This window comes from Leucobacter luti, from assembly GCF_050310065.1.
GTDB lineage: Bacteria > Actinomycetota > Actinomycetes > Actinomycetales > Microbacteriaceae > Leucobacter > Leucobacter luti_B.
The window spans coordinates 285,933-397,043 of record NZ_CP190007.1 but is presented as its reverse complement, the minus strand read 5'-3'; the positions used below and the strand labels follow the sequence as shown (position 1 = coordinate 397,043).

Here is a 111,111-nt window from a genome sequence, read left to right as displayed (position 1 = left end):
CGGGACGTGCCCTCGAGCGTGAACTCGGAGTCCTCGTTGTGCAGCCCCATGACGCTGCGCGAAAACACGGACTTGCCCGATCCGGACTCGCCGACGAGTCCCAGCGCCTCGCCCGGCTGCAGGCGCAGCTGAACATCGTCGACGACGCGCATCGGGCCGCGATCCGTGTCGATGGTCACGCGCAGATCGACCACATCGAGCGCTGCTTCGGCCGGTGCCGTCATCGGCTTCCTCCCTTGCGGTCGAGACGATCTCCGAGCACATTGAGCGACATCACGGTCAGGATGAGCGCGCACGAGGGGATCAGCACGGCGTAGGGGGCCTGCTGCATCACCTTGCGCCCGGAGGCAATCATGCTGCCCCAGCTCGCCGAGGGCGGGGGCACGCCGTAGCCGAGGAAGCTCAGCGCGCCCTCCGCCATCATCACCACGGCCGCGATGATGAACGCGTACACGAGCAGCGGCGGGATCACCATCGGCAGCACGGAACCGAAGATGAGCCTCGGATGCCTGGCCCCGAGCCCGGCCGACGCCGTCACGAACTCCCGCCGCGCCCAGGTCATGGTGTGCGCACGCGCCATGCGGGCGAAGCCCGGCGCGGTGCCGACGGCCAGGCCAATGATGAGTCCCTCGAAGGAGGGCCCCCGGATCGCGACGACGACCATGATAAGAATGAGCACGGGAAACGCGAGCACGATGTCGGAGATCAGCGCGATCACCCGGTCGACCCAGCCGCGGAAGTACCCCGCGAGCAGGCCAAGCACAAGGCCGAAGAGCAGTCCGCCCGCCACCGCGGCTGCCGCGAGCGCGAGCGACACACGCGCGCCGTGCAGGAGGCGGGAGAGGATATCCCGGCCGAGGTCATCGGTGCCGAGGAGGTGCAGCGAGCTGGGCGGTTGGAGATAGGCGGCGTAGTCGGGCTCGTCGGGATCGGGCAGCGGAAGAACGTCCACGAGCACCGCGCCGAGCACGATCGCCACGAGCCAGACAATCGCAAGGATCTCGGCGGGGGACATGCGCCGGCCGAACGTCAGTGGCCGGATCCCGGCGCCTCCCCGTGCGCCGCGGCCACGGGAGGGCCCGTTTGCGACGGGGGAAGCGGGGCTGGAGACTTCGAAGCTATCGGCCATGGCGCACCCTCGGGTCGATCACGGCGTAGGCGAGGTCGGTGAGCACGTTCACCAGCACGTACGCAACGGCGATCACGCAGACCACCCCCTGCACCGTGATGATGTCGGCGTTGTTGATGGACTCGACGAGCAGCCGCCCGATGCCCGGGATCCCGAACAGCGTCTCGATCACGACGACGCTGCCCAGCAGGCGCGCGGTGTTCAGGCCGGCAAGGGTGGCGAGGGACAGCGAGGAGGGGCGGAGGGCCTGCTTGAACAGCAGGTTCGGCACGCTCATGCCCTTTGCCTTCGCCGCGAGAATGAAGTCTTGATCGAGGGTGCGCGAGAGGTCCGAGCGCAGGAGCCGCGTGTACGCCCCCATCGGCTCGAGCGCGATCGCGAGCGAGGGGAGTGCGAGCGTGACGAGGTTCGCTCCCAGGCCTGCGGAGATCGGTTCGAAGCCCTGGGTGGGGAACCACCCGAGCATCATCGCTCCGACAAGTATGAGGAGCAGAGCGACCACGAACTCGGGAACGGAGATCGCAAGGGTCGACACCGGCGTGGTCACTCGCCCGATAAACGACTTGGGACGCCAGGCGGCGAGCACTGCGAGCGGCACTGAGACGGCGATCGCGATGACCTGCGCGAGCAGCATGAGTTCGAGGGAGACCGGCAGGCGCTGCATGATGGCCTCGCCGACGGGCTGCGAGGTGCGATAGGAGACCCCGAGGTCCCCGCGCACGGCATCACCGAGCCAGAGCGCGTAACGAACCGGAACCGGCTTGTCGAGATTCAGCTCCTGCCGCACCGCCTCCACCTGATCCGGGGTCGCCTGCTCCCCCGCGATCGATGCCGCCGGGTCGCCCGGAAGGAGGTCCAGCATGAACGAGAGCAGGAAGGTCACGCCGATGAGCACGATCAGCAGGTGCACGGTGCGCTGCAGGAACGGCCGCGCGGCCGCCGGCGCGAACAGGCGCCGGCGGGATCTGGGCGGTGCGACGGTCAGCAGAACCTCTGTCGTTGTCCTCGATGACATCGAAACCTCTCTGGATGGGACGGGGAGGTGCGCGGGGCCACGCTGGTGGCCCCGCCACGCGGCTAGCTGACGGTGATATCCGCCGGATAGAAGGCGAAGCCACCGAGGTAGTCATCGCCCATATCGACGTTCTTCTGCGAGACGAGCACCTGGGGGATCGGGCTGAGCCAGGTCACGAGGGCCTTGTCGTTCCACTCCTGCTGCATCGCCCGCATCCCGGCATCGCGCCCCTCCTGGGTGTCGGAGTTCACGCCGGCCTCGATTGCCGCCTGGAACTCGGCGTCCTGCTGCTGGATGACGTTGCGCGCGGTGCTGCTGAAAATCGTGTAGCCCAGGGGGTAGAACGAGTCGGAGGGCACCATCTGCCACATGCCGAGCACGTACTTGCCGCCGTAGAGCGTCGGAATGTAGTCGGCGGGGCTCTCCGAGTTGATCGTGGACTCGAGGCCGATCGACTTCAGCACCTGGTCGACGTACTCGCCGTACGAGCCCAGGTAGGCCGTGGTCAGGATCTCGATCGCGGGGCTGTTGCCGTCTGCCACGTACTCGGCAACGAGCTTCTTCGCCTTCTCCAGATCGTGCTTCACGGTGCTGGGCTCGCACTGCGCCTGTTCGGCGCCGAAGGGCAGGCAGTTGTCGGATGCGCCGTCCCAGATGTCCGAGCTGCCGAAGAACACCTGCTTGGAGTTCGCGGGATCGAACGCGAGCTGCACCGCCGTGCGCACGCGCTGGTCGTTGAGCGGCGCCACCGAGGTGTTCGGCAGCAGCGCCATTCCGCCGCGCGCACCCTGGGTGTGCGCGACGAGCTTGTCGTTGCTCGTGACGGTCTCTAAGTTGCCCGCGATGGTCGCGATGTCGACCTCGCCGGCCACGAGTGCGTTCTCACGAGACTGCGGATCCGGGAGCACTCGGTAGGTCAGCGTCTTGACCGCGGGCTCACCCGCCCAGTAGTCGGGGTTCGCGGTCATCGTCACGTGGTCATCGGGCACCCACTCCTCGACGATGTACGGCCCGGCGCCGATCGGCGCGCGGTTGAAGCCTTCCGCATCAGCCTCGAGCGCGGTCGGCGAACCGATCAGCCCGAGCGCGCCGGACGCGGTGAAGAGGTACGGGAAGGAGAAGTTGGGCTTGCCGAGCATGAACACGACCGTGCGATCGTCCGAGGCGGTGAGGGAGACGAGGTCGGCGAGGAGCAGCTTGCTCGACGAGGGCGAGTCCGGGGCGCGGTGGCGCTCGATGTTGTAGATCACCGCGTCTGCGTCGAGGGGCGTGTCGTCGGTGAACGTGACGCCCTCCCGCAGCTTGAGCGTCCACGTGAGCCCGTCCTTGCTCTCCATCGACTCCGCGAGCTGGCCGACGGTGCTGCCATCGGGGGCGACGCGCAGCAGGGTGTCGAGCACCGAAACGAGGCGCTCACCGTTGGCCGAGGCCGAGACGGGGTTCATCGGGTCGAATCCCTCGTGCTCGTAGCTCGATCCGATGACCAGCTCGTCTGCGGCTGACGGCGACGCTCCTCCTTCCGAGGCGGCCGTGCTCGTGGAACACGCGCTCAGCATGAGCGCCGCTGGCAGCGCGAGCGCCGCGGCGAGGGAGGCGAGGCGTCTGGCACGCCTCGCACGGTTCATCTTCGAAATCATCTTGCTCCTTGTGAATGTGGTGGTGCGCAACACTGCGCGTGATCGACTAGCGGGTAAAGAACTCGGTGACGAGGCGCTCGAACTCCTGCTTGCGCTCGATCTGGGCCCAGTGGCCGCAGCGGGCGAAGGTGTGCAGTTCCACGTCAGGCATCTGGCGAACGGCGAAATGCGCCTGCTCGTAGGGGAGCATGCGATCCTCCCTGCCCCAGATCAGTAGCGTCGGGGTGTGGATGCGCGCCGCGCGCGCCCAGAGCGGGGTGTGGTCGGTCATGAATCGCGGATCGCGGAACGTGGCAAAGATCGCGGAGCTCCGCTCGATCGCACCGGGCGCCAGGGCATTCGCCATGCGCTCGTCGATCAACCGCTCGGTGATGATCGCCGGATCCGCGACCATGGTCTCGACCCAGGCGAGCATGCCCGCGCGAGAGGGCTCGTTCAGGAACTCGAAGAGCCGCTTCGCACCCTCACTGGGGTCGCTCCCGAACAGGTTCACGGCGAGCCCACCCGGCCCCATCAGCGCCATCTTGCGCACCCGCTCGGGGCTGCGATCCGCGAGTTCGGCCGCGACGTTGCCGCCCATCGAGTTGCCGATCACGTAGGCGCTCTCCACGCCCAGGGCGTCGAGCAGACCCTCCACCCAACGCGAGGCAAACACCGAGTAGAGCGCGTCGATCTCGGGGAGCGCGGTGCGCCCGAAGCCCGGCATGTCGGGCATGATGACGCGGAAGCGCTCGGCCAGCACCGGCAGGTTCGCGCCGAAGTTGGACCACGCGCTTACTCCCGGCCCCGAGCCGTGCAGGAGCAGCAGCGGCTCGCCCGTTCCTGCCTCGTGATAGGAGATCTCCAGCTCGCCGACATGAGCTGTCCGGCGTGTGCTGTCAAAGTCGAGTGCGGTCGTCATTCGAACCTCTCTGTTCGGGGTGTGCCCCAGTATGTGATCGCGGAATCGGCAACCGATAGTCGACATCTCACTGATCGGAACGAGGCGAGGAACGAGGATCCGGGCGTCACCGATTCGTTATTTTGCGGGCTTCCCGAGCTTATTGATCAGGCCTAAGATGAGCAAACAAGCGCTCGCTTGATAACTTTGGGAGCACCATGCTTGAGTCGTCACAGTCCATGGTGGATCGCGTCGTCGCGATCCTCGGCAGCTTCTCCCGTGCGCGCTCGCAACTGGGCCTCGCCGAGATCGCGCGGCTCACCGATCTTCCCAAGTCGAGCACCCACCGCATCCTGCAGCAGCTCGTCACGGCGCGCTGGGTCGAGCGCGTCGACGGCGACTACCGGCTCGGCCTCGGCATCTTCGAGATCGGCTCCCTGGTCGCACACCACAACCGCCTCGTGGATCTCGCGCGACCGCTCATGCGCGAGCTCAGTTCGCACCGCCTCACCACGCACCTCGCCGTGCTCGACGGCACCGATGTCGTCTACCTCGAGAAGGTCGACGGCAGCCTCGCCGGCCCCCTCCCCTCGCGAGTCGGCGGCCGTCTGCCCGCGCACTGCACCGGCGTCGGCAAGACCCTTCTCGCGCACCTCCCCGAGGCCGAACTCGAGAACTACCTCGCGCACCGACTCGAGCAGCGCACCCCCTCGACCATCGCCTCGCCCGACGGGCTGCGCCGAGAACTCGCGCAGATTCGCTCGGCCGGGTTCGGCATGGACCACGGCGAGGCCGTCTCGGGCTTCGTGTGCGTCGCTGCCCCCGTCTTCGACCGCAGCGGTGCCCGCGCGGCAATATCCGTCGGCGCGCCGGGATCCCGAGTCGATCCGCAGCAGCTCACCGGCCCGATCCGCCACGCGGCCACCGCGCTCTCACGGCGGCTCTCGGCGGCCTGATTCACTGCGTCTCTCGGCCGCCTAAGCTCACACGACCCGCAGCGAGACGGTGCCGAAGCCCTCGGAGACCACCTGATACCTGCTGCCCGCCCGCATCGGCTGCATGCGGTGCACCGATCCCGCGAGCACCACGTCGCCCTCGCTGAGCGCGATGCCCTGCTCCGCCAGGGTCCCAGCGAGCCACAGCAGCGCCTCGAGCGGGTCGCCCAGCACGGCGGCCCCCGGCCCCTCGCCGATGACCGCGTCGTCTTCGAGCAGGCGGATCACCCGTGCCGGAAGCGCGTCGAGCAGGGCGTCGCTCGCGGGAAGCCAGTCACCGGTGACGATGCGCGCCGAAGAGGCGTTGTCAGCGACCGTGTCGATCAGGCCGATCTTCCAGTCGCGAATGCGACTGTCGATGATCTCTGCGGCGAGCGCGACGTGCGAGATGGCCGCGCGCAGCGCCTTGGCATCGAGCTCGCCGCTTCTGAGCGGCGCTCCGATGCGGAAGGCGAACTCTGCTTCGATGTGCCCGGCGATGAGCTCGTCCAGCGCGAACTCCCCGCCGTTCTCGACCACCATTCGATCGGTGATCGAGCCGACATCGGGCGTGCTCACGCCGAGCATCCGTTGCATCGCCTCGGAGGTCAGCCCGATCTTGTGCCCGACGATCCGCTCCCCCGAGGCGATCCTCAGGTCTCGATTGATCCTCTGCACCGCATAGGCGTCGGCGAGTTCGAACTCTGGAAACCGGTCGGAGATCGGGGGAATTGCGCGGCGGAGGCCTTCGGCCTCGCGCAGCTCGGTCGCCGCCGCGGTCAGTGCGTCAGGTGAAGCGCCCATGGTGTGCCGTTACCTCTCAGCGAGCCGCGTCACGCGCGGCGAGCAGGTCGAGCGCAACATCGGTGATCATGTCCTCCTGGCCGCCGATGAGCCCTCTCTCGCCGACCTTCAGCAGGATCTCCCGCGCGTCGAGGCCGTATACCTCGGCGGCGGTCTCGGCGTGCCGCAGGAACGAGGAGTAGACGCCAGCGTACCCGAGCGTCAGGGTCTCTCGATCGACCTGCACGGGGCGATCCCACAGCGGCCGCACGAGGTCGTCGGCGGCGTCCTGCAGCGCGAAGACATCGGCCCGCATCGGCCATCCCTCGAGCTCGGCCACAGCGACGAACGCCTCGATCGGGCAGTTCCCCGCGCCCGCACCGTGCCCGGCGAGCGACGCATCCACGCGGTAGGCGCCCTCCTCGATCGCCGCGATACTGTTGGCCACCGCCAGCGAGAGGTTCTGGTGAGCGTGGATCCCGATCTGCGTCGATTCGTCGAGCACGTCGCGGTAGGCCCGGACGCGGTCGCGCACCCCGTTGGTCGTCAGGCGTCCCCCCGAGTCGGTGATGTAGACGCACTGCGCGCCGTAGCTCTCCATAAGCTTAGCTTGTTCGGCCAGCGGCCCCGGCTCGTTGAGGTGGCTCATCATGAGAAACCCTGCGACATCGAAGCCGAGCTCGCGGGCGAACTCCATGTGCTGCCTCGCAACATCGGCTTCCGTGCAGTGCGTGGCCACGCGGACGGAGCGCACGCCGAGATCGTAGGCGCGCCGGAGATCGTCGACCGTTCCGATCCCGGGCAGCATGAGCGTGGTCAGCACGGCGTTCTCGACCACCTCGGCGGCGGCCTCGATCCACTCCCAGTCCGTGTGCGAGCCGGGCCCGTAGGTCAGCGAGCCCCCCTGCAGGCCATCGCCGTGGCTGACTTCGATCGCGTGCACCCCGGCCTGATCGAGCGCGCGCACAATGTCCCGCATGCGCTCGAGCGGCATCTGGTGACGAATGGCGTGCATGCCATCACGGAGCGTCACGTCCTGGACATAGATCTCTGTGCTCATCGGGCGGCCTCCTGGGGGATCGGGCGCGCAGCTCGGTGCCGCACGAGATGCTCGGCAGTGCGCAGGGCGGCACTGGTCATGATGTCGAGATTGCCGGCGTACGCCGGGAGATAGTGCGCCGCGCCCTCGACCTCGAGAAACACCTGCACGCGGGTGTAGCCCGCGGCACGCAGCGGCTCCGGCACCAGGATGTCAACTGACGCACCCTCGTCCACGAACTGCACCTCCTGCTTGAGGCGGTATCCGGGCACGTACTCGGCCACGGCCGCGACGCGCGCTCGCACGCTCTCCACGACGGCCGCGCGGCCCGCGGCGTCGAGCCGTTCGGTGATGACCTGCACCGTGTCGCGCATGATCATCGGCGGATCCGCGGGGTTGAGCACGATGATCGCCTTGCCGCGCGCCGCACCGCCGACCGTTTCGATCGCACGCGCGGTCGTCTCGGTGAACTCGTCGATGTTGGCCCGCGTGCCGGGGCCAGCCGACCTCGACGAGACCGACGCGACGATCTCTGCGTACAGCACGGGGGTGACCGCGCCGACGGCGGCCACGATCGGGATCGTCGCCTGGCCCCCGCAGGTGACCATGTTCACGTTCTCCGCCGCGAGGTTCGCGTCGAGATTCACCGAGGGAACCACGAACGGGCCGAGCGCGGCAGGGGTGAGGTCGACGAGCAGCTTGCCGAAGGGGGCAATCGCCGCCGCGTTGGCCCGGTGCGCCCCGGCACTCGTGGCGTCAAACACGACCTCGATCTCATCGAAGCCGGGAAGCCCGATCAGCCCCTCGACGCCCTCGGCCGTCGTCGGCACGCCGACTCGGGCCGCACGAGCCAGGCCGTCTGATTCGGGATCGATGCCGACCATCGCCCCCATCTCGAGATCATCGCTGATGCGCATGACCTTGAACATGAGGTCGGTGCCAATATTGCCTGATCCGATGATGGCGACTTTCGTACCCATGCCTACCTTTTCTGCGTGTGCGGCAACTCTTGCCGGCTGCCCGCCGAGGGGGCGCTTATTCGAAGCTAGGAGCCCGTCCGAGGGGCGCAAAGAGCGTGTCCCAGTGAGTAGAACACCCCCGCGCGCCCGCGCTCACGACAGGAAATCGGCCACCGCTCGATTGAACTCGTCTGCGCGCTCCAACTCGGCCCAGTGCCCGCACTGGTTGAAGATCAGGGCGCGTGAGTTCGGGATCATCGCGAGAAGCCTGAGCGACGCTTCGACCGGAACGACCTGATCATCGCGCCCATGGATGAGGAGCGTCTCGTGCTCGATCGCCGAGACCCGTGCCGCGGTCCATTCGGGCGCCTCGCGCGGAGCATTCGCCCGGGCCACGAACGCGTCCAGGTGCTCCTCGTGCCGCATCGCGGCGGCAAAGCGCTCGGCGATCAGCTCATCGTCCATGAAGCGATCCCCGAAGCTCATCACCTGCACCAGGCGGCGGTACACCTCCGGGGTGCGTTCGACATACCCGCGATACACCTCCTGCAAGCCGAGCGTGAACCCGGCGGGGCTGAAGAGGTGCGGCATGGTCAGGTCGGCAGTTCCCATCGTCACGATGCGGTGCACACGCTCGGGGTGCACCATCGCGAACTCGATGGCGTTGATGCCCCCGAGCGAGTTGCCGATGAGGGAGACCTTCTCGATGCCGAGGGCGTCGAGAAACTCCTCGATCGCCCGCAGATGCCCGCCGGCCGCCGCTTCGAGCGGATCCGACTCTCCCCATCCGGGCTGGTCGAGCATGAGCACCCGGTGCGTGCGAGCGAGCGGGGTGATGTTCAGATGAAAATTGCTCCAGGCGGTCGCCCCGGGGCCGCTCCCGTGCAGAAACAGCACAGCCTCACCCTCGCCGGCCTCGTGGAAGTGCAGCTTCCAGCCGGGCGTGCGGATCGTCCGCGACGTCTCCTCGGAGCTCAGCAACTCGGTGTCCGGGGTCGGTGTACGCATCTCGATGGTCCCTTCGGTAGTGTGCGTCGACCGTACGACCGGGACGCGCAAGACTCCTACCGAGGATCCCGACCACCGGAACGGGGGCGGCTCAAGAAGGCCACTGCCCGGTTCATAGCTGCCAGCGTGACTAGGGTGAACGGCGAGACATGCTGCCTGAAAATGCTACGTCGGCGCGTTCGCAGAGCCGTCGATACGCTCGCGCCATGTAGACGGCGTAGCAGAGGGTCGCGACCGCACCACCGATGCCCGCGACAGCACAGACCACGAGCCATGACACCCGTGGGTCAAGAGCGATCATCCCAGCGACAATCGCCCCGATCATCGCGACTGGGCCGAGCAGGTAGTCGATCTTTCGGCCGAGAATGCGGGCCATCGGCACGAAGTGCGCGCCGATGACGAACACCATCAACGGCAGAGCCCACCGACCCTGCCCGAACATGAGTAGCACCGCCGAGCCGAGCATCCAGATCGGATGCGTAACGCTATTGAGCAGCCCCATCGCCTTACCCAGCCGCTCGTCTTCGGCCGTCGGGTTGTTCGGGAAGGATGAGGCGTGGCGAATCTGCGCGACTCCGCGCAGCAGGAAGACCACCGCCACAACCAGCACGAGCGCGAACGCCACGGCTCCGGCGTAGCCCCAAGCGAACGGCCACCACGCCGAATAGAACACGGCGTAGACGCCCATCATCACCGGAAAGAACGCGATACCTTGCGCCGCAGAACCGAACCACTCAGGAGCTTGCTGGGTGCCGGCCCGCGCAAGTGATGCCATACGTCCATTGTCCCCGGCCGCGCCTCCGGAGCACCGCCAGAATGGGCGACTCACGGGTGCCTCGCAAGTACCTGGCGCTTCTATACGAGAAGACGCCCTGCCCAAAAGGAAAACTCCTGGGTCAGGGGCCACTCTATTTCGTGGGGTATCTCACGAAATCCCACAGCCCTTGTTTCGTCAGGGATCTCGGAGAACTCTAAGTACAGGATCACAGGTTAAGCGGTACAAAATCACACGACTGAAGCGCTCCCTGATCACCCGAACCCGACCAGTGCGGTCCGGCATGTCGCCGGCCCGCTCGGTGTCGGTGTCGAAGCGCTCCGCACCTGGTGCCGACCGGCTCAGCTCGATGCCGGAGCGAAGCCCGGCGTCACGACCGACGTTGCTGAGGAGAGTCGGTGCCTACGTTGCGAGAACGCGCAACTGCGGGAAGCGAACGAGGTGTTGAAGTCCGCGTCGATTTTTTTCGCGAAGGAACCCGACCATCCGCGAACGAAATGATCACGTTCATCGACGGGCATCGTGATCGTTTCGGGGTCGAGTTCATCTGCCGTGTCCTAGGCGCGGCGGTTCGGGAGTTTCTCACCTCGCGCCGCTATCGGGCGGCGAAAACCAGGCCGGCTTCGGTCAGGCAGTTGCGCGACGAGTTGCTGGTGCCTGAGATCCAGCGTTTGCACGCTGAGAACTCTGGCGTGAACGGGGTGCGGAGATGCACGCCCTGCTGCAGCGAGAGATATGGGAGATCAGCCGGGATTAGACCGTTCAACACGCGTCCAAGCCCCCGCCGTGACATCTGCGCCCACGACGCATGCTGCACAGGGAGGGTGCCGAGAATGTTGCCGCAGGATCGTTCGACGGCCTCCCCGTGAGCGGCGGCGCGGGCGGCGTCGAGGTCGTCGAACACGCTGTCCTGGCACGATGTGCTGTTCGCCCAGCGTGACACCCCCGGCGCATGATGCGCACGTCTGCTTGTTGTGTCGTGAGGGACGCGGGGAGCGATGGCATCAGCGGATCAGCGAGGTCCGCCGGCGGCCACGCGGCGGGCGAGGTAGTCCTCGTAGCTCCCTCCGATGCCCGGAGTCACCCAGGGTCCGATCTCCACCCGTGAGCGCTCCAAGATGACCGGGGTCCAGGTGACACGGACGTCGGCGCACGCCCGGTTGGCGGTGACCAGCGCCGTGACGGCGTCTGCAGGCTGGGCCACGATCAAGGTCGCCCCGAGGGCGAACACCCGGTGCACGGCCTCGTGCAGCGGACCGGAGACGACCTCCGGGGCACCGTGGAACATCCACCGCCGCTCCGGCACAAGACGGACCGGCCGTGCCTTCACGGCAGCGATGTCCGGCGTGCTCGGCGAGGTCCCGGCGGCGGGCCCGACCCGGCTTTGCTGGATGCGCCTCGATCAGGCGCTCCACGCGAACGCGGTGGTCGTGTGACCGTGGTTGTGCGAGTTCGGTGCGAGGATCGCGTCGTCTGCGACCTGGGCGGCGATCTCAGTGATCTGGATCTGCATTGTCTTCACCTCCTTTCCGCATCGGCGTCGGCCGTGTCCTCGGGCGAGGACGCGGCCTCCTCGCTGACGATCCGCCGGTACTCCGGTGAGGTGGTCAGCAGGGCTTCGTGCGCGCCGTCCGCGACGATCCGGCCGCCGTCGATGAGGACGACGCGGTCGGCGGCGCGGATCGTGGAGACCCGGTGCGCGACGACGACAGTCGTGCGTCCGCGCCGGGTCGCACGCAGTGACGCATTGAGCTCGGACTCGGCCAGGGCGTCGAGATGCGCCACCGGCTCGTCCAGGACGAGCACAGCCGGATCCAGCAACAGGGCGCGAGCGAGAGCGAGACGCTGCAGCTGACCGCCGGAGAGGGTACCTCCGCCCTCACCCAGGGAGGCGTCGAGACCGCCGTCCAGGATTTCGACGAGATCGCCCAGGGCCGCCTCCTCCAGCGCGCGCAGCAGATCCTCGTCGCTCGCGTCGGGCCGGGCGAGCAGCAGGTTCTCCCGGAGGCTGGCGCGCATCGCGGAGGATGTCTGCGGAACGAGCACGACGCGATCGCGCACGCGGTCGGCGGCGACCGTGCGCAGGTCACGGCCACCGATGCGCACGATGCCGGAGCTCGGATCGGCGAACCGCACGAGGAGGTGTACGAGCGTGGTCTTCCCGACGCCGCTCGCACCGACGAGAGCGATCATCTGACCGTGCGGAATACGCAGGTCGAGGCCGTGCAGCACATCGCGGCCGGGGTACCCGGCGCGCACGCCCACCAGCTCGATCTCACCGTTGCCGGAGAACGCCTCGGCGCTCGCCTCGTCGTCGCGGACCGGCGAGGGAGCGCGGCTGACGTCGTCCACGCGACGGGCAGCGGCGCCCATCTCGCCCAGTCGCTGCCACATCGCGTAGACCCCGCTGACCGGAGCGAACGCGTGGAACACCAGGACGACGGCGACCGGCACGACGACCGGGTCGATGGCGCCCTCCCGCGCTGCACCGCCGAGCAGGGCGAGCAGCGCGAGGTTCACCGCCGCCATGACGCAATCCGCGAGCGCCGATTCCGCCCCGGAGCGCATGTTGAACGCGAGCCGGGCGTTCTGCACTGCCCTGGTGCGCTCGACGATCAGACGGGTGCGGCGCTCGGTCGCACCGAGCGTGAGGGAGTCGCGGAGTCCCTGGGCGCCTTCGAGCGTGTCGGCCTTGAGGTCGGACAGGGCCGATCTGACCCGCTCCCCCTGCCGGGCCTGAACCGGCCCGAGGAACCACAGCGGAACGAGCACGACGAGGAGTCCGAGCGTGGGGATCAGCCCGATCGGACCCACGAGAGCGGTGCTCGCAGAGACGACGATCGACGGGCTGATGAGCGCCGCGATCGACGCTCCGGCCGTGTGGGCGTAAAACCACTCGAGCTGCTCGACATCGTGGATCGCAGCTCCCGCGACCTCGCCCGTCCGACGGCCGGCGAGCCCCTGCGGAGCGATGCGTCCGATCGCGGCGTGCATCGCCAGGCGCATGGTCGAGAGCACGCGATAGGCCAGCACATGCGACCACCACGACTCGAGCCCGGTGAGCACACCGAGCATTGCGACCGAGATCGCGAGCAACGCGATCCACAGCGCCACGCCTTCGAGGTGCTCCGCGGCGATGCGGGCCATCGTCCACGCCGAGAGGGCGGAGACCGCGGCGCCGCACAGCTGCATTCCGACGATCAGCGCGACCGAGGCGAGGAAGAGCCCCCGGTGCGCTGACAGCACATGGCGCAGGCGCAGAATGTCGGAGACCAGGGCTCGTGACGACTTCGCAGACGCGCTCATGCGATCCCCCTCGCGGCCTGGGCCCGCTCCTGACTGGCCACCATCGACGCGTACCGTCCGCCAGCGGCGAGAAGGCTCTCGTGGTCGCCGGTCTCGACGATGCGTCCGCGGTCGACGACCACGATCGTCGGCACGTTCCGCACCGCGGCCAGCCGGTGGGCGACGATGATGCGCGTCTGCTGTGGTCGCGCATCGACGAGCGCGTCCAGGAGCACCCGCTCCCCGTTGATGTCGAGCGCCGAGGTCGTCTCGTCGAGAACGAGCACCGGGGTCCGGCGTAGGAGCTGCCGCGCGATGGCGACGCGCTGCCGCTGGCCGCCCGACAGCAGGGAGCCGCGTTCGCCGATCGAGCGATCGAGCGCGGCCGCCGGATCGCCGTCGCCGAGCTGGTCGAGCCCCGTGACGGCGACGGCCTCGCCGAGCTCGGCCTCGGTCGCATCGGGTGCGCCGTCGAGGAGGTTCGACCGGAGCGTGCCGTGGAAGAGCACCGGCGACTGCGGGACGAGGCCCACGGCCGCGACGCAGTCGGCCTGGCTGAGCTCCGTCGTGGCGAGACCTGCGATCCGCACCGCACCGGCATCCGGGAGGGCGAACCTGGCCAGGAGCGCCGCGATCGTGGACTTGCCGGACCCGCTCGGTCCGACCACGGCCACGGTGGCCCCAGCGGGAACGTGCAGGGTCACGCCGTCGAGGGCGGGCGACGCGGCGCCCGGGTACTGGTAGTACACGTCCTCGAGGTCGACGGAGATGCCCGCGCGCCCCGGTGGGATCGTGGCTCTGCTCCCGTCGCCGGGCTCGAGGATGACGGGCGCCGCGAGCGCATCGAGCACCTGCTGGCCGGCGAAGACCCCGAGGTAGCCGGCGTGCCAGAACCCGGAGAGCTCGCGGAACGGCCGGAACAGCTCGAAGGTCAGCAGGCTGATGAGGAAGATCTCCGTCGGCTCGAGATCCCCGGCGAGGATACGGGTCAGGCTCACGACCACGGCGACGAGCGGGCCGAGCACGAGCGCGAAGGCCGAGATCCCGGACTCGATGAGTGAGACCCGCAGCTGGGTCATGGTCCGCGTGAGCAGCTCGCTGGACGCCTCGGCGAGTGCCGCCTGGCGGCGCTCGACGGCGCCGAGGGCCTTGAGCGTCGTCATCGCGCCGAGCGAGTCGACGAACTCGGCGTGCAGACCGGAGTACGCCTCCCAGTGCGAGGATCCCCGCTCGGCGAGGATCCTGTCCCACGCTCGCGGCAGCAGCGGGACGAGGACGGCGCACGTCCCGACGGCCGCGGCGACCACCGGGTCCACGACGGCGAGGATCGCGACCACGACAACGGTGTTCACTGCGACGATTCCGACCTGTGGCACATACCGGCTGTAGTAGGGGTCGAGGTTCTCGACCCCGTCCACGAGGAGCGACTGGACGTGACCGCTGCGCTCCCGGGTGAGCGGCACGGGGCCGCGCGCTGCGAGGCGGTCCAGCACGCGCCGGCGGAGGTCGGTCTTGATCCTCGTCATCGCGTGCACCGACAACCGTTCGCGCAGGATCGCGAAGACCGGGCGCAGCACCAGGAGAATCAGGAGCACCAGGAGCCAGGTGCCGATCGGGCCGACGGGATCGGCGAACAGCTCGACGAAGATGCGCGAGGTCGCAAAGGCCTGGCCGAGCAGCAGCAGGGAACTGAGGAGGCCGAGCAGAGACGGTGCCACGAGCACCCCGCGCAGGGGGCCGAGCATCCGCAGGAGACGCAGATGGATGGAGCCCGGCTTCATCCGGTAGCCGTCCGAGGGTGAGCTAGCGCGTACATGGTTCTCGACGTTAGATGAAACTGATTTTCATTGTCAACAAGGAGTGAGTGCCGCGCGGATACCGAGCAACGAGCGACGGCATTTCGCACGACACGATGGCATACTGATACGGTAATGATATTCATTCTCATCTAGATTGGATGGTGGCGTGTGTACGTGATGGCCGCGATGCCCGTCCTGGAGGAATCCCGCCTGGCTGGCGACGGCACGCACCGCAAACGGCCGCAAAGCGACCTCTCCTCCCGTGCCTGGACACTCCGAGAGTCCGGCCAGTGACCGTCGTCGGCGCGGCGGACGAACGTGCCGCCGCAGTCCTCCCTGGCGCCCGCGCGCACCGCCGCGGGCTCCTGTGGGTCGGGCTCCTCGCCGTCGGGACGGTCGCGTCGATCGTCGTCTCGGTCGGCCTCGGCTCCGCATCGATCAGCCCGGACACCACGGTGCGGGTGATCTGGCACCACCTCACCGGACTCGGGGCGGTGACCTGGACCACATCCGAGGACAACATCGTCTGGCTGCTCCGGCTCCCCCGCGTGCTGCTGGGCGTCCTGGTCGGCGCGACGCTCTCGGTCGCGGGCGTCGCAATCCAGGCGCTCGTGCGCAACATCCTCGCCGACCCCTATCTGCTGGGCATCTCCTCTGGCGCCAGCACGGGGGCGGCGGCAAGCATACTGTTCGGCTTCGGTTCCGGGCTCGGTGTCGCCGCCCTCACCGGCAGCGCCTTCCTCGGCGCCCTCGGGGCGATCATCCTCGTGTTCGCGATGGCGCGGGTCGGCGGCCGGATGATCTCCGCCCGCCTCGTGTTCGCCGGCATCGCGGTCGGTTTCGCGCTGACTGCGGCGACGAACTTCATGGTGTTCGTCTCCGACTCGCAGAACGGCGCCCGCGCCGTGCTGTTCTGGATGCTCGGCTCGCTTGGCCAGGCGCAGTGGTCATCGCTTCCCGTCCTCGCCGCGATCACCGTGCCCGTGACCGTGATCCTCACGGCCTGGTCCCGGCGCCTCGACGCGATCAGCATCGGCGACGACACCGCCCGCGTCCTCGGCACCGACCCGACCCGGTTCCGCGCCATCGCCGTGCTCGTCACCGCCCTTGCCGTCGCCGCCGCGGTCGCGGTCTCCGGGATGATCGGCTTCGTCGGCTTGGTCATCCCTCACCTGGTCCGCCACCTCGTGGGCGCACGGCACGTCGCGGTCATCCCCTGTTCGGCGCTGCTGGGCGCCCTGCTGATCGTGTGGGCTGACGTGCTCGCCCGAGCCGCCTTCGCCCCACGCGAGCTGCCCCTGGGCATCCTCACCGCCCTGATCGGCACCCCGCTGCTGATCATGCTCGTACGCCGCATGATGGCGCGCTGATCTTCCCAGACACGCCCCTCAGATCCACCCGAACAGAGAAGGAGAACCACACGACATGAACCGCACCCGCCCCGCCACCGCCCTCGCGGCACTGGCCTCCCTCGCCCTGCTCGCTGGCTGCACCGGCAGCCCCGATCCGGGCGCTGAGCAGCAGAGTTCCACAGGCGACTCCGCCTACCCGGTCACGATCGACAACTGCGGCGAGGAGGTCACGCTCGACGCCGCACCGAGCTCGGTGTTCACCGTCGGGACGACCGCGCTGTGGAACCTCCACGCCGCGGGCGCGGGCGACCGTGTGATCGCGCGGTCCGGCGAGTTCGGCGCCGACCTGAACAACGACGAGCTCACCGAGTTCTACGCCGACCTTCCGATCATCGATCCTTCCGACCCCACGACGGAGGCGATCGTGGCCACCGGCACCGATTTCGTCGTGGGCTACGGACTGTTCAACTCCAGCCGAGAGGCACTCGCGGATGCGGGGATCGGTTCGATCGAAAACTCCGACGAATGCGCTGGCGGTCACTCTGGGGGCGGCGGCGAAGGCGCGTCTGTCGACGCGATCCTCGCCGACATCGAACGCTTCGGCACGGTCTTCGACACCCGTGCGCAGGCCGACGCCACCGTCGCGGAGTTGCGGTCCCAGCTCGACAAGCTCGCTACCCAGCGTCCCGAGAAGGAGGCGACCGCGCTGATCGCCTACTACTTCCTCGGGTCCTTTGGCAGCCATGGCGGCACGAACGTCTCCACCGACATCCTGGATCGCGCTGGTCTCGTCAACGTGTTCGCGGACGAGCCGGGGCTGTTCATCGACCCCAGCCTGGAGTCCGTGATCGACAGCGACCCCGACTACATCATCGTGCACTACGGTGTCGAGGGCGAGAGCTTCGAACAGGCCCGCGACGCGTTCCTCGCCGAGCCGGGCGTCTCCGACATGCGCGCCGTTCAGAAAGGCAACATCATCGGCGTCCCCTATGAGGGCCTGATGTTCACCGCCGGCGCCATCGACGGCATCCGCGCCCTCATCGATGCGCGCACCGAAGGAGGCTCCCGCTGATCACCGTCGAGGGACTCACCGTCCGCTTCGGGAAGAAGGAGGTGCTCTCGGGGGTCGACTTCACCGTCACCCCCGGGAGCACCCACGGCCTCATCGGGCCCAACGGCAGTGGCAAGACCACCACCCTGCGCGCGATCCTCGCCGCCCAGCCCGCATCCGCAGGCCTGATCACCGTGGATGGCATACCCACCAGTAGCCTGTCGGTGCGCGATCTTGCTCTGAGCGTCGCCGCCGTGCTCCAGGACGAGGCGTCCGTGCTCCCCCTGAGCGTCTGGGACACTGTTCTGCTCGGACGCAGCGTCCACCGCACCAGCTTCCAGCGGTACCGCGCCGAGGACACCAGAATCGCTCTGGCGGCATTGGAGCGCACCGGCGTCACCGCCCTGGTGGAACGCAGCGTCCTGGAACTCTCCGGCGGCGAACGGCAACGCGTGCTCATCGCCCGTGCCCTCGCACAGCAAGCCCCTTATCTCCTGCTGGACGAACCCACCAACCATCTCGACGTGCGCTTCCAGCATGAGGTCCTCTCCCTGGTCGCCAGCCTCGACACCACAACGGTCGTGGTCCTCCACGACCTCAACCTCGCCGCCCGCTACTGCGACCAGCTTGTGCTCCTCGACCACGGCACCGTCATCGCAGACGGCACCCCCGACCAGGTGCTCAGCCCGGACACCCTCGAGGCCGTCTACCGCATCCGCGCACGCCGCATCGACGACGAGGGGGTCCCTCAGCTGAGCTTCGCAGCTCTGGGCTGAGCGGCGGACACGCGCGCCTGCTCACCACAGAGTCGAGTTCCCGCGAACGAGCCCTCCTCTCTGCCGGACAGGCAGCGTTCTCGTCATCGCGCTGACCCCACCAGACTGGATCAGCTCACCCAATTCCTCACCTGGCGTATCGGGAAACAGTCGCAGACCGAACTCGGCCCGGTCACAACCACCCATCACGGCATCCTCGTCGACGGCGCCTGGAGCGGCTCCTGGTGCTTACTGATCGCGGTCACCCCAAGGTTGCAGGTGTGAGCATGGCAATGGTTCGCACGCGAACCAACCGCAGCCTGGAACCCCCGACCCTCCCGGATGCTGTCACAGGTACACGCCGTCGAAGCCGCGATCGGATGGCACACACATCTCGATCGATGGTGGCGCGCCCACGGACACCTCACCGAGGAACGCATCCGAAAACCACGCCAGCGGAGAACGAGACCGTCACGGCGATCGAGACTGACGGGCGCTGGCTCAGAACAGGCTGGGCCGGCCGAGGGCAAACACACCCCACCCCATCCACCATTTCTGTCCCATAAGCCGTCTTATAAGCCCTGAAACGCAAAATGCCCCGGCCCAAAAACCGGAGCATTCCACTACATCTCGTGCGCGAGGGGGGACTTGAACCCCCACGCCCTTGCGGGCACTGGCACCTGAAGCCAGCGCGTCTGCCAATTCCGCCACTCGCGCGAGTCGCCGCCTGGGCGATTCCACCCAAACAACTCCCCTAGCCTAGCAGCACAGAGAGCCTCTCACCAAAGCGGGATACACTGAAGCAAAGTGTGGCCGCACACACAGCAGCGGCATACGCCAAAATTGCTGAAAACACCCAGATTCAGGAAGGACGGACGGCGCATGGGCATTCTTGACAGCGTGGAGCGCGGGCTTGAGCGCGCCGTCAACGGGGCGTTCGCCCGCACCTTCCGCTCGGGTGTGCAGCCCGTCGAGATCGCGTCGGCGCTGAAGCGCAAGCTCGATATCGGCTCCGTGGTCGTGGATCGCGACCGTGTGCTCGTGCCCAACCGCTTCCTCGTGCGCGTGTCGCCGAAGGATGCCGAGCGGCTGCGGGCCATGGGCGACACGCTCGAGCGCGAGCTGCGCGGGATCGTGCTGAAGCACGCGAAGCGCCAGGGGTATCAGCTGCTCGGTGAGCCCGACGTCGAGGTGCGGGCCGACGAGTCGCTCACGACCGGCGTGCTCGAGATCGACGCCTCGCAGGTCGAGGGCGCCGTCGACTGGGTCGCGGCGATCGATGTCGACGGCGTGCGTCACGAGCTGAAGCGCGGCACGACCACCGTGGGCCGCGGCAGCGACTGCGGGATCCGGATCGGCGACAACGCCGCCTCTCGACGGCATCTCGAGCTGATCTGGGACGGCGCTGCCGGCATCGCCCGGGATCTCGGCTCCACGAACGGCTCCAAGATCAACGGCGAGCGCTTCCGCGAGGCGGCCCTTTCCCCCGGGATCATCATCACGATCGGGCAGACCTCCCTGCAGTTCCAGCTCGTGCCCGGCCGCACCGCGGCCCCGAGCAGGCAGGCCCAGGCGCCCCAGCCGCAGCGCCAAGAAGCACAGCGCAAGCAGGCACAGCAGCAGCCGCAGCCCCCGGCGCGCCCGGCCGCGAATCCGCGCGTCGCCCGCGCCGCGCAGGAGCACGCCGCCCCGCGCCCCCAGTCTCAGCCGCAATCCCCGTCAACGCCCGCACGCCGCGGCACCGCCGAGCCGGACGAGATTCCCGGCATTGACCAGGACTTCTGGAGGGGACTGTGAGTGAACTCACCCTTCTGATCCTGCGCATCGGGTTCCTCCTGCTGCTCTGGTTCTTCATCTTCGGGATCGTCTACGCGCTCCGTTCCGACCTCTTCGGCGCACCGGTGCGCCGGCTGAAGTCGGACGGCGCCGGATCCGGATCCCCCGTTCGCCAGGCCGTCGTCGCCGCGCAGCCCGCCCAGCAGGCAGCAGCTCAGGCGCCGGCTGCGGCACCGCAGCCGGCAGCCGACCACCAGGCAGCCGACCAGCACTCGGCTCCCCCGATCACCCCGTCAGCAGGCGCACTCCCCTCGGCTGGCGCGTTCCCGGGAGCGGCCCTCGGCGGTCTCGTCGGTGCGGGCGCGGCAGCGGCAGGCGCAGCGGCAGGATCCGGATCCGGATCCCACCCTGGCGGCGCGCCAGGCACCCTCGTCATCACCTCGGGCGTCGCGAGCGGCACCTCGATCGCCCTCGACGAGGACTTCGTCTCGATCGGCCGCAGCAGCGACTCCACGCTCGTCATCGTCGACGAGTACACCTCGACCTACCACGCCCGCCTCGCCCGCAGCGGCGACCAGTGGATCCTCACCGACCTCGACTCGACGAACGGCACGAAGCTCGACGGCGCGAAGGTCACGAGGCCCGTCCCCGTCCCCCCGTACACGCCGGTGACCATCGGCACGACCACGTTTGAGCTGAGGCCCTGAGCGTGTCGGTCGGCTTCGAGAGCGCCATTGGCTCGCACGTCGGGATGGTGCGATCCAACAACCAGGATTCCGGCTACGCGGGCGACTACCTCTTCCTCGTCGCCGACGGCATGGGCGGCCACGCTGGAGGCGACGTCGCCTCCGCGGTCGCCACGAAGGCGATGGCGGCACTCGACGAGCGGCCCCAGTTCACCCCAGAGGCGACCACCAACTCGCTGCGCACCGCCGTGCTCGAGACCAACACGAAGCTCCGCTCGACCGTGCGCGAGCGCCCCGAGCTCGCGGGCATGGGCACGACCTTCACCGGCTTCCTCACGGTGGGAGACAAGCTCGCGCTCGCCCACATCGGTGACTCCCGCCTCTACCTCTTCCGCGACGGCGAGCTCCGTCAGATCACGAGGGACCACACCTTCGTGCAGCGCCTCGTCGACAGCGGCAAGATCACCGAGGAGGAGGCGAAGACGCACCCCCGCCGCTCCGTGCTCATGCGCGTGCTCGGCGACGTCGACTCCTCGCCGCAGGTCGACACCGAAGTGCTCGAGACGCGGCCTGGCGACGTCTGGCTGCTCTGCTCCGACGGCCTCTGCGGCTACGTCGACGACCCGGACATCGAGAAGATCCTGCGCCGCCGCGGCTCCCTGCAGGGCGCGGTCGACTCGCTCATCGACAAGAGTCTCGCGCACGGCGCCCCCGACAACGTCACGGTCGTGCTCGTCGAGACGACCGCGATCGAGGGCGAGCGCGTCATCGAGGAGCCGAATCCCCGCTTCGTCGGCTCGGCCGCGACGGCGCCGGCCCCGCGCGACGGCTCGGTCACGACCGCGCGCACCCGGATCCTGCGCCGCCGCCCCGTGCGCCGCCCCCCGCAGATCGAAGAGAGCCACTTCGAGCCTCGCGTCGACGAGTACCTCGCCGAGCTCATCGCGGAGACCCGCAGGCGCAACCGCCGCAGGCGCTTCCTGTGGGCGTTCGGCGCAATCGCCGTGCTCCTCTCCGTCGCCGGCGCGCTCTTCCTCGGCTACGAGTGGACCCAGTCACGCTATTACGTCGGCACTGACGGCGACACCGTCGTGATCTACCGCGGCGTGCAGCAGAGCATCGGATCGTTCCAGCTCAGCTCCGTCGCCGAGGACACGGGGATCCCGCTCGACAAGCTCGACGGCCTCGAGCAGCGCCAGGTCGAGCGCACGCTCGGCGCCGGCTCCCTCGAGGAGGCTCGAGACATCGTGCTCAGGCTGGGGGTGTCCGATGGCTGAGAAGACTGAGGAACCCCGCAGCTTCGAGAAGACGCGCACGAGCGAGACCGTGCTGCAGCGCATCACCGCGCTGCGCGCCCCGCGGAAGCTCCTGGGGCTCGAACTCTCGCTCCTCCTGCTCGCGATCGCGGTCGGGATCGCCGCCGTCGTCATCGTGGAGTTCACCGTCGTCGGCGGCCCGACAACGACACTGCTCGCGCCCGGAATCCTGTTCGTTGCAGCGCTTATCGGCCTGCACATCACGGTGCGGCGGGTCGCCCCCGACGCGGATCCGCTCATCATCCCGCTCGCAGCGTTCCTCAATGTGATCGGGATCGCGATGATCTACCGGATCGACCTCGCCGAGGCCAAGACGGGCTGGGCGGCGGACTCGACGCGCCAGCTCGTGTGGTCGAGCATCGCACTGGTCGCCGCGATCGTCGTGCTCCTCGTCGTGCGGAACCACATGAAGCTGTTCCGCTACACCTACCTCACGGGCCTCGCCGCAGTCGTGCTGCTCCTCCTCCCCATGCTGCCCGGCATCGGGAGGACGATTAACGGCGCGCGGGTCTGGATCGGGATCGGATCCTTCTCCTTCCAGCCGGGCGAGATCGCGAAGATCCTGCTCGCGATCTTCTTCGCGGGCTACCTCGTGCAGAGCCGCGACTCGCTCGCGATGGTGGGCAAGAAGATCCTCGGGATCCGTTTCCCGCGTGCCCGGGATCTCGGCCCACTGCTCGTCTTCTGGCTCGCGGCGATGTCGGTCCTCGTCTTCCAGCGCGACCTCGGCACCTCGCTCCTCTACTTCGGCCTCTTCCTGTCGATGCTGTACCTCGCGACGGGCCGAGCCGGCTGGGTCATCCTCGGCGTCGGGCTCTTCCTGGCTGGCGGCATCATCGCAAGCCAGACGCTGAGCTACGTCGGCGTGCGCTTCACGAACTGGCTCGACCCGTTCGCCGACCCGCAGGGCGGCAGCTACCAGATGGTGCAGGGCCTCTTCGGGCTCGCGAACGGCGGCATGACGGGAACCGGCCTCGGCCAGGGCTACCCCGAGGACACCCCGCTCGCGACGAGCGACTACATCATCCCGAGCCTCGGCGAGGAGCTCGGCCTCATCGGCCTCTTCGTCGTGCTCGCCGCCTATCTCCTCCTCATCGGCCGCGGCCTCCGCATCGGCTTCGCGGGCAACGACGACTTCGGCAAGCTCCTCGGCGCCGGCCTCGCGTTCACGATTGCGCTCCAGGTCTTCATCGTCGTCGGCGGCGTCACCCGGGTGATCCCGCTCACGGGCCTCACGGCGCCCTTCCTCGCCGCGGGCGGCTCGTCGCTCGTGTCGAACTGGATCATCATCGCGCTGCTCGTGCTCCTGTCGAACTCGGTGCGCAACCGCCCGAAGCTGGTGATCCGCTCATGAACAAGCAGCTGAAGTACCTGACCCGCACGGTGTTCGCGATGTTCCTCGTGCTGTTCTTCTCGGTCACGATGATCCAGTTCGTGAACGCGGATGAGCTGCGCGACAACGACCTCAATCAGCGCACCGTGAAGAACAGCTACAAGGTGGAGCGCGGCTCGATCCTGGTCGACGGGGATCCCATCGCCTTCTCCACCGCGACGGGCGACGAGTTCCGCTACGTGCGCCAGTACGCGAACGGCCCGCTGTACGCGCCGATCACCGGCTACTTCTCGCACCGTCAGGGCATGACGGGCCTCGAGTCGGCCATGAACAAGGAGCTCTCGGGCATTGGCAACGCCCAGTTCTTCACGCGGATCCAGAACACCCTGAACGGCGTCTCTCCGCAGGGCAGCTCGGTCGAGACCACGATCGACCCCAAGGCGCAGGAGGCCGCGATGTCGGCGCTCACCGAGCAGGGCTTTGAGGGCGCGGTTGTCGCGATCGAGCCGAAGACGGGCCGCATCCTGGCGCTCGCCTCTTCGCCGAGCTTCGATCCGAACGCGCTGTCGACGAACAACGACGCCGACATCATCACGAACTACCGCCAGCTCTCGGAGGATCCCTCGAAGCCCCTCGATAACCGGGCAACCGCCGGCAGCATGTATCACCCGGGCTCCGTCTACAAGCTCATCGTCGCGGCCGCCGCGATCGAGGAGGGCAAGGCGAAGCCGTCGACGGCGTTCGACAACCCGGCGCAGCTCACCCTCCCGCAGTCGAGCGCGGTCATGCAGAACGCGTCGCGCACGACCTGCGGCGGCGGCGACAAGGCGACCCTCGAACAGGCCATCGTGATGTCGTGCAACATCCCGATCGCGGAGCTCGCCATGAGCATGGACCCCAACGTCGTCCCCGACATGGCCCGCAAGTTCGGCTTCGAGCAGCAGATCGAGATCCCGTTTGCCGTCACGCCGAGCAACTCGCCGAACCCGGAGGATAAGGCGCAGACCGCGCTCTCCTCGATCGGCCAGCTCGACGTGCGCACGACGCCGCTGCAGATGGCGATGGTCTCCGCGGGAATCGCCAACGAGGGCAAGGTCATGAACCCGTATCTCGTCGACAAGGTCATCACCCCGGATCTCAGGGTGGAGCAGGAATTCAAGCCCGAAGAGTTCGCAAAGCCGGTGTCGAAGGAAACAGCGTCGGACGTAGCTGGCATGATGGAACACGGCGTCTCTACGCCGGAGGGACTCGCCCAGAAGGCGGGGATCCCGGGTGTTCGCGTCGCTGGCAAGACGGGAACCGCAGAGAACGGCACGGCCGACGACGGAAGCGACCTCCCGTTCACCCTCTGGTTCACCGGGTTCGCCCCGGTCGACGACCCGAAGGTCGCCGTCGCTGTCGTCATTGCGAATGGCGGCGGGGAAGCGTATGGATATCAGGGAGGATCGTTTGATCTCCCCACAGCTGTCGGAAAACGAGTAATGGAAGCGGTGTTGAGCGAATGAGACCATCGGCTGGGATCACATTCGGCGGACGCTACGAGCTCAGCTCACGGATCGCCGTGGGCGGCATGGGCGAGGTGTGGCAGGCAACCGACAGCATTATCGGTCGCACGGTCGCGATCAAGATCCTCAAGGACGAGTACATGGGGGATCCGGGCTTCCTCGAGCGTTTCCGCGCCGAGGCACGTCACGCCGCGCTCGTCAACCACGAGGGCATCGCGAACGTCTTCGACTATGGCGAGGAGCAGGGCTCCGCGTACATCGTCATGGAGCTCGTCCCGGGTGAGCCACTGTCCTCGATCATCGAGCGCGAGGGCCGGCTCCCGGCCAACCGCGTGCTCGGGATCGTCGCCCAGACCGCGACGTCGCTGCAGGCCGCACACGATGCTGGCCTCGTCCACCGCGACATCAAGCCGGGCAACCTCCTGATCACGCCCGAGGGCCGCGTCAAGATCACCGACTTCGGCATTGCGCGAATCGCCGACCAGGTCCCGCTCACCGCGACGGGCCAGGTCATGGGCACGGTCCAGTACCTCGCGCCCGAGCAGGCGAGCGGTCACACCGCGACGCCCGCCACCGACATCTACTCGCTCGGCGTTGTCGCCTACGAGTGCCTCGCGGGCAAGCGCCCGTTCACGGGCGAGTCGCAGGTCGCGATCGCCATGGCGCAAATCAACGACACCCCGCCGGATCTGCCGAACGACGTTCCCGAGCCCGTGCGCAACCTCGTGTACGCGTGCCTCGCGAAGGACGCCGCTGGCCGCCCGGAGACGGCCGCGAAGCTCGCGCAGGCGGCGACCGCACTGCACCGCGGAGACGTGCAGCTCGCCGCGAGCTACGTGCCGCAGGTGCTCGGCGAGGAGCAGCCCGCCACGATGGTGATGCCGCAGCAGGGCGCGGGCGACGACGCGGCGACGACCGCGCTTCCGCGGACGACCGCGCTCCCGGGCGCGGCGGCAGGCGTCGGAGCAGCGGGGCTCGCCGCAGGCGAGCTCGACGAGGACGCCGTCGAGGAGGAGCCGAAGAAAAAGAAGAAGAGCCCCTGGACGTGGCCCCTCATCACGCTCCTCGCGCTCCTGCTCCTCATCGGCGCCGGCACGATCTTCGCCCTCATGAACGGCAACGACTCGGACAAGAAGCCGACGACCACCACGACGACGACCCCGAAGCCGACCAAGACGCCGACGACCACGACGCCGCCCAAGCCGACGACCGGCGTGGTTGACAAGGGCGCGCTCGTGGGCATGAACGTGAACGATGCCGTGGCGGCCCTGCAGTCGCTCGGCTTCACGAACGTGGTCCCGCAGGAGAGCGGCCAGACCTCCGATGACCAGGCGAACAAGGTCACCGACGTGAGCCCGTCGGGCGACAAGGTGCCGTTCGACGAGCGCATCGTGCTCACCTACAAGACGGCCTACGGCGAGATTGGCCAGCCATCGGCCCCGAGTGCGAGCCCGAGCACGATCGACTCGGGCAAGACCTCGAACGTGAGCTGGGGCGTCGCGACGTGCCCGGCCGGCCTCAGCGTGCAGGCGTACAACGTCTCGGTGCAGGGCGACGGCACCGCCCCCGGCTCGACCCAGACGCCCAACGTGACCGTGACCGCAAACACCCTCCAGGAGGGTGCCGCAGACGGCAAGATCACCCTGAGCTACACCGTGACCTGCGGTGACGGTTCATCCGTGACGCGGACGTCTGCGGCCTCGGCTCCCGTCGAGATCACGGTCAAGGCCCCGGCCGCTCCGAACCCGAACCCGGGTGGCGGCAACAACAACAACAACGGCAACGGCAACAACAACTAAGAAACCCGGATGAGCGGCGGATTTCAGGAATTCGCCCAGTAGACTGAAAGGCACCGATGAGCAAGGAAGAGGTGGCGATGCCCGAAATGGCCGAAGACGGCGAGCAGCGGATCCTCGCCGGTCGCTACGCCATCGGGGATTTCATCGGCCAGGGCGGCATGGCGACCGTCTACCGTGGCACCGACACGAAGCTTGGGCGCCAGGTGGCGATCAAGATCATGAAGGCGGATCTCGCCGGTGACGAGCAGTTCCGCTCCCGCTTCCGGCAGGAGGCGCACTCGGCCTCGCGCATGGCGCACCCCACCGTCGTGCGGGTGTTCGACGCGGGCGATGACCTGATCCAGACGGCGGACGGCGCGAAGCGCCTGCCCTTCATCGTGATGGAATACGTGGAGGGCACAAACCTCCGGCAGCTCGTCGCGCAGGGGGGACTCTCGCAGGCCGAGGCCTGCCGCGTCGTCGACGCCGTGCTCACCGCGCTCGAGTATTCGCACCGGGCTGGCATCGTGCACCGCGACATCAAGCCGGCGAACATCATGATCACCTCCACCGGCCAGGTGAAGGTCATGGACTTCGGCATCGCACGGGCGGTCTCCGAGACCTCGTCGACCCTGCAGCAGACCACCGCGATCCTCGGCACGGCCGCGTACTTCTCGCCCGAGCAGGCGAAGGGCGAGTCGATCGACGCGCGCACCGACCTGTACTCGACGGGTGTGCTCCTCTACGAGCTCCTCACGGGTGACGTGCCCTTCCGCGGCGACACTGCGGTCGCGGTCGCCTACCAGCATGTCAGCGAGCGGCCGAAGCCGCCGAGCGAGCGCGCCCCCGAGGTCACGCCCGAACTCGACCGCGTCGTGCTCTACAGCCTCGCGAAGGACCGGGCCAAGCGCTTCCAGTCCGCCGCCGAGTTCCGCGACGCCCTCCGTGAGGCCGCCGAGGGCCGCATGCCGAAGCTCGCGGTGCAGCAGCAGGACACCGTGCTGTTCTCGGGCGGCGAGGAGGTCTCCGAGTCGGACCTCGCACTGCGCCAGCTCTCCGAGGGCGGCGGCGGCACACGCACTCAGTCGCGCCCGCCCGTCATGTGGACCTGGGCGGCGATCCTCACGATCGGCGCCGTCATCATCGCGGTCGTCTTCTGGCTCGTCACCCTCGCGCCGCAGAGCTTCTCGCCCAGCACCTCGCGGGAGGTCCCCGACCTCATCGATATGGAGCGGGGCGACGCGACCCAGGCGGTCAGAGACGCCGATCTCGTCGCGGTGTTCGTCGAGGAGACGAACGACAAGGTCGCGGCGGGGCACGTCATCTCGACGGATCCCGAGGCCGGCACCATGCTGAACGTGGGCGACGAGATCACGATCAGCGTGTCGTCCGGGCCGGAGTCGGCGGAGGTACCCGATTTCGCCCGCGCCAACATCGACGACTACACGGAAAAGATCCAGGATCTCGGCCTCACCGTGAGCCTCGTGAACACCACCGATGATCCCATCGAGCCGGAGGGCCGCGTGCTCGCGGTCACCCCGAAGCCGGGCACCAAGCTGGAGTCAGGTGAGGGCGTCGAGGTGCAGGTCTCGAGCGGTAAGGTCAACGTCCCCGACGTCACCAACCAGCCGCTCGACGTGGCCCGCTCCATGATCGAGAGCCTCGGCCTCGAGGTCGAGTACACGACGAATCCCGGCTGCCCGGCGCAGGACGGCTACCCCGTGGAGTGGCAGTCGATCGCGGGCAAGCAGCCGCAGGGCTCGAAGCTCGAGATCCGGTACTGCTCAGCCTGATCCGGCGCCGCGGCGCCTTCGGGAGCGGCGCCTTCGGGAGCGGCGACCACTTCGCGAGCAGCTACTTCGCGAGCAGCGGCGAGAGCGAGCGTGCGATCTCCGGCGCGTTCGCGAGCCCGACGACGCCGAGCCAGTTGCCGAGCTGCTGGTAGCCGCCCTCCGTGAGCACCGACTCCGGGTGGTACTGCACCCCGTAGATCGGCAACTCGCGGTGCTTCAACGCCATGACGATGCCGCTCGCGGTCTCGGCCGTGATCTCGAGCACCTCGGGCACGGTGTCGCGCACGACGGCAAGCGAGTGATACCTCGTCGCGTCGAACTCGGCGGCGACGTCGGCGAAGAACAGGTCGCCCCTGTGGCGCACGCGCGAGATCTTGCCGTGCATGAGCTCCTCGGCGTGGGTCACGGTGGCGCCGAGCGCCTCAGCGATCGCCTGGTGGCCGAGGCAGACGCCGAGCAGCGGCACCCCGGTGCGCAGGGCGATCCCGACCATCGAGATCGAGACGCCGGCGTCGGCGGGCGTGCCCGGGCCGGGCGAGATGAGCACGCCGTCGAACTCGGAGGCGAGCGCTTCAAGCTCGCCCGTGGCGACCTCGTCGTTCCGGATCACGCGGGTCTCCGCGCCGAGCTGCTGCAGGTAGCCGTTCAGCGTGTAGACGAAGCTGTCGTAGTTGTCGATTACCAGGATGCTCGTCATCAGTTCACCGTCACTTCTTCTCCGGGCAGCTGCAGGGCGACCCACGGGTAGACGTATTCGATCAGCACGTACACGAGCGCCGCAAGCACCACGAGCAGCACGATCACCCGGAACCAGGCCGGTCCGGGGAAGAATCTCCAGAGCAGTGAGAACATCAGCTCGCCTCTCCCTTCAGCGCCGGGTTGAGCTCGAGGAGCTCCTTCGGGATCCCCTCGCTGCGGGGCTGGAAGCCCTCGAACACCGAGTACGCGATCGCCCGCTCGTCGCTGCCCGCCCACTTGGGGTGGCACGTCGTGAACGTCATGATCTGGTCGACGCCGGGCTCGCCCTCGAGCCGCGGGAACGGGTTCAGCACGTCGGTCTCGCTCGGCAGCACGTACTCGATGTCGCGGAAGCGGTAGATGTACCAGCCGTCCTTCGTCTCGATGAAGAGCGGGTCGCCGACGCGGAGGTTCATGACCTCGCGGAACGAGTTGATGAGGGGCCCGGATCGGTGCCCCGCGAGCGCGAAGTTGCCGGGCTGGCCGGGCATCTGGGACGTCTCGTAGTGCCCGATGCCCTTCTCGTCGAGGTTCAGCACTGTCCACCAGTCGGTCGTCTCGCCGATGTTGTTCGCGTAGCTCGTGCCGAACGAGGGCGCGTAGAGCACGGCGAAGCTCTCGGCGGGCGCCGGCTTCGGCGGCACGGGGATCCCGTCGGTCTGCAGCGGGTTCGACGCCGCCTCCGCGTCCCACTTCTTCGAGAGCTCGGCCGAGATCTCGGTCTGCTTCGCGGTGACGGTGACGCCCGTGTGCCACGGCTGCCAGACGATGTACCCCAGCACGCCGAGACCGCCCAGGAGCAGGAGTTCTCCGATCACCGTGAGCGGGCTCAGGCGCGCTCGACGCCGCTTGGGGCGCTTGCCGTGCGTGCCTTCTTGCTCGATCACCCCACTATTCTAGGTGCGCTCACCGGGGAGACCCCTCTGTTCCGGGTAGACTCTGAGCCATGGCAGCAGCTGGAAAGAATGTAAGCAAGCGCAAGTCGGCCGAGCTCGACCGCGAGCGGGCCGAATCCGCGTCGGTCCGCAAGCAGGCGCCGAACCCGGTGTGGTTCAAGCCGGTCATGTTCGGTTTCATGCTTCTCGGACTCGTCTGGATCGTGCTCTACTACGTCACGAGCACGAACCTGCAGCTCCCGATCCCCATGCTCGGCCAGGCGAATATCTTCGTCGGCTTCGGCCTGGTGCTCGTCGGCTTCCTCATGACCCCGTGGTGGAAGTAGCCCCGAGACTCATCCGCTCCTCCAGCTAAATCACACCGGTGTAATTCTCCCCAGCTGGGGAGAAGCCTGTGGATAACTCGAAGGCCCCCGGCAATCGCCGGGGGCCTTCGCTGTGAGCCGGGGTTCCGGAGCCGCGTTTGCCTAGCCCGTGACGGCCGCGAGATTCGGCGTCGCCACGAAGAAGCCGCACGCGAGGGCAACGAGCACGACGCCGATCACGACGAGCAGGATGATCCGGCGCGTCTTGAAGCGCGGGCCGCGGGTCGCGAGCAGCGCCCACATGGTGACCGCGCCGACGACCATGCCGCCGAGGTGCGCCTGCCACGAGATCGCGGCGCCCGGGATCAGCCCGATCCCGAAGTTGATCGCGATGAGCACGGCGAGCGAGGTGACGTTTACGCGCGCGGCACGGAACGCCACGAGCGTCGCCGTCAGCACGCCGAAGATCGCGCCAGAGGCGCCCACCGTCGCGCCGAGCATCGACGAGGGCTCCGCGAAGGTCCAGTACATGACGCCGAGCGAGCCGCCGATCCCCGCGAACACGTAGAGCGTGAGGAACGCGAAGCGCCCGATCATCTGCTCGAGGTTGCGGCCGAAGAGCCACAGCGCGTACATGTTGAAGAGGATGTGGAAGATGAAGCCCGTCGAGTGCGTGAACATGGCCGTCACCATGCGCCAGGGCTCAAACTCGAACGGCAGCGAGTACAGCGGCGCGTACCAAAGCGCGCGCGTCACCCCGTCGGCGGCGAAATAGTGGCTCGCCATCTGACCCAGGAAGACGAGGACGCACAGCGCCATGATCCCGTACGTGACGGGGGCGTCGAGCGCCGCGATCCGGCGCCCGGTGACCTGGGAGGAGCGGGCGATGCGGCGGCTCGCGCCCGGCTGCGTCTGCTTCGTGCAATCGGGGCACAGCACGCCGACGGCCGACACGTTCTGGCAGTCCGCGCAGATCGTGCGGCCGCAGCGCTGGCAGAGCGTGAAGCTGTGCACGCCGGGGTGGCGGTAGCAGACGTCCTCGGGGCCGTACTCGGCGCGCTCTCCGAACGCCGGGCCCGAGCCGCTCGTCGACACCGTCGGCTAGGCCGCGGCGATGTCGACGCCGCTGATCACGACGTCCTCGACGGGGCGATCCATGGCGCCGGTCTGCACGGCGGAGATGGCGTCGACGACGGCCTTCGACTCGTCGTCGGCGACCTCGCCGAAGATCGAGTGCTTGCCGTTCAGCCAGTCCGGGGCCGTCGTGGTGATGAAGAACTGTGAGCCGTTCGTGCCAGCGAGGCGGCCCGTCATGTCGGGGCGCTTGCCCGCGTTCGCCATGGCGAGCTGGTAGGGCTTGTCGAAGACGAGCTCGGGGTGGATCTCGTCGTCGAAGACGTAGCCGGGGCCGCCGGTGCCAGTGCCCGTGGGGTCGCCGCCCTGGATCATGAAGTTCGGAATGATGCGGTGGAAGATGACGCCGTCGTAGAAGCCCTTCTCCGCGAGGTCGACGAAGTTCTTGACCGTCTTCGGTGCCTGATCGCCGAACAGGTTGATGACGATGTCGCCGTGGTTCGTGTGAATGGTCGCTACTGCGCTGTGATTGGTCATGACCCCAGTCTAGGCGGGGCTGGCCGCCCGATTCCCTGACCATCTCGCCGGTTTCGCCACGGGAGAACCCAGAGAATCCCCGGTGACCGCTAGGGAAACCGCGCGACGGGGCACAGGTTCGGTGTAGCGTGGAGGGAAGAGCGAACCAGCGCAGGGCATCGCCTCGCGCAGCCAGTAGGAGGACCGTATGAAACTCTCACGCAAGCGCCGTCGCGAACTCCGCCGTCTGCGCAACGACGCACAAGAGCTGCTCGACCAGCAGCGCGTCGTTCTCGGACACGCGGGCGACGTGATCCAGAGCGCCGGAAAGCAGGCGAAGCGCCTGAGCGACGAGCACCTCGCTCCTCGCGTCGAGGAGTCGCTCGACAACATCCGCCCGGTCGTCGACCGCGGTGTCCACTCGGCCCGCAAGGCCGCGGACAACGTGCGCCGCTTCACGGCGCCGTTCGTCGCGAGCGCCCTCGCCCGCACGATCCGCGCGCTCGACGAGCTCGACAACCACGACGCGGCCAAGCAGGTGCGCGGCTTCGGTGAGCGCGCCGGCTACCTGAAGAAAGATCGCAAGGGCACCGTCGGCGGCGTCATTGCGATCAGCCTCGGTGTCGTCGCGGCCGCGGGCGTCGGCTACGCGCTGTGGCAGGCCTTCCGCACGGACGACGAACTCTGGGTCGCCCCCGAGAACTAGTCACTGCGATGCGTGAGGGGCGCTGGATCCGGATCGGGATCCCGCGCCCCTCACGTGTTCTCGGCCCTCGGCGCAGTCTCAGTCCTGCTTGCGCGGCCTGTTCGACTTGCCGCGTGAGCCGGACTTCTGCCCACCGGACTTCTGCCCGCCGCGCTCCTGGCCGCGGCGCTGGATGCCCGCCATCCGCAGGCCGGTCTGCACGAGCGAGAGCGTGCGGAGCGAGCGGATGTCGCGGAGCAGCACCCAGCGCGCCTCATCCGAGGAGCCGTCGATCTCGTGCTGGAGCGGCCCGTCCTTCACGCTCGCGCGGTAGACGATGCGGATCGTGTGCAGCTCCGGATCGATGCCGTCCGGCACCTCCTCGCGCACCATGACCCGCGAGTCGACGCCGAGCAGCTTGCCGACGCGGGCTTCGAGGCCGGTCTCCTCCATAACCTCGCGGACGACCGCGTCGCGCGGGTCCTCGCCCGCCTCGAGGCCGCCCCCGGGGAGTGTCCAGCCGTGCAGGTGGCCACGGCGCCAGTGGGTGAGCAGGATCTTGCCCCGCCGCTCCACTACCGCGTAGGCGGCCACTCTCAGATCCATGACTCGAGCCTACTCCGTCAGGCTGCGCGCTCCTGCGCCCGCCAGGCGATGAGCAGGCTCTCCAGACGCTCGTAGGCGAGCGCCCGCGGGGCTTCGGCCGACAGGAACACGTCGTGCAGCGCCCCGTCGATCCGTTCGACCGTGACGCTCGGGCCGAGCTTCAGTGCCGCCTTCGCCACCTCGTCAACGTCGAGCACGGTGTCGGCGCGCGTGAGTTCCTCACTCCAGCGACCCGGGAATGCCGAGCGGGCCGACAGCAGCACGCCGACGGGGATCCCGATGGCGAGCCCCCGGCTCACGGCGGCGTGGCCGTCGAGGATGGCGCGGAACCAGCCGCTCAGCACGGCGTGCGTGCGATCCGGGCGCCACACCTGGTTCACGGCCTCGAGGTCCTCCTTCGGGCCCACCTCCCGCTGGGCGCGCGCGTAGTAGCCGTAGTCGAGCTGGGGTCCGACCTCCCGGGGATTGAGGCGCACACTGAGGTTCACGATGGGGGCGATGAGCTGCCGCCCGGCGGCCGAGACCTGCAATTCGAGCCACGGACTATTGAGCAGGAGAGCACTCCCCTGACCGGGATTCCGGTCGGCCCAGAGGCTCAGGATCAGGCCGCCCGTCGAATGGCCGAAAAGCAGGAGGTCGCGCTCCTCGCCGTCGCGGCTCGCCGTGATCTCGTCGATCGCGAGCCCGATCTCGGCGTCGTAGTCGGAGAGTCTGTCGATGTAGCCGGCGGTCTGGCCCTCGCGGAGGCTTCTGCCGTACTTGCGCAGGTCGAGCGCGAAGAAGCGGGCGCCGCGCTCCGTGAAGAAGCGGGCGAGCGTCTTCTGGAAGAAGTAGTCGGACCAGCCGTGGATGTAAAGTACGTCGACGCTCTCGAGCAGGCGCTCGCGCCCCCGGATCCGATCAAGGATCCGCGTGACGGTGCCGCGCTCGGCGGGGAGGGAACGCACGAGGGTCGCGACGAGCGGGCCCTCGGAGTCCGCGCCGAGGTCGAGATCCACGCACTCGAAGCCCGCCCCCAACACGTCCTGACGCCAACCCACCATGCGGCAATTCTATGGCGGGCTCAATCCGCTGGCGAAAGGGTCACGTTGCCCGCCGACATTTCCACGTTGATCAGGCGATTCGATCCGGGATCGGTGCGCAGCCGGTGGTCGAGCGAGCCGGCGGAGCGCTCCTCGGTGAGGCGGTACGTCTCGTCCGGAACCGTGAGCCCCAGTCTCCCCGCGCTGAGGCCAATCTCGAGCTGCTCGGGGGCGGCACCCGCGAGCTCGAACTCCGCGGTGCCGGCGGAGAGCTCGAAGCTCGCCTTCCGCACCTCGCGCGCCGTGCCGTCGAGACGGCCGGCGCTCATCTCGACCTCGAGCTTCGTGGCGTCGATGTCGAGATTGGCGTGGCCCGCGCTGACATCGAGGTCGACCTCACCCCAGCTGCCGTCAAGATCGAGGCTTCCGGCTGAGAGCCGCGCGTCAGCTTCGATCCCGCGCGCCTCGAGCTCCTGAGGGAGCGTGAGCACCACGGTCGTGCGCCCGAGGTCGCACCAGAAGAGGCAGCCCCCGAAGAAGCCACCCGAGCGGGTCACCCTGAGCTCGCTCTCGTCCCGCGTGAGTTCCCAGAAGTCGGCTCCCCCGCCCTCGACCTCAAGCCTCGCCTCGTCGACGGATCCGAAACGCACCGAGACGTCGGCCGATGAGGCCTCAATCTCGACGCCCGTGACGCCCGCGGCGTCGACCCGCTGCAGCGTCGATTCCGGTGCCGACCCGGCCCGCAGGGAGCCGGCCGCGCCGAAGGCCGCGCTCGTGCCCACGGCGGCAAGGGCGACTCCGCCGATGATCGCGGTCGTGATCAGGATCGGGGTCGTCGCGCCGTTCGCGCGGGCGGTCCTGCGCTGATCTGCAGACATGTTAATTCTCCTTTGTGAAAGCTGTTGCGGCCGGTCAGGCGCCGGATCCTGCGGTGGATCCCGCGCCGGATCCCTGGCCGGGGTATGCCGGAGGCGCCTGGACGGCCCCCGTGCTCGTGAGGTACGCGATCGCCGCCATGACGCGGCGGTTTCCGGCGTCGTCCGCCGCGAGCCCGAGCTTCTGGAAGATCGCGGTGATGTGCTTCTCGACGCTCGCCTCGGAGAGGAAGAGCAGCTGGGCGATTGCCTGATTGGAGCGCCCCTCGGCGATGGCGGCGAGCACGGTGCGCTCGCGCTCGGTGAGCCGACGGAGCCGGTCGTCGCGGCCGCGCCGCGAGAGGAGCTGCGCGACGACCTCGGGGTCGAGGATCGTGTCGCCACCCGCGATCCGCTCGACACTGTCGACGAACTCGGCAACGTCGGCGACGCGGTCCTTCAGGAGGTAGCCGAGCGGACCGCCGTGCGCGGCGATGAGCTCGGCGGCGTAGCGCTCCTCCACGTACTGCGAGAGCACCAGGATCGGGAGATCCGGGCTCCCCTGCCGCAGCCGGAGCGCCGCGCGGATGCCCTCGTCGGTGAAGCTCGGCGGGAGCCGCACGTCGAGGATGCAGAGCTCGGGCTCCGTGTCGGCGACCGCCTCGACGATCCCCTCGGCGTCGCGGAGCGCAGCGACCACGGTGTGCCCGCTGTGCTCGAGCAGCCGCACGAGCCCCTCGCGGAGCAGGACGGAATCCTCGCAGATCAGGATGCGCACGGGACGCTCACCTCCAGTGACGTCGGGCCCCCGACGGGGCTCGTGAGTGTCGCGGTGCCGCCGGCGGCGAGCACCCGGTTCGTGATGCCGTCGAGGCCGCCACCGCGCACGATGCGGGCGCCGCCGATGCCGTTGTCCTCGATCCAGGCCCACAGTTCGTGCTCGCGCTCGCGCACGATGACGCGGCACTCGCTCGCCCGCGAGTGCTTCGCAGCGTTCGTGAGCGACTCGGCGATCGCGAAGTACAGCGCGGCCTCGGCATCGCGGCTGCAGCGGGTCGGCTGCCGCACGTCGAGCACGACGGGCACGTGCGAGCGGGCGGCGAGGGCCGAGAGCGCGGCGTCGAGCCCGCGGTCGTCGAGCACGGAGGCGTGGATCCCGCGCGCCAGCTGCCGCAGCTCGGTGATCGCGGCCTTCGTCGACGTGTGCGCCTCCTCGATGAGCTCCTTCGCCTGCTCGGGATCCGTGTCGATGCGCTGCTTCGCGATCCCGAGCGTCATTCCGATCGACACGAGCCGCGGCTGAACCCCGTCGTGCAGGTCCCTCTCGATGCGGCTGCGCTCGACGTCCGCCGCGCGCACCGCGCCGGCGCGCTCCTGCGCCGTGCGGGCGACCTGGCGCTCAAGCTGCTCCTCCCGGATCTTCGCGCCGATGATCGAGATCGAGATGACCCGGGCGAGGAGCGCGACGCCGACGATCAAGGCGATCGCGATCAGCCCGAGCAGGGGCCCGAAGATCCCGGATCGGACTGAGAGCCCGGAGATCGTCCACCTGGCGGATCCGAACGCCGACACGGCGCCGAACACGGTGGCCTGCGCGAGCATGAGCACCACCCAGCCCAGCAGGGACATGATCAGGAAGTTCGCGACCGCCCGCCACATCCGCCCGTCGATCGTCTGCCGCCCGAGCGCCCGCAGGTACCCGCCGAAGCTCCGCGTCTGCATCCGCCGCAACGCGAGCGGCGGCACGTCCAGGCGATACAGCCCGGCGACGCGCTGCACCTCGAACCAGCCCAGCCCGAACAGGCCGTACACGAGCCCCACCAGGATGACGAGGCCGATCCCGAGCACCGGGATGAGCCCGATCCCCGTGCCGATGAGCCCCGAGTACACGGTCAGCACCGCGGTGCCGAAGATCCCGACGGCCGCGAGCTGCAGGATCGTGAGCATGATGCGCAGCGGCGGGCGCTGGGCGGGCTGCGCCCCCTGGGCGGGCGTCGGTGAGGGCGGCTCAGGCGCCGGGCTCGGGACCGGCGGCGTGAGAGCTTGCGGCTGTTGCGCCGCGACACTGGTTTCCATGACCTCTACGCTAGGCCGCCTCGCCCCCGCGCGACACGGAGGGATCCGGAGGATGGGGTTCGGGGTTTCCCTACTTTTTTCTTGCGGGTCTCGCCCTTGCGTTGCCGGCAGCATTGCCGGGAGACGAAGAAAGCCCCCGACTTCGCGATATTTCGCGGGAGTTGGGGGCTTCTAGATGGTGGATCCTGGGAGAATCGAACTCCCGACATCCTGCTTGCAAAGCAGGCACTCTACCAACTGAGTTAAGGACCCTCGAACCACCAGTGTAGCTGTGGTTCGGTGGGGCTACCAGGACTTGAACCTGGGACCTCTTCATTATCAGTGAAGCGCTCTAACCGCCTGAGCTATAGCCCCTTGACCAAGCAATGACTCTACCCGATCCCCCCGAGATTCTGAAATCGAGGATCCATTTCGGGCGTGCCGCCGCCCCTCCCCCGCCCAAAGAGTTGACCCAAAGTGACGCCTAATCGGGATTATGCGTCACTTTGGGTCAACTCAGGCTCGGAAGCGGCGGAAAAGGCGGAAAAGGCGGACGCGGCGGAAGCGGCGCAAGCAGCCAAAGCCGCCGCCCCCACCCCTAGTTGCTGGTGAAGCCGAGCTGGAAGCCGCCGAGCACGCGCACAAGCAGGTTGTAGACGAGCGCGCCCACGGCGCCGAGCGCCGTGCCCACGATCGTGTTCAGGATCCCGACCACGACCGAGAAGCCGAGCACCTGCGGGAAGCCGATGATCTTCATGAGGCTGTTCTCTTCGCCGACGATGTCCATGAAGAGCGCGTCGACCTGGCCGAAGACTCCGGTCTGCGTGAGGACGGTGTAGATGAGGATCGTGGAGACGATGCCGACGACCGCGAGGCAGATGGAGACCAGGAAGGAGAACTTCACCGCTGACCAGAAGTCGATGTAGACGAGCTTCAGGCGAACCTGCTTGGCCGGGGCCTTCTTGCGGGTCTTCTTGGCCAGCTTGTCAGCGACAGTGTTACTCATTCAGGTCTTCCCCGTTCTCAGCGTTCTCGGGCTCACGGGCCTCGGACTCTTCGTCATCGAGCCCGCGCTCCGAATTTCGCGCGATGCCAATAATACGGTCACCCTCTGGGAATCTTGCAAAAACGACCCCCATGGTGTTCCTGCCCTTGGCGGGAACCTCGGCAACGCTCGAGCGTACAACCTTACCGCTTGCGAGGACCGCGAGCACCTCGTCGCCCTCATCCACGATGAGTGCGCCCACCAGATCGCCGCGGTTCTCGTCGAGCTTTGCGACCTTGATCCCGTATCCGCCGCGCTGCTGCACGCGGTACTCGCCGACCGCTGTGCGCTTCGCGTAGCCGCCCTCCGTGACGACGAAGACGAAGCCCTCGTCGGCGCCGATGCGCGACGCCGAGAGGAGCGTGTCGCCCTCGCGGAAGTTCATTCCGCGGACGCCACTCGTCGACCGGCCCATCGGGCGAAGTGCCTGATCAGATGCCTTAAAGCGGACCGACATTCCGTGTCTCGAGACGAGCAGGACGTCGTCGTCGGCCTCCGCGATCAGCGCCGAGACGAGCTCGTCGCCCTCGCGCAGCTTGATCGCGATGATGCCGCCCGTGCGGTTCGTGTCGTACTCCGTGAGCGCCGTCTTCTTGACGAGGCCGTCGCGGGTCGCGAGCACGAGATAGCCGGCCGCCGCGAAGTCACGGATGTCGAGGATCTGCGTGACCGTCTCGTCGGGCGCGAGCGCGAGCAGGTTCGCGAGGTGCTGGCCCTTCGAGTCGCGACCACCCTCGGGAATCTCGTACGTCTTCGCGCGGTAGACGCGGCCCGTGTTCGTGAAGAACAGCAGCCAGTGGTGCGTTGTCGTCACGAAGAAGTGCTCGACGATGTCGTCGGCGCGCAGCTGCGCGCCCTTCACGCCCTTGCCGCCGCGGTGTTGCGAGCGGTAGTTGTCGATCCTGGTGCGCTTGACGTATCCGCCGCGCGTCACCGTGACGACCATCTCCTCCTCGGGGATCAGGTCCTCCATCGACATGTCTCCGTCGAAGCCGTGCAGGATGTTCGTGCGGCGGTCGTCGCCGAACTTGTCGACGAGCTCGGTGAGCTCGGTCACGACGATCCCACGCTGCTCGCTCGGCGAGGCCAGGATCCCCTGGTACTCGGCAATCTGCGCCTCGAGCTTCGCCGCGAGATCCAGAATCTTCTGTCGCTCGAGGGCGGCGAGACGGCGCAGCTGCAGACCCAGGATCGCGTCGGCCTGGATCTGGTCGACGTCGAGGAGCTTCATGAGGCCCTCGCGAGCCTCCTCGACCGTGGGCGAGCGCCGGATCAGTGCGATGACCTCGTCGAGCGCGTCGAGCGCCTTGAGGTAGCCGCGCTGGATGTGCGCCTCCGCCTCGGCCTTCTTCAGCCGGTACTCGGTCCGGCGGACGATGACCTCGATCTGGAACTTCGCCCACGCCGTGATGAAGCCGTCGAGCGCGAGGGTGCGCGGCACGCCGTCGACGATCGCGAGCATGTTCGCGCCGAAGTTCTCCTGCAGCTGCGTGTGCTTGTAGAGATTGTTCAGCACGACCTTCGCGATCGCGTCGCGCTTCAGCACGATGACGAGGCGCTGGCCCGTGCGGCCGCTCGTCTCGTCGCGGATGTCGGCGATCCCCTGGACCTTGTTCTCCTTGACGAGATCCGCGATCTTCACCGCGAGGTTGTCCGGGTTCACCTGGTACGGGAGCTCCGTCACGACGAGGCAGGTGCGGCCCTGGATCTCCTCGATGCTCACGACCGCGCGCATCGTGATCGAGCCGCGGCCCGTGCGATACGCCTCGCGGATCCCCTTCGTGCCGAGGATCTGCGCGCCGGTCGGGAAGTCGGGCCCCTTCACGCGCTCCATGAGCGCGTCGAGCAGCTCCTCGCGGCTCGCCTCGGGGTGCTCGAGGTGCCAGATGGCCGCCTCGGAGACCTCGCGCAGGTTGTGCGGCGGGATGTTCGTCGCCATGCCGACGGCGATGCCGACGGAGCCGTTGACGAGCAGGTTCGGGAAGCGCGCGGTGAGGACCGTGGGCTCCTTTGTGCGGCCGTCGTAGTTGTCCTCGAAGTCGACCGTGTCCTCGTCGATGTCCCGGACCATCTCCATCGCGAGCTGCGACATCTTGGTCTCGGTGTATCGGTGGGCGGCCGCGCCGTCGTTACCCGGGGAGCCGAAGTTGCCCTGGCCGAGCGCGAGCGGGTATCGCATCGCCCACGGCTGCACGAGGCGCACGAGGGAGTCGTACACCGCGCTGTCGCCGTGGGGGTGGAACTGGCCCATGACGTCGCCGATGACGCGCGTGCACTTCGAGAACGCCTTGTCGGGGCGGTATCCCCCGTCGTACATCGTGTAGATGACCCGTCGGTGCACGGGCTTCAGCCCGTCGCGCACGTCCGGGAGCGCGCGGCCGACGATGACGCTCATCGCGTAGTCCAGGTAGGACCGCTGCATCTCGACCTGGAGGTCGACCTGGCTGATCTTGCCGTGGTGGAACTCCGGGAACTCGCCGGGCTGCGCCGCGGCCTCCGGCTCGGTCTCGGGGGTCTGGTTCTCAGATGTCAAGGAAACGCACGTCCTTCGCGTTCTGCTGGATGAATGTGCGGCGAGCCTCTACGTCCTCGCCCATGAGTGTCGCGAACACCTCGTCCGCGATCGCCGCGTCCTCCATGGTGACCTGGAGGAGGGTCCGCGTCTGCGGGTTCATCGTGGTCTCCCACAGCTCCTCGTGGTTCATCTCGCCGAGGCCCTTGTAGCGCTGGACGCCGCTCTCCTTGGCGAGGCGTCGCCCGGATTCGAGGCCGGCCGCGAGCACCGAGTCACGCTCGGCGTCGCTGTAGACGTATTCGTCGTCCGCGTTCGTCCACTTGATCCGGTAGAGGGGCGGCTGCGCGAGATACACGTAGCCGAGATCGATGAGCGGGCGCATGTAGCGGAAGAGCAGCGTGAGAAGCAGCGTCGTAATGTGCTGGCCGTCGACGTCCGCGTCGGCCATGAGCACAATCTTGTGGTACCTGGCCTTCTCGGGGTCGAACTCCTCACCGATGCCCGCGCCGAACGCGGTGATCATCGCCTGGACCTCGGCGTTGTTGAGGGCACGATCGAGACGCGCCTTCTCCACGTTCAGGATCTTGCCGCGCAGCGGCAGGATCGCCTGAGTGTGGGGATCCCGGCCGGTCTTCGCGGAGCCGCCTGCCGAGTCGCCCTCCACGATGAAGATCTCGGAGATCGTCGGATCCTTGCTCGTGCAGTCCGAGAGCTTGCCGGGCATGCCGCCCGACTCGAGGAGGCCCTTGCGCCGGGCGGTCTCGCGCGCCTTGCGGGCGGCGAGGCGCGCGGTTGCCGCTTGGATCGACTTCCGGACAATCTCCTTCGCGGACGAGGGGTTGCGCTCGAGCCAGTCGCCCAGCTGATCGCCGACGACCTTCTGCACGAACGCCTTCGCCTCGGTGTTACCGAGCTTGGTCTTCGTCTGGCCCTCGAACTGGGGCTCCCCCAGCTTGACCGAGATGACCGCAGTCAGGCCCTCGCGCACGTCGTCGCCCGAGAGGTTGTCGTCCTTCTCGCGCAGCAGGTTTTTCTCGCGCGCGTAACGGTTCACGAGCGTGGTGAGCGCCGCGCGGAAGCCCTCCTCGTGCGTGCCGCCCTCGTGCGTGTTGATCGTGTTCGCGTAGGTGTGGACGCTCTCCGTGTAGGCCGTCGTCCACTGCATCGCGATCTCGACCGAGATTTTGCGCTCCGTGTCCTCGGACTCGAAGGAGATGATCTCCTCGTTGACGAGATCGGCGCGTTTCGCGGCGTTCAGGTGCTGAACGTAGTCCTCGATGCCCTTCTCGTACAGGAAGGTGTCGCTCGGCGCCGCGGGCGTCACGAGCTCCCCCTCCTCGTTCTCGACGGGCTCCTGGGGACGCTCGTCAGTGAGGACGATCTTGAGTCCCTTGTTCAGGAACGCCATTTGCTGGAATCGCGTCCGAAGCGTCGGATAGTCGAACTCGACCGTCTCGAAGATCTCGGGGCTCGGCCAGAATGTGATGGTGGTTCCGGTCTCGTCGGTGGGCTCCCCCTGCGCGAGCGGCGCGTCGGGGACGCTCCCCGTGAACGACATGTTCCACGTGAAACCTTGACGCTTCACGGAGACCTCGAAACGGCTCGAAAGCGCGTTGACGACGGACGAGCCGACGCCGTGCAGACCGCCGGACACGGCGTATCCGCCGCCGCCGAACTTGCCGCCCGCGTGCAGGACCGTGAGCACGACCTCAACCGTCGACCGACCCTCCGTGGGGTGGGGATCGACCGGAATTCCTCGCCCGTTATCCACCACGCGGACGCCGCCATCTGGAAGAATGGTGATGTCGATGGTGTCGCAGTACCCCGCAAGGGCCTCGTCAACCGAGTTGTCAACGATCTCGTAGACCAGGTGATGGAGTCCACGAGGACCCGTCGATCCGATGTACATGCCAGGACGCTTGCGAACCGCTTCGAGGCCCTCGAGCACCTGGATGGCTCCGGCGCCGTAGTCTTCCGCGGCCGAAGCCTGTTCTGCACTCATGCCTTGATTGATCCTTTTCTGGCCCTTCAGGGCACGATCGGTACCCCGGACGTTTCCGGACTCCAGCTTATCAATAAACGGCCACTGAATCGGCTGTTACGGGCCTGTGGCGGCTGTTTTTCAGGCGGGATCACCCCCAACATCGGCATATCGTCGCGAAACCGGCCCTCCGGAGGGCTTTCCGCAGGCACGAGTCGGCTCGAAGCTATCCGTATGTGTCGCGCGGCCCGCGCCCGGGGACCGTCCGGGGCCCGTGCCGCCAGCTCGGCGCGCCGGGCGCAAGAAAGCGAAGATCGCGCACCTCGCACTCCGGATACTCGCTGAGAAGCCGGGTGAGCATCTCGGCCCTGAGCCGGCGTAGCTCAGTGGCCCAGGTGGTCGAGTCGCACTGGATCTGCAACACCCCGTTGCTGATCCCAACGACTGTCGTGCGCTCGGCCGTCGCCTCCCCAGCGAAGACCGGCCACTCCGCGATCACTCGGGCCTGCTCGAGCTCGACGCTCCACCCCATGTCGCTCGCCATTGCCGACAGGACGTCGCCGAGCATCCGCGGGTCGCGGCCGGAGCCGAACGGCTTGCCGCCGGGAGAGTCATCGTCGGCGCGGCGACGCCGGCGCACCGGCCGCCCGCGCCAGACCGACTTGGCCCTGAGGTAGGCCTCCGTGGCGAATCCCGGCTCTCCGCGGCCGATCATTGCTCAGAATCCTTCGTGGAGAGCGATTCTCCGGGGGCCGGATCCGTGTCAGCCGGCGACTTCGGCTCGGGAGTGCCGGAGGTTTGCTCCCCCGCAGGAAGAATCTCCCCCGCGCGAATCTGCACGCGGTTCCAGTCCCACTCCCTCGGCACGTCGGCCTCGACGGCGGCGGTCACGATGACCTGCTCAAACTCAGAAACGGCAGACATGAGCCGACCTCTCCGCCCCGAATCCAACTCAGCGAAGACATCGTCGAGAATAATCACCGGATCCCCGGCCGGCGACTCCTCGCGCAGCAGTGTGGCGAGCGCCATCTTCATCGAGAGCGCAAACGACCAGGATTCCCCGTGGCTCGCGTACCCCTTGACCGGAAGATCGTTCAGCGTCAGGAGCAGGTCATCCCGGTGCGGGCCGAGGAGCGTGACGCCGCGATCAATCTCCTTTAATCGCACCGCGGAAAGGGCGTCGCGAAACTCCTGTGCAAGGGTTTCACGTGAAACATCGGCCAGCTCGACGTTCGACTGCGAACCCTCAGCGCGTGTTTCACGTGAAACACCGCGCTCCTTCAGCGTATCGACGACTGACTCGGACAGGTGAAGCGCCGGCCCGTGATCGCCGTCCACGAGCGCGCGGTACCCCGCACTCAGCGGATCCCCGAGATCCCGCACCAGTTCGCGCCGGGCGAGCATGATCTGCGAGCCGAACTCAACGAGCTGATCGTCCCAGATTCCGAGGGTCGCCTCGACCGTCCGCGCGCTCCCCCGCCCGGACTTCAGCAAAGAATTCCGCTGCCGCACGACCCGCTCGTAGTCACCCAGCACGCCCGCGGCAATCGGGTGGCGTGAGACGAGCGCGTCATCGAGAAATCTACGACGGCCGGAAGGCTCCCCACGAACGATCGTAAGGTCCTCCGGGACGAAGGCGACAGCCGAGAACCAGCGGGTCACTTCCCTCGCCCGAACCGTGTTGCGGTTGACCTGCGCCCGATTCGCCCCCTCGCGGTTGATCTGAAGCTCGAGCAGCACGTCCCGACCCGCCGCCTCGAGCTTCATCCGCGCGATCGCCGCACCCGCGCCCGCGCGGATGAGCGGCGTATCGCTGCTCGTGCGGTGCGAGCGAAGCGTCGCAAAGTAGGCGATCGCCTCGACAAGGTTCGTCTTGCCTTGCCCGTTCGGACCGAGGATCAGGTTCGCGCCCGCACGCAGTTCGAGCTCGGCCGTGCGGTAGTTCCGGAAGTCTCCGAGTGAGAGATGCGCGACACGCATCCCGCCACCTAGCGCAGGAGCAGGTTCGGCTGCAGGAGGTAGCGGAAGCTCTCCTCGTCGGCCTCGTCCTTGCTGCGCTGGCTCGTGATCATCACGGGACCCGGCTTGCCCGGATTGTCCGTGCGGGTGAAGGCGATCCGAGCGAACTCGGAGTGCGTCGAGCGAAGCCCGTCGAGCAGGAACTGCGGCTTGAGCGACACGACCATCTCGTCACCGACCAGGTGAGCGTCGACCGTCTCGACGGCCTGCGCCGACTCGGTCCCTGCGGCGTCGAGCGTCACGGTCCCCTCCGCGAAGGAGAACTTCAGCGCCGCCTCGCGCTCGAGCACGAGGCCGACGCGGCCAACGGCCTCGACCAGCTCGGAGGTGTTCACGACCGAGTAGTTGTCCACGGTCTCGGGGAACAGCCGGCCGACCGGCGGGTAGTTGCCCTTGATGAGGAGCGAGGTGACGGTCTTCGTGCCCCCGGTGAAGGCGATGAGCTCACGCTCCGAGTCCTTGATGATCGACACCTGGACCGTGCCGTCGTTGGCGAAGGTCTTGCCGACCTCGGTCACGATCTTTGACGGGACCAGGGCAGAAAGGTTGTCCTGACCGCTCTGGTTCTCCCAATCGATGCCCCGGGTCGCGACGCGATAGCGGTCGGTGGCGGTCAGCGTGAGCGAGTTTTCGCTGATCTCGAACTGCACGCCCGTGATGACGGGGGTGACGTCGTCTTTCGACGCCGCGAGCGACACCTGGGCCACCGCGTCCGAGAACTCGTCGGCCGGAACCGAGCCCGACACCGTTTCGACGCGTGGGATCTGCGGGTATTCCTCCACCGGCATGGCCGGCAGGCTGAACGACGCACTGCCGCAGCGCACCTCGACACGGCTCTCAAGGAGCGAGACCTCGACGTCGGAGTGCGGAAGACGGGATGCGATCTCGCCGAGCAGTCGGCCGGACACGAGCGCGCGGCCGGCCTCGGATACGGAGGCGGTGATCGACGTGCGGGCCGACACCTCGTAGTCGAACGAGGAAACGGTGAGCGAATCGCCCTCGGCCTCGATGAGCGCGCCGCTCAGCAGCGGCTGGGTCGGGCGCTGCGGAAGCAGCTTCACTGCAAACGATACGGCTTCACTGAACACGTCACGATTGACGGTGAATCGCATTTGGCTTCCTTCCAGTGCGCACGTACGCAAAATTCTTGCCACTTCACGCGGCCTCACAATCTTTGCACACTCGGCGGGAGGAGGCATCCGTGTCGCAGAGTTCCGCCGATTCATGACGCCGCCCGACGACGATCCAGCCGAGCCGCATCGCGTGATTGAGTGCCCGAACAAATACTGGAGAAGTGTTAACAGTGTTAACGGCTGTGGATACTGTGGATAACTCCGACAAAGCGTGTCGTGGCAAGGGAACTACAAACTTGTGAGTTGTTGGCGGGCGGTGGATGACTCGACTCCCGCGGAATAACGCGGATCCGGGTCCGAGGGCCGCAATCCACAAGCGCCGCGAAACCCTCCACAGAATCGCCCGAGTTCTCCCCAGCTATCCACAGGTCTGTGCATAACTGTGGAAAACTCGTCAGCGGGAGCCCTGTTTGATCCGCGTGGTGAGCTCCGTCACCTGGTTGTAAATCGAGCGCCGTTCGGCGATGAGCTGCGAAATCTTCTTGTGGGCATACATGACCGTGGTGTGGTCGCGTCCGCCGAAGAGTTGCCCGATCTTCGGGAGCGAGAGCGGGGTGAGCTCACGGCAGAGGTACATCGCGATCTGACGGGCCGTCGCGATCTGCTGCGCGCGTGTCGGGCCGTACAGATCGTCGACCGAGAGGTCGAAGTACTCGGCCGTGTGACTGATGATGTCCGAGGGCTGCACCTCGTTATCGGCGTCGAGCGTGATGAGATCCTTCAGCACCGTGTGCACGAGGTTCATATCGATCCGCTGCTGATTGAGGCTCGCGTATGCCGTGACGCGGATGAGCGTGCCCTCGAGCTCGCGAATGTTCGAGGTGAACTTACTCGCGATGAACTCAAGAATCGAGTCGTCAATCACCAGGTGCTCGCGCTGCGCCTTCTTGCGCAGGATCGCGATCCGGGTCTCCAGGTCGGGTACCTGAATGTCGGTGAGGAGTCCCCACTCGAAGCGGGAGAGCATCCGCTCCTCGAAGCCGCGCAGCTGCTTCGGCTGTACGTCGCTCGTGATCACGACCTGCTTGTTGTGATCGTGGAGGGTGTTGAAGGTGTGGAAGAAGGCCTCCTGCGTCTCAACCTTGTCCTCGAGGAACTGGATGTCGTCGACGAGCAGAATGTCCACGCTGCGGTAGCGCGCGTGGAAGGCGGCGCCCTGGTTGTTCGCGATGGAGTTGATGAAGTCGTTCGTGAAGTCCTCGGAACTCACATAGCGGACGCGCACCTCGGGGAAAAGCTCCCGGGCGTAGTGTCCGATCGCGTGGAGGAGGTGCGTCTTGCCGAGGCCCGAGTCGCCGTAGATGAAGAGCGGGTTGTAGGCGCGGGCCGGTGCCTCGGCCACCGCGACCGCCGCTGCGTGGGCGAAGCGGTTCGACTGCCCGATCACGAAGCTGTCGAAGCGGTACTTCTCGTTGAGCCGGCTGTCGAGCACCTCGTCGGCGCCGTGTCTGCTGCGCGGCTCGTCGACCGGCCGAGCCGTCGACTCGTGGTGACGGCCGGGTTGCGCGGCAGCGAATCCGCCAGAGGAGGGAGCGGCGGCAAACGAATCCACCGGACCTGTGGACTCGACTTCCGGCTCCGGATCGAGCGTCGGCAGCGCATCCTCGTCGACGATCACGACGAAATTGTCGATCTCCTGGGCCTCTGGGATCTGGGCGATCGCGGCCATAATGGCGGGGCGCAAGCGGTTTTCGAGCAGCTTCAGCGTGAACTCGAGTTGCACCGCGAGGTACAGCGTGCCCGCTGCGATACCGCGCGGCACCGCCAGGGCGAGCTGGGCTCCGACCGCGGGACCGACCGCGGGATCGCCCATTACCGCCTGGGTCACGCGGGCCCAGACTTTCTGTACTTCGTCCTCAGTCACGCGGAATCGACTCGATCTCAGTAGAGGGTGGATAACTTTCCCCACAGGCTTATCCACAGACTAGTCGAAGAAAAACCCCGAGAACATGCGGATCACGCGCGGTGTGAGAACATATGCGCCAACGCTAGTCACAGATTTGTCCACAGGCAAGTTCGATGGGTGCCCGAAGTGAATCTGCGTAGCGCTCGGTGTCGAGACTCGGAGAATCGCGCCGTTGCTTTGACGAGACACCGATTTGGGCGTAAAGTAAATACCTTGTATGGGCGGCAGCCTGCTGCAGCCCTGCCCAGATCCGACTTCCTCGTCGGCCGCGAGCCCCGGGGATATGTTCCATAAGTCACGGAGTCTTCATCATGAGCAAGCGCACTTTCCAGCCCAACAACCGCCGCCGCGCCAAGGTGCACGGCTTCCGCGCCCGCATGCGCACCCGCGCCGGCCGCGCAATCGTTTCGGCTCGTCGCGGCAAGGGCCGCGCGAAGCTCACCGCGTAAACCCCGACCGCCCCGGCCAACATGCCTGCGAAACGGCATCGCGTCACGCGGGGCGACGATTACCGGCGCGTCGTGCGCACCGGTCGCCGCGTGGGAGGTGCATTCTGCATCACCCACGCGGTTTTGCGTGCACCGGGAGACTCGGCGCGCTTCGGCTTCATCGTGTCGAAGGCCGTGGGGAACGCGGTGACGCGGAATCTGATCCGGCGCCGCATGAAGGGGATCGTCGATCGCCACATTGCGCGCGGGATCACGGGCGTTGACGTCGTGTTCCGCGCGCTTCCCCGCGCGGCTGATGCCTCATATGGCGATCTCGAGGCGGAGCTCGACCGTGCGATCGCCCGCGTCGAGCGAGAACTCACCCCGGCGGTACCGGCGTGAGGCGAATCCTCTGGGAGCTCTGGCTCCTCCCCCGGAACGCGGCGCTCGCGTTCATGCACGGCTACCGGCGAGTCATTTCGCCGCTGTATGGCCAGGTCTGCAGGTACTATCCATCGTGTTCCCGATACGCTGTGGAGGCACTGCAAATGCGCGGCTTCCTGATCGGAGCGGCACTCTCGGCCTGGCGGCTCCTGCGGTGCAACCCTTTCAGCCCCGGCGGCATCGATGACGTGCCGGCGCGGCCGAACCCGAACTTTGTGATCAACACCCGCGGATTCGTCCGCCCCATCGAGCGAAAGGTCTGACCCGGTGGACTTCTTCGAAACCATACTCTGGCCGCTGCGCTGGCTCGTCGAGCTCGTGCTTGCGGTCTGGCACCAGGCGCTGACCTTCGTGGGGCTCGACACGGACAGCGGCCTGACCTGGGTGCTCGCCATCATCGGCCTCGTGATCGTGGTGCGCTCGGCGCTGATCCCGGTCACGGTGCGTCAGATCAAGTCGCAGCGCCGCATGATGGATCTCGCGCCCGAGATGAAGAAGATCCAGGACAAGTACAAGGGCAAGAAGGATCAGTTCTCGCGCGAGGCCATGAGCCGCGAGACGATGGCCCTCTACAAGAAGCACGGGACGAACCCGTTCTCCTCGTGCCTGCCGATCCTGATCCAGATGCCGGTCTTCTTCTCCCTGTTCTACGTGCTGCGCCACGCCTCGGAGAACAAGCCGGGCATCGGGTTCATGAACAAGGACCTCACCGAGAGCTTCAACGCGGCGACGCTCTTCGGTGCCCCACTCAAGATGACCTTCACCCAGGGCTGGGAGTCGGGCAACTGGGTCGTCGTGATCCTGCTCGGCGTGATCATGGTGCTCATGATCGCCTCGCAGTTCTTCACGCAGCTGCAGATCATGTCGAAGAACGTCTCAGACGAGACGAAGAACTCGCCGATGTACCGCCAGCAGCGGATCCTGCTCTACATCATCCCCTTCGCGTTCCTGTTCTCGGGCGTCGCGTTCCCGCTGGCGCTCAACATCTACTGGTTCTCCTCCAACGTGTGGACCATGGCGCAGCAGTTCATCGTGATCCGCAACATGCCGACCCCCGGCAGCGAGGCGTGGCGCCTGCGCCAGGCCAGGCTCAAGGCCAAGGGCAAGATGACGGATGATGAGAAGCGTGCACAGGCGCTCGGCGAGACCCTCCCCGAGCCCCAGCAGGGACAGCGGCAGCAGCCGATGAGCTCGAAGCGCGCGAAGAAGAAGGGCAAGGACGCATCATGACGACCGAACGCGCAGTGGAAGACCTGAGCCTCGAGGAGCTCGAGGCCGACGGCGACCTCGCGGCCGACTACATTGAGGGGCTCCTCGACATCGCGGATCTCGACGGCGACATCGACATCGAGGTCGCGAACGGTCGCGTCTACGTCTCCGTCACGGGCGGCGACGAGGAGCTGGATCGGCTCGCGACGGCCGACGCCGTGCAGGCGCTGCAGGATCTCGCCCGCCTCGCCGTGCAGGCCCGCGCCGGCCGCTTCTCGCGCCTGATCGTCGACATCGGCGGATCCCGCGACGCCCGCGCGAACGAGCTCACCCGCATGGTCGACGCAGCCGTCGCGCAGATCGCGGCCGGCCGCTCCGAGGTCGAGCTCGAGCCGATGTCGTCGTACGAGCGCAAGCTCGTGCACGACGAGGTCGCCGAGCGCGGGTACCACTCGGAGTCCCGCGGCGAGGGCCGGGATCGCCGGCTGGTCATCAGCAAGCGCTAGAAACGCCGCGAGCGTTTCACGTGAAACCGACCCGGCGCGGGTCGGTCAGAATCCGAGTGGAGCAGGTGTGATCGAAACGGAACCGGCTGCGGCTGCGGAGCTCGCGGGCGATCGGCTCGAGGTTCTGCGTGCGTTCGCGGCGGATCTCGGCGCACGCGGCGAGGAACTCGGCCTCATCGGGCCGCTCGAGGCCCCGCGGCTCTGGACGCGGCACATCCTGAACAGCGCGCTGCTCGCCCCGCTCGTCGCGGAGGGCGGCAAGGTCGCCGACATCGGCACCGGCGGCGGCATGCCGGGTCTCGTGCTCGCGATCGTGCGCCCCGACGCGCACTTCCGGCTGATTGAGCCGATGGAGCGCAGGTGCAACTGGCTGAACGAGCAGATCGGCCTCCTCGGGCTCGAGAACGTCGAGGTGCTGCGCGGCCGCGCCGAGGAGTACCACGACGCCTTCGAGGTGGACCAGGTCACGGCGCGCGCCGTCACCGCGCTCAGGAAGCTCGTGCCCATCACCGCCCCCCTGCTGCGCGACGGCGGCGAGATGCTCTTCCTCAAGGGGGCCTCGGTGAACGAGGAGATCGACGCCGCAGCCAAGGTGCTCCGCAAGCATCGCGTCGTCGAGATCGCGGTCGAGGAGCTCGGCGCGGAGCAGCTTTCGGAAAGTACGCGCGTGTTTCGGGCTAAAATCGATAGACATGGCTGAGACCGAGAAATCGCTCGTCGGCGACCACCTCGTCGACAAGATCAGGCGACGGCGGAAGCTCGCCGAAACGGTCTCGCCGCTTCCCGAGAAAACCCGCGTGATCACGGTCTCGAACCAGAAGGGCGGCGTCGGCAAGACGACGACCACGGTGAACCTCGCGTCGGCGCTCGCGCGGCGCGGTGCCCGGGTGCTCGTGATCGACCTGGATCCGCAGGGTAATGCCTCCACCGCGCTCGGCGTGATGCACCGCCCCGAGGTCACGAGCGTCTACGACGTGCTGCTCGGCGACCACGACATCGACGACGCGCTGCAGCCCACGACGGACAACGAGAACCTGCTCTGCGTGCCGTCCACGATCAACCTCGCCGGCGCCGAGATCGAGCTCGTCTCGCTCGTCGCCAGGGAGCAGCGCCTCCGCACGGCGCTGCAGGAGTTCCTGGACGCGGCCGAGGAGCGCTTCCACTACGTCTTCATCGACTGCCCTCCCTCGCTCGGACTGCTCACGGTCAATGCGTTCGTCGCCGCGGACGAGGTGCTGATCCCGATCCAGTGCGAGTACTACGCGCTCGAGGGCCTGAGCCAACTGCTCGGCAACATCGAGCTGATCCAGAAGCACCTGAACCCCGGCCTGCGCGTCTCGACGATCCTGCTCACGATGTACGACGCCCGCACGAACCTCGCGCACGAGGTCGCCGACGAGGTGCGCGCGCACTTCCCCGAGCAGGTGCTCCGGGCCGTGATCCCGCGCTCGGTCCGGATCTCGGAGGCGCCGAGCTACGGGCAGACCGTGCACGCGTACGACGGCGCCTCGATCGGGGCGCTCGCGTACCTCGAGGCGGCGGCAGAGATGGCGGAGCGCGGCGCGGCGCTCGCTGCGGCAGAGACTCACACAGCGACCACAGACGGAGAGGCGTAGACGGATGGCGACGAAGAAGCGAGGCGGGCTCGGCCGCGGGATCGGGGCCCTGATCCCGCAGTCCCCCACGAGCGGTGAGCGTCCTGTCGACGTGTTCTTCCCCGCGGCTCCCGCGGAGAACGCGCCGGCCGCTGGCTCGGCCTCGAGCGCCGACACCGCGAGCACGGCGAATGCCGAGAAGACCGCGCAGGCGGCAGCGAACGACGCACTCCAGGAGGTCCCCGGTGCGCGCCTGACGCGCCTCGCGGTCGCCGACGTCGTGCCGAACCGGGCGCAGCCGCGCACCGAGTTCGACGAGGAGGCGCTCGAGGAGCTCACGCACAGCGTGCGCGAGTTCGGCGTCTTCCAGCCGATCGTGGTCCGCGAGATCGAGCAGCCGAAGCCGGGCGAGGCCCGCTACGAGCTCATCATGGGCGAGCGCCGCCTCCGCGCCTCCAAGCGCGCGGGCCTCGACACGATTCCCGCGATCATCCGCTCGACCTCCGACGAGCACATGCTGCGCGACGCGCTGCTCGAGAACCTGCACCGCGCACAGCTGAACCCGCTCGAAGAGGCGTCGGCGTACCAGCAGCTGCTCGCGGACTTCGGGATCACCCAGGAGCAGCTCGCCGAGCGCATCGGTCGCTCGCGCCCGCAGATCTCCAACACGATCCGGCTCCTCCGCCTGCCCGAGCCGGTGCAGGCGCGCGTCGCCGCCGGCGTGCTCACGGCGGGCCACGCGCGCGCGATCCTGTCGCTCGACGGCGACGGCGAACAGATGCAGCGCCTCGCCGACAAGATCGTCAACGAGGGCCTCTCGGTGCGTGCGGCCGAGGCCGCGGCCGCCGAGGAGCCGAAGCGGAAGACGCCGAAGCCGCGCGCGGGCGGCGTGCAGTCGCAGCTGGGCGAGATCGCGGAGCGCCTGGGCGACCGCTTCGACACGCGCGTCGCGGTGAAGCTCGGCGCCAAGAAGGGGCAGATCGTCATCGACTTCGCGACGATCGCCGACCTCAAGCGGATCCTCTCCGAGCTCGGGGACCAGGGCTTCAACTGAGCGTTCGCGCTGCACCCGCGACAATGTCAGAGGCGCGTGGTTGACTGGTCGCATGACCGAAGAACAGCGCATTGTTTCAGCAGAGCGAGTCGTCAAGGCCCCGGCCGAGGCGGTCTTCGAACTCATCGCCGACCCGTCGCAGCAGCCGCGGTGGGACGGAAACGACAACCTCGTCGAGGCGGCCCCTGGCCAGCGCGTCCACGCCGTCGGCGACGTGTTCCAGATGAAGATCCACAACGGCGACGTCCGCGAGAACCGCATCGTCGAGTTCGAGGAGGGGCGCCGGATCGCCTGGCTCCCCGCTCCCCAGGGCGAGGAGCCGCGGGGTCACCTGTGGCGCTGGGAGGTCGAGCCGGTTGAGGGCGGCGCCCTCGTGCGGCACACCTACGACTGGTCGCAGCTGACGGACGAGACGCGCTTCGCCCGCGCGCGCTCCTACACGGGGCCGGCGCTCATGTCGTCGGTCGACCGGCTCGCGGAGCTCGCCGAGTCCGAGGCGGCCGAGGCGTAGTACCCCGGGAACGGCTGAGGGGCCGCCACCCGGTGCGGTGACGACCCCTCAGGCGGGCGGCGGCGCGCTTGCGCGCTCCCCGCCCCGATCCGGCGGCTAGATGATGCCGTTGAGGTGTTCCTCGATCATGGGCTTCGGCATGGCGCCGATGATCTCGCGCACCTCTTCGCCGCCCTTGAAGACCTTCATGGCCGGGATCGAGGTGATCCGGTACTTCGCCGCGAGGTTCGGGTTCTCGTCGACGTTGAGCTTCGCGATGAGGAGCTTGCCCTCCTGCTCCTGCGCGATCTGGTCGAGCACGGGCGCGACCGCGCGGCACGGACCGCACCAGGCGGCCCAGAAGTCCACGAGGACGGGGACCTCGCTCTGCAGGACGACCTTCTCGAAGGTCTGCTCGTCGACGTTGATCGGTTCGTTCATGATGACTCCTTGTGCGATGTTTCGTGGCTCGTGGGCGGGGGTTCCGCTGGGGTTCCGCGGGGGTTCCGCTCAGACCGCTGCCACCGCCGTGCGGTCCTGCTCGAGCGCGGCGAGGAAGTGCTCGGCGTCGAGGGCCGCGACGGTCCCGGATCCGGCGGCGGTGATGGCCTGGCGGTAGGTCGGGTCGACTACGTCGCCCGCGGCGAATACGCCGGGTGCAGAGGTGCGCGAGCTGCGGCCCTCGACCGCGATCGTGCCCTCTTCGGTGAGGTCGAGCTTGCCGTGCACGAGGTGAGTACGCGGGTCGTTGCCGATCGCCACGAAGAGGCCAGTGACGGCGAGCTCCGACTCGGCGCCATCCACCGTGTTGCGCAGCGTGAGCCCGGTGACCTCGGTTTCGCCGTGGATGGCGGCGACCTCGGAATCCCAGATGAACTCGATCTTCTCGTTGGCGAAGGCGCGCTCCTGCATGATCTTGGAGGCCTTCAGCTCGCTGCGGCGGTGGATCACGTAGACCTTGTCGGCGAAGCGCGTGAGGAAAGTGGCCTCCTCCATCGCCGAGTCGCCGCCGCCGACGACCGCGATGACCTTCTCGCGGAAGAAGAAGCCGTCGCACGTCGCGCACCAGGAGACGCCGTGACCCGAGAGGCGATCCTCGTCGGGCAGGCCCAGCTTGCGGTACGCCGAGCCGGTCGCGTAGATGATGGTCGAGGTCTCGTGCACCTTGCCGTCGCCCGACGTCACGGTCTTCACGTCGCCGGAGACGTCGAGGTCGACGATGTCGTCGTACACGATCTCCGTGCCGAAGCGCTCCGCCTGCTCCTGCATCTTCTGCATGAGCTCGGGTCCCTGGATGCCCTCGGGGAAGCCCGGGAAGTTCTCGACCTCGGTCGTGTTCATCAGCTCGCCGCCGACGCCCACCGAGCTCGCGAAGAGCAGCGGCTTGAGGCCAGCGCGCGCGGCGTAGATCGCCGCCGTGAAGCCGGCGGGACCGGAACCGATGATGATGATCTGGTGCATGGGGCTCCTATTGCGTTGAGCTGTCAGAGCGGCGGCGTGCGGCCGCTGCAGGGATTACAACCCATCCTAGGCGCGCGCTATTCCGCGGGCTGAGCGGCCGGCCTGCGCTTGCGGCGAACGCTGCGCCAGATCCCGAGCACGAGGAGGAGCGCCGCGAGGCCGCCGAGCACCCAGACCCCGACGGTCTCGATGCTGCTCCGGATCGAGATGTCGAGCGTGCCCGTGTAGCTCGTCGGTTCCCCCGAAAGCGCGGTGACGCTGACCACGAGCCCCGACTCGCCCGAGGCAACGCGACTCTGCACGGGCACGAGCACTCGCCCGTTGCCCTCGGCAGGCACGCGCACGTCGGTGAAGACCCGCTCGTCCACGGAGAGCGCGGCGGAGGCCGGATCGGCACGCACCTCCACCACGGCGTCGAAGGGCAGGGCGTTGCGCAGCTGGACGGGCACGCGCGTCGAGACGCCCACGAGCTGCGTGTGCTCCGTGCTGATGGCCTGCACCCCGCTCAGCAGTTCCGCGTCGCGCGCGCGGAAGGCGCCGGCGACCTCGTCGAAGTCAACCCCGGGAGCCGCGTAGCGGGTGCCGAAGACCTCGAGCAGGCGTGCCCGCTGGTAGCCGATCAGGTATTCGGGGTGCTCGAGCACCCCGCCGATCTCGACGATGCTCGCCTCGCGCTTCAGCGCAGAACGCAGCAGCTCCCGCCGGTTCTCGAGCGGATCGGCGGCCTTCAGCGTCGCGGTGCCCGCGGCTTGCTCTGCGACGGGGATCCGCTTCGTCCATCCGAGCCGGTCAAGCGTCGCGAGCAGCTCGCTCGTGGCGTCGCCGCCCTCGGCCACTGCGCCGCGGTCGAGGCCCAGCACGACGCCGGGAGACTGTCCCTGTGCGGCGAGCACGAGCTGCGCGACCATGAGGGCAGTGCCGGAGTTTCGCACGACGTCGTTCTCGCCGCCGATCGCGTCCCGGGAGGCCGCGGCGAGACCGGCGTCGGTGATGGTCGCCGGCATGCCGGCGACCTCGGCCCTCGGCCCGCCGCCCAGGCTGACATTCTCGGAGTCGAGCACGACGCCCTCGAGCCCAGCCGAGCGCGCGAGCGCGAGCGTCTCCTGGTTGGCCTCCCCCTCGGCCGGCCAGGCGGCTTTGGACTTCGCGGGCCAGGTGAGCAGCTCATCGAGGCTCGGCAGTGACGGATCGGCGGTCTCGGGATCCGGATCCTGCGCCGGCTCATCAGCGGGGTCCTGAGACTGGTCCTGTTCCTGGCTCGTGCCCGAGGGGGCGAAGCTCCCGAAGCGCGAGACGAAGTCGAGCGTCTTCGGAGCGAGCGGCTCATCGAAGCCGAGGGCGGCCTGCGCCGCGAGGTCTGCATCGCCGAACTGGAGCAGGAAGCTGTCGTGGGGATACGACTCGAGTTCGGGGAGCAGCAGGCGAGCGTTCTCAGGGGCATCATCGCCGTACGCCCTGATCGCGGCGATGGCGCGCGGATCGATGGCCAGGGTTGCTCGCAGGGCGCGCGCCTCGACGAGAAGCTTCTCCCACTGCGTCGCCGCGGTCTCGAGCTGGCGGCGCGTGGGCAGGGTGCGCACGTCCGCGGGGAAGACGATCGGCACGATCGTGCTGAGGTTCACCGTCTCTGCGCCGGGGCCCCGCCAGACAATCGGGGTGAGCGCGTGCAGTCCGGGGGAAGCGTCCGCCGAGGGTTCTTCTTTGGCCGGAAGGAGCGCGGCTTCCACCAGATACACGCCCTGCGGCGAATCGGCGGACAGCGGCAGATCCGCCGTCGCAATCGTCGCCGAGGCGGTCTGCACGCCGCCCGCGGAGATCGCGCCGATACTCGCCTCCGCCAGCACGGGTGTATCGCCCGGCAGCGCCTCAGCGTCCGCGCCGGGGAGCCGCGTGCCTGGCTCGACGCGATCCGGGGCGAGCCTGAACTCGATGCGCCCGGCCGGGATCGCCTCCTCACCAGGGTTTTCGATCGCGACGTTGAAGGCGATCTCCTCCGTGTTCGCGAGCACGATCGGATCCTCGGGGGCGACCGCGAGAGACGCCCCCGCCACAGGGAAGGCGTCGTTGGCGACGTGCCGAGGGAGTCCAAGCTGCGCCGCAGACGGAGCTGCTGCGGCGATTCCCACCCCTGATCCGAGGCCCAAGCACACGAGCGCCGAGAGGATCGCCGCGAGCCGGGCGCGGCGGCGACGGAGCGCACTCAGAGCAACAGGCATAGCCACCAGTCTAGGAACTCTCGCCGAGCACTCCCCGGTACCCTTATGGGATGCCCTCTCTCGCCGAGTCCATGGACGCCCTGCGCGCCATCGCCGCCTCGTCTCCCGTGTCCGAGCTCGCCAGCGCGTTCGACGCGGCTGGCCACGAGTTCGCGCTCGTCGGCGGGCCGGTGCGCGACGCGCTGCTCGGCCGTCCGGTCACCGATCTCGACTTCACGACCTCCGCGCGACCCGAGGAGACCCAGGCGATCCTCGAGGGGCTCGGTGCGAAGGTGTGGGACGTCGGCCGCGACTTCGGCACGATCGCGGCGCGCATCTCGGGGGAGACGGTCGAGATCACGACCTATCGCGCCGAACTGTACCGTGACGACTCGCGCAAGCCCGAGGTGAAGTACGGCGACACGATCGAGGGCGACCTCGTGCGGCGCGACTTCACGATCAACGCGCTCGCGCTCATGCTCCCCTCGCTCAAGCTCGTCGACGTGTCGGGCGGGGTCGAGGACCTGCTCGCGGGCGCGATCCGGACGCCGGCCTCCCCCGCCGTGTCGTTCTCGGACGACCCGCTGCGCATGATGCGGGCCGCCCGCTTCGCCGCGCAGCTCGGCTTCGAGGTCGTCGAGGGCACGCGGGTCGCGATGGCCGAGCTCGCGGACCGGCTCGACATCGTCTCCGCGGAGCGGATCCGGGACGAGTTCGTGAAACTGCTCTCGGCCGACGACCCGGTGCCGGGGATCCGGCTCCTCGTGGAGTCTGGCCTCGCGCAGCGCTTCCTCCCCGAGCTCACGGCGCTCGTCGAGACGCAGGACGACCACGGCAGGCACAAGGACGTCTACGAGCACAGCCTCACGGTGCTGCAGCAGGCGATCGAGCTTGAGATCGCGAGGCGGGTGCCGGATCCCGACGCCTCAGGTGCGACGCAGGCGCCGGACATCGTGCTCCGGATCGCCGCGCTGCTGCACGACATCGGCAAGCCCGCGACCAGGCGCTTCGAGCGCGGCGGCGTGACGTTCCACCACCACGACGTCGTGGGGGCGAAGCTCGCGAAGAAGCGGCTGCGGGAGCTCCGCTTCGACAACGACACGATCAAGCGCGCCGCGCGCCTGATCGAACTGCATCTGCGCTTCTTCGGCTACAGCGACCAGCAGTGGACCGACTCGGCCGTGCGGCGCTACGTGCGCGACGCCGGCGAGGAGCTGTCGCGGCTGCACATCCTGACGCGCGCCGACGTGACGACGCGCAACCGGCGCAAGGCCGAGCGCCTCGAGCACGCCTACGACGACATCGAGCGGCGCATCGAGGAGCTCGCCGAGGCCGAGGAGCTCGCCGCGGTGCGGCCCGAGCTCGACGGCGCGCGGATCATGGAGCTGCTCGGGATCCCCGCGGGGCCGCTCGTGGGCCGCGCCTACCGCTTCCTGCTCGAGGTGCGCCTCGACGAGGGGCCGATCGGCGAGGAGGCCGCGGAGGAGCGGCTGCGCGCGTGGTTCGCGGAGCAGCCGGAGAGCGAGGGAGCGAAGTGAGCGAGATGAGTGAGCAGCAGGGTGCTGCGGATCCGGGCGGTGCTGCGGATCCGGGCGCGTGGTTCGGCGGGCGCCCGCGCGTGATGTTCGTGCACGCCCACCCCGACGACGAGACGATCGCGACGGGCGGCACGCTCGCCGGGCTCGCCGAGGCGGGGCGCGAGCCCCTGCTCGTGACGCTCACCCGCGGCGAACAGGGAGAGGTGACGCCCGGGCCGTTCGCGCACCTGCAGGGCACCGACGCGCTCGCGCCGCACCGGCAGACGGAGCTCGCCGCGGCGATCGCGATGCTCGGGCTCGAGCGCCACGCGTTCCTGGGCGTCGAGCCTGCGCGCGCCGAGGGGCTGCCGCCTGCGATCTACGAGGACTCCGGCATGAGCTGGGGCGAGGACGGCCGCGCCCAGGCCGCGCCGGACGCCGGCCCCGACGCGCTCACGCGCGCGCCCGCGGTCGAGGCGCTCAACGACCTGCTCGCCGCGGCCTACCTCGCCGGGGCGCAGGGCATCGTGAGCTACGACGACGGCGGCGGCTACGGCCACCCCGACCACGTCTTCGCGCACCGGCTCTCGCGGGCCGTCGCCGAGGCGCTCGGCCTGCCGTTCTGGGAGATCGTGCCGGGCGGATCCGGGGCCGGATCCGGGGCCGACACCGGGGCCGGATCCGACATCGAGACCCACGACGTGTCGCCCTGGTTCGAGCGGAAGGTCGCGGCGCTCCGCGCCCACGGCACGCAGCTCACGGTCGACGGCGACGACATCGTGCACGTCGGCGGTCAGCGCGAGCCGATCGCGCGGAGCGAGGCGTTCCGCCTCGTGCCAGCGCAGCTCGGGGCCTGATCCGGGTCCTGATCCGGCGCCGGCTCGCCGGCTCGCAGTAGACTTTCTGGTCGGCGCCGCAGTCGTTGCGGTGACGGGAATGACAAAGGGGTGCAATGAGTGTGAAGGTGGCCCTCGCGGGCATTGGCAACTGCGTGAGCTCGCTCGTGCAGGGCGTTGAATACTATCGCGGGGCGGAAGACGACGCGCAGGTTCCGGGCCTGATGCATGTGCGTCTGGGCGGCTACCACGTGTCTGACCTGGAGTTCGTTGCGGCGTTCGAGGTTGACGCCGAGAAGGTCGGGAGCGACCTCAGCGAGGCGATCTGGGCGGGCCACAACAACACGCTGAAGTTCTCGGACGTGCCGAACCTCGGCGTCGAGGTGCTGCGCGGGCCGACGCTTGACGGCCTCGGCGAGTACTACCGGGACGCGGTCGAGGAGTCGGCCGCCGAGCCCGTCGACGTCGCGCAGGTGCTGCGCGATACGGGCGCCGAGGTGCTCGCCTGCTACCTGCCCGTCGGCAGCGAGCAGGCCGTGAAGTTCTACGCGCAGGCCGCGCTCGAGGCCGGGGTCGCCTTCGTCAATGCGGTCCCCGTGTTCGTGGCGAGCGATCCGGCGTGGGCGGCGAAGTTCGAGGCCGCGGGCCTCCCGATCGTGGGCGACGACATCAAGAGCCAGGTCGGGGCGACGATCACGCACCGCGTGCTCGCGCGCCTCATGGAGAGCCGCGGGATCGCGCTCGACCACACATACCAGCTGAACGTCGGCGGCAACATGGACTTCAAGAACATGCTCGAGCGCAGCCGGCTGAAGTCGAAGAAGATCTCGAAGACGCAGGCGGTCACGTCGAACATTGACGTTGAGCTCGACGCTGACGACGTGCACATCGGGCCGAGCGACCACGTGCCGTGGCTCGAGGATCGCAAGTTCGCGTTCGTGCGGCTCGAGGGGCGCGGCTTCGGCGACGTGCCCATGAGCCTCGAGTACAAGCTTGAGGTGTGGGACTCCCCCAACTCGGCCGGCACCATGATCGACGCGATCCGGAGCGCAAAGGTGGCGCTTGACCAGGGGCTTTCGGGTCCGGTGGAGGCGGCGTCCGCCTACTTCATGAAGTCGCCGCCCGTGCAGAAGCCCGACGACGTCGCGCGCACGGAGCTCGAGGAGTTCCTGGCGCGCTAGGGCGTCGCGCCGCGCCGCGCCGTCCGCTCGCTGCGCTCGCTGGGAGATCTGCGTTCAAACAGGCTGGCTGCCGAAATTCTTGGAAATGAACGCAGATCTCCCTCTGAGCGCGGACGGCGGCAACGGGCCCCGGCGGCAACGGGCCCCGGCGCGCTATCGCGCGGTGAGGGCGCGGAGCGCCTGGTAGCGGCGCTCGAGGCGCTCGGCGTGTGCGCGCCAGTCGAGCGAGAGCGCGTGCTTGCGGGCCGACACCCCGAGCTTCGCGCGCAGCGCCGGATCGCCGAGCAGCCGGGCGAGGGCGCTCCCCCAGGCGGCGGGATCGCGCCCGGGCACCTGGAGCCCTGCGACCTCGTGCGGCGCCGCCTCGAGGAGGCCCGTGTGCGCGCCGACCAGCACGGGCACGCCGCACGCGGCCGCCTCGGCGGCGACGAGGCCGAACGTCTCGGAGTGCGAGGGGACGAGCGCGACCGCGCTTCCGGCCAGGAGCCGGGCGGAGGCCTCGCGATCCTGGGCCGGGAGGAAGCGCACCCGATCAGAGACGCCGAGTCGCTCCGCGAGCCGGAGGAGTCCGGCCGCCCAGGACTCCTGGCCGGGGGACGGCTCACCCGCGATGACGAGCTCGACGCGCGCGGCCAGTTCGGGATCCGCGTCGCCCATCGCCGCGAAGGCCGCGATTGCGAGGTCCTGGCCCTTGAGCGGCTGCAGCCTGCCGAGCACGAGGACGCGCATGGGCGCCTCCGTTTCACGGGAAACATCCGCCCCTGGCGCCCGGCCGAGCGGGCGGAAGAGCACCGTGTCGACGCCCGGGTGGATCACCTCTGAGCCGAACGCCGGCTCCCCCGCCGAGCGCTCGATGCTGTCGAGCTCGCTCTGGCTGCCGGCGATCACGTACGACGACCGCGCGAGCGCGCGCTCCGCGGCGATCCGGAGCGGCGGCTCGGGGGTGTCGCCCGGGGCGAGCCGCTCGTTCTTCTGCGCGGCGACGGTGTGGAACGTGATGGCCGAGAGCACGCCGCTCGCGGTGGCGGCGGGGCCGGCGGCGATCCCGCTCAGCCAGTAGTGAGCGTGCACGGCGTCGAAGGGCCCGAGTTCCGTGATCTCCCCTGCCGCCTCGGGAAGCACCCTGATGAGGTCCCGCTTGCCGAGCGCCGGATCCCCGGCCCTGATCACCACGAGGCGGGTCTGCGAACGGGACGCATCGAGCGTGCACTCCCCCGGCGACAGCTCCGTCGTCGCGCGCGTGACGACGACGACCTCGTGGCCGCGGTCGGAGAGCGCGTGCGCGGCCTCGGACACGACGACGTTCATGCCGCCGGCGTCGCCCCGTCCGGGGACCGAGCCGGGCGATGTGTGCAGCGACACCAGCGCGATCCTCATGCTTCCAGAGTAAAGGGCGGGCGACCAGACGGGGATTCCGGCGCGCAAACGAACGACAATCGTTCATTTCCCCTCTGCGGCCGGGCCCCGAGCATGCCGGAGCCGGAATACGGGTTCCGGATCTGCGCAAAGGTGCTAAGCTATTGGGGTTGTCTGCGCTGCGAGCAATCCGTGAGCGCGCGGGCACGATGCACAAACACCCTCCTGCCACAGAAATCCTGTGGCCGTGAAGTCCGAAGGAGGTGGGTCAGTAATGCATCCGTACGAACTCATGGTGATCCTCGATCCGGGTATCGACGAGCGCACTGTGGCCCCCAGCATGGACAAGTTCCTGGGCGTCATCCGCAATGCGGGTGGCGAGATCGAGAACGTTGACATCTGGGGCAAGCGCCGTCTTGCATACGAGATCAAGAAGCAGTCCGAGGGCATCTACGTCGTGGTGAACTTCACCGCGTCGCACGAGGCGACCGCGGAGCTCGACCGCCAGCTGGGCCTGTCCGAGGCCGTGCTGCGCACGAAGGTCCTCCGCTCCGAGGAGCTCATGGCACAGCGTGCCGCTCAGGCCAAGCGCGATCAGGCCAAGGCCGCCCGCGCTGCGAAGGCTGGCGCGTAGGTCATGGCCGGCGAGCCGCTGATCACCGTCGTCGGCAACCTCGTTGCCGACCCTGAGCCTCGCGTGAGCCAGGCGGGCAAGTCGTGGGTGACCTTCCGGATCGCCTCGACCCCGCGCGTGCGCGATCGCCAGTCCGGTGACTGGTCTGACGGCGAGCCCCTGTGGCTCGGCTGCCGCGCATACGGTGAGTACGCCGACAACATCGCCGCATCCCTCACCAAGGGCATGCGCGTGATCGTTCAGGGCCGTCTCACCCAGCGCAGCTACACCGACAACCAGGGTCAGCAGCGCACGTCGCTCGACCTCGAGGTCGAAGAGATCGGGCCGTCGCTCCGCTTCGCCACCGCTCAGGTGACGCGCGGTCAGGCGCGTGGCCAGGTCGGCGGCTTCGGTGGCGGCCAGCCCGCCGGTCAGAGCAGCTGGGGCAAGCCCGCAGCACAGCAGGACAACCCCTGGGGCAACCCGGGCGGTTCGGGCCAGCAGGGCGGCGGCAACTCCGGCGGCGGCGACTTCGGCGGCGGCTTCGACGACGAGCAGCCCTTCTAGGGGCCCTCTCCCCCGCCCAGCGGGCGGTGAACCACTTCTTGTTCCGGTTGCCCCCGGGACGCATCACGAAAAGAGACCACAATGGCAGGCAAGTCCAGCGGCGCAGGCCGCAAGCCGGGTCGCGGTAAGAACGCAAAGGCCGCAGCACCCGCGAAGAAGCAGACCGTCGGCGTCATCGATTACAAGGATGTCGCAACGCTCCGCAAGTTCATCTCTGAGCGCGGAAAGATCCGCGCCCGCCGTATCACCGGCGTGTCCGTGCAGGAGCAGCGACTCATCGCGAAGGCCGTGAAGAACGCCCGCGAGATGGCGCTCCTCCCCTACGCCGGCTCCGGCCGCTAAGGCCAAGGAGGAATCATCATGGCGAAGGTTATCCTGACGAACGAGGTCCAGGGCCTCGGTTCCGCCGGCGACGTTGTTGACGTCAAGACCGGCTACGCGCGTAACTACCTGGTCCCCCAGGGCTACGCAGTGCACTGGACCCGCGGTGGCGAGGCTCAGGTCGCGCAGATCCGTGCGGCCCGCGACGCTCGCGCGCTCGCTTCGGTCGAGGACGCGCAGGCGCTCAAGGCCAAGCTCCAGGAGGGCAAGATCCGCCTCCAGGCGAAGACCGGCACCGGTGGGCGCCTCTTCGGCTCGGTCAAGCCGGCCGCGGTTGCGACTGCGGTGTCGGAGGCCGGCATCGGCGAGATCGACAAGCGCAAGATCACCGTTCCGTCGATCAAGACGACCGGTGAGTACAAGGCGATCGTGCACCTTCACGAGGGTGTCGACGCGGAGATCACGCTGCAGGTCATCTCGCAGCGCTAGTGCTCACGCGCGTTCCTGCGGGGCGGCGATTCCACTCGGGATCGCCGCCCCGCAGGCGTTTTCTGGCCCGTTCACGGGGTGCGAGAGCGCGGGTAGCCGCGCGTAAACGCTCAATGAACGAGAGACTTTCAGAAACGCCATTTCGGACTTGACATTCGCCCGTTTCGTCCGGAAGTTCTCCACACCCCGGGGCCGCCGAAAAGCCTCAAGCTCTACCTGAAACTTGAAAACTAATCGTCCTGTGGACAAGTAAAACACCTGATCAGGCGGCGGGTTTGTGGGATTGTTATTTCGGTGTCCACAGCTTGTCCCCAAGCATGTGGATAACCTGTGGCCAAAACCGGCGAGTTATGCACGAAGTTATCCACAGGCTGGGTGGGGGGCTATTTTGCGGACTCGACGGGTGCCCATACCGTGAATGTCCGGGGTCCGGTGTGTGATGGGTACGTACCGGATCAACGTCTGTGAGAAGGAGTGGTCGAGTGTCAATCGCTCACCTGGGAATCCCGGATTCGTTCGTCGAGAACGAGTCGCGCGGCCATGAGCGCACTCCGCCGTACGACCTGCTGGCGGAGCAGAGCGCCCTCGGCGGCATGCTGCTGTCGAAAGACGCGGTCGCCGACGTCACGGGCCAGCTCAAGGGGGACGACTTCTACGTCCCGAAGCACGAAGTCATCTACGAGGCGGTGCTCTCGCTCTACTCCCGGGGCGAGCCGACCGACGTGATCACGGTCACCGACGAGCTCACGAAGCTGGGCGATCTGCAGCGCGCCGGCGGCGCGGAGTACCTCCACACGATCACCGGGATCGTGCCGACCGCTGCGAACGCGAGCTTCTACGCCGAGATCGTCGCCGAGAAGGCGCTGCTCAGGCGGCTCGTCGAGGCGGGCACCCGGATCGTGCAGATGGGCTACGCGGGCGAGGGCGAGGCGATCGACCTCGTGAACGTCGCCCAGGCCGAGATCTACGGCGTGACGGGGGAGAACCAGGGCGAGGACTATGTGCCGCTCTCGCTCGCCGTCGACGCGGCGCTCGAGGAGATCAACAAGGCGAACAGCGCGACCGACGGCATGCTCGGCGTGCCGACCGGCTTCAGCGAGCTCGACGCCATGACGAACGGCTTCGCGGGTGGCCAGATGATCATCATCGCCGCGCGTCCCGCAATGGGTAAGTCGACGCTCGCGCTCGACGTCGCCCGCAACGCCTCGGTGCACGCGGAGGCGACAACCGTGTTCTTCTCGCTCGAGATGGGCCGCGCGGAGATCGCGATGCGCCTCCTCGCGGCAGAGGCGAGCATTCCCATGCAGACGCTGCGCAAGGGCGCCCTCGACAATCGCGACTTCCAGAAGCTCGCGGCGACGCAGGCGAGGATCGCGGAGGCGCCGCTCTTTATCGACGACAGCCCGAACCTGACGCTCGTCGAGATCCGCGCCAAGTGCCGCAGGCTGAAGCAGCAGCACGGCCTGCGCATGGTCGTCATCGACTATCTCCAGCTGCTCTCGAGCGGCAAGAAGGTCGAGAGCCGCCAGCAGGAGGTCAGCGAGTTCTCGCGTGCGCTCAAGCTGCTCTCGAAGGAGCTCGACGTGCCCGTGGTGGCGCTGTCACAGCTGAACCGTGCTTCCGAGCAGCGCGCCGACAAGATGCCGGCGATCAGCGACCTCCGCGAGTCCGGCTCGCTCGAGCAGGACGCCGACATGGTGATCCTGCTCCACCGCGAGGCCGTGGGGGACCGGGACAGCCCGCGCGCGGGCGAGGCGGACTTCATCCTCGCGAAGCAGCGTAACGGCCCCACGGGCACCGTCACGGTCGCGTTCCAGGGGCACTACTCGCGCTTCCAGGACATGCCGAACGCCGTCTAGGCCCAGATCCGGTGCCCATCCCGGGCGCAGTTTGGACTCGGGGAGGCGCGGTAGACTGGTGGGGTAACGAAAGGGGTGCCATGTCCGCTACGGTGACGACTGCAAGCCCGACGACGGCACCGGACGCACCCGCATCGCGGTCCGTCCGGCTGATCCGCGTCGCCGTCCTCCTGATCGCGGGGCTGGCGATCGCCTTTTCCGCCACCATGCACGAGCAGCTCGGCTTCGACGTGGCCGTGGTGACGGCCTCGCTCGCGGCGATCGGCGTCGCGCACCTGATCGAGGCGCTCTCGGCTGGCGCGGCCGGCCGCAGGGCCGTGCCCGCGCTCCTCGCCGTCGTGGCCTTCGTGGCCGCCGCGGCGCTGCCCTTCGGCGGGTCGACGATCGCGTTCGCGGTCGCGATCGCCGCGTGGTCGCTCGTGAGCGCCCTCCTCGAGTTCATCGGGGCCGCTGTGCGCCCCGGCAGCCGCGCCGACGCGCCCCTGCTCGGCGGGGTCGGCCTGCTGCTCGCCATCGTCGTGCTGCTGGCGCGCGAGGATCAGGTGGCGGTCCTTGGCTTCTTTGGCGCCTACGCGGTGATCGCGGGCGTCTTCCTCGGCATCTCCGCGTTCGACACGCGACGCGACGCCAGCAAGTAACACCCAGAACTGAAAGCAGAACATGACTGACCGCAGCGAGCCCACCAAACAGCCTGTGACGCCCTCGCGTCGAGACCGTTTGCGTCCGCTCGAGCTCGTGGGCTTCTCCGTGGTCCTCGGCGTGTTCGCCGGCCTCGTGGTGCTGCTCGCGACACGCAACCTCGTCCTCTCCGCGATCTTCTTCGGCGTGGGCTTCATCGTGTCGGTCATGATGGTCGCCCTCGTGGGTCTCGGCGGCAAGCCGAGCAAGGAGGACCTGCAGGCGCGGCAGGATCTGCAGACGCCGGAGGACGGCGGAAAGTACTGGCACTAGGCCGGACTGCGAGGCCTGAGCAGCGCTAGGCCTCGCGGGGGAACTCGAAGTCCTCGAGCATGCTCCGATCGCCCGTGTAACCGATCTCGGTGAGCACCGTGCTGACGGTGCGTCGTACGAGTTCGGCGTCGATCGCGGGCATACCGGGGAGAAGCCCCCGCATGATCACCGGCCCCGTCAGTAGATCGGCCACGTACGCGGGATCCGCACCGGCGGGGATCTCTCCGCGGGCGACGCCGCGATCCAGCAGCACGTGTGTGAACGCGCGCCGCGGCGCGAGATACCCCTCGACGAAGGGCTTCGCGTCGTCGGGATGGATCGCGAGGTAGTCGAGGAACCCCGCGAGCGCGCTCCGCGTGAGCACGTGGTTGTATAGCTCGCACTGCCGGATCTGGATCTCGAGCAGGTCTCCGGCGACCGATCCCGTATCGACGTCGACGTCCGTGCCGAAGCGGGAGGCGAGGATGAGCGGCACCACGTCCGCAATGCTCTTGAAGCGACGGTAGAAGGCGGGCTTCGAGGTCTTCGCCACCTTCACCACGCGCTCCACCGTCAGCCCGGAGTAGCCGTACTGCGGCACGAGCTCGGCGACGGCGTCTACGATTCGAGCGTCGATCCCGGCTTCCCGCGGACGCCCAACTCGGTTCATGGTTCCCATCCTAGCTCGGGTGGATCAGGGGATTCTGTGCCTTTCGGAGCACCAGCGACGCGATTCCCGCGACGAAAGGGCGAGCAGGATCAGGATGTCCAGGGCAAGCGTGAGCAATGTCGTCCGGATCGTGATCGCCTCATCCGAGGCGAAGTGCCCGATGGCGGCACTAATAATGCTGAGCGTGGTGCCGAACATCACGAGCACCCTGGCCCAGTTCTGCCCGCGCCACACGAGCCAGGCGAGCAGGAGCAGGATCAGCATCCAGACGCCCTGGAACACGACGGCGACCCCCACGATCATTTCGGCCGCGGCGAGTTCGACGTCGTTCTCGGCTGCGATCTCGGGCGTGCCGCGCACGAGGCTGATGCTCCACAAGACGCCGCCGAGGGCGCGAGCCACGATCAACCCTGCGCCCATCGCGAGGGTTCCCGGGCGCGGGCCGCGCGCCTGGCCGGTCATCGGGCCGCTCCACTCTGAGTATCGCGGCCTCGCGCCCGCAGGTCCAGGATCGGGAGATTTCCGTCGGTCCGGATCGTGTCGCCGCCGCCGTTTCTCGCGTGGTAGCCCGTGGAGAAGTCGACGAGCACCTCGAGCCGTGCGCGGGGATTCGCCTCCTGCACGGTCCTGATCAGGTGATCTCGCTCCACGTCCGTGTCCGCGTCGATCTTGTGCGTGACCTGCAGGGTGAAGAGCGAGAAGCCCACCGCGCGGTCGAAGGTGCCGGCCGCAAGCCAGTCGACGCGGGCGCCGCCGGGCAGCGGCCACCCGTCCGGGGTCCGCCAGAACCGCACATGGTGCCGCTTCGCCGGGTTCCCAGCGACCTCCTGCTGATACGCGAAGTCCTGCTTCCGCGAGAACAGGAACAGCGGGCTCACGGGGGCCTCGGCATAGCTTCGCCGCGTCGCCGTCGAGGCGATGATCCGCCACGAGCTTGCGAGCGTCACGGGATCCGCGAGCGTCCAGCCGGCCCGTCGCATGGCCTCGTGCACCTCATCCGCGCTGCCGCGCACGGCCGCATTGATCGGGTCCCCGAGCAGGCCGTCGCTCGTGCGCGTGCGACCGATGAAGTAGTCGGGAACGTAGATCGCCGTCAGGATCCGGTGGAGCCGGGGGAGCGCGAGGTATGCCAGCACCGCCCAGAACACGATGAAGAACACGATCCCGAACCAGCCGATCGAGAAGGTCTCAGTGAGGACCAGCCAGGCGAGCCAGACGGCCGCGATGCCCGCGAAGACGAAGAAGAACTCGTCGAGGACCGCGCCGACGGAGAGCCTCCGCACGCCGCACGCCGACCGCTTCCGCGGTTCGCGGGGTGTCTGCTCGGCCATCGCCCCATCGTACCGGGGCGAGAGCGAACTGTGGACTCAGTCCTCAGGGTCCGCCGGGTCGATCGGGGCATGGTGGTCGAAGTTCACGGTGCCGCTCTTCCAGTAGCCACTCACGCGCCACTGCTCGCGGGGGAGTGCGAGCTCCTGCTTGAGCAGGCGGCGGAGCGGCACGAGCCGGCCGGCCTCGCCCGCGGCGAAGACGTAGGTGTCGGCGTCGACTCTGGCCTGCGCGACGGCCTCCGCGAGCCCGTTCTCGCCCTGACCGGCCGCGGATACAGGCACGTCGCGGCCGCTCTGCGCCGCCAGGTAGCTGCGGACCCAGTCGAGCGGGCCGTCGACGTCGGCGATCACGTGGATCCTCGCCGCGTCGGGCATGTCCTCGATCCAGCGCGCCGCCGCGGGGAACGCCGTCGGGTCAACGACGAGCAGGAGCGAGGGGGCCGCAACCGCTGCCCCCACGGAGCCGCGCGGGCCGACGATCACGATCTCGTCGCCGGGCTCGGCCTCCTCAGCCCAGCGCGCCGCGGGGCCCGGATCGTCGTGCCGCAGCACGTCGATGTCGAAGACGCGGTGGCCGGACGCCGGGTCGGTGCGCACGTTGAGCGGGGTGAAGTCCCGGCCGAATGCCGGACCCTCCGGGCGCACGATCCCGGACTCGCCCGGCCCGGCAGGCGTCGGCGCCGCAAGCACGCCCGTCTCGGGGTCGGGGAAGAACACCTTCGCGTGGTCCTCGGGGCCCGTGCTCGCCCAGTCGCCGAGCTCGTCGCTCGAAAGCGTCACCCGCGTGAAGTGCTCGATCTCGACGACGTGCGTGACGGTGACGCGGCGAGCGGTGAAGCGGTGCATCGTGCGGCTCCGTGCGAAACGGGACTCGGCCTCGGACATGTCCGGATCCTTCCTCAGATGAATGTGTGACCTTTAACTCTCTCGCATCCGCGGGGGCGCGGCACCCGGCTGCCGCTCAGGAAGCCCCGGAAAGACAAGAAAGCGGCGCGGGATCCGGATCCGGACCCCGCGCCGCAAACGTCAGCTGCGACCTCGGCCGCTAGCGCTGCAGGTAGTCGAGAAGGCGCACCGCGTCGCCGATGTAGGTCGCCGGGGTGAGCGCGAGCAGGCGCTGCTTCGCATCGTCGCCGATCTCGAGGCCCTCGACAAACTCGACGAGCTCGGCCTGGCCGATCCGGCGGCCGCGCGTGAGCTCCTTGAGCGCCGCGTACGGGTCGCTGATGGAGGAGCGGCCCGCCGTCACCTCGGCGCGGATCACCGTCTGGATCGCCTCGCCGAGCACCTCCCAGTTGGCGTCGAGATCGGCAGCGAGCACCTCGGGCGCCGCGTCGATCTGGCCGAGGCCCTTCAGGATGTTGTCGAGCGCGAGCACCGAGTGGCCGAAGCCGACGCCGATGTTGCGCTGCGCGGAGGAGTCGGTGAGGTCGCGCTGCCAGCGGCTCGTCACGAGGGTGGCGGCGAGCGAGTCGAGGATCGCGTTCGAGAGCTCGAGGTTCGCCTCCGCGTTCTCGAAGCGGATCGGGTTGACCTTGTGCGGCATCGTCGAGGAGCCCGTCGCGCCGGCGACCGGGATCTGGCGGAAGTAGCCGATCGAGATGTAGCTCCAGATATCGGTCGCGAGGTTGTGCAGGATGCGGTTCGCGTGCGCGATCCGCGTGTAGAGCTCCGCCTGCCAGTCGTGCGACTCGATCTGCGTGGTCAGGGGGTTCCAGTCGAGGCCGAGGCCCTCGACGAACTCCTGCGACACCGCGGCCCAGTCGACGCTCGGATCCGCGGCGAGATGGGCCGCAAAGGTGCCGGTCGCGCCGGAGAACTTGCCCAGGTATTCGACGTCGTCGATCTGGTTGAGCTGGCGCTCGAGCCGGTAGACGAAGACCGCGAGCTCCTTGCCGAGCGTCGTCGGCGTCGCGGGCTGGCCGTGCGTACGGCTCATCATGGGCAGCTCGCGGTACTCCTCCGCCTGGCGGGCGAGCTCGGCGATGACCTGCTCGAAGCGCGGGCGCCAAACGTCGGCGACCGCCTGCTTCACCGTGAGGGCGTAGGAGAGGTTGTTGATGTCCTCGCTCGTGCAGCACACGTGCGTGAGCTCGGCCAGGTGGCCGAGGCCCTGCTGCTCGAGGCGGGCGCGCACGAGGTACTCGACGGCCTTCACGTCGTGCTGCGTCGTGCGCTCCGTCTCAGCGAGCTCGTCGATCTCGGCCTGGCCGAAGTTCGCCGCCCACTCGCGCAGCGACGCGAGCTCCTCCGCCGGGATCGGGGTGCCGCCGAGCAGCGAGTGCTCGGTGAGGTAGGCGAGCCACTCGACCTCGACGTGGACGCGAGCCTTATTCAGCCCCGCCTCCGAGAGCGTGTCGCCGAGCTGGGCGACCGCGGCGCGGTAGCGGCCGTCGAGCGGGCTGATGGGCTGCTGGGGCAGGGGCGTCATGGAGTCTCCGTGCGTGTCGTGAGGCTGGTCTGCGTGTGTGCCCGGGCGCGGCCAGGCAGCGCGGCAGACGCACGGTGGCGCAGCCGCCCCACCATTCTCCCACGGTCTCTCGCGGTCTCCCACGGCCCCCTGCCGCGCGGGATCTGGACATCCTCCGCGCCTGCGTGTCTCCCGGTCAGCGCTCCAGGCGCGGAATCAGGTTCTCGAGCAGCTTCGCCGTGCTGCGCACGACCTGCGTGAGCACATCGGAAAAGGCCTGTGCGTTCGCGTAGTACGGGTCGAACACGTCGGGATCCTCGGGCCGATCCGGATCGAACGCCGTGAGCAGCACGACGCGATCCCGCGGCGCACCCGCCGTGAGGAGTGCGCGCTCGTGATCCCGCGCGAGGGCGACGAGCAGGTGATTCTGCGTCACATCTGCGCGCGTGAGCTGGGCCGCGCGGTGGGCCGAACCGTCGTAGCCGTGCTCGGCGAGCGCGACCACCGTGCGCGGGTCTGCGGGATCGCCCTCGTGCCAGCCGCCCGTGCCGCGGGAGGTCACGACGAGGCGGTCGGCACCGAAGCCCTCGTCAGCCGCGAGACTGCGCAGCACGACCTCGCCCATGGGGGAGCGGCAGATGTTGCCGGTGCAGACAAACGACACCCGCAGGGGGATGTTCGGGTCGGAGCCAGGGATCACCGGCGATCGTCCTTCTTCTTGGACGTGCCGAGGAGGCCGTTCAGGATCCCGGCCAGGATCGAGAGCACGAGCGCCGCGAGCACGCCCCACCAGAACGTCTCAACCGTGAGACCGAAGCCGGCAAGCTCGGAGAGCCAGGCGACCACCGCGATCATGATCCCGTTCACGATCAGGCCAAACAGCCCGAGCGTGAGGATGTAGAGCGGAATCGAGACGAAGCGCACCACCTTGCCGAGCGTCGCGTTCACGAGGCCGAACACGAGGGCGACGAGCACGAGCGTGGCGATGTTCCCCCAGGTGTCGTCCTGGATCGGCACGATCCAGATCCCGTGCTGACCGGGCCCGCCCACGATAAGCGTGGTGAGCCAGAGCGCGAACGCATTGACCAGGACTCGAATGATGATCCGCATGCCCCCAGTCTCTCACCCCACGGTGGGAGGGGGTGGTGATGGGTTGAGAGGTGAGGTTGTGGGTTGAGGGTTGAGGGGCGCCGAGTGGGCCCGAAAGCCCCATTCCCGCCCTCGAGTCGGCCGGAAGGCCCCATTCGTGCGCGTGAATGGGGCCTTCCGGCCGACTCGGCGCGGGGAGGCGGGGTGCAGCGGGGATCGGGGTGCAGCGGGGCGGCAGGGCACAGGAGGGGGCTCTCACTAGGCTCTGGAGCATGGAACAGCAGGGGAGCGGTGCCGGGCCGTCGCTGGAAGCGCGAGTGCGCCCGGCGGAGGAGGCCGACCTTGATTCGCTTGCAGAGATCGAGCGGGCCGCGGATTGCTTGTTCGTCGAAAGATTCCAATGTACAGACTGGCCAGCACCAACGCCGGGCCGCTCCCGGGTAGTCGCGCCGGGCTTCATCCTCGTCGCCGAGTGCTCGGCGCCGCGCGGGCAGCTGCTTGCCGGATTCACGCATGTGCTCGCGTTGCAAGACGGCGCTCACCTGGAGCAAATTGCGGTCGATCCCCGGTGGAGCCGGCGCGGCATTGGATCAGAGCTTCTTCGCGCCACGATGCGGGAGGCCGCCAGGCTCGGGTACGGGAGCATGACCCTCCGAACCTATGCCGATATTGCTTGGAACGGGCCGTTCTATGCGAGATTCGGCTTCGTCGAGGCGGATCCGGACAGCCCAGACCTCCGGCGCATCGAGGCCGAAGAGCTCGCCGAGGGTATTGCTGCATATGGGCGACGGATCCAGATGCGCGCAAGTCTCACGGGCTGAGTGGCTGGGCGCGACCTGCCTGGGGATGGCCCGGATCAGACGGCGTCCGCCGAGTCGGCCCTTGAGCCCCATTCCCGCCCTCGAGTCGGCCGGAAGGCCCCATTCGTGCGCGTGAATGGGGCCTTCCGGCCGACTCGACGCGGGGCGGCGCGGGAGTGATGCAACGGGGCACATGTGGGGCGCGGCGCGCGGCGCCCCGCCCCACATGTGCGCAAGCTGTGCCCGTGACGAGGGATTTCCGCGCGTATCCCAGCCCCGCGATGCACCCCTCAGTACACTCGGACGCATGAGCGAAACCGCCATTCCTCCCGTGCGCCTTCGTGCAGACGTGCTCGCGGTGCCCCCGTACCGTCAGGGCGCGACGCCCACGGAGCCGGGGTTCAAGCTGTCGAGCAACGAGAACCCGTTCGACCCGCTGCCCGGCGTGCGCGAGGCGATCGCCGCCGCGAGCGAGGTCAACCGCTACGCGGCGGCCGCGATGCCCGAGCTCCGCGCGAGGATCGCGGGCGAGTTCGGGGTCACCCTCGACCACGTGCATCTCGCCGCGGGATCCGTCGCGATCCTGTTCCAGCTCGTGCAGGCCGCGGCCGCGGCCGGCGACGAGTACCTGTTCGCGTGGCCGAGCTTCGAGGCGTATCCCTCCCTCGGGCTCGCGAACGCCGCGACTGCCGTGCGCGTGCCCCTGGCCGAGCGCGCCGAGCACGACCTCGACGCCATGGCCGACGCCGTGACGGAGCGCACGCGCGTCATCCTCCTCTGCACGCCGAACAACCCCACGGGCCCCACGATCCGGCGCGAGGATTTCGACCGCTTCATGGCCCGCGTCCCGAGCGACACGCTCGTGATCCTCGACGAGGCCTACCGCGAGTTCGTCACCGACCCCGAGGCGGTGCGCGGCGAGGAGGTGCTCGGCGAGCACGCGAACCTCGTCGTGCTGCGCACGTTCTCCAAGGCCTACGGGCTCGCTGGGCTCCGGATCGGCTACGCCGTCGGCGATCCCGCAATCCTTGCCGCCGCCGCCACGATCGGGATCCCGCTCTCCGTGACCGGGATCGCCGAGGCCGCGGCCCTCGCCTCGCTCGCACCGGAGGCCCGCGCGGCGCACGCCGGCCGGATCGCCGAGCTCACGGCGCGGCGCGACGCGCTCGCCGCAGCGCTGCGGGCGCTCGGGCTCGAGGTGCCGGAGGCGCAGGGCAACTTCGTGTGGATCCCCGAGGGCGAGGGGGAGGGGCGCATCGACGACACCGCCGCGCTCGCCGCCCGCTTCGCGGAGGCTGGCACGCTCGTGCGCCCGTTCCCGGGGCTCGGGGTGCGGATCTCGGTGGGCGAGGCGGAGAGCGTGCCCGTCGTTGTGGATATCGTGCGCGCGCACATCGGGGCGAGCCTGGGCGCGAGCCTCGGCGCGGCCCTTGCGCAGGAAGGTGCTCTGTGACCCAGCTGGAATACGGGATGACGGATCCCGAACCCATCCGCTTCCTCGACGAGGAGGGCAACTACGCCCCCTCGGAGTCGGCCGCCGCGTTCGCGGACGAGCTCGCCGGGATCGGCGTCGAGGAGTTCAAGACCTGGTACCGCGACATGGTCGAGACCAGGGCTTTCGACACCGAGTGCACGCATCTGCAGCGGCAGGGGCAGCTCGCGCTGTGGGTGCCGAGCGTCGGCCAGGAGGGCTGCCAGGTCGGGCTCGCGCGCGCGGCCGAGCCGCAGGACACGATCTTCCCCGCCTATCGTGAGCACGCGGTCGCGAAGATCCGCGGCGTGCCGCTCGTGAAGGTCGCGGCGCTCTTCCGCGGCCTGACGCACGGCGGCTGGGACGTCACCGACCCCGCCAACGGCAACTTCCGCCTCTACACGCTCGTGCTCGGCGCGCAGACGCAGCACGCGACCGGCTACGCGCTCGGCCAGCTGCTCGACGCGAAGGCGCGCGCCGCAGATACCGCGCTCGACCCGGGCGAGGACGGCACCGCAACGGGCGAGGCCACGATGGTCTTCTACGGCGACGGCACCACGAGCCAGGGCGACGCGAACGAGTCGATGGTGTTCGCGGCGAGCTACCAGACCCCCGAGGTCTTCGTCGTGCAGAACAACCGCTGGGCCATCTCGGTTCCGGTGACGCGCCAGTCGCGCACGCCGCTGTATCGCCGCGCCCTCGGATTCGGGATCCGGAGCGTGCAGATCGACGGCAACGACCCGCTCGCGGCCTACGCCGTCGGGCGCCGCTTCCTGCGGCACGCCCGCTCGGGCGAGGGGCCCGGCTACATCGAGGCGCTCACCTACCGGATCGGCGCCCACACGACGAGCGACGACCCGACGCGCTACCGCGAGCACGGCGAGCTCGAGGACTGGCAGCTGAGGGACCCGATCGCGCGGCTCGAGGCGCACCTGCGCTCGCTCGGCGTCGACGACGCGTTCTTCGCCGAGACCGCGGAGACGGCCGACCGCGAGGCGAAGCGGATCCGGGACGAGATCCTCACGCTCCCGGTGCCCGAGCCGGACTCGATGTTCGCGAACGTCTACTCCGAGGACCATCCGCGCATCGAGGAGCAGCGCGCGTGGCTCGCGCACTACGAGGCTTCGTTTGAGGGGGGTGCTGGCGCATGAGCGAACAGCTGACGGCAGAGGCCGAGGCGGCGGAGGCCGCGGCGGCGGCAGAGGGATCCGGATCCGGATCCGAAGCGGGGTCCGGATCCGGACCCGCAGTCCCGCTCCTCACGGAGCGCACGACCCTCCCGCTCGCCCGCGCGATCAACGAGGGGCTCCGGGCCGCGATGGCGGCGGACCCGAAGGTACTCCTGATGGGGGAGGACATCGGCCCGCTCGGCGGCGTCTTCCGCGTGACCGACAAGCTGCAGGCCGACTTCGGCTCGGCGCGCGTGCTCGACACCCCGCTCGCCGAGGCCGGCATCGTGGGCAGCGCGATCGGGCTCGCCATGCGCGGGTACCGCCCCGTCTGCGAGATCCAGTTCGACGGCTTCATCTTCCCCGGCTTCAACCAGATCGTGACGCAGCTCGCGAAGATCACGAACCGGCACGACGGGGCAGTCCCGATGCCCGTCGTGATCAGGGTGCCCTACGGCGGACACATCGGCGCGGTCGAGCACCACCAGGAGAGCCCCGAGGCGTACTTCGCCCACACCCCCGGCCTCCGGGTGGTCGCGCCCTCGACCGCGAACGACGCCTACTGGATGATCCAGCAGGCGATCCAGTCGGACGACCCCGTGCTGTTCTTCGAGCCCAAGGCCAAGTACTGGCAGAAGGGCGAGGTGGATCCGGCGGCGCCCTCGGCCGAGCTGCACCGCACCCGGATCGCGCGCGCCGGCACCGACTGCACCGTTGTCGGCTACGGCGCGATGGTGACGACCCTGCTGCAGGCAGCCGAGGTCGCCGACTCCGAGGGCACGAGCATCGAGGTCGTCGACCTCCGCAGCGTCTCGCCCATCGACTACGGCCCGCTGCTCGACTCCGTGCGCCGCACGGGGCGCCTCGTCGTCGCGCAGGAGGCGCAGAGCGGGGCGAGCGTGGGCGGCGAGATCGCGGCCTACGTCGCCGAGCACGCCTTCTACTCGCTGCAGGCGCCCGTGCTGCGGGTCGCAGGCTACGATGTTCCCTTCCCGCCCGCCCGCCTCGAGGGCCTCTATCTGCCGGACGCCGACCGCGTGCTCGAGGCCGTCGACCGGACCATGCACTACTGACCAGATTCTTGATGCGATCCGGTATTTTGAGCCTTCCGGCGCAGCATTGAACCCCGCAAAGAGCAGCTAAGGAGCAGCGATGAGCGAGATGACCTTCCCCCTTCCCGACGTCGGCGAGGGGCTCACCGAGGCCGAGATCGTCGCCTGGCACGTCGCCCCGGGCGACGACGTGGCCCTCAACCAGGTGATCTGCGAGATCGAGACGGCGAAGTCGCTCGTCGAGCTGCCCTCGCCGTTCACGGGGCGCGTCACCGAGCTGCTCGCGGAGGTCGGCCAGACGGTTCCCGTCGGCGAGCCGATCCTGCGGGTGAGCGCGGGGGTTGATGCTGCGGACGGATCGGGATCGGGATCGGGATCCGGATCCGGGTCTGCCGGGTCTGCCGGTTTCGCCGGTTCCGCCGGTGGGGCGCACGCCGCGCCTGCCGGCGCCGCCCGCGGGGAGTCCGAGGAGACGCGCGACGGCGTCGCTGACGCCGCCGCGAGCGTCGAGCACGAGGACGAGGCCGGCGCCGGCGCCGTGCTCGTCGGCTACGGCACGGGCGGCACGGTGAAGTCGCGCCGCCGCCGCGGCGGCGAGCCGCTGCTCGCGGGGGCTGCGGCGCCCGCGGCGGCGATCCCCGTCGCTGACGCCGCTCCGGTGATCGCGAAACCCCCGATCCGGAAGCTGGCGAAGGATCTCGGCGTTGACTTGGCCGAGGTTTCGGGCACGGGCATCGCGGGCGAGGTGCTGCGCGACGACGTGGTGCGGCAGGCGTCGCAGGCGAAGATCTTCCGCAACATCGAGACGCCGGAGCGCTCCGCGCTGCGCGAGGAGCGCATCCCGCTGAAGGGCATGCGCAAGCAGATCGCAAAGGCGATGGTCGAGAGCGCGTTCGAGGCTCCGCACGTGAGCGTCTTCACCGAGGTCGACGCGACGCGCACGATGGAGTTCGTGAAGCGCCTGAAGACCTCGACCGACTTCGCGGGCGTGAAGGTCTCGCCGCTGCTCATCTTCGCGAAGGCGATGCTCTGGGCGATCCGCCGAAACCCCCAGGTCAACGCGACATTCACGGAGACGGAGATCATCCGCCACAACTTCGTGAACCTCGGCATCGCCGCCGCGACGCCGCGCGGACTCATCGTGCCGAACATCAAGGAGGCGCAGGAGCTCAGCCTCCTCGACCTCGCGCGCTCGATCGAGCAGCTCACGATCACGGCCCGCGACGGCCGCACCCCGCCCGCCGACATGGCGAACGGCACGATCACGATCACGAACATCGGCGTGTTCGGCATGGACTTCGGCACCCCGATCCTGAACCCGGGGGAGTGCGCGATCATGGCCATGGGCACGATCAGGGAAAAGCCCTGGGTCGTCGACGGCGAGGTGCGCCCCCGCATGGTGACGACGGTGGGCGGCTCGTTCGACCACCGCATCGTCGACGGCGACGTGGTGTCGCGCTTCGTGGCGGACGTCGCCTCGGTGCTCGAGGAGCCCGCGCTGCTGCTCGACTAGGGGTGGAGTTGGTGGGCGCGCTCGCGCGCCTTCCCGCGTCTTCCACGCGCCTTCCCGCGTGCCGAGTGGGCCGTAAGGCCCCATTCGCGCGGTCGAGTGGGCCGTAAGGCCCCTTTCGCGGGCCTGAATGGGGCCTTACGGCCGACTCGGCGAGTTGGTGGGGCTGCTTGGCGGGGTTGCGCGGTGCCCGGGCCTTACGGCCGGGCGCCCGGGTGCTCAGGTGCTCAGATGCTCGGGTGTGCGGGCCGAGTGGGCCCAAAGGCCCCTTTCGCGGGGTCGAGTGGGCCGTAAGGCCCCTTTCGCGGGCCTGAATGGGGCCTTACGGCCGACTCGGCGAGTTGGTGGGGCTGCTTGGCGGGGTTGCGCGGTGCCCGGGCCTTACGGCCGTGCGCCCGGGTGCTCAGGTGCTCAGGTGCTCGGGTGTGCGGGCCGAGTGGGCCCAAAGGCCCCATTCGCGGGGTCGAGTGGGCCGTAAGGCCCCTTTCGCGGGGCTGAATGGGGCCTTACGGCCGACTCGGCGGGACACGCGGCGGTGCGGCGGTGCGGCCCGCGCTACGGCGCGCCCCCGGCCGCCGCGCGGGCCGCGCCGCGCTACGGGTGGATGTGCGCGCCCGCGGCGCGGTGCGAGGCGGGCTCGAGCTGGAGCGTCACGTGCTCCGTGTCGAAGTGCTCGTGCAGGCAGGCGCGGAGCTCGTCGAGGATCGCGTGGTAGCCGCGGCCGCTCCAGGCCTCGTCCGCGACCGTGACGTGGGCGGAGAACGCCGGGACGCCCGAGGTGATGGTCCAGGCGTGCACGTCGTGGACCTCCGAGACGCCGGGCACGGCGAGCATGTGGGCGCGCGCCTCCTCCACGTCGAGGTGCTTGGGGGAGGCCTCGAGGAGCACGTCGATGACGTCCCTGAGCAGGCTATATGCCCGAGGGGCGATGAGGAGGGCGATGAGGATCGAGGCGATCTGGTCGACCGCGGTCCAGCCCGTGAACATGATGATGAGGCCCGCCGCGATGACCGCGAGGGAGCCGAGGAGGTCACCGAGCACCTCGAGGTAGGCGCCGCGCACGTTGAGGCTCTCCTTCTGGCCGGAGCGCAGGATGAGGAGGGAGGCGAGGTTCGCGAGCGCGCCGATCACGGCCGCGATCAGCATAGGGCCGGAGTGCACCTCGACCTCCGTGCCGAAGCGCAGGATCGCCTGCACAAAGATGACGACGGCGATCACGCCCAGCACGATGCCGTTCACGAGTGCGGCGAGCACCTCGACGCGGAGGTATCCGAAGGTGCGGCGAGAGGTCGCGGGGAGCCCCGCGATGAGGCTCGCGATGAGCGCGATCCCGACACCGGTCGCGTCGGTGAGCATGTGGCCGGAGTCCGCGAGCAGGGAGAGGGAGCCCGAGATGAAGGCACCCACGAGCTGGATGACGAAGACGCCGAGCGTGATCCCGAGCACGAGGATGAGCTTGCGGCGGTGCCTCCCGGTCGCCGTCGCGGGGCCCGGATCGCCGAGGCCGTGATCGTGTGAGTGGGAGTGCCCGTGCGAGTGCCCGCCGCCTCGACCGCCAGCATCGTCGGCCGGGCGGGCGGGATGGCCCTCGCTGAACTCGTCGTCGCAGGCGCCTGGTCCCTGCGGCGGCCGCACATCCATACTCATGCTGAGGAGCTCCAATCGTTCCACGTGAAACAGACCGGGCAGTCCGAGTTCATGCCCTCGCCCCCACCCTCAACCATCCTCCAAAGAGGTGGGCGGCGCAAGCGTCAGCGCGCAACGCTCCGGAAGCCGCGCAGGCGCAGGCTGTTGCCCACGACGAAGACGCTCGAGAACGCCATCGCCGCGCCCGCGATCATCGGGTTCAGGAGGCCGAGAGCCGCGAGCGGGATCGCCGCGACGTTGTACGCGAACGCCCAGAACAGGTTGCCCTTGATCGTCGCGAGCGTGCGGCGCGAGAGCCGGATCGCGTCGACCGCACTCCGCAGGTCGCCGCGCACGAGGGTGATGTCGGCGGCCTCGATCGCCGCGTCGGTGCCCGTGCCCATCGCGAGCCCGAGGTCGGCCTGCGCGAGCGCCGCGGCGTCGTTGACGCCGTCGCCGACCATCGCGACGACCTTCCCCTCGGCCTGCAGGCCCCGGATCACGTCGACCTTGTCGCCGGGGAGCACCCCGGCGTGCACGCGCGCGATCCCGACCTCTCCGGCGACCTGCTCGGCCACGGCGCGATTGTCGCCGGTGAGCAGGATCGGCTCGAGGCCGAGCCCGCGCAGGCCCCGGATCGCCTCGGCGCTCGTCGGCTTCACGGTGTCGGCGACGGCGAGCACGCCGCGGGCGGCGCCGCCCCACGCGACGAGCACGGCGGTGCGACCCTCCTGCTCGAGCCGCTCGAACTCCGAGCTCAGCTCGGGGTCCGGTGCCACGGCCCAGTCGGCGAGGAGCGCCGGGCGCCCCACGAGCACGGTCTCGCCTGCGACGACGCCGGTCACGCCGCGGCCCGGCTCATTGCGGAACGACTCGACCGCGGGGAGGGAAGCGCCGGATCCGGATCCGGATTCGGCACCGTCCTGGCCGGCACCGCCCTGCTCGGCCCCGAGCCCCAGCGAACGCCCCAGCTCTCGCTCCGCCCCGCGAGCGATCGCCTGCGCGATCGGGTGCTCCGACGCCGATTCCGCGGCGCCCGCGAGCCGAAGCAGCTCGGCGCGATCCTGATCCCGGGCCGGAACGACGGCCGCGAGCGACATCTGGCCGCTCGTCACCGTGCCCGTCTTGTCGAGCACGACCGTGTCGACGCGGCGGGTCGACTCGAGCACCTCCGGGCCCTTGATCAGGATCCCGAGCTGCGCGCCGCGGCCCGTGCCCACGAGGAGCGCGGTCGGCGTCGCGAGGCCGAGGGCGCAGGGGCACGCGATGATGAGCACGGCGACGGCGGCCGTGAACGCCGCGGCTGGCGAGTTGCCGAGCACGAGCCAGGTCACGAGCGTCGCGATGGCGATCACGATCACGACCGGGACAAAGACGCCGGAGACCCGGTCGGCGAGGCGCTGCACTTCAGCCTTGCCCGACTGCGCGTCCTCCACCATCTTCGCCATGTGGGCGAGCTGCGTGTCGGCGCCGACGCGCGTCGCGCGCACCGTGATCCGGCCGCTCGTCGAGACGGTGCCGCCCGTCACCTGGGCGCCGACCGTCGCCTCGACGGGCACGGACTCGCCCGTGAGCATGGCGGCGTCGATCGCGGTCGCGCCCTCGACGATGACGCCGTCGGTCGCGATCTTCTCACCCGGTCGCACGACGAATTCGTCGCCCACGGCGAGCTCCTCGACGGGCACGCGGGTCTCACGGCCGTCGCGCAGCACCGCCACGTCCTTCGCGCCGAGGGCGAGGAGCGCGCGCAGCGCCGAGCCGGCCCGCCGCTTGGAGCGCTTCTCGAAGTAGCGGCCCGCGAGCAGGAACATCGTGACGCCCGCCGCGACCTCGAGGTAGATGTTGCCCGCGCCGTCGTGCGGGTGGATCGTGAGCTCGAAGGCGTGCGTCATCCCCTTCTCGCCCGCGGTGCCGAGGAAAAGGGCGTAGAGCGACCACAGGAAGGCGGCGGAGGTGCCGACCGACACGAGCGTGTCCATTGTGGCCGCGCCGTGGCGCAGGTTGATCCAGGCCGCGCGGTGGAACGGCCACGCGCCCCACACGATCACGGGGGCGGTGAGCGCGAGCGCGGCCCACTGCCAGTAGTCGAACTGCAGGGCGGGCACCATCGAGATGACGATCACGGGGACCGCGAGCACGATCGAGCCGATGAGTCGCTGGCGGAGCGAGACGAGCTCGGGGTCCAGGGCGTCGGTGTCTTCGGAGTCGGTGTTGGATCCGGCGGCTGCCGGCGGCGGGGGGAGCTCGGCCGTGTAGCCGGTCTTCTCGACCTCGGCGATGAGGAGCTGCGGGTCCATGCCCGCGGGCGCCTCGACCCGCGCCTTCTCGGTGGCATAGTTGACGCTCGCCTCGACGCCGTCGAGGCGGTTGAGCTTCTTTTCGATGCGGTTCGCGCAGGATGCGCAGGTCATGCCACCGATCGAGAGCTCGTAGCTGGTTGCGTTCGGCATCGTGGCACCTAGCGCTTCGTCGCGGCGTAGCCCGCCTCGTCGACGGCGGCGACGATCGCCTCGTCCGCGACGGCGGCGCCCTCCGCGGTCTCGACGCGCAGGATCCCCGTCGCCGAGCTGACGTCGACGCCGGTGACGCCGTCGATCTCGCCCACCTCGGCCCGGATCGCGCGCTCGCAGTGGCCGCAGCTCATGCCTGTGACCTGGTACTCGGTGATGGTCGCCGTGCTCATGGTTCCTCCCGGTTGCTCGGGGCGCGGTGCGTCCTGCGCCCAGTATATACCCCCTAGGGGTATCAATACCAGGACAACGGCGACCACTGTCGCGGTATTCCCGCGGAACGGAAACGCGCCTTCCTGCGAGCTCACCAGGGGGAAGGCGCGCACTGCATATACCCTCGGAACATGACTTCCGCTGGGCTCGATATCGGTTTCGTGATGCTGCACACGTCACCGCTCGACGTGCCAGGCACGAAGGATGCCGGGGGGATGAACGTCGTCGTCAAGGCGCAGGCCGAGGCCCTCGCTCGGGCCGGGCACCGCGTGCGGATCTTCACCCGCAGGAGCTCCGAAGAGCCGGCGGAGCGCGTCGGCCTCGCCCCGAACCTCGAGGTCGTGCACCTGGCCGCGGGGCCGGCGCGCCTCCTCGCGAAGGGGGACCACGAGGGCGTCGTCGCCGAGTTCGCGGAGGCGCTCGCCGCGGAGATCGCTCGGGATCCCGCGCAGCTCCTGCACGCCGAGCACTGGTTCTCCGGGATCGCGGCGCTGCCGGCGGCGGAGTCGGCCGGCATCCCACTCGTCGTGAGCTTCCACTCGATCGCGGCGGACGAGGACTCGCCGCTCGGCGATGGCGAGCGGCCGGAGTCGCCCGGGCGCCGCGCCGGGGAACGCCTGATCGCGCAAGCCGCCGACCTGGTGATCGCCGTCAGCGAGGCCGAGCGCCTGACGATCCTCGACCGGCTCGGCGGCGATCCGGCACGGGTGTGCGTCGTGCCGCTCGGCGTCGACACGAAGCTCTTCCGGCCGTGCGAGACCCGCGAGTGCGACGAGCGGCGCGACTGGTTCGCCCATGGCGGGCGCCCCGAGGTGCTCGTCGTCGGCAGGCTTCACCCGCTCAAGGGCTTCGACCTCGCGATCGAGGCGGTCGCGGCGATCCCGAGCGAGCGGCGCCCCGTACTCCGGATCGTGGGCTCACCGCCACCCGACGGCGACGACTACGTGGAGGGCCTGCACGACGCGATCGCGCGGCACCGCATGATCACGACGGTCGCGTTCGAGGGCGCCCTCAGGCGGGGCGAGCTCGCGAAGCGCTTCCAGGAGTCGACGCTCGTGCTCGTGCCCTCGCACTCGGAGACGTTCGGGCTCGTCGCGCTCGAGGCCGCGGCAACGGGAGTGCCCGTGGTCGCGCGGAACGCCGGCGGGCTGCGCGAGGCAGTCGTCGACGGCGAGACGGGGATCCTCGTCTCTGGCGACGACCCGGCGGCGTGGGCCGCCGCGATCGAGCGACTGCTGCAGGATCCGGAGCTCGCGGAGCGCATGGGCGCCGCGGCGAGGCAGCACGCGCTCGCGATGAGCTGGGAGGCCTCGGCCGCGTGCCTCGAGGACGCATACCGGGCAGTGTTGACGCAGCGGATGGCGCCCGCATGAGAATTCGGGAACAGGAATTCTTCGACGGTTCGTCGTCGCGCTACGACCCGAGCGCCGCCGAGGAGACGATCGCGGAGCTCGACGCGCAGTATGCGGCGGGAGACATCGACGCCCGCGCCTACTTCGAGAAGAAGCAGTCGCTCGTGCGGCTCTTCCTGAAGGCGACGACCCAGCCGCGGCGGCGCCGCCCGCGCGAGGAGAACTACTCGGGGGAGTGACTACGGCGGAGTGGCTACTCGCCGGTGCGAGGCGCCTCGGGGAGCCCGAGCTGGGTCGCGAACACGATGAGCTCCTCGCGTCCGCCGAGCGAGAGTTTGCGGTAGATGCTGCGGGTCTGCGTCTTCACCGTGTTGATCGACACGAACTGCGAGGTAGCGATCTCCTGCGGCGAGGCGCCGGCGGCAATGAGGTCGAACACGACGCGCTCACGGCTCGTCAGTTTCGAGAGCCGGTGCGGTTGCTCGATGAGGCCGCGGGTGTGCGGCCCGTACACGCCCGCGAATCCCGCCTCGATCAGGCAGTCACGGACGGCCGCGAAGTCTTCCGGCGGGAGCAGCATGAGCGGCAACCGCAAGCCGTTCGCCGTCGCAAGGTGGCCGATGCGGCGGGGGAGCGAGCGACCCGGCGACCTGCTCGGGATCCGGATCCGCGCGGCGAGCTCGATCGCGAGCGCCTCGAGCTCGAACCGGACGGGGGGCGGGCCGTCGGCGAGGTGGGGGAGTCGCTGCGCCTGCTGGAGCGCGTCGAGCGGCTTGTCCAGGGCGAGCAGCGCCCTGGCGAGCGCGACGCAGGCGACGGCGCCCTGCGCACCGTCTCGCTTGAGTGTCGCGACAGCCGTTCCCGGGGCGCCCTGAGCGGTCTCGAGCAGGGCCCTGATCGGCGCGAGGGCGGCGCGCGCCCGTGGTGAGCGGCCCTCCCTGCCGCGGTACGCCACGGTCTGCTCGAGCTCGGAGAGGGCCTCGGGGCCGCGGCCTGCCGCGACGCCGATGAGCGCGGCGACGCCCGCGATGGTGATCCAGTCCTCGATCGTGCGGGGATCGTGGTCCATGAGATCGAGATGCCGCGTCGCGAGCCCGGGATCCTCCCTCTCGAGCGCCGCGATCGCCTCGGCAAGCCGATACCACGTACCCGAGTACCCTCGGGTGACCTGTTCGGACCACGGCCCCGTGCGCGCGAATTCGAGGTAGTCGCCCGCGACCGCGAGCTCGCCGTCGAGGGCGTGGATGCCGCACAGCATTGCGAGATTGCCGAAGCCCTCGTCAGGGTCGTCGAGGTTGACCGCCGACAGCCCCTCTTCGAACAGCGCGAGCGCCTCGGCGGTGTCGCCTGCGGCGTTGACGGAGCGTCCCGCCTGGCAGAACAGGAGCGCCGTTCCGCCGACCTCGGCGAGCTGGGACGCGTCGAGCTGACGCAGCTGCTCGGCGGCGACGGCGGCGGTCTTCCGGGCGCGGGAGTGCGGGCCGACCACCCGGCAGGCGACCGCGTCGCCCGTGTGCACGAGGGCGCGATCGATCGGGTCCATCGCGTCGCCGAGGGCGCGCGCCGTGCGCACGGCCTGCAGGAAGTACCGCACGGCGTGCGCCCGCCGGAAGCGCGAGGGCAGGGTAGCGATGGCCTGCAGGAGCAGGATCAGGGGATACGTGCTGCGCTGCCGCTGGTCGATGTCGAGCAGCCTGCGCCGGAGCGACTCGATGTCGCCGCGCAGCAGAGTGCTCCAGGAGCGGCGGACGTAGCGGTTCGCCGCGGCAGCGTCGCCGGCGTCGATAATGCGCCCCAGCTCGTCGAGCGCGCGAATGGCGCGCGGATCCGGCCGCTCATCGGGCCTGTGCTGCCATGGATCACCGGACGTCGCTGACCGATCGAACACGAACTTCCCCTCGTCCCCTCGCCGGGGCCCCTTCCCCGGCGCGCTGCGCTGCCCCCATCGTATCGGCGACCGGGCGCCATCAGCGGTTTCTGCGCGAACGACCGCCCCGCGACGCCCGTCAGCGAACGGCCGACGCGGGCCGATTCGGCGGGTTTTTCACCTTGCGGTTCACCCCGGGGCCGCCCCGGCCGGGCGTAGCGCCGTGGTGCTCCAACAAAATCGCAGATCAAGGCCATGTTTTGGGGCGAAGTGCCGACTTCGGGCGCGGCGTGCGCGCGCGCGAGGCCAGCGCAGGCGGCAGCCCCTGCGTGCCGCGGGGTCGGGGGCCCGCCCGCGGCCGGAAGCCGCGGGGTAGCGTCTGAGGTGGGGCCCAGGACCTCGGGCGGGGAAACTCGGTGGTCCAAGTGCGCGGGTCGGCGATGACGGCATGGGGGATGCCTGCCGGCCCGCGCCCGGGGAACCGAGGACTTGGGCCCCGCACCCCGCTCCGGCCAGCGCGCGCCAGGGCTAGGCCTGAGCCTGAGCCTGATCCTGCTCCTGCTCCGGCGCGGCCACGCGCGATTCGGCCCCAGTGGCGTGCAGCACGCCCATGCGCGCCGCAAGCGCGACGACCTGTCCTCTGGAGGTCACCGAGAGCTTCCGGTAGATGCTCTGGATCTGCGTCTTGACCGTGTTGATCGACACGAACTGGGTCGCGGCGATCTGCGCCGGAGTGCGGCCCGCCGCGATGAGGTCGAACACGGCGCGCTCGCGATGCGTGAGGTGCGCGAGGCTGTGTGCCCGCTCGAGCAGGGCGGTGCCGCCTGCGGAGAAGAGGTCGCCGAAGCCGCGCTCCGTCAGCGTCTCGCGCACGGCGTCGAAGTCCGCCTGCGGCAGGAGGGCGAGCGGCATCCGGAGCCCCGTCTCGCGGGCGAGCCCGCCGAGCTTCCTCACGAGGGTCACGCAGGGGGCCATTCCCGGGATCCGGATCCGGGCCGCGGTCTCGAGCACCGCGGCTTCGAGCCGCAGCCGGACCGTGCTGTTGCCGTCGACGCTCTGGTGTTGCAGGTGCACGAGTGCCTCGGCAGGCCGGTCGAGGCAGAGTTCCGCGCGGGCGAGCCCGATCGCGCGCTGCGCGCTCGGCGCGGCGTCCCGGAGCAGGATTGAGGTCGCCCGGCCCGGGTTGCCCTGCGCGGTCTCGAGGAGCGCGCGGATCGGCGCGAGGCGGTTGACGGCCTGCGCGTTCCGGCCCTCCCGGCCGCGCTGCATGATGGTCCGCTCGAGCGCGGCGATCGCCTCGGGGGCTTTGCGCTCGTGAAGCCCGACGAGGGCCTCGGCGGAGGCAATCGCGATCCAGTCCTCGGTCGTGCGGCGGTCGTTCTCGAGCAGCGCGAGGTGGCGGGCCGCCCCCGCCGGGTCACCCTCCTCGAGCGCCATGATCGCCTCGGCGATGCGATAGAACACGCCTGGGTAGCGCCGCGTCTCGCGCTCGGCCCACAGCCCCGAGCGCACGAGTTCGACGTACTCCTCCGCGAGCACGAGCTCACCCTGCACGGCGAGCAGGCCGGCGAGCATGGACACGTTGCCCAGCCCGTCGAACTCGTGCTCGAGCTCAGCGAGGGCGAGGCCCTCCTCGAAGAGCGCCAGCGCGCCAGTCGCGTTGCCGCTGTCGTGCAGCGACTTACCCACCTGCAGGAAGAGGAGCGGGGCGCCGTCGATGGCCGCCAGCTGGTGCTCGTCGAGCCGCCGCAGGTGCGATGCCGCGCGCTCGGCGCTGCTGCGGGCGCGCGCGTGCGGGCCAATAATCCGGCACGCCACGGCCTCGCCGACACGCACGAGCGCGGTGTCGAGTGGGTCCGGCTCGCCCTCACGCGCGGTCGTGGCCCGCGATGCGAGCAGGAAGTACCGCGCGGCCTTTGCCCTGCGGATCCGCGAGGGGAGGGTCACGATCGCCTGAAGCATCGGGATCAGGGGGTAGTTCGCGCGCTGCTCGGCGTCGATGCGGCCGAGCGTCGCGCGCAGCCGCTCGAGGTCGGTGCGCAGCAGCGAGCTCCAGCTGCGGCGCACGAAGCGGTTCACGGCGGCGATATCGCCGCCGTCAACGAGCGAGGTCAGGCGCTCGAGGGAGCGGAGGTCTGCGGTCTCTGCCTCGGCCTCGAGTCGATGGCGCCACGGATCCCCTGGCGGTGCGGACGGTGCGAACACGGATACCCCTTGGACTTGCGCGTCGGGCGTCTCCCCGCGTCCGCCGCGCAATGGTGCTTGGGTCCGCCACCCCTGATCCCCGGCGGACCACAACATCGTAGGCCGATTCCCTGCCCCCTGCTCACAGCCGGGCCGCTGCGTGGCCCGCTCGTACCGAGCTGCGATCCCCGGCGGGCCGAAACCAGCGATTCTTGGGCCCACCTGGTGTTTTTCACCTCGGAAATCACCTCGGCCGGATCCGGCGCGAGGAACGCGGATTAAGTCGGGTAAAACTCCTGATCAACGCACGTTACGGGGGGAGGCGCTGGCGCCGTGTGGGTGCGGCGGCCGCGCCGGGCGCCCGCCTCGTACCCGGTGTGGGGTCCCGCGTCTGGAATGGTGCTGTCGGGGAATGTAACGTCTGCTGGGAACACCGCACCACCAGCACCAGACTCCTCGCGGCGGCAACCCAGCGCTACCGCGAGGCCGAGGGGATCCGGCCGCTTTCACACGTGATGGAATCCCTCATCACGGGCCCCCGCTGCTCGGGATCGCACGCTCCGCCCCATCCCCCCACCCAGGAGCGTGCGACCCGAGCGGCCGGGGGCCCGACCCCCGCGCCGCGCAGCGCCCAGCCGCGCCCAGCAGTGCCCCAGCAGCGCTCGCTCCGAAATCTGCGCTCGCTCGCACGAATCCGGCCGAAAAGGACTGAGCGAGCGCAGTTTGCGGCGGGAGCGCCGCCCGGTTCGAGCCCTACCGCGCGACGAGCGTCGTCTCGAAGGAGTAGAGGTCGGGCCGGTAGCAGTGGTGGCCGGCCTCGATCACGCGGCCGCCCTGGTCGAAGGCGACGCGCGTCATGGTGAGCACGGGGCTGCCCTTCGGCAGGTCGAGCAGCTCGGGCTCGTCGTCGTGGGCGCGCCGCGCGCCGATCGTCTGGTTCGCGATCTTGATCGTGACGCCGCGTGCGCGCAGGATCTCGTAGAGCCCCTGCCGTTCGAGGTCTGCCGCCGTGATGTCGGCGAATTGCGGCGGGAGCAGGTTCTCGAGCACCGCCATCGGGGTGCCGTCCGCGCTCCGCAGGCGCCGGATCCGCGTGATCTCCGTGCCGAGCTCGACGTGCAGCTGCTGCGCCGCCTCCTCGTCGGCCGGGATCGTCTCGACCGAGAGCACGCGCGTGGTCGGCTGGTGCCCGCCGCGCGTGAGGTCTTCGTGCAGGCTCGTGAGCTCGACGGGGCGGCTCACCCTGGCCTGCACGACCTGGGTGCCGATCCCGCGCCTGCGCACGAGCAGACCCTTGTCGACGAGCTCCTGGATCGCGCGCCGGATCGTGGGGCGTGAGAGCCCGAGGCGCTCGCCGATCGCGATCTCGTTCTCGAGGCGCGCGCCCGCGGGGATCGCGCCCTCGCGGATCGCCTGCTCGAGCCGGCTCGAGATCTGGAAGTAGAGGGGGACAGGGCCGGTGCGGTCCAGGTCGGCGAATAGCCCCTCGGGCCAGACGGGTTCGGTGGACATACGGCACTCCTCGGCGCTTCGTTGACGCGTGCGCCCAGCTCGCAGCGCCCATGTTACGACAATCGTACCCGCCCGGCGGGCGGATCAGGTACTCAGAGGGTGACTTCGTGCTATTGTTAGGACAAATGCAGTGGCGCATCGCCGCTGAGGGATCGGAAGGCGGCGTGCGAATGGCGGAACAGCGGCATCCTGATGACGTTCTCGTGATGGGGCGGCTCGGCGTCGACGTCTACCCGCTGCAGGACGGCGTGGGCCTCGAAGACGTGACGAGCTTCGGGAAGTACCTCGGCGGCAGCGCCGCGAACGTCTCCGTCGCCGCGGCCCGCTACGGGCACCGGAGCGCGCTCATCTCCCGGGTTGGGGACGACCCCTTCGGCCGCTACCTGCTGCGCGAGCTCGAGCGCCTCGGCGTCGACCACCGCGACGTCAAGACGGACGGGCGCTACGCGACGCCGGTCACCTTCTGCGAGATCTTCCCGCCCGACGACTTCCCGCTCTACTTCTACCGCGAGCCCAAGGCGCCCGACCTCGAGATCGCGCCGGAGGACCTGGATCCCGCGGCGATCGAGGCCGCGCGGATCCTGTGGCTCACGGTCACGGGGCTGAGCCAGGAGCCGAGCCGGGCCGCCCACCACGCGGCCCTCGCCGCGCGCGGCCGCCGTACGCACACGATCCTGGATCTCGACTACCGGCCCATGTTCTGGCCGGATCCGGCCGAGGCGACCGAGCAGGTCGGCCTGGCGCTCGAGCACGTCACGGTCGCCGTCGGCAACCGCGAGGAGTGCGAGGTCGCCGTCGGCGAGACGGAGCCGGATCGCGCCGCCGACGCCCTGCTCGAGCGCGGGATCGAGCTCGCGATCGTGAAGCAGGGCCCGAAGGGCGTGCTCGCGAAGACCGCGGAGGAGCGCGTCGAGGTGCCGCCGCACTTCGTCGACGTCGTCAACGGGCTCGGCGCCGGCGACGCCTTCGGCGGCGCGCTGTGCCACGGCCTGCTCGAGGGCTGGGGGCTGGAGCGGATCCTCCGCTTCGCGAACGTGGCGGGCGCGATCGTCGCGACCCGCAGGGAGTGCTCGACCGCGATGCCAGACGCGGCCGAGGTCGATGCGGTGCTCGCGAAGGGGGCCTGACATGGGAATCGACTTCGAGCGGCTGCGCGAACTGCGCGCGGCTGATCCGGCCGGCATCGGGAGGGCGTTCGCCGAGCGCACGCGCCGGGACGTGATCCGGGGCGACGGCAGGCTCTTCATCGTGGCCGCCGATCACCCGGCGCGCGGCGCGATCGCCGTCGGATCCGACCGCACCGCGATGGCGAACCGCTACGAGCTCATCGAGCGGCTCGCGCTCGCGCTCTCGCGGCCCGGCGTCGACGGCGTGCTCGGCACCCCAGACATCATCGACGACCTCGCGGGCCTTGGCCTGCTCGACGACAAGATCGTCGTCGGCTCGATGAACCGCGGCGGGCTCCGCGGCGCGAGCTTCGAGATGGACGACCGCTACACCGCCTACGACGTCGACTCGATGGTGCGGCACGGCATCGACTTCGCAAAGACCCTGATCCGCGTGGATCTCGACGACGCGGGCACGGCCCCGACGCTCGAGGCGACCGCCCGCGCCGTCGACCAGGCCGCGGCCGCGGGCCTCCCGATCATGCTCGAGCCCTTCATCAGCGGCCGCGTCGACGGCAAGGTCGTGAACGACCTCTCGGCCGACGCCGTGATCCTCTCGACGGCGATCGCCTCCGGCCTCGGCAACTCGAGCGCGTACACCTGGATGAAACTCCCGGTCGTGCCCGAGATGGAGCGCGTCATGGAGGCGACGACGATGCCGACGCTGCTGCTCGGCGGCGACACGGGCGCCGCGGCGGACGAGACCTTCGCGGCGTGGGAGGGGGCGCTCGCGCTTCCCGGCGTCCGCGGCCTCACGGTCGGTCGCACGCTGCTCTACCCGCGCGACGGCGACGTCGAGGGCGCGGTCGACACGGCCGCGCGGCTCGTCCACCGCGACCTCGCCTGAGAGCGCGCGGAGCCGCGCGGCGCAGAATCACCAGTACACCGACCACCTCGAGCGAGGAGCACACCGCAGATGAGCACGACTGACACCCCCACGATCCCGCACTGGATCGACGGCGCGCGCCGCGAGTCGACGAGCGGCCGCACGGCCCCCGTCTACAACCCCGCGACGGGCGAAGTGCGCGCGAACGTCGCGCTCGCCGACGAGGCCGAGATCGCGGAGGCGATCGCCTCCGCGAAGCGCGGCTTCGAGGTGTGGAGCGAGTTCTCGATGGCGAAGCGCCAGACCGTGCTCTTCGCGTTCCGCGAGCTGCTGAACGCCCGCAAGGGCGAGCTCGCCGAGATCATCACGGCCGAGCACGGCAAGGTCGTCTCCGACGCGATGGGCGAGATCCTGCGCGGCCAGGAGGTCGTGGAGCTCGCGACGGGCTTCCCGCACCTCATGAAGGGCGCCTACTCGGAGAACGCGTCGACGGGCATCGACGTCTACTCGCTCAAGCAGCCGATCGGCGTCGCCGGCATCATCTCGCCCTTCAACTTCCCCGCGATGGTGCCGATGTGGTTCTTCCCCATCGCGATCGCGGCGGGCAACGCGGTCATCGTGAAGCCCTCGGAGAAGGATCCCTCCGCAGCGCTCTGGCTCGCCGAGCTGTGGCGGGAGGCGGGCCTCCCCGACGGCGTCTTCACGGTGCTGAACGGCGACAAGCTCGCGGTCGACGGCCTCCTCACCTCGCCCGACGTCGCCTCCATCTCGTTCGTGGGATCCACGCCCATCGCGCAGTACATCTACGAGACCGCGGCGAAGCACGGCAAGCGGGTGCAGGCGCTCGGCGGCGCGAAGAACCACATGCTCGTGCTCCCGGACGCCGACCTGGATCTCGTGGCGGATCAGGCGATCAACGCGGGCTATGGCGCCGCGGGCGAGCGCTGCATGGCGATCTCCGTCGTGCTCGCGGTCGAGCCCGTCGCCGACGAGCTCATCGCGAAGGTGACCGAGCGCATCGCGAAGCTGAACATCGGCAACGGCGCAGCAAGCCCCGAGCCCGATCTCGGCCCGCTCATCACCGGCGCCCACCGCGACAAGGTCTCCGGCTACGTCGACATCGCGGAGGCCGACGGCGGCAAGATCGTGGTCGACGGCCGCGGCTTCCAGGTCGAGGGTCACGAGGACGGCTTCTTCTTCGGCCCGACCCTCATCGACAGCGTGCCGACGAGCTCGCGCGCCTACACCGAGGAGATCTTCGGACCCGTGCTCGAGGTGATCCGCGTGCAGACCTTCCAGGAGGGCGTCGACCTCATCAACTCGGGCGCCTTCGGCAACGGCACCGCGATCTTCACGAACGACGGCGGGGCGGCCCGCCGCTTCCAGCACGAGATCCAGGTCGGCATGATCGGCATCAACGTGCCGATCCCGGTGCCCGTCGCCTACCACTCCTTCGGCGGCTGGAAGGCCTCGCTCTTCGGCGACACGAAGGCCTACGGCGTGCACGGCTTCGACTTCTTCACGCGCGAGAAGGCGATCACGAGCCGCTGGCTCGATCCCGCGACGCACGGCGGCATCAACCTCGGCTTCCCGCAGAACGACTAGCGGTGCGGGTTCGGGTTCGGGTTTAGTTTCAGAATGACGGAGCAACGGAGGACGGCATGAGTGAGCAGGGGAGCGGCTGGTTCCACCGCCGCGGGGGACTCGCGGAGGACGGCTGGGAGACGGTCGTCGACGAGCGCGTCCCCGGCTGGGAGCACACGGGGCTCCGGGTCGCGCGACTCGCGGAGGGCGAGTCGATCGCGCTCGAGGGCACGGGCGTCGAGCGCCTCGTCGTGCCGCTCGCCGGCTCGTTCCGGGTGTCGCACGCGGAGGGCGGATCGGGATCGGGATCGGGATCCGGATCCGGATCCGGAACCGAGACCGTGACCGAGCTCGCGGGCCGCGCCTCGGTGTTCGACGGCCCGACCGACGTGCTCTACCTCTCGTCGCAGGCGACGGGCGTCGTGACCGCGACCTCGCCGGGTGAGAGCCGCTTCCTCGTCGCGACCTCGCCGACCGACATCGTGCGCCCCAGCCGCCACATGCCGGTCGACGAGGTGCCCGTCGAGCTCCGCGGCGCCGGAGCCTCGAGCCGCCAGGTGCACAACTTCGGCCGCAAGGAGGCGCTCGACGCGGCCCGCTTCATCGTCGTCGAGGTGATCACGCCGGCCGAGAACTGGTCGTCGTACCCGCCGCACAAGCACGACGAGGCGATCCCGGGCCACGAGTCCGAGCTCGAGGAGATCTACTACTTCGAGGTCGCACCCACGAGGGACGCGCCCGCGGGAGTGAGCGAGGAGCACGCCTTCGGCATGTTCAGCACCTACTCCTCCGCGGCGGGCGAGATCGCGATCGACTCGCAGGTGAAGACGGGCGACGTCGCGCTCGTGCCCCACGGCTACCACGGGCCCGCGGTCGCGGCGCCCGGCTACGACATGTACTACCTCAACGTGATGGCGGGCCCGGATCCGGAGCGGAGCTGGCTCATCAGCGACGACCCGGCGCACGGCTGGGTGCGCGAGACGTGGGAGGGCCAGGAGCTCGATGCGCGGCTGCCGTTCGGGCCGGCGGCGGGCGCGAAGGGAGACACGGAATGACCACCAGACGGATGACGGTGAGCCAGGCGCTCATCGAGTTCCTCGCGAATCAGTGGACCGTCGACGGCGACCACCGCGAGCGCACGATTCCCGGCGTGTTCGGGATCTTCGGCCACGGCAACGTCGCCGGCGTCGGGCAGGCGCTGAAACAGCTGAACGTGGAGCAGCCCGAGCTCATGCCCTACCACCAGGCCCGCAACGAGCAGGCGATGGTGCACCAGGCCGTCGGCTATGCGCGCATGCACCGGCGCCGCGGCACCTACGCCGCGGCCGCGTCCGTCGGACCGGGCGCGAGCAACATGCTCACGGGCGCGGCCCTCGCGACCACGAACCGGCTGCCCGCCCTGCTCCTGCCGAGCGACACCTTCGCGACCCGCGTCGCCGACCCCGTGCTGCAGCAGCTCGAGCAGCCCCACGACATCGGGCTCACCGTCAACGACGCGTTCCGCCCTGTGTCGAAGTTCTTCGACCGCGTGCAGCGGCCCGAGCAACTGTTCTCGATCGCCCTCGCCGCGATGCGCGTGCTCACCGACCCCGCCGAGACGGGCGCCGTCACGATCGCGCTGCCCGAGGACGTGCAGGCGGAGGCGCTCGACGTGCCGCTCGAGTTCCTCGCGCCGCGCGAGTGGCGGATCCGGCGCCCGCGGCCCGAGCGCGACGCGCTCGCCGCAGCGGTCGCGGCGCTTCGGGAGGCGAAGCGGCCGTTCATCGTCGCGGGCGGCGGCGTGCTCTACTCGAGCGCCGAGGAGGAGCTGCGCGCCTTCGCCGAGGCGACCGGGATCCCCGTCGGCACCTCGCAGGCCGGCGGCGGCGTGCTCGCCTGGGACCACCCGCTCAACCTCGGCGGCGTGGGCGCGACCGGCACGCTCGCCGCGAACCGGCTCGCGGCCGAGGCCGACCTCGTGATCGGGATCGGCACGCGCTACAGCGACTTCACAACCGCCTCGCGCACCGCGTTCCAGAACCCGGACGTGCGCTTCCTGAACATCAACGTCGCGTCGTTCGACGCGTACAAGCACGGCACGCAGATCCCCGTCGTCGCCGACGCGCGGGAGGCGCTCGTCGAGCTCGCCGACGCCGTCGCGGGGCTCCGCGTCGACGCGGAGTACGCCGAGCGCATCGCGCGCGAGAAGGCGGAGTGGGACGCGCTCGTCGACGGCGCCTTCGCGCCCTCGGGGCTCGCACTCCCCGGTCAGCCCGAGATTATCGGCGCGGTGCAGGGCGCATCGGCGCCGGAGGACGTGATCGTGCAGGCCGCCGGATCCCTGCCGGGCGACCTCCACAAGCTCTGGCGCGTGCGCGACCCGCTCGGCTACCACGTCGAGTACGCGTACTCGTGCATGGGCTACGAGATCGCGGGCGGGCTGGGCGCGAAGCGCGGCCTCCTCGCCGACGGCGACGACCGCGACGTGATCGTCATGGTCGGCGACGGCAGCTACCTCATGCTGAACAGCGAGCTCGTGACCGCGGTCGCGGAGGGCATCAAGCTCATCGTGATCCTGATCCAGAACCACGGCTACGCCTCGATCGGCCACCTCTCCGAGACCGTGGGCTCCGAGCGCTTCGGCACCTGGTACCGGGGCTACGACCCCGATGCCAGGAACTTCCAGAGCGGCGATCCGCTCCCCGTCGACCTCGCGATGAACGCCCGCAGCTACGGCATGGACGTCATCGAGGTCGCGCCGGGGGAGCGCGCGATCGACGAGCTGCGCGAGGCGGTCGCGGCCGCGAAGGCCTCGGATCGCGCGACGTTCATCCACATCAACAGCGACCCGCTCATCTACGCGCCGGACGGCGCCGGCTGGTGGGACGTGCCCGTGCCCGAGACCTCGACGCTCGAGTCGACGCAGCGCGCGCGGGCGGAGTACGAGGAGCAGGTCGCGGCGCAGCGGCCGCTGCTCGGGGAGCGCGCGGGGGAGTAGGGCGCGCCGGTCGGTGCTGCGCTCGACGCTGTGCTCGGCGCTGCGCTGCCCCTGCGCTCGTTCCGCATTCTGCAGTGCCTCGCACGAAATGGCACGGAATCTGCGGAACGAGCGCAGATTGCGGAGCGAGCGCGGGGCCGGCAGCGCGCAGAGGGGCGCAGAAGGGCGAAGGCGGCCGCGCACACGATACTCACCGGAACGAAGTGCTGCATTCCCGGGTCATTTGTCCTATCATTGGGACAATTCAGATCGGTTCAGAGTTGAAGATTGAGGTTCGCAGTGTCTGAACAGCAGGCCGCCACCCCGAGCCAGGGGCTCCGGATCGGCACCGCGCCCGATTCCTGGGGCGTGTGGTTCCCCGACGACCCGGGCCAGGTGCCCTGGCGGCGCTTCCTCGACGAGGTCGTGCAGGCCGGCTACGAGTGGATCGAGCTCGGGCCGTACGGCTACCTCCCGACGGATCCGCACGAGCTCGAGGACGAGCTCGGATCCCGCGGCCTGAAGCTGTCGGCGGGGACCGTGTTCACGGGCTTCCACAAGGGGGAGGACCAGTGGCAGCGCGCCTGGGATCAGGCGCTCAAGGTCGCGGGGCTCGCCTCGCAGCTCGGCGCGGAACACCTCGTCGTGATCCCGGACCTCTGGCGCAGCGACGCCACGAGCGAGCTGCTCGAATCGCGCACGCTGAGCGACGAGCAGTGGGCGAAGCTCGGGGCCGGCCACGACCGGCTCGGGAAGGCGCTCGCCGAGGAGTTCGGCATGCGCCAGCAATTCCACTCGCACGCGGACAGCCACGTGGGCACGACCCGCGAGGTGCTGCGCTTCCTCGACGAGACCGACCCGCGCTACACGAACCTCTGCCTCGACACGGGCCACTTCGCCTACTACGGCGGCGACAACGTGAAGCTCATCCAGGAGCGGCCCGAGCGCATCGGCTACCTGCACCTCAAGCAGGTCGACCCCGCGCAGCTCTTCGACGTGCTGAAGAACGACGTGCCCTTCGCCCAGGCCGTCGCGGACGGGATCATGATCGAGCCGCCCGGCGGGATCCCGGAGCTCGGCCCCGTGATCGAAGCCGTCGCGCGCATCGACTCCGAGATCTTCGCGATCGTCGAGCAGGACATGTACGGCTGCGACGTCGACCGCCCGTTCCCCATCGCGCGGCGCACGCGCGAGCACATCTTCGGGTGCACGCACCTGGCGCGGGTCAGCTAGGCCCGGAAGGAGACACACCATGTCAGCAGAGCTCCGGATCGCCGTCGTCGGCGCCGGCATGATGGGCGCCGATCACATCGCGCGGATCACCGAGCGGATCAGCGGGGCACGCGTCTCCGCGGTCGTCGAGCCCGACGCCGGCCGCGCGGCGGACGCCGCCGGCCACGCGCCGGGCGCCGAGGTCTTCGCGCGGATCGAGGACGCGCTCGCGGCTGGCGCCGTCGACGCCGTGCTCATCGCGGTGCCCGGCCAGTTCCACGAGCCGGTGCTGCGGCCGGCGCTCGCCGCCGGGATCCCGATCCTGTGCGAGAAGCCGCTCACCCCGGACTCGGCGAGCTCGTGGGAGGTGCTGCAGCTCGAGCAGCAGCTCGACCGGCCGCACATCCAGGTCGGCTTCATGCGTCGCTTCGACGACGAGTACCGCGCGCTCCGCGAACTCGTCGCCTCGGGCGAGGCGGGCGAGCTGCTGCTCGTGCACGCGCAGCACCGCAACCCGTCCGTGCCGGAGAGCTACACGCAGAACATGCTGATCAACGACTCGGTCGTGCACGAGTTCGACGTCGTGCCGTGGCTCGCGGGCTCGCCGATCGTGAGCGTCGAGGTGAAGCGGCCGCGCCGCAACTCGCTCGCGCCCGAGCGCCTCTCCGAACCGATCCTCGTGCTCATGGAGCTCGAGAGCGGCGCGATCGTCGACGTCGAGATGAGCGTGAGCATCCAGTTCGGCTACCAGGTGACGACCGAGGCCGTGTTCGAGCGCGGCGTCGCGCGCATCGGGCAGCCGGGCGGCATGCAGCGCTTCGACGCAGGCACGTTCCGCCTCGCCGAGCACCTGAGCTTCACGACGCGCTTCGCCGCCGCCTACGACGCGCAGATCCAGCGCTGGGTCGACGCCGTGCGCCGCGGCGACCTCGTCGACGGGCCGAACGCGTGGGACGGCTACCTCGTCGCGCTCGCGTGCGAGGCGGGCGTCACAGCGATGGCCGAGGGCGGGGTCGTGCCGGTCGAGGCGCCGCCCCGGCCGGCGTTCTACGCCTGAGCCGGCGGGCGGGATCCGGATCCGGATCCCGCTCCCGTGCCGGATCCCGCGCCTCGCCCGTAGACCGCCGAGTCCCGCTCCGAAACTGAGATGGAGCGCTCCACAACTACACTGATCAGAACCCCGAATGCGAAGGAGCATCATGGTCCGCATCGCCCTCGATCCGACGCCGTACAACGACACGGTTCACCTGCTCGACTTTCCTGACCTCGTCGCGAGGCTCGGCTATGCGCACCTGCAGCTCACGCCGAACCCCGACTTCGGCAGGCACTTCCACTACCCGAAGCTCGACGACGAGATGATCGCGACGCTCAAGAAGCGCGCGGCGGACGCGGGGGTCGAGATCACCTCGATCCTGCCGGTCCAGCGCTTCTCGTGGCCAGACGAGCCGCAGCGCGAGGCGGCCGTGCGCAACATGAGGCGCTACATCGAGGTCGCGGCCGAGCTCGGGGTTCCCGTCGTGAACACCGAGTTCTCCGGCCGGCCCGAGCGCGAGGAGGAGTCGGAGGCCGCCTTCTACCGCTCCATGGAGGAGCTCGTGCCCGTGCTCGAGCGCGAGGGCATCACGCTCAACATCGACCCGCACCCCGACGACTTCGTCGAGGACGGGCTCGAGGCCTGGCGCATCATCCGCGGGCTCAACACGCGCGCCGTCGGCTTCGTGTACGTCGCGGCGCACACCTTCCACTACGGCGACCGGGCCGACACACTGCTGCCCGAGATCGGCGACCGCCTCGGCGCCGTGTACACGGCGGACTCCTTCGACCACACGCGCTCGAACGGGCTGCGCTTCATCACGAACCCGCCGGGCAACGCCGTGCGGGTGCACCAGCACCTCGCGATCGGCGACGGCGACGTCGACTGGTCCGCGCTCTTCGCCACCCTCCGCGCGACCGGCTACCTCGACCGCCCCGACGCCCTCATCGTCTCGAACGTCTTCGCGGAGGACGAGCGGGCCGACGAGGTCTCGCGCACACAGCTCGACCGCATCCGAACGCTCTGGGAAGGAGCCTGATCATGACCCTTGCGGGAGCCGGCGACAGGCCGGCCAACACCCTTCCACCTCTCGGCACCGGGCCGCACCGGAGGAGACTCGGCCTCGTCGCGCTGATCGCGACGTTCGGCGGCCTCCTCTTCGGCTACGACACGGGAGTCATCAACGGGGCGCTGCGCCCCATGACTGCGGAGCTCGGCCTCACGCCGTTCACCGAGGGCGTCGTCACGAGCTCGCTCGTGTTCGCCGCAGCCTTCGGGGCGATGCTCGGCGGGCCGCTCTCCGACCGGTGGGGGCGCCGCAAGACGATCATCCTGCTCGCGGTCATGTTCTTCGTGGGCACCCTGCTCTGCGTCTTCACGCCGGGCTTCGGCGTGCTCGTCGCGGGCCGGATCATGCTCGGGCTCGCGGTCGGCGGCGCGTCGACCGTCGTGCCCGTGTTCCTCGCCGAGATGGCGCCGTACGAGATCCGCGGCTCGCTCGCCGGCCGCAACGAGCTCATGATCGTCGTGGGCCAGCTCGCGGCGTTCGTCGTGAACGCCATCATCGGCAACACGCTCGGCCACCTCGACGGGGTCTGGCGGATCATGCTCGCGATCTGCGCGATCCCCGCGATCGTTCTGTTCTTCGGGATGCTGCGCATGCCCGAGTCGCCGCGCTGGCTCGTCGACAAAGGCCGCACGGACGAGGCGCTCCGGGTGCTCGGCACGATCCGCTCGCCCGAGCGCGCCGAGGCGGAGCTCGCCGAGGTCGCCAGGGTCGCGCGGGAGGACAGCGCCGCGCACCAGCTCGGCTGGCGCGCCGTGCTCACGAACAAGAACCTGCGAAAGATCCTGCTCATCGGCATCGGCGTCGGGATCGCCCAGCAGCTCACCGGCATCAACTCGATCATGTACTTCGGGCAGACCGTGCTCGTGGAGTCCGGCTTCGAGGAGAGCGCCGCGCTCATCGCGAACATCGCCCCCGGCGTGATCGCCGTGATCGGTGCCGTCATCGCCCTCGCCATGATGGACCGCTTCGACCGCCGCAAGACCTTCATCATCGGCTTCACCCTCACGACCGTGTCGCACCTTCTCATCGGGGTCGCCTCCATGGTGCTTCCCGTCGGCAACCCCGTGCGCCCCTACGTGATCCTCGCGCTCGTCGTACTCTTCGTCGGTTCGATGCAGACGTTCCTCAACGTGGCCGTGTGGGTCTACCTCTCGGAGATCTTCCCGCTGCACATGCGCGGCTTCGGGATCGGCGTGGCCGTGTTCGCGCTCTGGGTGACGAACGGATTCCTGTCGCTCTACTTCCTGTCCCTCGTGCAGTGGGTCGGGATCACGGGCACGTTCTTCCTGTTCGCGGCGGTGGGCGCGCTCGCGCTCCTGTTTGTGTGGCGCTTCGTGCCCGAGACGCGCGGGCGCACGCTCGAGGAGCTCGAGGAGGACGTGACGACGGGCGCCATCTACCTGCCGAAGGGGTAGGGGCGCCGCGGCGCGAGCGCGTCGCGCCCGGCGCTCGCTCCGAATTCTGCGCTCGTTCCTACGTTTCCGCCCGGATTCGTGGGAACGAGCGCAGATTGCTGCGGGAGCGCGCGGCGCCGGATCCCGCGCCGCTACTCCGCGGGCTCGACGTGGACGAGGGCGAGCGCCGCGCCCGCGGCGTCGCTGCCGAGCGCGACGCTCGCCACGCTGTCGCCGCCCTCGGCGGCGTCGAGCTGGCCGACGAAGTACACGTTCGTGAAGCCGAGGCCCTGCGCGCGCTCGAGGAGCGGCAGGGGCGGATCCGAAAGGTCCTGATAGGCGGCGTCGAGCTGAGGCTCTGCCGCGTCCGGCAGCGAGATCAGCGCGGTGCGCGAGGTGCGCTGCGCCGAGCCCACGCCCCAGCGATCCGAGGCCGAGGCGAGGAGCTCGGCGCCGTCGGGCAGCGTGATCGAGGCGGCCCGCTCGACCTCGGCGAGGATCTCGGCATCCGAGGCGTCCGCGCACTGCTCCTGGTCGAGGAGGAAGCAGGTGCCGGATTCCGGCTCGGGCGGCGGCGTAAATGCCCTGATCCCGAACCCGAACGCAATCGCGGCGGCCGGGATCGCGAGCGCGGCCACGATGCCCGCGATCCAGATCCGGCGCCGGCTGCGCTCGCTCGGCTCGGGCACCTCGACTTCAGAGAACTCGAGGGGGTCGTCGGCCGGGTCCGTCGCTTCCTGCATGACTCCAGTATCCCAAGGACCCGGCCGCGATGGTCAGGAAAGAGGAGTCGTCGGCGTCACGCGGTCCACGAGGATGAGCGCGTCGTAGGCCTCGGACGGCGTCATCTTCACCGAGCTGAACTGCGGTACCCACGCGTGCCACTGCTGCACGCCGTCGCCGGTGCTCGCCATGCGCACGGGCCGCGCGAGGAGCTCCCGGTTCGCGGCAGAGGCGGAGTCGAACTCGAGGTATCCCTCCCTGGTCCCGGCGAAGATTCCGCGCAGCGGGGTGCGGTTCGAGAGCGACACCTCCCGCTCTCCCGTGCCGTCGCCCGTCGCGAGGCTGCCCTTGTGCAGATCGGTGCCGATCACGCGGTACGCGTCGCCGTACTTCTCGGCGAGCAGCTCGCCGACGTCGCGCACGCCCATCGCCGACATCGCGGCCGAGACGCGGTCGACGTGCCCGTTGTGGGCGAAGAACAGGGAGTGCTCGTTGCCGCGCTCGTGCTCCTCCGCGACCGTGCGCACGGCGTTCTCTGCCATGATGCGCGCGCGGATCTGGGTGTAGCCGGATCCGGACGCCGTCTCGAGCTCGAGGTTCTGGGCGAGTGCCGCGGCCGCCCCGGCCGCGAGGCGGCGATCCGGCGCAGCGGTGTTGGCCGAGTCGGTGCTCGTGGCATCCTCCGAGCCGGCATCGATGAGCGACGCCGCGTCCTCGACCGCGGCGCGCAGCCGCTCCGGATCCGGAACCGGGTCCGCGTCGTTCCAGTCGGCGAGCTCGGCCGCGATCGACTGGGCCCGCTCCGCGGGAACCTCGCCGCCGGCGTTGGCCTCGAGCCAGCTGATCAGGATGCCCTTCGACGCCTCGACGCGCTGCGTGTCGACGCCGACGAGCCGCACGCGTTCGGCCTCCGGCAGGGCGTCATTGCGATCCCGCAGCCCCTGCAGCAGCTCGGCCATCTGCTCGGTGCGGTTGAGGCGGAAGCCGAAGCGCTCGGCCGCCTCCTCGGCTGTGCCCGGGCCGCCCTGCACGAACTCGTCGACGAGGGCGACGTGGCCGAAGTCCTCCTCGAGCATGATCGCGCGGAACTCCGGGAGCTTCTCCGCGAGCGCGAGGCGCGCGAGCTGGAACTCCGCGTTGCCGTGCGTTGCCTCGCCGAGCGCGAGGATCGTGGCGTCGCGCAGCGCGGGGGAGATCTCGGCGTCCGCGAACTCGACGGCCTCGGGGGTGCCCTGCGGGCGGGAGGCGAACGCGTTCCAGCCGATCGTGCCGCCCACCACGAGCGCGAGGCACGCGGCGATGATGAGCAGCACCTTCGGGGCGCGGGAGCGGGAGCCTGAGCGAGTGCCGGTGCGGCCGCGGCCGCGATCCTGGGCGGCCATCTCACTTCACCTCCGAGCGCAGCTCGCGCGCGACGCCGATCGCGCCGGGGAGCAGGATCCAGGCCGCGACGCCGCTCGCGACCCGGGCAAGCTCGCCGCCCGTCGCGCCGTCGCCGAGGCGGGCGACCGCGTTGACGTCGATCCAGGACGTGATCTCCGCTGCGACCGGGAACACCGAGAGGAGCAGCGCGAGCGCGGGCCAGGCGAGCACGATCGTGATCGCGACGGGCGCGAGCCCCGTGGCGAGCCCGAGCGCGTAGCCCAAGAGCGCGGCGAGTACCATCCCTGCAACGAGCATGAGGTGGTGCGGCCACTCAATCGACCAGAGTATCTCCTTCTCCGTGATGAGCGCGCCGACCGGGGTGATGAGCGCGGCGGCGGCGAGCGTCGCCGCGCCGGCGACGAGCGAAAGAGTCAGGACCGCGAGGAGCTGCGCGCCGATCACGCGGCCGCGCTCGGGCACGAGCGTGTAGGCCGTGAGCGCCGTGCGGTGGGTGCGCCCGGACGTCGCGAGCAGGATCGAGAAGACCGGGATGAGGGTCACGAGCGGGACGCCGGCGAGCCGCGCAACGTACCCGAAGTCGACGCCGTCGACGAAGAGCGTCGCGGCCCCGCCGAATGCCCCTGCGAGCAGGGCGCACGTCGCGAGCAGGGCGATGCTCGACGGGGTGTCCACGAGCCTGCGCAGCTCGACGAGCCAGAGTCGCGCGGATCCGGCCCTGGCGGGGGTCGCGGGAGCGAGTCGTGCCGCGGTTTCGCGTGTCGCGGTTTCGAGTGATGCTGCGGTGGTGGTCATGATCCTGTCCTTTCGGGTGGTGTGTGCGGGGGCGGGGGCGGCGCGATCAGGCGGCGCGATCCGCCCCCGAGGTGGCTGCGAAGTAGAAGTCGGTGATGTCGCCGTGCTCCGCGCGGAGCGCCGGGAGCGTGCCGTCGGCCACGATCCGGCCCTCCGCGATCACGACGAGGCGGTCGGCGAGGCGCTCGACCTCCGAGAGCTGGTGGCTCGAGAGCAGCACGGCCCCGCCGCGCTCCGCCCAGCCGCGCAGCAGCTCGCCGAGCCAGCGCTGCCCCTGCGGGTCGAGGCCGTTGGCCGGCTCGTCGAGCACGAGCACGGGCGGCTCGGCGAGGAGCGCCTGGGCGATCCCGAGCCGCTGCCGCATGCCGAGCGAGTAGCCGCGCACCCGGCGGCGGCCCTCGCGCTTTGTGAGGCTGACGAGCTCGAGCGCCTCGTCGGCGCGGCTCGTGGGGAGGCCGAGCGTGAGGCACGAGAGCGCGAGCGACTCGCGGCCGCTGCGGCCGGGGTGGAACGCGTCGGCGTCGAGCAGCGAGCCCGCGACGGCGGCCGGGTTCGGCCACTCACGGTAGGGGCGGCCGCCGACGGTCGCGGTGCCGGAATCCGGCTCCGTGAGGCCGAGCAGCGCCCGCATCGAGGTGGACTTGCCCGCGCCGTTCGGCCCGAGGAACCCCGTGACGGAGCCCGCGGGCACCGAGAAGCTGACGTCGTCGATGACGGTCCGGCGACCATCCGAGCGGCTGCGGTAGGACTTGGTGAGATTCGTGAAGGTAATCATGCAGGCAGTCCACTCGAGCCGAGTGGTGCGCGGCATCGGGCGTGCGGCTCGGATCGACCCGGCCGAAGGTCGGTGCGGGTCTGGCCTAAGGTCGGTATCGGCCGGTCGGGCCGCGAATCTAGGATCGAAGCATGACAGGGAAGAGCGAGCAGACGAGGCCGGCACTCGGCGCGGCGAGCGCCGTGTGGATCGTCGCCGTCCTGGTCTGGCTGTACTACCTGACGCCCATCGTCTCGACGCTCCTCACGGGCCGCGAGCCCGCGAAGGTCGTGCTCATGATCGCCCCGCCCGCGATCGCCCTCGCGCTGCTCGCGATCCGGCGCCGCTTCGCGCTCGCCGCAGTGCTCGGGATCGGCGCCATGCTCGTGCTCGGCCCCGGCGCGATCGGCGCGGCGATCGCCATGCAGGCGTCGCTCGCGCGCCGCGATGGGCGGCCGCTGCCGGTGCTGCTCGCGGGCCTCTGGTTCGCCGCCGCGAAGCTCGCGAACCTCCTGATCGGGCCCTTCTCCTCGCCCTGGGCGACGCCCCACACGGTCGAGCTCACCTTCGCCCTCGTGGGGCTCGCCTTCGCGACCCTCGTCGGCTGGCTGCTCCGCACGATCGCGGCCGAGCAGCGCGGGCGCGCGTCCGCCGCGCAGGCCAGGGTCGACGCGGAGGCCGCGCGCATCGAGCAGGCGCGGCTCGCGGAGCGCGAGCGGATCGCCCGCGAGATGCACGACGTGCTCGCCCACCGGCTCTCGCTCGTCAGCATGAACGCCGGGATCCTCGCCTTCCGCGACGACCTCAGCCCCGAGGAGACGCGCGAGACGGCGCGCATGATCCAGAGCGGGACCAGGCAGTCCCTCGATGAGCTGCGCGCGGTGCTGTCGACGCTGCGCGGGGCGGACGCGCCGCCGGCCCCGCCGCAGCCCACGCTCGCCGACCTTCCCGTGCTCGTCGCCGAGCTCGACGGGGAGCAGCGCGTGGAACTCGACGTCGACGTTGCCGCCGAGGGCGGCCTCGTCGCCGTGCCGCCGCAGCTCGGGAGGCACGCCTACCGGATCGTGCAGGAGGCGCTCACGAACGCCCGCAAGCACGCGCCGGGCGCGCCCGTCGCGGTCGAGGTCTCGGGGGAGCCGGGGGGCGCCCTCGTGATCCGGGCCTCGAATCCGCTGTCTGAGCTGGTGATTCCGGATCCGGATCGGGGTGCCGGCTCTGGCGGTGCTGCCGGTTTCGGGCTGCTCGGGGTCAGCGAGCGCGCCGCCTCCATGGGAGGATCGGCGGAGTACGGACCGGTCGGCGGGCGCTACGTCCTCACCGCAACGATTCCCTGGAATGCAGAGCCCCGGAGCGCAGAGCAGTGATCAGAGTTCTCCTCGTCGACGACGACGCCATGGTGCGCACGGGCCTCCGGATGATCCTGGGCGGCGACCCCGAGCTCGAGATCGTGGGCGAGGCCGAGGACGGCGAGGCGGGCCTCGCGGCGATCGCCGAGCTCGCCCCCGACGTCGTACTGCTCGACATCCGCATGCCCGTGCTCGACGGGCTCGGGGTGCTCGAACGGCTGGCCGCGCGCGCGGGTGATGGCTCGGGGGCGCCGCGCGTGCTCGTGCTCACGACCTTCAACACCGACGACTACGTGCTGCGCGCGCTCAGGCAGCACGCGCAGGGCTTCCTCCTGAAGGACGCCGACCCCGCCGAGATCATCGCGGCCGTGCGGGCGGTGCACCGTGGGGATCCCGCGCTGTCGCCCGAGGTTGCCTCGACCGTGATCGCGGCCGCGACGGCCGGGGCCGCGTCCCCCGCCGCGGCCGAGGCCGCCCAGGAGCTCACCGCGCGCGAGCGCGAGATCGCCGTGCTGCTCGCGCGCGGGCTCACGAACGCGCAGATCGGCACGGAGCTGCACCTCAGCCTCGCGACAGTGAAGGCGCACCTGACCAGGATCTTCGTGAAGCTCGGCACCGACAATCGCGTGTCCGCCGCGATGGCGGTGCGCGACGCCGGGCTGCTCGGGTAGGGGCGCCCGCGCCCGCGCCCCGCTCGCCCCCGTGCCCCCTGCCCCCGGCGCTGCCCCTGCCCGTGCCCCCGCCCCGGCGCTCGCTCCCAATTCTGCGCTCGTTCGCAAGGATCCGGGCCCGATCGTGCGAACGAGCGCAGATTACGGAGCGAGCGCCGCGTCGGCGTCGCGCAGCACGCGCGCGGCCACCTCGAGCCCCTCGATCCGCCCGAGCGACACGTCCTCGTGCTCGATATTCACCCACATCTGGGGATCCACCTCGCGAAGGGCGCCGAGGAATGCCGTCCAGAAGGCGGTGTCGTGCCCGCGCCCGAGCGCCACGAAGTCCCACGCCGACTCCCGCGGCCACTCGTTGGCCCACTCGTCGCCGCCGAGGTTCGTGCGCGGTTCGTCGGGCGAGAGCCGCCTGAAGCTGTTGTCGAGCACGCCGTTCAGGGCTGCGACCTGGGGATTCACGCGCACGTCCTTCGCGGCGGCGTGAAACACGAGCTCGCCGAGGTGCCGCACGACCGCGACCGGATCCATCTGCTGCCAGAACAGGTGCGACGCGTCGAGCTCGACGCCGACGTGGGTCGCGCCGGTGAGCTCGATGAGCCGGTGCACGTCCGCCGAGTTGAACACGAGGTTCTGCGGATGCAGCTCGAGCGCGACCTTCACGCCGTGGTCGGCCGCGAAGCGATCGATCTCGCGCCAGAAGCCGGCCGCGATCCCCCACTGATAGTCGAGCACGTCGAGCGCGGCGGAGTTCCACGCGTTCACGACCCAGTTCGTCACGGTCGCGCCGGGCTCGCCGCCGGGCAGGCCGGACATCGTGACGACCCGATCCTGCCCGAGCCGCTCCGCGAGCAGGATCGAGCGGCGTACGTCGGCCGCGTGCGCGTCGCCGATCGCGGGCTTCGGGTGCAGCGGGTTGCCGTTGCAGTTCAGCCCGGCAATCTCGACGCCCGTGCCGGCGAACTGGCCGAGAAACTCGTCGCGCGCCGTGTCAGAGACGAGGATCTCGTCGCGCGTCGGCAGGTGCGCCGCGGGCAGGAAGCCGCCCGAGTTCAATTCGATCCCGGTCAGGCCGAGATCCCGGATCACGGCCAGCGCCTCAGGCAGCGAGCGGTCGTGCAGGATCGCGTTGTACACCCCGAGCCTCATCGCGCACCCCCCGGCACCTCGACGGTCGCGCCGCCGCGCGCCGCGGACTCGGCGACGGCCGCGAGGAACTCCATGTTGTGGATCCCGTCCGCGAAGTCGCGGCAGCGCGGCAGCGACTCGGCCTCCGGGATCCCGGCGACCTCCTCGAGGAAGGCGCGCGCCTGGTGCACGAACAGGTCATTCTGTCCGACGCCGACGCCCGGGGCGTCCATCGCCCAGCCGCCCGCGAAGTGCGGGTGCGCGGGCCCGAGCTGCACGGTGCGGTAGCCGGCGACCGCGTCCGCGGCCGCGCCCTCCTCGTGCAGGATCAGCTGGACCTCGCCGGGGTGGCGCTGATCCCACCTCGCCGCGCCGTTCGATCCGAACACCTCGAACACGAGCGACGTCGGGTGGCCCGCCGCGACCCGCGACACCTCGAGCGTGCCGACGCAGCGCTCGAATCGGGCGGAGAACGCGGCGTAATCCTCGTTCTCAACGGGCACGAGCTCGTCGCTCACGTTGCCGCGGGTGTGGCCGACGACCGCGCCGAGCGGCTTCGGGCGCTCCGTGATCGAGGTGTGGAAGCGCCCGCCCGAGACGTCGAGCGCGCGGCCGCAGAGGAGCTCGGCGACGTAGCTCAGGTGGCTGCCGACGTCGCCGAGGGCGCCGGATCCCGGAGGGCCCTGGTATCGCCAGCTCATCGGGGCGTCCGGGCGTGCGCCGTAGTCGGCCCAGTACCGGCCGGAGAAGTGCAGCACCTCGCCGAGCCTGCCCGACGCGACGAGCTCGTGCACGAACGCGATCCCGGGTGCGCGCAGGAAGCTGAAGCCGATCCGGGCGATCGCGCCGGAGGCGGCCTGCGCGGCGTCGGCGGCGTCTGCCATCGCTCGCGCGTCCTCGATCGAGTCGCTCAGCGGCTTCTCGCAGAGCACGTGCTTGCCCGCGGCGAGGAGGCCCTCGACGATCTCGCGGTGGAGCGAGTTTGCCACGACGACGCTGACGACGTCGATGTCGTCGGCCGCGGCGATGTCGCGCCAGTCGGCGTCGTGGCGCTCGAAGCCGAAGCGCTTGGCGGTCGCCGCGCCGAGCTCCTCGGAAATATCCCCGATCGAGACGAGCCGGATCGCGGGGAGCGTGGGCGAGAAGAGGGTCGAGGCGGCGCGGTAGGCGGCCGCGTGGGCCTTGCCCGCCATGCCGGCGCCGATGACGGCGACGCCGAGGGATTCTGACACGGTGGTTCCTTTCGGGTGCGTATTGGAGCGCTCCAATAGGTGCCAAGATAACCTCGCACGAAACGGACTGTCAAGCATCGATCGCGCGCGATCCGGCGCTAGCATGGCGGGAAAGCTCCGGCGCGCGCCCGCGCGTGCCCGCGCCCAGAAATGCGGAGGCATCAGGTGAAGACCCCAACGATCTACGACGTCGCCGCCCACGCGGGCGTCTCCAAGTCGCTCGTCTCCCTCGTGCTGCGCGGCTCGCCCCGGGTGAGCGACGAGAAGCGCGAGGCGGTGCAGCGGGCCGTGGACGAGCTCGGCTACACGCCGAGCCGCCTCGCCGCGGGGCTCGCGGGATCCCGCACCCGCAGCGTCGGCGTCGTGATCGACGAGTTCGAGAACCTGTGGTTCGCGCCGGCGCTCGCCGGGCTGCGCTCGGCGCTCGCCGAGGGGCGCTACAGCCTGAGCGTCGCCGACACCGCCCTCAACGCGCACCTCGGGATCGACCCGCTCGAGGCGTTCCGGGCGCTGCGCGTGGATGGGGTCGTGCTCGCCGGAGAGGTCTCCGAGGCGTCGCTCGCGCGGCTCGGGATCCCGGCGGTCGTACTCGGGACCAGGTCTTTCGCCGCCGGCGGCGCGCCCGTGATCGCGAGCGACGAGGTCGCGGGCGGGCGGCTCGCGACCGCCCACCTCATCGGGCTCGGGCACCGCGACATCGCGTGCGTCACCGCGCCCGGAGCCTCGGCGTCCGCGCGCGAGACCGGCTACGTCGCGGAGATGCGCGCCCACGGGCTCGAACCCCGCATCGTGCGCTCCGTGCAGACGAGCGAGGTCGCGGCGCGGATCGCGGCGTCGGCGATGTTCGACTCGGCTGCGTCCGGGGGGTCGGGGGTTTCTGCCGGTGGCGGTCCTGCCGGTGGCGGGATCCCGACCGCGATCTTCGCGGTGAACGATCCCATGGCCGTCGGCGTGATCGGCGCGGCGGCCGAGCGGGGGATCGCGGTCCCGGAGCAGCTCTCGGTCGTCGGCTATGACGACTCACCGCTCGCGGCCTACGAGTTCCTGTCGCTCACGACGGTGAGCGGTGACCCGCGCGAGCTCGGCGAGGAGGCGGGCCGCGCCCTCGTGGAGCTCATGGAGGCGGAGGCCGGATCGGCGCCGCCGTCTGCCCCGGCCACCGCGCGCCTCCTCCCCCCGCGCCTCATGACCCGCGCGTCGACGGCCGCTCCGGCCCCCACTCACTCTTGAGTTGACCCAAACTCTCTCCTGGAGCGCAGAATGCGTCACTTTCGGTCAACTCAACCGGGCGCCAGCCGGCCGTCGCCCGCCGGCACCCGCCGCCCTCCCTTGAGTTGACCCAAACTGTCCCCTGGAGCGCAGAATGCGTCACTTTGGGTCAACTCAACCGGGTGCCAGCCGGCCGTCGCCCGCCGGCACCCGCCGCCCTCTCTTGAGTTGACTCAAACTGTCCCCTGGAGCGCAGAATGCGTCACTTTGGGTCATCTCAAGCAGCGAAGGGCGAAGGGCGGCCGCGCACCCCGCCCGGGTGTATCGTTAGGCATAATGTCCTAACAAGGGATCCGCTCCGGATCCCGACCCGACTCGCGAGGAACCGCAATGACGCAGCCGCCCGTTCGTATTGGACTCATCGGAACCGGCCGGATCGGCCAGGTCCACGCCGCAAGCATCGCGGCCGACCCCGGGGCGACCCTCGCGTGGGTCGCCGACCCGTTCATCGCGGGGGCGGCGGCGATCGGCGAGCGCACCGGCGCCCGCGTGACCGACAGTGCCGAGGAGCTCATCGACTCGGGTGAGGTCGATGCAGTCCTCATCGCCTCGCCCACCCCCACCCACGTCGACCTCATCGAACTTTCGGTCCGAGCTGGGCTTCCGGTGCTCTGCGAGAAGCCAATCGACCTCGACATCGCGCGCGTCGAGGCGCTGCGCCCGCTCGTCGAGGCGAGCGGGGTGCCCGTCGCGCTCGGCTTCAACCGGCGGTTCGACCCGAATCACGCGGCGGCCCGCGCCCGCGTCGCGGCCGGCGAGATCGGGCCGCTCGAGCAGCTCA

General features: G+C 69.5%; 106 protein-coding genes and 3 tRNA genes (2 of these 109 running past the window's edge). 52 read left to right on the top strand and 57 right to left on the bottom strand.

Going from position 1 to position 111,111, the window contains the following annotated elements; all coding sequences use genetic code 11:
- From ACOPJ3_RS01840 to ACOPJ3_RS01820, 5 genes are all read right to left on the bottom strand, one after another.
- Positions 1-224 carry the start of an ABC transporter ATP-binding protein gene (locus tag ACOPJ3_RS01840; RefSeq protein ID WP_427870126.1) on the bottom strand. 796 nt of this gene lie to the left of the window's left edge, so 224 of the gene's 1,020 nt are visible here — the first part of the coding sequence; it begins with the start codon at positions 222-224; the stop codon falls past the left edge of the window.
- On the bottom strand, positions 221-1,129 hold the full coding sequence (locus ACOPJ3_RS01835; protein ID WP_427870125.1) for an ABC transporter permease: 909 nt from the start codon (positions 1,127-1,129) through the stop codon (positions 221-223). Before ACOPJ3_RS01835 ends, ACOPJ3_RS01840 begins: the two co-directional genes overlap by 4 nt.
- The gene (locus tag ACOPJ3_RS01830; protein WP_427870124.1) at positions 1,119-2,144 is read right to left on the bottom strand and encodes an ABC transporter permease; all 1,026 of its coding nucleotides are present in this window, start codon (positions 2,142-2,144) and stop codon (positions 1,119-1,121) included. Before ACOPJ3_RS01830 ends, ACOPJ3_RS01835 begins: the two co-directional genes overlap by 11 nt.
- A 62-nt stretch (positions 2,145-2,206) precedes the next feature.
- Positions 2,207-3,781 carry an ABC transporter substrate-binding protein gene (locus ACOPJ3_RS01825; RefSeq protein WP_427870123.1) on the bottom strand — a complete coding sequence of 525 codons (1,575 nt, stop codon included), beginning with the start codon at positions 3,779-3,781 and terminating at the stop codon, positions 2,207-2,209.
- A gap of 46 nt (positions 3,782-3,827) precedes the next feature.
- The gene (locus ACOPJ3_RS01820) at positions 3,828-4,682 is read right to left on the bottom strand and encodes an alpha/beta fold hydrolase (RefSeq protein ID WP_427870122.1); all 855 of its coding nucleotides are present in this window, start codon (positions 4,680-4,682) and stop codon (positions 3,828-3,830) included.
- 197 nt (positions 4,683-4,879) lie between these two features.
- On the opposite strand from ACOPJ3_RS01820, the gene ACOPJ3_RS01815 reads away from it, so the two are divergent.
- Positions 4,880-5,617 carry an IclR family transcriptional regulator gene (locus ACOPJ3_RS01815; protein WP_427870121.1) on the top strand — a complete coding sequence of 246 codons (738 nt, stop codon included), beginning with the start codon at positions 4,880-4,882 and terminating at the stop codon, positions 5,615-5,617.
- Between the two features lie 27 nt (positions 5,618-5,644).
- Here the strand turns inward: ACOPJ3_RS01815 and ACOPJ3_RS01810 are convergent, their stop codons facing one another.
- The 9 genes from ACOPJ3_RS01810 to ACOPJ3_RS01770 form a co-directional block, all read right to left on the bottom strand.
- Positions 5,645-6,439, bottom strand: a complete 795-nt coding sequence (locus ACOPJ3_RS01810) for a 2-keto-4-pentenoate hydratase (protein ID WP_427870120.1) — start codon at positions 6,437-6,439, stop codon at positions 5,645-5,647.
- Between the two features lie 16 nt (positions 6,440-6,455).
- The gene (gene dmpG, locus ACOPJ3_RS01805) at positions 6,456-7,478 is read right to left on the bottom strand and encodes a 4-hydroxy-2-oxovalerate aldolase (RefSeq protein ID WP_427870119.1); all 1,023 of its coding nucleotides are present in this window, start codon (positions 7,476-7,478) and stop codon (positions 6,456-6,458) included.
- Positions 7,475-8,437 (bottom strand): acetaldehyde dehydrogenase (acetylating), encoded by a 963-nt coding sequence (locus ACOPJ3_RS01800; protein ID WP_427870118.1) that lies wholly within the window; start codon positions 8,435-8,437, stop codon positions 7,475-7,477. The genes dmpG and ACOPJ3_RS01800 overlap by 4 nt, the downstream gene beginning before the upstream one ends.
- Positions 8,438-8,569: 132 nt before the next feature.
- The gene (locus tag ACOPJ3_RS01795; protein WP_427870117.1) at positions 8,570-9,424 is read right to left on the bottom strand and encodes an alpha/beta fold hydrolase; all 855 of its coding nucleotides are present in this window, start codon (positions 9,422-9,424) and stop codon (positions 8,570-8,572) included.
- 130 nt (positions 9,425-9,554) lie between these two features.
- Positions 9,555-10,199, bottom strand: a complete 645-nt coding sequence (locus ACOPJ3_RS01790) for a hypothetical protein (RefSeq protein WP_427870116.1) — start codon at positions 10,197-10,199, stop codon at positions 9,555-9,557.
- A gap of 595 nt (positions 10,200-10,794) precedes the next feature.
- Entirely contained in the window at positions 10,795-11,103 is a 309-nt protein-coding gene (locus tag ACOPJ3_RS01785) for a hypothetical protein (protein ID WP_427870115.1), read from the bottom strand.
- A gap of 108 nt (positions 11,104-11,211) precedes the next feature.
- The gene (locus tag ACOPJ3_RS01780; protein ID WP_427870114.1) at positions 11,212-11,487 is read right to left on the bottom strand and encodes a hypothetical protein; all 276 of its coding nucleotides are present in this window, start codon (positions 11,485-11,487) and stop codon (positions 11,212-11,214) included.
- Between the two features lie 230 nt (positions 11,488-11,717).
- Positions 11,718-13,505 (bottom strand): ABC transporter ATP-binding protein, encoded by a 1,788-nt coding sequence (locus ACOPJ3_RS01775; RefSeq protein WP_427870113.1) that lies wholly within the window; start codon positions 13,503-13,505, stop codon positions 11,718-11,720.
- On the bottom strand, positions 13,502-15,265 hold the full coding sequence (locus ACOPJ3_RS01770) for an ABC transporter ATP-binding protein/permease (protein WP_427870112.1): 1,764 nt from the start codon (positions 15,263-15,265) through the stop codon (positions 13,502-13,504). Before ACOPJ3_RS01770 ends, ACOPJ3_RS01775 begins: the two co-directional genes overlap by 4 nt.
- Positions 15,266-15,573: 308 nt before the next feature.
- Here ACOPJ3_RS01770 and ACOPJ3_RS01765 point away from each other — a divergent pair, with 308 nt between their 5' ends.
- From ACOPJ3_RS01765 to ACOPJ3_RS01755, 3 genes are read left to right on the top strand one after another with little or no spacing between them, the layout of a single operon-like run.
- On the top strand, positions 15,574-16,653 hold the full coding sequence (locus ACOPJ3_RS01765) for a FecCD family ABC transporter permease (protein WP_427870111.1): 1,080 nt from the start codon (positions 15,574-15,576) through the stop codon (positions 16,651-16,653).
- 55 nt (positions 16,654-16,708) lie between these two features.
- Positions 16,709-17,707, top strand: a complete 999-nt coding sequence (locus ACOPJ3_RS01760; protein WP_427870110.1) for an ABC transporter substrate-binding protein — start codon at positions 16,709-16,711, stop codon at positions 17,705-17,707.
- A 41-nt stretch (positions 17,708-17,748) separates the two neighbouring features.
- Positions 17,749-18,462 (top strand): ABC transporter ATP-binding protein, encoded by a 714-nt coding sequence (locus tag ACOPJ3_RS01755; RefSeq protein ID WP_427870109.1) that lies wholly within the window; start codon positions 17,749-17,751, stop codon positions 18,460-18,462.
- 612 nt (positions 18,463-19,074) lie between these two features.
- Here the strand turns inward: ACOPJ3_RS01755 and ACOPJ3_RS01750 are convergent.
- A tRNA-Leu gene (locus tag ACOPJ3_RS01750) sits at positions 19,075-19,158 on the bottom strand.
- A gap of 165 nt (positions 19,159-19,323) precedes the next feature.
- Here ACOPJ3_RS01750 and ACOPJ3_RS01745 point away from each other — a divergent pair.
- Genes ACOPJ3_RS01745 through pknB form a run of 7 tightly spaced genes read left to right on the top strand, consistent with a single transcriptional unit; the run spans position 19,324 to position 28,628 of the window.
- Positions 19,324-20,238, top strand: a complete 915-nt coding sequence (locus ACOPJ3_RS01745) for an FhaA domain-containing protein (protein WP_427870108.1) — start codon at positions 19,324-19,326, stop codon at positions 20,236-20,238.
- Positions 20,235-20,924: an FHA domain-containing protein FhaB/FipA gene (locus ACOPJ3_RS01740; RefSeq protein ID WP_427870107.1), complete on the top strand. Its 690-nt coding sequence runs from the start codon at positions 20,235-20,237 to the stop codon at positions 20,922-20,924. The genes ACOPJ3_RS01745 and ACOPJ3_RS01740 overlap by 4 nt, the downstream gene beginning before the upstream one ends.
- A gap of 2 nt (positions 20,925-20,926) precedes the next feature.
- Complete coding sequence (locus ACOPJ3_RS01735) at positions 20,927-22,180, top strand: Stp1/IreP family PP2C-type Ser/Thr phosphatase (protein ID WP_427870106.1); 1,254 nt, start codon at positions 20,927-20,929, stop codon at positions 22,178-22,180.
- Positions 22,173-23,573, top strand: a complete 1,401-nt coding sequence (locus ACOPJ3_RS01730; RefSeq protein WP_427870105.1) for an FtsW/RodA/SpoVE family cell cycle protein — start codon at positions 22,173-22,175, stop codon at positions 23,571-23,573. The genes ACOPJ3_RS01735 and ACOPJ3_RS01730 overlap by 8 nt, the downstream gene beginning before the upstream one ends.
- The gene (locus ACOPJ3_RS01725) at positions 23,570-25,057 is read left to right on the top strand and encodes a peptidoglycan D,D-transpeptidase FtsI family protein (protein WP_427870104.1); all 1,488 of its coding nucleotides are present in this window, start codon (positions 23,570-23,572) and stop codon (positions 25,055-25,057) included. Before ACOPJ3_RS01730 ends, ACOPJ3_RS01725 begins: the two co-directional genes overlap by 4 nt.
- Positions 25,054-26,856, top strand: coding sequence for a serine/threonine protein kinase (locus tag ACOPJ3_RS01720; RefSeq protein ID WP_427870103.1), 1,803 nt, complete (start codon positions 25,054-25,056; stop codon positions 26,854-26,856). The genes ACOPJ3_RS01725 and ACOPJ3_RS01720 overlap by 4 nt, the downstream gene beginning before the upstream one ends.
- A gap of 56 nt (positions 26,857-26,912) precedes the next feature.
- Positions 26,913-28,628: a Stk1 family PASTA domain-containing Ser/Thr kinase gene (gene pknB, locus ACOPJ3_RS01715; RefSeq protein ID WP_427870102.1), complete on the top strand. Its 1,716-nt coding sequence runs from the start codon at positions 26,913-26,915 to the stop codon at positions 28,626-28,628.
- A 61-nt stretch (positions 28,629-28,689) separates the two neighbouring features.
- Here the strand turns inward: pknB and ACOPJ3_RS01710 are convergent, their stop codons facing one another.
- From ACOPJ3_RS01710 to ACOPJ3_RS01700, 3 genes are read right to left on the bottom strand one after another with little or no spacing between them, the layout of a single operon-like run.
- Entirely contained in the window at positions 28,690-29,325 is a 636-nt protein-coding gene (locus ACOPJ3_RS01710) for an anthranilate synthase component II (RefSeq protein WP_427870100.1), read from the bottom strand.
- Positions 29,325-29,480: a hypothetical protein gene (locus ACOPJ3_RS01705; protein ID WP_427870099.1), complete on the bottom strand. Its 156-nt coding sequence runs from the start codon at positions 29,478-29,480 to the stop codon at positions 29,325-29,327. The genes ACOPJ3_RS01710 and ACOPJ3_RS01705 overlap by 1 nt, the downstream gene beginning before the upstream one ends.
- Positions 29,480-30,253: a class E sortase gene (locus tag ACOPJ3_RS01700; protein ID WP_427870098.1), complete on the bottom strand. Its 774-nt coding sequence runs from the start codon at positions 30,251-30,253 to the stop codon at positions 29,480-29,482. The genes ACOPJ3_RS01705 and ACOPJ3_RS01700 overlap by 1 nt, the downstream gene beginning before the upstream one ends.
- 59 nt (positions 30,254-30,312) lie before the next feature.
- Here ACOPJ3_RS01700 and ACOPJ3_RS01695 point away from each other — a divergent pair, with 59 nt between their 5' ends.
- The gene (locus tag ACOPJ3_RS01695; RefSeq protein ID WP_427870097.1) at positions 30,313-30,588 is read left to right on the top strand and encodes a cell division protein CrgA; all 276 of its coding nucleotides are present in this window, start codon (positions 30,313-30,315) and stop codon (positions 30,586-30,588) included.
- A 141-nt stretch (positions 30,589-30,729) separates the two neighbouring features.
- Here ACOPJ3_RS01695 and ACOPJ3_RS01690 read toward each other — a convergent pair whose 3' ends face one another.
- Positions 30,730-31,662 carry a rhomboid family intramembrane serine protease gene (locus ACOPJ3_RS01690; RefSeq protein WP_427870096.1) on the bottom strand — a complete coding sequence of 311 codons (933 nt, stop codon included), beginning with the start codon at positions 31,660-31,662 and terminating at the stop codon, positions 30,730-30,732.
- Positions 31,663-31,668: 6 nt separating this feature from the next.
- Positions 31,669-32,178, bottom strand: a complete 510-nt coding sequence (locus tag ACOPJ3_RS01685) for a peptidylprolyl isomerase (protein ID WP_427870095.1) — start codon at positions 32,176-32,178, stop codon at positions 31,669-31,671.
- 187 nt (positions 32,179-32,365) lie between these two features.
- Between ACOPJ3_RS01685 and ACOPJ3_RS01680 the strand changes: the two genes are divergently transcribed.
- Positions 32,366-32,863 (top strand): DNA/RNA helicase, encoded by a 498-nt coding sequence (locus ACOPJ3_RS01680; RefSeq protein WP_427870094.1) that lies wholly within the window; start codon positions 32,366-32,368, stop codon positions 32,861-32,863.
- Between the two features lie 78 nt (positions 32,864-32,941).
- On the opposite strand, the gene ACOPJ3_RS01675 is transcribed toward ACOPJ3_RS01680, so the two are convergent.
- From ACOPJ3_RS01675 to dnaA, 14 genes are all read right to left on the bottom strand, one after another.
- Entirely contained in the window at positions 32,942-33,448 is a 507-nt protein-coding gene (locus ACOPJ3_RS01675; RefSeq protein WP_427870093.1) for an NUDIX hydrolase, read from the bottom strand.
- A 17-nt stretch (positions 33,449-33,465) separates the two neighbouring features.
- Positions 33,466-34,491, bottom strand: coding sequence for an alpha/beta hydrolase (locus ACOPJ3_RS01670; RefSeq protein ID WP_427870092.1), 1,026 nt, complete (start codon positions 34,489-34,491; stop codon positions 33,466-33,468).
- Between the two features lie 20 nt (positions 34,492-34,511).
- Positions 34,512-35,348: a hypothetical protein gene (locus ACOPJ3_RS01665; RefSeq protein ID WP_427870091.1), complete on the bottom strand. Its 837-nt coding sequence runs from the start codon at positions 35,346-35,348 to the stop codon at positions 34,512-34,514.
- Positions 35,349-35,382: 34 nt separating this feature from the next.
- Entirely contained in the window at positions 35,383-36,102 is a 720-nt protein-coding gene (locus ACOPJ3_RS01660) for a response regulator transcription factor (protein WP_427870090.1), read from the bottom strand.
- Entirely contained in the window at positions 36,090-37,400 is a 1,311-nt protein-coding gene (locus ACOPJ3_RS01655) for a histidine kinase (protein ID WP_427870089.1), read from the bottom strand. The genes ACOPJ3_RS01660 and ACOPJ3_RS01655 overlap by 13 nt, the downstream gene beginning before the upstream one ends.
- Positions 37,401-37,576: 176 nt before the next feature.
- A tRNA-Ala gene (locus tag ACOPJ3_RS01650) sits at positions 37,577-37,652 on the bottom strand.
- Positions 37,653-37,680: 28 nt separating this feature from the next.
- A tRNA-Ile gene (locus ACOPJ3_RS01645) sits at positions 37,681-37,754 on the bottom strand.
- Between the two features lie 223 nt (positions 37,755-37,977).
- A complete protein-coding gene (locus ACOPJ3_RS01640; protein WP_427870088.1) occupies positions 37,978-38,385 on the bottom strand; it encodes a DUF3566 domain-containing protein in 408 nt (135 codons plus the stop codon).
- On the bottom strand, positions 38,378-40,873 hold the full coding sequence (gene gyrA / locus ACOPJ3_RS01635) for a DNA gyrase subunit A (protein WP_427871251.1): 2,496 nt from the start codon (positions 40,871-40,873) through the stop codon (positions 38,378-38,380). The genes ACOPJ3_RS01640 and gyrA overlap by 8 nt, the downstream gene beginning before the upstream one ends.
- Before the next feature lie 73 nt (positions 40,874-40,946).
- A complete protein-coding gene (gyrB, locus tag ACOPJ3_RS01630) occupies positions 40,947-42,941 on the bottom strand; it encodes a DNA topoisomerase (ATP-hydrolyzing) subunit B (protein ID WP_427870087.1) in 1,995 nt (664 codons plus the stop codon).
- A 205-nt stretch (positions 42,942-43,146) separates the two neighbouring features.
- Positions 43,147-43,635 (bottom strand): DUF721 domain-containing protein, encoded by a 489-nt coding sequence (locus ACOPJ3_RS01625; protein ID WP_427870086.1) that lies wholly within the window; start codon positions 43,633-43,635, stop codon positions 43,147-43,149.
- Complete coding sequence (recF, locus tag ACOPJ3_RS01620; RefSeq protein WP_427870085.1) at positions 43,632-44,900, bottom strand: DNA replication/repair protein RecF; 1,269 nt, start codon at positions 44,898-44,900, stop codon at positions 43,632-43,634. The genes ACOPJ3_RS01625 and recF overlap by 4 nt, the downstream gene beginning before the upstream one ends.
- Before the next feature lie 8 nt (positions 44,901-44,908).
- On the bottom strand, positions 44,909-46,051 hold the full coding sequence (gene dnaN, locus ACOPJ3_RS01615) for a DNA polymerase III subunit beta (RefSeq protein WP_427870084.1): 1,143 nt from the start codon (positions 46,049-46,051) through the stop codon (positions 44,909-44,911).
- A 415-nt stretch (positions 46,052-46,466) separates the two neighbouring features.
- Complete coding sequence (gene dnaA, locus ACOPJ3_RS01610; protein WP_427871250.1) at positions 46,467-47,885, bottom strand: chromosomal replication initiator protein DnaA; 1,419 nt, start codon at positions 47,883-47,885, stop codon at positions 46,467-46,469.
- A 404-nt stretch (positions 47,886-48,289) separates the two neighbouring features.
- On the opposite strand from dnaA, the gene rpmH reads away from it, so the two are divergent.
- The 9 genes from rpmH (at position 48,290) to ACOPJ3_RS01565 (ending at position 53,725) form a co-directional block, all read left to right on the top strand.
- Complete coding sequence (rpmH, locus tag ACOPJ3_RS01605; protein ID WP_208236312.1) at positions 48,290-48,427, top strand: 50S ribosomal protein L34; 138 nt, start codon at positions 48,290-48,292, stop codon at positions 48,425-48,427.
- Between the two features lie 72 nt (positions 48,428-48,499).
- On the top strand, positions 48,500-48,808 hold the full coding sequence (rnpA, locus tag ACOPJ3_RS01600) for a ribonuclease P protein component (protein WP_427871249.1): 309 nt from the start codon (positions 48,500-48,502) through the stop codon (positions 48,806-48,808).
- The gene (yidD, locus tag ACOPJ3_RS01595) at positions 48,805-49,113 is read left to right on the top strand and encodes a membrane protein insertion efficiency factor YidD (protein ID WP_427870083.1); all 309 of its coding nucleotides are present in this window, start codon (positions 48,805-48,807) and stop codon (positions 49,111-49,113) included. The genes rnpA and yidD overlap by 4 nt, the downstream gene beginning before the upstream one ends.
- Positions 49,114-49,117: 4 nt before the next feature.
- Positions 49,118-50,080, top strand: a complete 963-nt coding sequence (gene yidC / locus ACOPJ3_RS01590; RefSeq protein ID WP_427870082.1) for a membrane protein insertase YidC — start codon at positions 49,118-49,120, stop codon at positions 50,078-50,080.
- Positions 50,077-50,565, top strand: coding sequence for a protein jag (locus ACOPJ3_RS01585; protein ID WP_427870081.1), 489 nt, complete (start codon positions 50,077-50,079; stop codon positions 50,563-50,565). The genes yidC and ACOPJ3_RS01585 overlap by 4 nt, the downstream gene beginning before the upstream one ends.
- Positions 50,566-50,632: 67 nt before the next feature.
- A complete protein-coding gene (gene rsmG, locus ACOPJ3_RS01580; protein ID WP_427870080.1) occupies positions 50,633-51,265 on the top strand; it encodes a 16S rRNA (guanine(527)-N(7))-methyltransferase RsmG in 633 nt (210 codons plus the stop codon).
- Entirely contained in the window at positions 51,258-52,181 is a 924-nt protein-coding gene (locus ACOPJ3_RS01575; RefSeq protein WP_427870079.1) for a ParA family protein, read from the top strand. The genes rsmG and ACOPJ3_RS01575 overlap by 8 nt, the downstream gene beginning before the upstream one ends.
- Positions 52,182-52,185: 4 nt before the next feature.
- Positions 52,186-53,214: a ParB/RepB/Spo0J family partition protein gene (locus tag ACOPJ3_RS01570; RefSeq protein ID WP_427870078.1), complete on the top strand. Its 1,029-nt coding sequence runs from the start codon at positions 52,186-52,188 to the stop codon at positions 53,212-53,214.
- Between the two features lie 52 nt (positions 53,215-53,266).
- Positions 53,267-53,725 (top strand): SRPBCC family protein, encoded by a 459-nt coding sequence (locus ACOPJ3_RS01565; RefSeq protein ID WP_427870077.1) that lies wholly within the window; start codon positions 53,267-53,269, stop codon positions 53,723-53,725.
- A 96-nt stretch (positions 53,726-53,821) separates the two neighbouring features.
- Here ACOPJ3_RS01565 and trxA read toward each other — a convergent pair whose 3' ends face one another.
- The 3 genes from trxA to ACOPJ3_RS01550 form a co-directional block, all read right to left on the bottom strand.
- Positions 53,822-54,145 (bottom strand): thioredoxin, encoded by a 324-nt coding sequence (gene trxA, locus ACOPJ3_RS01560; protein WP_427870076.1) that lies wholly within the window; start codon positions 54,143-54,145, stop codon positions 53,822-53,824.
- A gap of 69 nt (positions 54,146-54,214) precedes the next feature.
- A complete protein-coding gene (gene trxB, locus ACOPJ3_RS01555; RefSeq protein WP_427870075.1) occupies positions 54,215-55,165 on the bottom strand; it encodes a thioredoxin-disulfide reductase in 951 nt (316 codons plus the stop codon).
- A gap of 77 nt (positions 55,166-55,242) precedes the next feature.
- Positions 55,243-57,381, bottom strand: a complete 2,139-nt coding sequence (locus ACOPJ3_RS01550) for a DUF6049 family protein (protein WP_427870074.1) — start codon at positions 57,379-57,381, stop codon at positions 55,243-55,245.
- Positions 57,382-57,431: 50 nt separating this feature from the next.
- Here ACOPJ3_RS01550 and ACOPJ3_RS01545 point away from each other — a divergent pair, with 50 nt between their 5' ends.
- The 3 genes from ACOPJ3_RS01545 to ACOPJ3_RS01535 all read left to right on the top strand — a co-directional run bounded on the left by ACOPJ3_RS01545 (position 57,432) and on the right by ACOPJ3_RS01535 (position 60,894).
- Positions 57,432-58,898: a CCA tRNA nucleotidyltransferase gene (locus ACOPJ3_RS01545; RefSeq protein ID WP_427870073.1), complete on the top strand. Its 1,467-nt coding sequence runs from the start codon at positions 57,432-57,434 to the stop codon at positions 58,896-58,898.
- Positions 58,899-58,903: 5 nt separating this feature from the next.
- A complete protein-coding gene (locus tag ACOPJ3_RS01540) occupies positions 58,904-59,734 on the top strand; it encodes a PIG-L family deacetylase (RefSeq protein ID WP_427871248.1) in 831 nt (276 codons plus the stop codon).
- 95 nt (positions 59,735-59,829) lie between these two features.
- Positions 59,830-60,894 (top strand): inositol-3-phosphate synthase, encoded by a 1,065-nt coding sequence (locus ACOPJ3_RS01535; RefSeq protein WP_427870072.1) that lies wholly within the window; start codon positions 59,830-59,832, stop codon positions 60,892-60,894.
- Between the two features lie 153 nt (positions 60,895-61,047).
- Here the strand turns inward: ACOPJ3_RS01535 and ACOPJ3_RS01530 are convergent, their stop codons facing one another.
- Entirely contained in the window at positions 61,048-62,271 is a 1,224-nt protein-coding gene (locus ACOPJ3_RS01530; protein ID WP_427870071.1) for a glycosyltransferase, read from the bottom strand.
- 253 nt (positions 62,272-62,524) lie between these two features.
- On the opposite strand from ACOPJ3_RS01530, the gene rpsF reads away from it, so the two are divergent.
- The 7 genes from rpsF to ACOPJ3_RS01495 all read left to right on the top strand — a co-directional run bounded on the left by rpsF (position 62,525) and on the right by ACOPJ3_RS01495 (position 67,050).
- A complete protein-coding gene (gene rpsF / locus ACOPJ3_RS01525; RefSeq protein ID WP_427870070.1) occupies positions 62,525-62,884 on the top strand; it encodes a 30S ribosomal protein S6 in 360 nt (119 codons plus the stop codon).
- Between the two features lie 3 nt (positions 62,885-62,887).
- Positions 62,888-63,430 carry a single-stranded DNA-binding protein gene (gene ssb, locus ACOPJ3_RS01520; RefSeq protein WP_427870069.1) on the top strand — a complete coding sequence of 181 codons (543 nt, stop codon included), beginning with the start codon at positions 62,888-62,890 and terminating at the stop codon, positions 63,428-63,430.
- Positions 63,431-63,511: 81 nt separating this feature from the next.
- The gene (gene rpsR / locus ACOPJ3_RS01515; RefSeq protein WP_200114886.1) at positions 63,512-63,772 is read left to right on the top strand and encodes a 30S ribosomal protein S18; all 261 of its coding nucleotides are present in this window, start codon (positions 63,512-63,514) and stop codon (positions 63,770-63,772) included.
- 18 nt (positions 63,773-63,790) lie between these two features.
- The gene (gene rplI, locus ACOPJ3_RS01510; protein WP_427870068.1) at positions 63,791-64,240 is read left to right on the top strand and encodes a 50S ribosomal protein L9; all 450 of its coding nucleotides are present in this window, start codon (positions 63,791-63,793) and stop codon (positions 64,238-64,240) included.
- Positions 64,241-64,722: 482 nt separating this feature from the next.
- Positions 64,723-66,099, top strand: coding sequence for a replicative DNA helicase (gene dnaB / locus ACOPJ3_RS01505; protein ID WP_427870067.1), 1,377 nt, complete (start codon positions 64,723-64,725; stop codon positions 66,097-66,099).
- Between the two features lie 80 nt (positions 66,100-66,179).
- Complete coding sequence (locus ACOPJ3_RS01500) at positions 66,180-66,737, top strand: hypothetical protein (RefSeq protein ID WP_427870066.1); 558 nt, start codon at positions 66,180-66,182, stop codon at positions 66,735-66,737.
- Positions 66,738-66,759: 22 nt separating this feature from the next.
- Positions 66,760-67,050, top strand: coding sequence for an ABC transporter ATP-binding protein (locus ACOPJ3_RS01495; protein WP_427870065.1), 291 nt, complete (start codon positions 66,760-66,762; stop codon positions 67,048-67,050).
- A gap of 25 nt (positions 67,051-67,075) precedes the next feature.
- Here ACOPJ3_RS01495 and ACOPJ3_RS01490 read toward each other — a convergent pair whose 3' ends face one another.
- From ACOPJ3_RS01490 to ACOPJ3_RS01460, 7 genes are all read right to left on the bottom strand, one after another.
- Positions 67,076-67,699, bottom strand: a complete 624-nt coding sequence (locus ACOPJ3_RS01490) for a TetR/AcrR family transcriptional regulator (protein ID WP_427870064.1) — start codon at positions 67,697-67,699, stop codon at positions 67,076-67,078.
- A 24-nt stretch (positions 67,700-67,723) separates the two neighbouring features.
- Positions 67,724-68,161, bottom strand: coding sequence for a hypothetical protein (locus ACOPJ3_RS01485; protein WP_427870063.1), 438 nt, complete (start codon positions 68,159-68,161; stop codon positions 67,724-67,726).
- Positions 68,158-69,030, bottom strand: coding sequence for an LssY C-terminal domain-containing protein (locus ACOPJ3_RS01480; protein WP_427870062.1), 873 nt, complete (start codon positions 69,028-69,030; stop codon positions 68,158-68,160). The genes ACOPJ3_RS01485 and ACOPJ3_RS01480 overlap by 4 nt, the downstream gene beginning before the upstream one ends.
- A 36-nt stretch (positions 69,031-69,066) precedes the next feature.
- The gene (locus ACOPJ3_RS01475) at positions 69,067-69,915 is read right to left on the bottom strand and encodes a siderophore-interacting protein (RefSeq protein ID WP_427870061.1); all 849 of its coding nucleotides are present in this window, start codon (positions 69,913-69,915) and stop codon (positions 69,067-69,069) included.
- A gap of 160 nt (positions 69,916-70,075) precedes the next feature.
- Entirely contained in the window at positions 70,076-71,461 is a 1,386-nt protein-coding gene (gene purB / locus ACOPJ3_RS01470) for an adenylosuccinate lyase (RefSeq protein ID WP_427870060.1), read from the bottom strand.
- Between the two features lie 175 nt (positions 71,462-71,636).
- Positions 71,637-72,140, bottom strand: a complete 504-nt coding sequence (locus tag ACOPJ3_RS01465) for a low molecular weight protein-tyrosine-phosphatase (RefSeq protein ID WP_427870059.1) — start codon at positions 72,138-72,140, stop codon at positions 71,637-71,639.
- A complete protein-coding gene (locus ACOPJ3_RS01460; RefSeq protein ID WP_427870058.1) occupies positions 72,137-72,550 on the bottom strand; it encodes a phage holin family protein in 414 nt (137 codons plus the stop codon). Before ACOPJ3_RS01460 ends, ACOPJ3_RS01465 begins: the two co-directional genes overlap by 4 nt.
- A 251-nt stretch (positions 72,551-72,801) precedes the next feature.
- Between ACOPJ3_RS01460 and ACOPJ3_RS01455 the strand changes: the two genes are divergently transcribed.
- The 5 genes from ACOPJ3_RS01455 (at position 72,802) to ACOPJ3_RS01435 (ending at position 78,534) form a co-directional block, all read left to right on the top strand.
- Complete coding sequence (locus tag ACOPJ3_RS01455; RefSeq protein ID WP_427870057.1) at positions 72,802-73,350, top strand: GNAT family N-acetyltransferase; 549 nt, start codon at positions 72,802-72,804, stop codon at positions 73,348-73,350.
- A gap of 286 nt (positions 73,351-73,636) precedes the next feature.
- Positions 73,637-74,782, top strand: coding sequence for a histidinol-phosphate transaminase (locus tag ACOPJ3_RS01450; protein WP_427870056.1), 1,146 nt, complete (start codon positions 73,637-73,639; stop codon positions 74,780-74,782).
- Between the two features lie 17 nt (positions 74,783-74,799).
- Positions 74,800-75,951, top strand: coding sequence for a thiamine pyrophosphate-dependent enzyme (locus ACOPJ3_RS01445; RefSeq protein WP_427871247.1), 1,152 nt, complete (start codon positions 74,800-74,802; stop codon positions 75,949-75,951).
- Positions 75,948-77,042 carry an alpha-ketoacid dehydrogenase subunit beta gene (locus ACOPJ3_RS01440; protein WP_427870055.1) on the top strand — a complete coding sequence of 365 codons (1,095 nt, stop codon included), beginning with the start codon at positions 75,948-75,950 and terminating at the stop codon, positions 77,040-77,042. The genes ACOPJ3_RS01445 and ACOPJ3_RS01440 overlap by 4 nt, the downstream gene beginning before the upstream one ends.
- 79 nt (positions 77,043-77,121) lie before the next feature.
- A complete protein-coding gene (locus ACOPJ3_RS01435) occupies positions 77,122-78,534 on the top strand; it encodes a dihydrolipoamide acetyltransferase family protein (RefSeq protein ID WP_427870054.1) in 1,413 nt (470 codons plus the stop codon).
- A gap of 591 nt (positions 78,535-79,125) precedes the next feature.
- Here ACOPJ3_RS01435 and ACOPJ3_RS01430 read toward each other — a convergent pair.
- The 3 genes from ACOPJ3_RS01430 to ACOPJ3_RS01420 form a co-directional block, all read right to left on the bottom strand.
- The gene (locus tag ACOPJ3_RS01430) at positions 79,126-80,178 is read right to left on the bottom strand and encodes a cation diffusion facilitator family transporter (protein ID WP_427870053.1); all 1,053 of its coding nucleotides are present in this window, start codon (positions 80,176-80,178) and stop codon (positions 79,126-79,128) included.
- Between the two features lie 104 nt (positions 80,179-80,282).
- Positions 80,283-82,607, bottom strand: a complete 2,325-nt coding sequence (locus ACOPJ3_RS01425; protein ID WP_427870052.1) for a heavy metal translocating P-type ATPase — start codon at positions 82,605-82,607, stop codon at positions 80,283-80,285.
- An 8-nt stretch (positions 82,608-82,615) separates the two neighbouring features.
- Positions 82,616-82,840 carry a heavy-metal-associated domain-containing protein gene (locus tag ACOPJ3_RS01420; RefSeq protein ID WP_427870051.1) on the bottom strand — a complete coding sequence of 75 codons (225 nt, stop codon included), beginning with the start codon at positions 82,838-82,840 and terminating at the stop codon, positions 82,616-82,618.
- Between the two features lie 171 nt (positions 82,841-83,011).
- On the opposite strand from ACOPJ3_RS01420, the gene ACOPJ3_RS01415 reads away from it, so the two are divergent.
- Positions 83,012-84,253, top strand: coding sequence for a glycosyltransferase (locus ACOPJ3_RS01415; RefSeq protein ID WP_427870050.1), 1,242 nt, complete (start codon positions 83,012-83,014; stop codon positions 84,251-84,253).
- Positions 84,250-84,471 carry a hypothetical protein gene (locus ACOPJ3_RS01410; protein ID WP_427870049.1) on the top strand — a complete coding sequence of 74 codons (222 nt, stop codon included), beginning with the start codon at positions 84,250-84,252 and terminating at the stop codon, positions 84,469-84,471. Before ACOPJ3_RS01415 ends, ACOPJ3_RS01410 begins: the two co-directional genes overlap by 4 nt.
- A gap of 14 nt (positions 84,472-84,485) precedes the next feature.
- Here ACOPJ3_RS01410 and ACOPJ3_RS01405 read toward each other — a convergent pair whose 3' ends face one another.
- From ACOPJ3_RS01405 to ACOPJ3_RS01395, 3 genes are all read right to left on the bottom strand, one after another.
- The gene (locus tag ACOPJ3_RS01405) at positions 84,486-86,120 is read right to left on the bottom strand and encodes a LuxR C-terminal-related transcriptional regulator (protein ID WP_427870048.1); all 1,635 of its coding nucleotides are present in this window, start codon (positions 86,118-86,120) and stop codon (positions 84,486-84,488) included.
- 507 nt (positions 86,121-86,627) lie between these two features.
- Positions 86,628-88,304 carry a LuxR C-terminal-related transcriptional regulator gene (locus ACOPJ3_RS01400; RefSeq protein WP_427870047.1) on the bottom strand — a complete coding sequence of 559 codons (1,677 nt, stop codon included), beginning with the start codon at positions 88,302-88,304 and terminating at the stop codon, positions 86,628-86,630.
- A 732-nt stretch (positions 88,305-89,036) separates the two neighbouring features.
- Positions 89,037-89,795: a GntR family transcriptional regulator gene (locus tag ACOPJ3_RS01395; protein WP_427870046.1), complete on the bottom strand. Its 759-nt coding sequence runs from the start codon at positions 89,793-89,795 to the stop codon at positions 89,037-89,039.
- A 170-nt stretch (positions 89,796-89,965) separates the two neighbouring features.
- On the opposite strand from ACOPJ3_RS01395, the gene iolC reads away from it, so the two are divergent.
- The 9 genes from iolC (at position 89,966) to ACOPJ3_RS01350 (ending at position 101,056) form a co-directional block, all read left to right on the top strand.
- Positions 89,966-90,922, top strand: a complete 957-nt coding sequence (iolC, locus tag ACOPJ3_RS01390) for a 5-dehydro-2-deoxygluconokinase (protein WP_427870045.1) — start codon at positions 89,966-89,968, stop codon at positions 90,920-90,922.
- A gap of 1 nt (position 90,923) precedes the next feature.
- The gene (locus ACOPJ3_RS01385) at positions 90,924-91,808 is read left to right on the top strand and encodes a class I fructose-bisphosphate aldolase (RefSeq protein ID WP_427870044.1); all 885 of its coding nucleotides are present in this window, start codon (positions 90,924-90,926) and stop codon (positions 91,806-91,808) included.
- 69 nt (positions 91,809-91,877) lie between these two features.
- Positions 91,878-93,392, top strand: coding sequence for a CoA-acylating methylmalonate-semialdehyde dehydrogenase (locus ACOPJ3_RS01380; protein ID WP_427870043.1), 1,515 nt, complete (start codon positions 91,878-91,880; stop codon positions 93,390-93,392).
- Positions 93,393-93,448: 56 nt separating this feature from the next.
- On the top strand, positions 93,449-94,426 hold the full coding sequence (iolB, locus tag ACOPJ3_RS01375; RefSeq protein WP_427870042.1) for a 5-deoxy-glucuronate isomerase: 978 nt from the start codon (positions 93,449-93,451) through the stop codon (positions 94,424-94,426).
- Complete coding sequence (gene iolD / locus ACOPJ3_RS01370; RefSeq protein WP_427870041.1) at positions 94,423-96,348, top strand: 3D-(3,5/4)-trihydroxycyclohexane-1,2-dione acylhydrolase (decyclizing); 1,926 nt, start codon at positions 94,423-94,425, stop codon at positions 96,346-96,348. The genes iolB and iolD overlap by 4 nt, the downstream gene beginning before the upstream one ends.
- A gap of 279 nt (positions 96,349-96,627) precedes the next feature.
- The gene (locus ACOPJ3_RS01365) at positions 96,628-97,560 is read left to right on the top strand and encodes a sugar phosphate isomerase/epimerase family protein (protein WP_427870040.1); all 933 of its coding nucleotides are present in this window, start codon (positions 96,628-96,630) and stop codon (positions 97,558-97,560) included.
- Positions 97,561-97,579: 19 nt separating this feature from the next.
- On the top strand, positions 97,580-98,596 hold the full coding sequence (locus tag ACOPJ3_RS01360) for a Gfo/Idh/MocA family protein (protein WP_427870039.1): 1,017 nt from the start codon (positions 97,580-97,582) through the stop codon (positions 98,594-98,596).
- A gap of 142 nt (positions 98,597-98,738) precedes the next feature.
- Positions 98,739-99,611: a sugar phosphate isomerase/epimerase family protein gene (locus tag ACOPJ3_RS01355; RefSeq protein WP_427870038.1), complete on the top strand. Its 873-nt coding sequence runs from the start codon at positions 98,739-98,741 to the stop codon at positions 99,609-99,611.
- A 2-nt stretch (positions 99,612-99,613) separates the two neighbouring features.
- Complete coding sequence (locus ACOPJ3_RS01350; protein ID WP_427870037.1) at positions 99,614-101,056, top strand: sugar porter family MFS transporter; 1,443 nt, start codon at positions 99,614-99,616, stop codon at positions 101,054-101,056.
- Between the two features lie 131 nt (positions 101,057-101,187).
- Here the strand turns inward: ACOPJ3_RS01350 and ACOPJ3_RS01345 are convergent, their stop codons facing one another.
- The 4 genes from ACOPJ3_RS01345 to ACOPJ3_RS01330 are packed head-to-tail and all read right to left on the bottom strand — an operon-like array spanning position 101,188 to position 104,711.
- Positions 101,188-101,778 carry a hypothetical protein gene (locus ACOPJ3_RS01345; RefSeq protein WP_427870036.1) on the bottom strand — a complete coding sequence of 197 codons (591 nt, stop codon included), beginning with the start codon at positions 101,776-101,778 and terminating at the stop codon, positions 101,188-101,190.
- A 33-nt stretch (positions 101,779-101,811) separates the two neighbouring features.
- Complete coding sequence (locus tag ACOPJ3_RS01340; protein WP_427870035.1) at positions 101,812-103,140, bottom strand: erythromycin esterase family protein; 1,329 nt, start codon at positions 103,138-103,140, stop codon at positions 101,812-101,814.
- A gap of 1 nt (position 103,141) precedes the next feature.
- Positions 103,142-103,936, bottom strand: a complete 795-nt coding sequence (locus ACOPJ3_RS01335) for a hypothetical protein (protein WP_427870034.1) — start codon at positions 103,934-103,936, stop codon at positions 103,142-103,144.
- Between the two features lie 46 nt (positions 103,937-103,982).
- Complete coding sequence (locus tag ACOPJ3_RS01330; protein WP_427870033.1) at positions 103,983-104,711, bottom strand: ABC transporter ATP-binding protein; 729 nt, start codon at positions 104,709-104,711, stop codon at positions 103,983-103,985.
- Between the two features lie 131 nt (positions 104,712-104,842).
- On the opposite strand from ACOPJ3_RS01330, the gene ACOPJ3_RS01325 reads away from it, so the two are divergent.
- Both ACOPJ3_RS01325 and ACOPJ3_RS01320 read left to right on the top strand, forming a co-directional pair.
- Complete coding sequence (locus tag ACOPJ3_RS01325) at positions 104,843-106,054, top strand: sensor histidine kinase (RefSeq protein WP_427870032.1); 1,212 nt, start codon at positions 104,843-104,845, stop codon at positions 106,052-106,054.
- Entirely contained in the window at positions 106,051-106,707 is a 657-nt protein-coding gene (locus ACOPJ3_RS01320) for a response regulator (protein WP_427870031.1), read from the top strand. Before ACOPJ3_RS01325 ends, ACOPJ3_RS01320 begins: the two co-directional genes overlap by 4 nt.
- Positions 106,708-106,848: 141 nt before the next feature.
- On the opposite strand, the gene ACOPJ3_RS01315 is transcribed toward ACOPJ3_RS01320, so the two are convergent.
- On the bottom strand, positions 106,849-107,850 hold the full coding sequence (locus tag ACOPJ3_RS01315) for a sugar phosphate isomerase/epimerase family protein (protein ID WP_427870030.1): 1,002 nt from the start codon (positions 107,848-107,850) through the stop codon (positions 106,849-106,851).
- The gene (locus ACOPJ3_RS01310) at positions 107,847-109,061 is read right to left on the bottom strand and encodes a Gfo/Idh/MocA family protein (RefSeq protein ID WP_427870029.1); all 1,215 of its coding nucleotides are present in this window, start codon (positions 109,059-109,061) and stop codon (positions 107,847-107,849) included. The genes ACOPJ3_RS01315 and ACOPJ3_RS01310 overlap by 4 nt, the downstream gene beginning before the upstream one ends.
- A gap of 165 nt (positions 109,062-109,226) precedes the next feature.
- On the opposite strand from ACOPJ3_RS01310, the gene ACOPJ3_RS01305 reads away from it, so the two are divergent.
- A complete protein-coding gene (locus tag ACOPJ3_RS01305; protein WP_427870028.1) occupies positions 109,227-110,291 on the top strand; it encodes a LacI family DNA-binding transcriptional regulator in 1,065 nt (354 codons plus the stop codon).
- Between the two features lie 369 nt (positions 110,292-110,660).
- Positions 110,661-111,111, top strand: the 5' end (the start) of a protein-coding gene (iolG, locus tag ACOPJ3_RS01300; protein ID WP_427870027.1) for an inositol 2-dehydrogenase. It continues 590 nt past the right edge of the window; only the first 451 of its 1,041 coding nucleotides appear in the window; its start codon is at positions 110,661-110,663; the stop codon falls past the right edge of the window.

What these genes read in the sequence shown, in the direction of transcription:
- ACOPJ3_RS01835 (WP_427870125.1), bottom strand. Translation starts at nt 1,129, where the DNA reads ATGGCCGATAGCTTCGAAGTCTCCAGCCCCGCTTCCCCCGTCGCAAAC.
- ACOPJ3_RS01830 (WP_427870124.1), bottom strand. Translation starts at nt 2,144, where the DNA reads ATGTCATCGAGGACAACGACAGAGGTTCTGCTGACCGTCGCACCGCCC.
- ACOPJ3_RS01825 (WP_427870123.1), bottom strand. Translation starts at nt 3,781, where the DNA reads ATGATTTCGAAGATGAACCGTGCGAGGCGTGCCAGACGCCTCGCCTCC.
- ACOPJ3_RS01820 (WP_427870122.1), bottom strand. Translation starts at nt 4,682, where the DNA reads ATGACGACCGCACTCGACTTTGACAGCACACGCCGGACAGCTCATGTC.
- ACOPJ3_RS01815 (WP_427870121.1), top strand. Translation starts at nt 4,880, where the DNA reads ATGCTTGAGTCGTCACAGTCCATGGTGGATCGCGTCGTCGCGATCCTC.
- ACOPJ3_RS01810 (WP_427870120.1), bottom strand. Translation starts at nt 6,439, where the DNA reads ATGGGCGCTTCACCTGACGCACTGACCGCGGCGGCGACCGAGCTGCGC.
- dmpG (WP_427870119.1), bottom strand. Translation starts at nt 7,478, where the DNA reads ATGAGCACAGAGATCTATGTCCAGGACGTGACGCTCCGTGATGGCATG.
- ACOPJ3_RS01800 (WP_427870118.1), bottom strand. Translation starts at nt 8,437, where the DNA reads ATGGGTACGAAAGTCGCCATCATCGGATCAGGCAATATTGGCACCGAC.
- ACOPJ3_RS01795 (WP_427870117.1), bottom strand. Translation starts at nt 9,424, where the DNA reads ATGCGTACACCGACCCCGGACACCGAGTTGCTGAGCTCCGAGGAGACG.
- ACOPJ3_RS01790 (WP_427870116.1), bottom strand. Translation starts at nt 10,199, where the DNA reads ATGGCATCACTTGCGCGGGCCGGCACCCAGCAAGCTCCTGAGTGGTTC.
- ACOPJ3_RS01780 (WP_427870114.1), bottom strand. Translation starts at nt 11,487, where the DNA reads ATGTTCCACGGTGCCCCGGAGGTCGTCTCCGGTCCGCTGCACGAGGCC.
- ACOPJ3_RS01775 (WP_427870113.1), bottom strand. Translation starts at nt 13,505, where the DNA reads ATGAGCGCGTCTGCGAAGTCGTCACGAGCCCTGGTCTCCGACATTCTG.
- ACOPJ3_RS01770 (WP_427870112.1), bottom strand. Translation starts at nt 15,265, where the DNA reads ATGAAGCCGGGCTCCATCCATCTGCGTCTCCTGCGGATGCTCGGCCCC.
- ACOPJ3_RS01760 (WP_427870110.1), top strand. Translation starts at nt 16,709, where the DNA reads ATGAACCGCACCCGCCCCGCCACCGCCCTCGCGGCACTGGCCTCCCTC.
- ACOPJ3_RS01745 (WP_427870108.1), top strand. Translation starts at nt 19,324, where the DNA reads ATGGGCATTCTTGACAGCGTGGAGCGCGGGCTTGAGCGCGCCGTCAAC.
- ACOPJ3_RS01730 (WP_427870105.1), top strand. Translation starts at nt 22,173, where the DNA reads ATGGCTGAGAAGACTGAGGAACCCCGCAGCTTCGAGAAGACGCGCACG.
- ACOPJ3_RS01725 (WP_427870104.1), top strand. Translation starts at nt 23,570, where the DNA reads ATGAACAAGCAGCTGAAGTACCTGACCCGCACGGTGTTCGCGATGTTC.
- ACOPJ3_RS01720 (WP_427870103.1), top strand. Translation starts at nt 25,054, where the DNA reads ATGAGACCATCGGCTGGGATCACATTCGGCGGACGCTACGAGCTCAGC.
- pknB (WP_427870102.1), top strand. Translation starts at nt 26,913, where the DNA reads ATGAGCAAGGAAGAGGTGGCGATGCCCGAAATGGCCGAAGACGGCGAG.
- ACOPJ3_RS01710 (WP_427870100.1), bottom strand. Translation starts at nt 29,325, where the DNA reads ATGACGAGCATCCTGGTAATCGACAACTACGACAGCTTCGTCTACACG.
- ACOPJ3_RS01705 (WP_427870099.1), bottom strand. Translation starts at nt 29,480, where the DNA reads ATGTTCTCACTGCTCTGGAGATTCTTCCCCGGACCGGCCTGGTTCCGG.
- ACOPJ3_RS01695 (WP_427870097.1), top strand. Translation starts at nt 30,313, where the DNA reads ATGGCAGCAGCTGGAAAGAATGTAAGCAAGCGCAAGTCGGCCGAGCTC.
- ACOPJ3_RS01685 (WP_427870095.1), bottom strand. Translation starts at nt 32,178, where the DNA reads ATGACCAATCACAGCGCAGTAGCGACCATTCACACGAACCACGGCGAC.
- ACOPJ3_RS01680 (WP_427870094.1), top strand. Translation starts at nt 32,366, where the DNA reads ATGAAACTCTCACGCAAGCGCCGTCGCGAACTCCGCCGTCTGCGCAAC.
- ACOPJ3_RS01675 (WP_427870093.1), bottom strand. Translation starts at nt 33,448, where the DNA reads ATGGATCTGAGAGTGGCCGCCTACGCGGTAGTGGAGCGGCGGGGCAAG.
- ACOPJ3_RS01670 (WP_427870092.1), bottom strand. Translation starts at nt 34,491, where the DNA reads ATGGTGGGTTGGCGTCAGGACGTGTTGGGGGCGGGCTTCGAGTGCGTG.
- ACOPJ3_RS01665 (WP_427870091.1), bottom strand. Translation starts at nt 35,348, where the DNA reads ATGTCTGCAGATCAGCGCAGGACCGCCCGCGCGAACGGCGCGACGACC.
- ACOPJ3_RS01655 (WP_427870089.1), bottom strand. Translation starts at nt 37,400, where the DNA reads ATGGAAACCAGTGTCGCGGCGCAACAGCCGCAAGCTCTCACGCCGCCG.
- ACOPJ3_RS01640 (WP_427870088.1), bottom strand. Translation starts at nt 38,385, where the DNA reads ATGAGTAACACTGTCGCTGACAAGCTGGCCAAGAAGACCCGCAAGAAG.
- gyrB (WP_427870087.1), bottom strand. Translation starts at nt 42,941, where the DNA reads ATGAGTGCAGAACAGGCTTCGGCCGCGGAAGACTACGGCGCCGGAGCC.
- ACOPJ3_RS01625 (WP_427870086.1), bottom strand. Translation starts at nt 43,635, where the DNA reads ATGATCGGCCGCGGAGAGCCGGGATTCGCCACGGAGGCCTACCTCAGG.
- recF (WP_427870085.1), bottom strand. Translation starts at nt 44,900, where the DNA reads ATGCGTGTCGCGCATCTCTCACTCGGAGACTTCCGGAACTACCGCACG.
- dnaN (WP_427870084.1), bottom strand. Translation starts at nt 46,051, where the DNA reads ATGCGATTCACCGTCAATCGTGACGTGTTCAGTGAAGCCGTATCGTTT.
- dnaA (WP_427871250.1), bottom strand. Translation starts at nt 47,885, where the DNA reads ATGGGCGATCCCGCGGTCGGTCCCGCGGTCGGAGCCCAGCTCGCCCTG.
- rpmH (WP_208236312.1), top strand. Translation starts at nt 48,290, where the DNA reads ATGAGCAAGCGCACTTTCCAGCCCAACAACCGCCGCCGCGCCAAGGTG.
- ACOPJ3_RS01585 (WP_427870081.1), top strand. Translation starts at nt 50,077, where the DNA reads ATGACGACCGAACGCGCAGTGGAAGACCTGAGCCTCGAGGAGCTCGAG.
- ACOPJ3_RS01575 (WP_427870079.1), top strand. Translation starts at nt 51,258, where the DNA reads ATGGCTGAGACCGAGAAATCGCTCGTCGGCGACCACCTCGTCGACAAG.
- ACOPJ3_RS01570 (WP_427870078.1), top strand. Translation starts at nt 52,186, where the DNA reads ATGGCGACGAAGAAGCGAGGCGGGCTCGGCCGCGGGATCGGGGCCCTG.
- ACOPJ3_RS01565 (WP_427870077.1), top strand. Translation starts at nt 53,267, where the DNA reads ATGACCGAAGAACAGCGCATTGTTTCAGCAGAGCGAGTCGTCAAGGCC.
- trxA (WP_427870076.1), bottom strand. Translation starts at nt 54,145, where the DNA reads ATGAACGAACCGATCAACGTCGACGAGCAGACCTTCGAGAAGGTCGTC.
- trxB (WP_427870075.1), bottom strand. Translation starts at nt 55,165, where the DNA reads ATGCACCAGATCATCATCATCGGTTCCGGTCCCGCCGGCTTCACGGCG.
- ACOPJ3_RS01550 (WP_427870074.1), bottom strand. Translation starts at nt 57,381, where the DNA reads ATGCCTGTTGCTCTGAGTGCGCTCCGTCGCCGCCGCGCCCGGCTCGCG.
- ACOPJ3_RS01545 (WP_427870073.1), top strand. Translation starts at nt 57,432, where the DNA reads ATGCCCTCTCTCGCCGAGTCCATGGACGCCCTGCGCGCCATCGCCGCC.
- ACOPJ3_RS01540 (WP_427871248.1), top strand. Translation starts at nt 58,904, where the DNA reads ATGAGTGAGCAGCAGGGTGCTGCGGATCCGGGCGGTGCTGCGGATCCG.
- ACOPJ3_RS01535 (WP_427870072.1), top strand. Translation starts at nt 59,830, where the DNA reads ATGAGTGTGAAGGTGGCCCTCGCGGGCATTGGCAACTGCGTGAGCTCG.
- ACOPJ3_RS01530 (WP_427870071.1), bottom strand. Translation starts at nt 62,271, where the DNA reads ATGAGGATCGCGCTGGTGTCGCTGCACACATCGCCCGGCTCGGTCCCC.
- rpsF (WP_427870070.1), top strand. Translation starts at nt 62,525, where the DNA reads ATGCATCCGTACGAACTCATGGTGATCCTCGATCCGGGTATCGACGAG.
- ssb (WP_427870069.1), top strand. Translation starts at nt 62,888, where the DNA reads ATGGCCGGCGAGCCGCTGATCACCGTCGTCGGCAACCTCGTTGCCGAC.
- rpsR (WP_200114886.1), top strand. Translation starts at nt 63,512, where the DNA reads ATGGCAGGCAAGTCCAGCGGCGCAGGCCGCAAGCCGGGTCGCGGTAAG.
- rplI (WP_427870068.1), top strand. Translation starts at nt 63,791, where the DNA reads ATGGCGAAGGTTATCCTGACGAACGAGGTCCAGGGCCTCGGTTCCGCC.
- ACOPJ3_RS01500 (WP_427870066.1), top strand. Translation starts at nt 66,180, where the DNA reads ATGTCCGCTACGGTGACGACTGCAAGCCCGACGACGGCACCGGACGCA.
- ACOPJ3_RS01495 (WP_427870065.1), top strand. Translation starts at nt 66,760, where the DNA reads ATGACTGACCGCAGCGAGCCCACCAAACAGCCTGTGACGCCCTCGCGT.
- ACOPJ3_RS01490 (WP_427870064.1), bottom strand. Translation starts at nt 67,699, where the DNA reads ATGAACCGAGTTGGGCGTCCGCGGGAAGCCGGGATCGACGCTCGAATC.
- ACOPJ3_RS01485 (WP_427870063.1), bottom strand. Translation starts at nt 68,161, where the DNA reads ATGACCGGCCAGGCGCGCGGCCCGCGCCCGGGAACCCTCGCGATGGGC.
- ACOPJ3_RS01480 (WP_427870062.1), bottom strand. Translation starts at nt 69,030, where the DNA reads ATGGCCGAGCAGACACCCCGCGAACCGCGGAAGCGGTCGGCGTGCGGC.
- ACOPJ3_RS01475 (WP_427870061.1), bottom strand. Translation starts at nt 69,915, where the DNA reads ATGTCCGAGGCCGAGTCCCGTTTCGCACGGAGCCGCACGATGCACCGC.
- purB (WP_427870060.1), bottom strand. Translation starts at nt 71,461, where the DNA reads ATGACGCCCCTGCCCCAGCAGCCCATCAGCCCGCTCGACGGCCGCTAC.
- ACOPJ3_RS01460 (WP_427870058.1), bottom strand. Translation starts at nt 72,550, where the DNA reads ATGCGGATCATCATTCGAGTCCTGGTCAATGCGTTCGCGCTCTGGCTC.
- ACOPJ3_RS01455 (WP_427870057.1), top strand. Translation starts at nt 72,802, where the DNA reads ATGGAACAGCAGGGGAGCGGTGCCGGGCCGTCGCTGGAAGCGCGAGTG.
- ACOPJ3_RS01450 (WP_427870056.1), top strand. Translation starts at nt 73,637, where the DNA reads ATGAGCGAAACCGCCATTCCTCCCGTGCGCCTTCGTGCAGACGTGCTC.
- ACOPJ3_RS01445 (WP_427871247.1), top strand. Translation starts at nt 74,800, where the DNA reads ATGACGGATCCCGAACCCATCCGCTTCCTCGACGAGGAGGGCAACTAC.
- ACOPJ3_RS01440 (WP_427870055.1), top strand. Translation starts at nt 75,948, where the DNA reads ATGAGCGAACAGCTGACGGCAGAGGCCGAGGCGGCGGAGGCCGCGGCG.
- ACOPJ3_RS01435 (WP_427870054.1), top strand. Translation starts at nt 77,122, where the DNA reads ATGAGCGAGATGACCTTCCCCCTTCCCGACGTCGGCGAGGGGCTCACC.
- ACOPJ3_RS01430 (WP_427870053.1), bottom strand. Translation starts at nt 80,178, where the DNA reads ATGAGTATGGATGTGCGGCCGCCGCAGGGACCAGGCGCCTGCGACGAC.
- ACOPJ3_RS01425 (WP_427870052.1), bottom strand. Translation starts at nt 82,607, where the DNA reads ATGCCGAACGCAACCAGCTACGAGCTCTCGATCGGTGGCATGACCTGC.
- ACOPJ3_RS01420 (WP_427870051.1), bottom strand. Translation starts at nt 82,840, where the DNA reads ATGAGCACGGCGACCATCACCGAGTACCAGGTCACAGGCATGAGCTGC.
- ACOPJ3_RS01415 (WP_427870050.1), top strand. Translation starts at nt 83,012, where the DNA reads ATGACTTCCGCTGGGCTCGATATCGGTTTCGTGATGCTGCACACGTCA.
- ACOPJ3_RS01410 (WP_427870049.1), top strand. Translation starts at nt 84,250, where the DNA reads ATGAGAATTCGGGAACAGGAATTCTTCGACGGTTCGTCGTCGCGCTAC.
- ACOPJ3_RS01395 (WP_427870046.1), bottom strand. Translation starts at nt 89,795, where the DNA reads ATGTCCACCGAACCCGTCTGGCCCGAGGGGCTATTCGCCGACCTGGAC.
- iolC (WP_427870045.1), top strand. Translation starts at nt 89,966, where the DNA reads ATGGCGGAACAGCGGCATCCTGATGACGTTCTCGTGATGGGGCGGCTC.
- ACOPJ3_RS01385 (WP_427870044.1), top strand. Translation starts at nt 90,924, where the DNA reads ATGGGAATCGACTTCGAGCGGCTGCGCGAACTGCGCGCGGCTGATCCG.
- ACOPJ3_RS01380 (WP_427870043.1), top strand. Translation starts at nt 91,878, where the DNA reads ATGAGCACGACTGACACCCCCACGATCCCGCACTGGATCGACGGCGCG.
- iolB (WP_427870042.1), top strand. Translation starts at nt 93,449, where the DNA reads ATGAGTGAGCAGGGGAGCGGCTGGTTCCACCGCCGCGGGGGACTCGCG.
- iolD (WP_427870041.1), top strand. Translation starts at nt 94,423, where the DNA reads ATGACCACCAGACGGATGACGGTGAGCCAGGCGCTCATCGAGTTCCTC.
- ACOPJ3_RS01360 (WP_427870039.1), top strand. Translation starts at nt 97,580, where the DNA reads ATGTCAGCAGAGCTCCGGATCGCCGTCGTCGGCGCCGGCATGATGGGC.
- ACOPJ3_RS01355 (WP_427870038.1), top strand. Translation starts at nt 98,739, where the DNA reads ATGGTCCGCATCGCCCTCGATCCGACGCCGTACAACGACACGGTTCAC.
- ACOPJ3_RS01350 (WP_427870037.1), top strand. Translation starts at nt 99,614, where the DNA reads ATGACCCTTGCGGGAGCCGGCGACAGGCCGGCCAACACCCTTCCACCT.
- ACOPJ3_RS01345 (WP_427870036.1), bottom strand. Translation starts at nt 101,778, where the DNA reads ATGCAGGAAGCGACGGACCCGGCCGACGACCCCCTCGAGTTCTCTGAA.
- ACOPJ3_RS01340 (WP_427870035.1), bottom strand. Translation starts at nt 103,140, where the DNA reads ATGGCCGCCCAGGATCGCGGCCGCGGCCGCACCGGCACTCGCTCAGGC.
- ACOPJ3_RS01335 (WP_427870034.1), bottom strand. Translation starts at nt 103,936, where the DNA reads ATGACCACCACCGCAGCATCACTCGAAACCGCGACACGCGAAACCGCG.
- ACOPJ3_RS01330 (WP_427870033.1), bottom strand. Translation starts at nt 104,711, where the DNA reads ATGATTACCTTCACGAATCTCACCAAGTCCTACCGCAGCCGCTCGGAT.
- ACOPJ3_RS01325 (WP_427870032.1), top strand. Translation starts at nt 104,843, where the DNA reads ATGACAGGGAAGAGCGAGCAGACGAGGCCGGCACTCGGCGCGGCGAGC.
- ACOPJ3_RS01315 (WP_427870030.1), bottom strand. Translation starts at nt 107,850, where the DNA reads ATGAGGCTCGGGGTGTACAACGCGATCCTGCACGACCGCTCGCTGCCT.